97 protein-coding genes, 1 tRNA gene and 3 pseudogenes (2 of these 101 cut by a window edge) are annotated in these 115343 nt (G+C 63.3%); 36 read left to right on the forward strand and 65 right to left on the reverse strand.

Features of this window, described 5'->3' with window-relative positions; translation table 11 throughout:
• Together ASF04_RS13595 and ASF04_RS13600 are read right to left on the reverse strand one after the other, a co-directional pair.
• Positions 1 to 460, reverse strand: partial view of a response regulator gene (locus tag ASF04_RS13595; protein WP_307140539.1) — the 5' portion only. 419 nt of this gene lie to the left of the window's left edge; the window shows 460 of its 879 coding nt (coding positions 1-460); it begins with the start codon at positions 458 to 460; its stop codon lies beyond the left edge, outside the window.
• A 107-nt stretch (positions 461 to 567) separates the two neighbouring features.
• Complete coding sequence (locus ASF04_RS13600; RefSeq protein ID WP_056142505.1) at positions 568 to 16071, reverse strand: Ig-like domain-containing protein; 15504 nt, start codon at positions 16069 to 16071, stop codon at positions 568 to 570.
• Positions 16072 to 16329: 258 nt separating this feature from the next.
• Between ASF04_RS13600 and gshA the strand changes: the two genes are divergently transcribed.
• On the forward strand, positions 16330 to 17931 hold the full coding sequence (gene gshA / locus ASF04_RS13605; protein ID WP_056142509.1) for a glutamate--cysteine ligase: 1602 nt from the start codon (positions 16330 to 16332) through the stop codon (positions 17929 to 17931).
• Between the two features lie 16 nt (positions 17932 to 17947).
• Positions 17948 to 18991, forward strand: coding sequence for a histone deacetylase family protein (locus ASF04_RS13610; protein ID WP_056142511.1), 1044 nt, complete (start codon positions 17948 to 17950; stop codon positions 18989 to 18991).
• 23 nt (positions 18992 to 19014) lie between these two features.
• Here ASF04_RS13610 and ASF04_RS13615 read toward each other — a convergent pair whose 3' ends face one another.
• Positions 19015 to 21513, reverse strand: coding sequence for a sulfite reductase flavoprotein subunit alpha (locus ASF04_RS13615; RefSeq protein ID WP_056142514.1), 2499 nt, complete (start codon positions 21511 to 21513; stop codon positions 19015 to 19017).
• A 176-nt stretch (positions 21514 to 21689) separates the two neighbouring features.
• Between ASF04_RS13615 and ASF04_RS13620 the strand changes: the two genes are divergently transcribed.
• Positions 21690 to 23177 carry a PAS domain-containing sensor histidine kinase gene (locus ASF04_RS13620; RefSeq protein WP_056142516.1) on the forward strand — a complete coding sequence of 496 codons (1488 nt, stop codon included), beginning with the start codon at positions 21690 to 21692 and terminating at the stop codon, positions 23175 to 23177.
• On the opposite strand, the gene ASF04_RS13625 is transcribed toward ASF04_RS13620, so the two are convergent.
• The 3 genes and pseudogenes from ASF04_RS13625 to ASF04_RS28225 form a co-directional block, all read right to left on the reverse strand.
• Positions 23167 to 26370 (reverse strand): ATP-binding protein, encoded by a 3204-nt coding sequence (locus ASF04_RS13625; protein WP_082488759.1) that lies wholly within the window; start codon positions 26368 to 26370, stop codon positions 23167 to 23169. The genes ASF04_RS13620 and ASF04_RS13625 overlap by 11 nt on opposite strands.
• Entirely contained in the window at positions 26367 to 26621 is a 255-nt protein-coding gene (locus tag ASF04_RS28220; protein ID WP_056142521.1) for a hypothetical protein, read from the reverse strand. The genes ASF04_RS13625 and ASF04_RS28220 overlap by 4 nt, the downstream gene beginning before the upstream one ends.
• Before the next feature lie 59 nt (positions 26622 to 26680).
• Positions 26681 to 26761: pseudogene (locus ASF04_RS28225) on the reverse strand (hypothetical protein); the annotation flags it as partial.
• Between the two features lie 158 nt (positions 26762 to 26919).
• Between ASF04_RS28225 and ASF04_RS13635 the strand changes: the two are divergent.
• Positions 26920 to 27345, forward strand: a complete 426-nt coding sequence (locus ASF04_RS13635; protein ID WP_056142523.1) for an organic hydroperoxide resistance protein — start codon at positions 26920 to 26922, stop codon at positions 27343 to 27345.
• Between the two features lie 90 nt (positions 27346 to 27435).
• On the forward strand, positions 27436 to 27906 hold the full coding sequence (locus ASF04_RS13640) for a GNAT family N-acetyltransferase (protein ID WP_056142525.1): 471 nt from the start codon (positions 27436 to 27438) through the stop codon (positions 27904 to 27906).
• Here the strand turns inward: ASF04_RS13640 and ASF04_RS13645 are convergent.
• Positions 27903 to 29147, reverse strand: a complete 1245-nt coding sequence (locus tag ASF04_RS13645; RefSeq protein WP_056142528.1) for a PAS domain-containing sensor histidine kinase — start codon at positions 29145 to 29147, stop codon at positions 27903 to 27905. The genes ASF04_RS13640 and ASF04_RS13645 overlap by 4 nt on opposite strands.
• Positions 29137 to 30576, reverse strand: coding sequence for a sigma-54 dependent transcriptional regulator (locus ASF04_RS13650; RefSeq protein WP_056142531.1), 1440 nt, complete (start codon positions 30574 to 30576; stop codon positions 29137 to 29139). The genes ASF04_RS13645 and ASF04_RS13650 overlap by 11 nt, the downstream gene beginning before the upstream one ends.
• A gap of 191 nt (positions 30577 to 30767) precedes the next feature.
• Here ASF04_RS13650 and ASF04_RS13655 point away from each other — a divergent pair, with 191 nt between their 5' ends.
• The 3 genes from ASF04_RS13655 (at position 30768) to ASF04_RS13665 (ending at position 33840) form a co-directional block, all read left to right on the forward strand.
• Positions 30768 to 32069 (forward strand): efflux RND transporter periplasmic adaptor subunit, encoded by a 1302-nt coding sequence (locus ASF04_RS13655; RefSeq protein WP_056142533.1) that lies wholly within the window; start codon positions 30768 to 30770, stop codon positions 32067 to 32069.
• Between the two features lie 41 nt (positions 32070 to 32110).
• A complete protein-coding gene (locus ASF04_RS13660; protein WP_056142537.1) occupies positions 32111 to 32791 on the forward strand; it encodes an ABC transporter ATP-binding protein in 681 nt (226 codons plus the stop codon).
• Positions 32792 to 33126: 335 nt separating this feature from the next.
• Positions 33127 to 33840 carry an ABC transporter permease gene (locus ASF04_RS13665; protein WP_056142539.1) on the forward strand — a complete coding sequence of 238 codons (714 nt, stop codon included), beginning with the start codon at positions 33127 to 33129 and terminating at the stop codon, positions 33838 to 33840.
• A 62-nt stretch (positions 33841 to 33902) separates the two neighbouring features.
• On the opposite strand, the gene ASF04_RS13670 is transcribed toward ASF04_RS13665, so the two are convergent.
• Both ASF04_RS13670 and ASF04_RS13675 read right to left on the reverse strand, forming a co-directional pair.
• Entirely contained in the window at positions 33903 to 34898 is a 996-nt protein-coding gene (locus tag ASF04_RS13670) for an FKBP-type peptidyl-prolyl cis-trans isomerase (protein ID WP_056142542.1), read from the reverse strand.
• Between the two features lie 129 nt (positions 34899 to 35027).
• Positions 35028 to 36908, reverse strand: coding sequence for a potassium transporter Kup (locus ASF04_RS13675; protein WP_056142547.1), 1881 nt, complete (start codon positions 36906 to 36908; stop codon positions 35028 to 35030).
• 249 nt (positions 36909 to 37157) lie between these two features.
• Here ASF04_RS13675 and rarD point away from each other — a divergent pair, with 249 nt between their 5' ends.
• Both rarD and ettA read left to right on the forward strand, forming a co-directional pair.
• The gene (gene rarD / locus ASF04_RS13680) at positions 37158 to 38039 is read left to right on the forward strand and encodes an EamA family transporter RarD (protein WP_056142549.1); all 882 of its coding nucleotides are present in this window, start codon (positions 37158 to 37160) and stop codon (positions 38037 to 38039) included.
• 125 nt (positions 38040 to 38164) lie between these two features.
• Positions 38165 to 39832: an energy-dependent translational throttle protein EttA gene (gene ettA / locus ASF04_RS13685; protein WP_056142551.1), complete on the forward strand. Its 1668-nt coding sequence runs from the start codon at positions 38165 to 38167 to the stop codon at positions 39830 to 39832.
• Positions 39833 to 39937: 105 nt separating this feature from the next.
• On the opposite strand, the gene ASF04_RS13690 is transcribed toward ettA, so the two are convergent.
• The 8 genes from ASF04_RS13690 to ASF04_RS13725 all read right to left on the reverse strand — a co-directional run bounded on the left by ASF04_RS13690 (position 39938) and on the right by ASF04_RS13725 (position 46197).
• On the reverse strand, positions 39938 to 40522 hold the full coding sequence (locus ASF04_RS13690; RefSeq protein WP_056142554.1) for an outer membrane beta-barrel protein: 585 nt from the start codon (positions 40520 to 40522) through the stop codon (positions 39938 to 39940).
• A 242-nt stretch (positions 40523 to 40764) separates the two neighbouring features.
• Positions 40765 to 41367, reverse strand: coding sequence for an alpha-ketoglutarate-dependent dioxygenase AlkB (locus ASF04_RS13695; protein ID WP_056142556.1), 603 nt, complete (start codon positions 41365 to 41367; stop codon positions 40765 to 40767).
• A 35-nt stretch (positions 41368 to 41402) separates the two neighbouring features.
• Positions 41403 to 41765, reverse strand: a complete 363-nt coding sequence (locus tag ASF04_RS13700) for a hypothetical protein (RefSeq protein WP_019924002.1) — start codon at positions 41763 to 41765, stop codon at positions 41403 to 41405.
• Positions 41766 to 41935: 170 nt separating this feature from the next.
• On the reverse strand, positions 41936 to 42760 hold the full coding sequence (locus ASF04_RS13705; RefSeq protein WP_056142558.1) for a Rossmann-like and DUF2520 domain-containing protein: 825 nt from the start codon (positions 42758 to 42760) through the stop codon (positions 41936 to 41938).
• Positions 42760 to 43371, reverse strand: coding sequence for a DUF924 family protein (locus ASF04_RS13710; RefSeq protein WP_056142559.1), 612 nt, complete (start codon positions 43369 to 43371; stop codon positions 42760 to 42762). Before ASF04_RS13710 ends, ASF04_RS13705 begins: the two co-directional genes overlap by 1 nt.
• A 2-nt stretch (positions 43372 to 43373) precedes the next feature.
• Positions 43374 to 44120: an MgtC/SapB family protein gene (locus ASF04_RS13715; protein ID WP_019924005.1), complete on the reverse strand. Its 747-nt coding sequence runs from the start codon at positions 44118 to 44120 to the stop codon at positions 43374 to 43376.
• A 14-nt stretch (positions 44121 to 44134) separates the two neighbouring features.
• Positions 44135 to 44392 (reverse strand): hypothetical protein, encoded by a 258-nt coding sequence (locus tag ASF04_RS13720; protein ID WP_019924006.1) that lies wholly within the window; start codon positions 44390 to 44392, stop codon positions 44135 to 44137.
• Positions 44389 to 46197 (reverse strand): aminopeptidase P family protein, encoded by a 1809-nt coding sequence (locus tag ASF04_RS13725; RefSeq protein WP_156368643.1) that lies wholly within the window; start codon positions 46195 to 46197, stop codon positions 44389 to 44391. The genes ASF04_RS13720 and ASF04_RS13725 overlap by 4 nt, the downstream gene beginning before the upstream one ends.
• A gap of 228 nt (positions 46198 to 46425) precedes the next feature.
• On the opposite strand from ASF04_RS13725, the gene ASF04_RS13730 reads away from it, so the two are divergent.
• Complete coding sequence (locus tag ASF04_RS13730) at positions 46426 to 46785, forward strand: MmcQ/YjbR family DNA-binding protein (protein ID WP_056142561.1); 360 nt, start codon at positions 46426 to 46428, stop codon at positions 46783 to 46785.
• Positions 46786 to 46871: 86 nt separating this feature from the next.
• Entirely contained in the window at positions 46872 to 47453 is a 582-nt protein-coding gene (locus ASF04_RS13735; protein ID WP_056143175.1) for a hypoxanthine-guanine phosphoribosyltransferase, read from the forward strand.
• Here the strand turns inward: ASF04_RS13735 and ASF04_RS13740 are convergent, their stop codons facing one another.
• The 3 genes from ASF04_RS13740 to ASF04_RS26835 form a co-directional block, all read right to left on the reverse strand.
• A complete protein-coding gene (locus ASF04_RS13740) occupies positions 47454 to 48659 on the reverse strand; it encodes a tetratricopeptide repeat protein (protein WP_056142563.1) in 1206 nt (401 codons plus the stop codon). It abuts the gene before it with no gap.
• A gap of 82 nt (positions 48660 to 48741) precedes the next feature.
• Positions 48742 to 49695 (reverse strand): nitronate monooxygenase family protein, encoded by a 954-nt coding sequence (locus tag ASF04_RS13745; RefSeq protein ID WP_056142566.1) that lies wholly within the window; start codon positions 49693 to 49695, stop codon positions 48742 to 48744.
• 100 nt (positions 49696 to 49795) lie between these two features.
• The gene (locus ASF04_RS26835; protein WP_152883350.1) at positions 49796 to 50014 is read right to left on the reverse strand and encodes a DUF1289 domain-containing protein; all 219 of its coding nucleotides are present in this window, start codon (positions 50012 to 50014) and stop codon (positions 49796 to 49798) included.
• Positions 50015 to 50092: 78 nt separating this feature from the next.
• Between ASF04_RS26835 and ASF04_RS13750 the strand changes: the two genes are divergently transcribed.
• Positions 50093 to 50509, forward strand: coding sequence for a hypothetical protein (locus ASF04_RS13750; protein ID WP_056142569.1), 417 nt, complete (start codon positions 50093 to 50095; stop codon positions 50507 to 50509).
• A gap of 138 nt (positions 50510 to 50647) precedes the next feature.
• On the forward strand, positions 50648 to 51964 hold the full coding sequence (locus tag ASF04_RS13755; RefSeq protein WP_229205054.1) for a PHB depolymerase family esterase: 1317 nt from the start codon (positions 50648 to 50650) through the stop codon (positions 51962 to 51964).
• A gap of 37 nt (positions 51965 to 52001) precedes the next feature.
• Here the strand turns inward: ASF04_RS13755 and ASF04_RS26840 are convergent, their stop codons facing one another.
• Positions 52002 to 52211: a cysteine-rich CWC family protein gene (locus tag ASF04_RS26840; protein WP_082488763.1), complete on the reverse strand. Its 210-nt coding sequence runs from the start codon at positions 52209 to 52211 to the stop codon at positions 52002 to 52004.
• Between the two features lie 162 nt (positions 52212 to 52373).
• Between ASF04_RS26840 and argB the strand changes: the two genes are divergently transcribed.
• Both argB and ASF04_RS13770 read left to right on the forward strand, forming a co-directional pair.
• Positions 52374 to 53267, forward strand: coding sequence for an acetylglutamate kinase (argB, locus tag ASF04_RS13765; RefSeq protein WP_026637672.1), 894 nt, complete (start codon positions 52374 to 52376; stop codon positions 53265 to 53267).
• 54 nt (positions 53268 to 53321) lie between these two features.
• Positions 53322 to 53396 (forward strand) — tRNA-Thr (locus ASF04_RS13770).
• 24 nt (positions 53397 to 53420) lie between these two features.
• Here ASF04_RS13770 and ASF04_RS13775 read toward each other — a convergent pair.
• The gene (locus ASF04_RS13775; protein WP_082488764.1) at positions 53421 to 54350 is read right to left on the reverse strand and encodes a TraB/GumN family protein; all 930 of its coding nucleotides are present in this window, start codon (positions 54348 to 54350) and stop codon (positions 53421 to 53423) included.
• Between the two features lie 33 nt (positions 54351 to 54383).
• Here ASF04_RS13775 and ASF04_RS13780 point away from each other — a divergent pair, with 33 nt between their 5' ends.
• The 3 genes from ASF04_RS13780 to ASF04_RS13790 are packed head-to-tail and all read left to right on the forward strand — an operon-like array spanning position 54384 to position 57648.
• Complete coding sequence (locus ASF04_RS13780) at positions 54384 to 55109, forward strand: pyrimidine 5'-nucleotidase (RefSeq protein ID WP_026637674.1); 726 nt, start codon at positions 54384 to 54386, stop codon at positions 55107 to 55109.
• A gap of 35 nt (positions 55110 to 55144) precedes the next feature.
• Positions 55145 to 55720, forward strand: coding sequence for a nucleoid occlusion factor SlmA (gene slmA / locus ASF04_RS13785; protein WP_056142576.1), 576 nt, complete (start codon positions 55145 to 55147; stop codon positions 55718 to 55720).
• An 8-nt stretch (positions 55721 to 55728) separates the two neighbouring features.
• Entirely contained in the window at positions 55729 to 57648 is a 1920-nt protein-coding gene (locus tag ASF04_RS13790) for a chorismate-binding protein (protein ID WP_082488765.1), read from the forward strand.
• A 59-nt stretch (positions 57649 to 57707) separates the two neighbouring features.
• On the opposite strand, the gene ASF04_RS13795 is transcribed toward ASF04_RS13790, so the two are convergent.
• The 3 genes and pseudogenes from ASF04_RS13795 to ASF04_RS13805 all read right to left on the reverse strand — a co-directional run.
• Positions 57708 to 58055 (reverse strand): type II toxin-antitoxin system ChpB family toxin, encoded by a 348-nt coding sequence (locus tag ASF04_RS13795; RefSeq protein ID WP_056142578.1) that lies wholly within the window; start codon positions 58053 to 58055, stop codon positions 57708 to 57710.
• Positions 58049 to 58300 (reverse strand): AbrB/MazE/SpoVT family DNA-binding domain-containing protein, encoded by a 252-nt coding sequence (locus tag ASF04_RS13800; protein WP_056142581.1) that lies wholly within the window; start codon positions 58298 to 58300, stop codon positions 58049 to 58051. Before ASF04_RS13800 ends, ASF04_RS13795 begins: the two co-directional genes overlap by 7 nt.
• 67 nt (positions 58301 to 58367) lie before the next feature.
• Positions 58368 to 58610 (reverse strand): annotated as a pseudogene (locus ASF04_RS13805) (helix-turn-helix domain-containing protein); the annotation flags it as partial.
• A 52-nt stretch (positions 58611 to 58662) separates the two neighbouring features.
• On the opposite strand from ASF04_RS13805, the gene ASF04_RS13810 reads away from it, so the two are divergent.
• Entirely contained in the window at positions 58663 to 59067 is a 405-nt protein-coding gene (locus ASF04_RS13810; protein WP_056142587.1) for a rhodanese-like domain-containing protein, read from the forward strand.
• Positions 59068 to 59095: 28 nt separating this feature from the next.
• Here ASF04_RS13810 and ASF04_RS13815 read toward each other — a convergent pair whose 3' ends face one another.
• The 7 genes from ASF04_RS13815 to ASF04_RS13845 form a co-directional block, all read right to left on the reverse strand.
• Complete coding sequence (locus ASF04_RS13815; RefSeq protein WP_056143183.1) at positions 59096 to 59455, reverse strand: DUF1428 domain-containing protein; 360 nt, start codon at positions 59453 to 59455, stop codon at positions 59096 to 59098.
• Between the two features lie 72 nt (positions 59456 to 59527).
• Positions 59528 to 60586 carry an AI-2E family transporter gene (locus ASF04_RS13820; RefSeq protein ID WP_056142589.1) on the reverse strand — a complete coding sequence of 353 codons (1059 nt, stop codon included), beginning with the start codon at positions 60584 to 60586 and terminating at the stop codon, positions 59528 to 59530.
• A 186-nt stretch (positions 60587 to 60772) separates the two neighbouring features.
• Positions 60773 to 61378: a glutathione peroxidase gene (locus tag ASF04_RS13825; RefSeq protein ID WP_056142595.1), complete on the reverse strand. Its 606-nt coding sequence runs from the start codon at positions 61376 to 61378 to the stop codon at positions 60773 to 60775.
• Positions 61379 to 61451: 73 nt separating this feature from the next.
• Positions 61452 to 62909, reverse strand: a complete 1458-nt coding sequence (gene gabD, locus ASF04_RS13830) for an NADP-dependent succinate-semialdehyde dehydrogenase (protein WP_056142598.1) — start codon at positions 62907 to 62909, stop codon at positions 61452 to 61454.
• A gap of 49 nt (positions 62910 to 62958) precedes the next feature.
• Positions 62959 to 63801 (reverse strand): PPK2 family polyphosphate kinase, encoded by an 843-nt coding sequence (locus ASF04_RS13835; RefSeq protein ID WP_056142600.1) that lies wholly within the window; start codon positions 63799 to 63801, stop codon positions 62959 to 62961.
• Positions 63802 to 63836: 35 nt separating this feature from the next.
• Positions 63837 to 65447 carry an NAD(P)/FAD-dependent oxidoreductase gene (locus ASF04_RS13840; protein WP_056142603.1) on the reverse strand — a complete coding sequence of 537 codons (1611 nt, stop codon included), beginning with the start codon at positions 65445 to 65447 and terminating at the stop codon, positions 63837 to 63839.
• Positions 65447 to 66958, reverse strand: a complete 1512-nt coding sequence (locus ASF04_RS13845) for a polyamine aminopropyltransferase (RefSeq protein WP_056142608.1) — start codon at positions 66956 to 66958, stop codon at positions 65447 to 65449. Before ASF04_RS13845 ends, ASF04_RS13840 begins: the two co-directional genes overlap by 1 nt.
• Before the next feature lie 82 nt (positions 66959 to 67040).
• On the opposite strand from ASF04_RS13845, the gene ASF04_RS13850 reads away from it, so the two are divergent.
• The 5 genes from ASF04_RS13850 to speD are packed head-to-tail and all read left to right on the forward strand — an operon-like array spanning position 67041 to position 70597.
• Positions 67041 to 67427, forward strand: coding sequence for a DUF350 domain-containing protein (locus ASF04_RS13850; RefSeq protein WP_056142611.1), 387 nt, complete (start codon positions 67041 to 67043; stop codon positions 67425 to 67427).
• A 20-nt stretch (positions 67428 to 67447) separates the two neighbouring features.
• Positions 67448 to 68488 carry an SPFH domain-containing protein gene (locus ASF04_RS13855; RefSeq protein ID WP_056142614.1) on the forward strand — a complete coding sequence of 347 codons (1041 nt, stop codon included), beginning with the start codon at positions 67448 to 67450 and terminating at the stop codon, positions 68486 to 68488.
• Between the two features lie 14 nt (positions 68489 to 68502).
• Complete coding sequence (locus tag ASF04_RS13860; RefSeq protein ID WP_056142617.1) at positions 68503 to 69969, forward strand: DUF4178 domain-containing protein; 1467 nt, start codon at positions 68503 to 68505, stop codon at positions 69967 to 69969.
• Entirely contained in the window at positions 69966 to 70142 is a 177-nt protein-coding gene (locus ASF04_RS27845; protein WP_019924033.1) for a hypothetical protein, read from the forward strand. Before ASF04_RS13860 ends, ASF04_RS27845 begins: the two co-directional genes overlap by 4 nt.
• A gap of 41 nt (positions 70143 to 70183) precedes the next feature.
• Positions 70184 to 70597 carry an adenosylmethionine decarboxylase gene (speD, locus tag ASF04_RS13865; protein WP_373922143.1) on the forward strand — a complete coding sequence of 138 codons (414 nt, stop codon included), beginning with the start codon at positions 70184 to 70186 and terminating at the stop codon, positions 70595 to 70597.
• Here speD and ASF04_RS13870 read toward each other — a convergent pair.
• A complete protein-coding gene (locus ASF04_RS13870; RefSeq protein ID WP_056142621.1) occupies positions 70564 to 71256 on the reverse strand; it encodes a CPBP family intramembrane glutamic endopeptidase in 693 nt (230 codons plus the stop codon). The two genes, speD and ASF04_RS13870, sit on opposite strands and share 34 nt — an antisense overlap.
• A 62-nt stretch (positions 71257 to 71318) precedes the next feature.
• Positions 71319 to 71933 (reverse strand): glutathione S-transferase family protein, encoded by a 615-nt coding sequence (locus ASF04_RS13875; protein ID WP_056142623.1) that lies wholly within the window; start codon positions 71931 to 71933, stop codon positions 71319 to 71321.
• Positions 71934 to 72009: 76 nt separating this feature from the next.
• On the opposite strand from ASF04_RS13875, the gene ASF04_RS13880 reads away from it, so the two are divergent.
• Positions 72010 to 72837 (forward strand): AraC family transcriptional regulator, encoded by an 828-nt coding sequence (locus ASF04_RS13880; protein ID WP_056142625.1) that lies wholly within the window; start codon positions 72010 to 72012, stop codon positions 72835 to 72837.
• Between the two features lie 3 nt (positions 72838 to 72840).
• Here the strand turns inward: ASF04_RS13880 and ASF04_RS13885 are convergent, their stop codons facing one another.
• From ASF04_RS13885 to ASF04_RS13990, 23 genes and pseudogenes are all read right to left on the reverse strand, one after another.
• Positions 72841 to 73323, reverse strand: a complete 483-nt coding sequence (locus ASF04_RS13885) for a type II toxin-antitoxin system VapC family toxin (protein ID WP_056142627.1) — start codon at positions 73321 to 73323, stop codon at positions 72841 to 72843.
• A 315-nt stretch (positions 73324 to 73638) separates the two neighbouring features.
• Complete coding sequence (locus tag ASF04_RS13890) at positions 73639 to 74061, reverse strand: F0F1 ATP synthase subunit epsilon (RefSeq protein ID WP_056142629.1); 423 nt, start codon at positions 74059 to 74061, stop codon at positions 73639 to 73641.
• 66 nt (positions 74062 to 74127) lie between these two features.
• Complete coding sequence (gene atpD, locus ASF04_RS13895) at positions 74128 to 75528, reverse strand: F0F1 ATP synthase subunit beta (RefSeq protein WP_056142632.1); 1401 nt, start codon at positions 75526 to 75528, stop codon at positions 74128 to 74130.
• A 30-nt stretch (positions 75529 to 75558) separates the two neighbouring features.
• Positions 75559 to 76434, reverse strand: a complete 876-nt coding sequence (gene atpG / locus ASF04_RS13900; RefSeq protein WP_056142634.1) for a F0F1 ATP synthase subunit gamma — start codon at positions 76432 to 76434, stop codon at positions 75559 to 75561.
• Positions 76435 to 76495: 61 nt separating this feature from the next.
• Complete coding sequence (gene atpA, locus ASF04_RS13905) at positions 76496 to 78037, reverse strand: F0F1 ATP synthase subunit alpha (RefSeq protein ID WP_019924041.1); 1542 nt, start codon at positions 78035 to 78037, stop codon at positions 76496 to 76498.
• A 69-nt stretch (positions 78038 to 78106) separates the two neighbouring features.
• A complete protein-coding gene (locus ASF04_RS13910; protein WP_056142637.1) occupies positions 78107 to 78640 on the reverse strand; it encodes a F0F1 ATP synthase subunit delta in 534 nt (177 codons plus the stop codon).
• 2 nt (positions 78641 to 78642) lie between these two features.
• Positions 78643 to 79113: a F0F1 ATP synthase subunit B gene (locus tag ASF04_RS13915; protein WP_026637682.1), complete on the reverse strand. Its 471-nt coding sequence runs from the start codon at positions 79111 to 79113 to the stop codon at positions 78643 to 78645.
• Positions 79114 to 79150: 37 nt separating this feature from the next.
• On the reverse strand, positions 79151 to 79420 hold the full coding sequence (gene atpE, locus ASF04_RS13920) for a F0F1 ATP synthase subunit C (protein WP_371851800.1): 270 nt from the start codon (positions 79418 to 79420) through the stop codon (positions 79151 to 79153).
• Between the two features lie 71 nt (positions 79421 to 79491).
• The gene (gene atpB / locus ASF04_RS13925; protein WP_026637683.1) at positions 79492 to 80289 is read right to left on the reverse strand and encodes a F0F1 ATP synthase subunit A; all 798 of its coding nucleotides are present in this window, start codon (positions 80287 to 80289) and stop codon (positions 79492 to 79494) included.
• Between the two features lie 21 nt (positions 80290 to 80310).
• The gene (locus ASF04_RS13930) at positions 80311 to 80646 is read right to left on the reverse strand and encodes an ATP synthase subunit I (protein ID WP_019924046.1); all 336 of its coding nucleotides are present in this window, start codon (positions 80644 to 80646) and stop codon (positions 80311 to 80313) included.
• Positions 80647 to 80925: 279 nt separating this feature from the next.
• Complete coding sequence (locus ASF04_RS13935) at positions 80926 to 81810, reverse strand: ParB/RepB/Spo0J family partition protein (RefSeq protein WP_056142640.1); 885 nt, start codon at positions 81808 to 81810, stop codon at positions 80926 to 80928.
• Between the two features lie 11 nt (positions 81811 to 81821).
• Positions 81822 to 82592, reverse strand: a complete 771-nt coding sequence (locus ASF04_RS13940; protein ID WP_056142642.1) for a ParA family protein — start codon at positions 82590 to 82592, stop codon at positions 81822 to 81824.
• Positions 82593 to 82697: 105 nt separating this feature from the next.
• Positions 82698 to 83357, reverse strand: a complete 660-nt coding sequence (gene rsmG / locus ASF04_RS13945; RefSeq protein WP_056142643.1) for a 16S rRNA (guanine(527)-N(7))-methyltransferase RsmG — start codon at positions 83355 to 83357, stop codon at positions 82698 to 82700.
• A complete protein-coding gene (mnmG, locus tag ASF04_RS13950) occupies positions 83354 to 85291 on the reverse strand; it encodes a tRNA uridine-5-carboxymethylaminomethyl(34) synthesis enzyme MnmG (protein ID WP_056142645.1) in 1938 nt (645 codons plus the stop codon). The genes rsmG and mnmG overlap by 4 nt, the downstream gene beginning before the upstream one ends.
• Positions 85292 to 85474: 183 nt before the next feature.
• Positions 85475 to 86236: a TSUP family transporter gene (locus ASF04_RS13955; RefSeq protein WP_056142647.1), complete on the reverse strand. Its 762-nt coding sequence runs from the start codon at positions 86234 to 86236 to the stop codon at positions 85475 to 85477.
• A 413-nt stretch (positions 86237 to 86649) separates the two neighbouring features.
• Positions 86650 to 88722: a 3-hydroxybutyrate oligomer hydrolase family protein gene (locus ASF04_RS13960; protein ID WP_056142650.1), complete on the reverse strand. Its 2073-nt coding sequence runs from the start codon at positions 88720 to 88722 to the stop codon at positions 86650 to 86652.
• A 137-nt stretch (positions 88723 to 88859) separates the two neighbouring features.
• Positions 88860 to 89843: a branched-chain amino acid ABC transporter permease gene (locus ASF04_RS13965; RefSeq protein WP_056142653.1), complete on the reverse strand. Its 984-nt coding sequence runs from the start codon at positions 89841 to 89843 to the stop codon at positions 88860 to 88862.
• 10 nt (positions 89844 to 89853) lie between these two features.
• The gene (locus ASF04_RS13970) at positions 89854 to 90738 is read right to left on the reverse strand and encodes a branched-chain amino acid ABC transporter permease (protein ID WP_056142656.1); all 885 of its coding nucleotides are present in this window, start codon (positions 90736 to 90738) and stop codon (positions 89854 to 89856) included.
• A gap of 107 nt (positions 90739 to 90845) precedes the next feature.
• Positions 90846 to 92042, reverse strand: a complete 1197-nt coding sequence (locus tag ASF04_RS13975) for an ABC transporter substrate-binding protein (RefSeq protein WP_056142658.1) — start codon at positions 92040 to 92042, stop codon at positions 90846 to 90848.
• A gap of 33 nt (positions 92043 to 92075) precedes the next feature.
• Entirely contained in the window at positions 92076 to 92783 is a 708-nt protein-coding gene (locus ASF04_RS13980) for an ABC transporter ATP-binding protein (RefSeq protein WP_056142660.1), read from the reverse strand.
• The gene (locus ASF04_RS13985) at positions 92783 to 93565 is read right to left on the reverse strand and encodes an ABC transporter ATP-binding protein (RefSeq protein WP_056142663.1); all 783 of its coding nucleotides are present in this window, start codon (positions 93563 to 93565) and stop codon (positions 92783 to 92785) included. The genes ASF04_RS13980 and ASF04_RS13985 overlap by 1 nt, the downstream gene beginning before the upstream one ends.
• Positions 93566 to 93732: 167 nt before the next feature.
• Positions 93733 to 93840 (reverse strand): GMC oxidoreductase, encoded by a 108-nt coding sequence (locus ASF04_RS28770; RefSeq protein ID WP_082488769.1) that lies wholly within the window; start codon positions 93838 to 93840, stop codon positions 93733 to 93735.
• 29 nt (positions 93841 to 93869) lie between these two features.
• Positions 93870 to 94103 (reverse strand): annotated as a pseudogene (locus ASF04_RS13990) (choline dehydrogenase); the annotation flags it as partial.
• A gap of 375 nt (positions 94104 to 94478) precedes the next feature.
• On the opposite strand from ASF04_RS13990, the gene ASF04_RS13995 reads away from it, so the two are divergent.
• Positions 94479 to 96440, forward strand: coding sequence for a diguanylate cyclase domain-containing protein (locus ASF04_RS13995; protein ID WP_056142669.1), 1962 nt, complete (start codon positions 94479 to 94481; stop codon positions 96438 to 96440).
• A 384-nt stretch (positions 96441 to 96824) separates the two neighbouring features.
• Entirely contained in the window at positions 96825 to 97511 is a 687-nt protein-coding gene (locus tag ASF04_RS14000; RefSeq protein ID WP_056142671.1) for a 5'-methylthioadenosine/adenosylhomocysteine nucleosidase, read from the forward strand.
• Positions 97512 to 97559: 48 nt separating this feature from the next.
• On the opposite strand, the gene putA is transcribed toward ASF04_RS14000, so the two are convergent.
• Positions 97560 to 101210 (reverse strand): trifunctional transcriptional regulator/proline dehydrogenase/L-glutamate gamma-semialdehyde dehydrogenase, encoded by a 3651-nt coding sequence (gene putA, locus ASF04_RS14005; protein WP_056142673.1) that lies wholly within the window; start codon positions 101208 to 101210, stop codon positions 97560 to 97562.
• 233 nt (positions 101211 to 101443) lie between these two features.
• On the opposite strand from putA, the gene ASF04_RS14010 reads away from it, so the two are divergent.
• Together ASF04_RS14010 and ASF04_RS14015 are read left to right on the forward strand one after the other, a co-directional pair.
• The gene (locus ASF04_RS14010; RefSeq protein WP_008443393.1) at positions 101444 to 101899 is read left to right on the forward strand and encodes an Lrp/AsnC ligand binding domain-containing protein; all 456 of its coding nucleotides are present in this window, start codon (positions 101444 to 101446) and stop codon (positions 101897 to 101899) included.
• Between the two features lie 82 nt (positions 101900 to 101981).
• Positions 101982 to 103544: a methyl-accepting chemotaxis protein gene (locus tag ASF04_RS14015; protein ID WP_056142676.1), complete on the forward strand. Its 1563-nt coding sequence runs from the start codon at positions 101982 to 101984 to the stop codon at positions 103542 to 103544.
• A 32-nt stretch (positions 103545 to 103576) separates the two neighbouring features.
• Here the strand turns inward: ASF04_RS14015 and ASF04_RS14020 are convergent, their stop codons facing one another.
• Positions 103577 to 104539 carry a LysR family transcriptional regulator gene (locus ASF04_RS14020; protein ID WP_019924063.1) on the reverse strand — a complete coding sequence of 321 codons (963 nt, stop codon included), beginning with the start codon at positions 104537 to 104539 and terminating at the stop codon, positions 103577 to 103579.
• Between the two features lie 155 nt (positions 104540 to 104694).
• Here ASF04_RS14020 and ASF04_RS27530 point away from each other — a divergent pair, with 155 nt between their 5' ends.
• Positions 104695 to 104874: a hypothetical protein gene (locus tag ASF04_RS27530; protein ID WP_156368645.1), complete on the forward strand. Its 180-nt coding sequence runs from the start codon at positions 104695 to 104697 to the stop codon at positions 104872 to 104874.
• On the opposite strand, the gene ASF04_RS14025 is transcribed toward ASF04_RS27530, so the two are convergent.
• From ASF04_RS14025 to ASF04_RS14040, 4 genes are all read right to left on the reverse strand, one after another.
• Entirely contained in the window at positions 104871 to 105125 is a 255-nt protein-coding gene (locus ASF04_RS14025) for a YfhL family 4Fe-4S dicluster ferredoxin (protein WP_026637688.1), read from the reverse strand. The genes ASF04_RS27530 and ASF04_RS14025 overlap by 4 nt on opposite strands.
• A 15-nt stretch (positions 105126 to 105140) precedes the next feature.
• Positions 105141 to 105632 (reverse strand): pantetheine-phosphate adenylyltransferase, encoded by a 492-nt coding sequence (gene coaD, locus ASF04_RS14030; protein WP_019924066.1) that lies wholly within the window; start codon positions 105630 to 105632, stop codon positions 105141 to 105143.
• Between the two features lie 99 nt (positions 105633 to 105731).
• Positions 105732 to 106388, reverse strand: coding sequence for a 16S rRNA (guanine(966)-N(2))-methyltransferase RsmD (gene rsmD, locus ASF04_RS14035; RefSeq protein ID WP_056142679.1), 657 nt, complete (start codon positions 106386 to 106388; stop codon positions 105732 to 105734).
• Positions 106389 to 106439: 51 nt separating this feature from the next.
• The gene (locus ASF04_RS14040) at positions 106440 to 107327 is read right to left on the reverse strand and encodes a DUF6279 family lipoprotein (RefSeq protein WP_307140537.1); all 888 of its coding nucleotides are present in this window, start codon (positions 107325 to 107327) and stop codon (positions 106440 to 106442) included.
• Between the two features lie 26 nt (positions 107328 to 107353).
• On the opposite strand from ASF04_RS14040, the gene glmU reads away from it, so the two are divergent.
• Complete coding sequence (glmU, locus tag ASF04_RS14045; protein ID WP_056142688.1) at positions 107354 to 108718, forward strand: bifunctional UDP-N-acetylglucosamine diphosphorylase/glucosamine-1-phosphate N-acetyltransferase GlmU; 1365 nt, start codon at positions 107354 to 107356, stop codon at positions 108716 to 108718.
• A 534-nt stretch (positions 108719 to 109252) separates the two neighbouring features.
• Positions 109253 to 111478, forward strand: coding sequence for a TonB-dependent siderophore receptor (locus tag ASF04_RS14050; RefSeq protein ID WP_082488770.1), 2226 nt, complete (start codon positions 109253 to 109255; stop codon positions 111476 to 111478).
• Positions 111479 to 111617: 139 nt separating this feature from the next.
• Here ASF04_RS14050 and ASF04_RS14055 read toward each other — a convergent pair whose 3' ends face one another.
• Positions 111618 to 112070, reverse strand: coding sequence for an Lrp/AsnC family transcriptional regulator (locus tag ASF04_RS14055; RefSeq protein ID WP_056142695.1), 453 nt, complete (start codon positions 112068 to 112070; stop codon positions 111618 to 111620).
• A 141-nt stretch (positions 112071 to 112211) separates the two neighbouring features.
• Between ASF04_RS14055 and glmS the strand changes: the two genes are divergently transcribed.
• From glmS to ASF04_RS14065, 3 genes are all read left to right on the forward strand, one after another.
• The gene (gene glmS / locus ASF04_RS14060) at positions 112212 to 114041 is read left to right on the forward strand and encodes a glutamine--fructose-6-phosphate transaminase (isomerizing) (protein ID WP_056142696.1); all 1830 of its coding nucleotides are present in this window, start codon (positions 112212 to 112214) and stop codon (positions 114039 to 114041) included.
• Between the two features lie 145 nt (positions 114042 to 114186).
• Complete coding sequence (locus ASF04_RS26850; protein WP_229205055.1) at positions 114187 to 114816, forward strand: DUF2185 domain-containing protein; 630 nt, start codon at positions 114187 to 114189, stop codon at positions 114814 to 114816.
• Positions 114817 to 115250: 434 nt separating this feature from the next.
• Positions 115251 to 115343: the 5' portion of an OmpA family protein gene (locus ASF04_RS14065; protein WP_162241442.1), read on the forward strand. Its footprint extends 903 nt past the window's final position; 93 of the gene's 996 nt are visible here — the first part of the coding sequence; it begins with the start codon at positions 115251 to 115253; its stop codon lies off the right edge, out of view.

Consider the following 115343-nt stretch of genomic DNA (forward strand, 5'->3'; position numbering starts at 1 on the left):
CAGCAGCGGCCACCACGGCAGCGGCAGCAGCCGCGCGCACGCCGGCCAGCTCGAGGTGGATGCGCACGCGCGCAAACACCTCGGCCGGGTGATAGGGCTTGGTAATGAAATCGACGCCGCCCATGGCCAGGCCGGCCACCCGTTCGTCGGGATCGTCGAGGGCGCTCAGGAACAGCACCGGGATGTCGCGCGTGACCGGGTCGGCCTTGAGCAGGCGGCACGCGGCAAAGCCGTCCACCACCGGCATGCGCACGTCAAGCAGGATCAGATCGGGCGGTTGGGCCAGCGCGCTCTGGTAGCCGGCAGCGCCGTCGGCCGCGCTGCGCACATGATAGAACTGGCGCCGCAGCAGGTCCGTGAGCACACGTAGTTCCTCCCGTTCGTCATCTACGATCAGGATACTCGGCCGTACTTTTTCAGAGCTGTTGACGGATAAGATGGCGCGCTCCCGCTGGGGAATACGCGCCGATTATACACAGCCCACCCGGCGATTTTCACCACCTTTTACCTGCTTCACGTATCTGTCTCCTCCAGCAAAGGTCCTGCCTCTTCATTCAGAATATCAAGTTACCAGTAACCGACCAGGGCCAGTCCGTTGGCGCCGCTCTGGATGCCAACCAGGGTCGCATCGACCACCAGTTGCGCCACCATTTCGTCTCGGCTGTGGTTGTCCAGGTAAGTGTCCCAGCGCGCCAGCGTGGCCGTATCGGGCGCCGCGTCGGTGATGTTGCGGTACAGCTGGGTCACGAACGCGGCGTCATCGAGCGTGCCGTACAAGCGCTGGAACTCGGCCGACTGCGTGAAGCCATGGGCCAGCGTGGCGCCGGTCGTGTTCTGCGCCAGCCAGTACTGGAAGCCCTCGAGGTCGCCAGCGCGATCAAGCGTGAGCTGGTACAACATGCCGATCTCGCGCAGCGTGGACGTGGCGGCCTGGGTGAAGGACAGGTCGAACACCTTGCCGTCGAATTCGCCGAGCTCGATCTGGCGCACGGTGTTCATGCTGCCGACGCCCTGGCCCACCATCACGTCGGCGCCGTTGTCGCCATAGACGGTATGGTTGGCCAGCACCACCTGGTAGCCGGCAGCCGCGCCGGTAAACACGGCGGTGTCGGTGCCGTCGCCGCCGACCAGCAGGTTGGACCCGCTGCCGGCCACCAGCCGGTCATCGCCGGAACCAGCCAGCCAGCCCTGCTCCTGGTCCAGCGTGCGGCCACCGAGGTCCATGCCGTCGGCGGTCCACCACAGGGCCTTGTGGGCGTCGCTGTTGGCGATATCGGTCAGCACGGCAGCGCGCACGCCAACGTCGCCGGGCGCCGCATCGAGCCGCGCCACGAAGCCGGACATTTCGGCGGCGGTCGGTTCGCGGTCGAGCGTATTGCGCAGCAGGGCCGAGACGAAGTCGGCGTTACCGAGCTTCATCACGCCATCGCGCGCCTCGACCTGGCCCAGGAAGGCGCCAGCGTACTGCTGGGCCGTCATGGCCTGGTTGGTCCAGTATGTCAGACCGATCAGGTCGGGCGCGCGGTCGAACGCCGCGTGGTACAGCAGCGACAGCGTTTCCAGGCGCACGGCGTCGGCGGCCACAAAGCCCAGCTGCTGGATGCTCATATTGAGCTCGGACGTGGCGATGGTTTGCGTGACGCCAAGCAGGGTCGATTCGTGCGTGCCCAGCACCGTACCATCGGCCTTGAGCGTGAAGCGCCACTGGCCGCTGTCGGTGCGGCCACCCTGCAACACATCGTTGCCGGCGCCCGCCACCAGGACGTCGTTGCCGGCGCCAGCGAACAGGATATCGTCATCGTCGCCGCCGTCGAGGTAGTCGTTGCCGCCGGCGGTGCCGAGGATGTCGTCGCCGCCGTTGCCGTACAGCGTGTCGTTGTCGAAGCCCACGGTGAGGGTGATGTGCTGGGCGGCGTCGTCGCCGATCAGGAAGTTGCTGCCCTGCCCGCCCTGCACGCGCGCCGCGCCGACGATGGCGCCGAAGTCGAGATTGTCGATCTGCAGGCCCACGCCGGACAGGCCGCGCGCATCGATCACCAGCGCGATCTCGGTATCGGGATCGATCACGGCAGCGGCCAGGGCGCCGGCGCGTGGTCCCTGCGCGGTGGTCAGGGTGCCGGCCTGCACCGAGGTGTCGCCGGCAATCAGCAGCCAGGTGTTGTCGATGGTGCTGTTGCCCGAAATGCGCAGGGTGCCGTTCTGTTGCAGTTCATTGGCATCCTGGCTGGCCAGGAACAGGCGCGCCTGGTCTTCCATCGCGATACGGGTGCTGCTTGCCACCGTATGGTCGTCGATGCGGCCGATCAGGTCGGTTGCAGCCAGGGCGCCGGCCAGCAAGACCGACGGACCGGTGGACTCGAAGCCCACGCCCACCGGCACGCTGACGGTCAGGGTGCTGCCCACGCCATCGGCATTGGCGGCAATGCCGAGCGGGATGTCGGCCAGCGTGGCGTGCGGCGTGCCGGTATCTTCGTTGCGGACGGTGCTGACCACCGGCACCGTCACGGTGCGCGAGATCAGGCCGGTGCGATCATCGACGCCGGTCTGGGTGCGTATATCGACACCATCGACCGTGGCCACCTGGCCGCTATTGACCGGCAGCACCAGCGGCACGGTGGCGCTGTTGGTATTGCCGGCGGCATCGGTCAGCAGCTGGCCCGGCACACCGATCGACACCGGCGCCGTGCCGGTCGGGGTGAGCGTGGCGGTGTAGGTGGTGCCGCTGCCGGTGAAGTTGGTCAGCGTACCGCCGGTGACGATGATGTTGGACACGTTGAGTACGCCAGCATCGCTGAGGGTGAAGGTCAGCGTGGCGCCCTGCCCTTCGACCAGTGCGGCGGCGCTGCTGGTGATGGTGATAGTCGGGGCGATCGTGTCCACCAGGTAAGGCACGCTCTGGGCAGCGCTGACGTTGCCGGCAGCGTCGGCCACCCGCACCACCAGGGTGCCGCTGACGTTCGCGGGCAGGGTCAGGCCGTCCAGGGTCCAGGCCTGGCCGATGGCAATCGCCGTGACCCAGGTGCGGCCATCGTCGATCGAGACTTGCACCACGTCGCCCTCGGCCAGCGGCGCCGACAGCGTGCCGCTCAGCGATTGCCGTGGATTGTTGGTGACCAGGTCGCCAGGCGTGCCGCTGTCGGTGGAGAAGCCGATGGCGCCGGTCGCCGCTGCCACCGGCGGCACGGTATCGATTTGCAGCGATGGCAGCGTGGCATTGGTGCCGCTGTTGCCGGCGGCATCGTTAAAGCCCGACACGGCAATGGTGGCGGTGCCAGCCGGCACGCCGGCCGGCGCCGTGAAGGTAGCCGTGTACACCAGCGGGTCGGCGGTGGCGGTGAGCGGCCCCAGGGTGCCACTGGTGACCGCCACGTTGGCGACAGTGAAGTCCACCGGCGCGGCCGAGAAGGTGAAGGTGATGATGGCCGGTTCGACACCGTTGGCCACCGGCACGTTGCTGGTGATGACGACGGTGGGCACTGCCTGCGCCAGCACGTAGGCGTTAACGGTGGCGGCGCTGGTGTTGCCGGCAGCGTCGATCACGCGTACCTGCAGCACGCCGTTACCGGTCAGCGTGTGGTCGAGCGACCAGCCAGTGCCATTGACCGTGGCGACTTGCCAGGTGGCGCCGTCGTCGAACGATACCTGCACCGCTTCGCCGGCTTCCAGCGGCAGCGACAGGTCGCCGCTGACGGTCTGCTGCGCTGCCGACGTGATCAGATCGGTGCTGCTGATGCCGGTATCGACCGAGAAACGCGGGCTGCCGCTGGCCACTGCGAGCGGGGCCAGCGTGTCGATGGCGATTTGCGGGCCGGTGGCGGCAATGCCGCCATTGCCGGCCAGGTCGGTGTAGGCAGCAGCGGCCACCGTGATGGCGGCGGTGCCGCTGGCCACGCCGGCGTTGGGCGTAAACACCGCCGTGTACACCAGCGGGTCGGTGGTGGCGGTCAGGCCCGACAGCGCGCCATTGGTGACCGCGATGGCAGCGCTGTCGAAGCCCAGCGGCGCTTCGCTGAAGGTGAAGGTGATCAGCGCGGTGCCGGCGCTGTTGACAGCGTCGGTGCTGCTGGTGATGACCAGGGTCGGTGCGATGGTGTCCACCACCAGCCCCGTCAGCGCGCCGCCCACGCCGGCGTTGCCGGCTACGTCGGTGTAGCTGCCGGCGGCCAGCGCCACGCCGACCGCGCCGTTATAGCCGGCTTCGGCCGTGAAGACGGCGGTGTACACGGTGGGGTCGGCAGTGGCGACCAGGGCGCCGATGGTGCCGCCGGTAGCGCTCAGCCCGGCGACAGTGACGCCGGCCGGGGCTTCGGAGAAGGTCAGCGTGATGACGGCCGTGCCGGCGGCGCCGATGGCGGCAACATCGCTGCTGAGCGTGACCTGCGGCGCACTCTGGTCGAGCACGTAGTCGGTGGCGCTTTCGAGACCGGTATTGCCGAAGGCGTCGGACACGCGCACCCGCAGCACGCCGCTGCCAGCCAGCGTGTGGTCGATGGTCCAGGCGGCGCCGGTGGTGTCCACCGTGGCGGTTTGCCAGTTGGCGCCATTGTCGAACGACACTTCCACGCGCTCGCCGGCCTCCAGCGGCACCGACAGGTTGCCGCGCACGGTCTGGGCGGCAACCGACGTGACCAGGTCGGTGTTGCTGGCGCCGGTGTCGGCCGAGAAGCCGGGCACGCCGATGGCGACGGTCAGCGGCGCCAGGGTGTCGATGGCGATCTGCGGTCCGACCGCGCCCAGGCCGCCATTGCCGGCCAGATCGGAATACACGGCAGCCGCCACGCTGATGGCGGCATTGCCGCTGGCCAGGCCGGCGTCCGGCGTGAACCGCGCGGTGTACACCAGCGGATTATCGGTAGCCGTCAAGCCGGACAGCACACCGTTGGCCACCACGATATCGTCGGCGGTAAAGCCCTGTGGCGCCTCGCTGAAGGTGAAGGTGATCAGCGCGGTGTCGCCGGCCTTGAGCGCCGTCACGTCGCTGGTAATGGCCAGGGTAGGCGCAATGCCATCGACGACCAGTCCCGGCAACTCGCCGCTGGTGCCGGCGTTGCCGGCCGTGTCGCTGTAGCTGCCAGCGGCCACGGTGACGCCCACGGCGCCGGTATAACCCGGGTCGGACGTGAAGACGGCGGTGTACACGGCCGGGTTGGCGGTGACGGCAAAGCCGCTCACGGTGCCGCCGGTGACCGTCAGGGCGGCGGCCGTCAAGCCTTGCGGCACCTCGCTGAAGGTAAAGGTGAGCGTGGTGCTCTGGCCCGGCAACAGCACTGCGCTGCTGCTGGCAATGGCCACGGTTGGAGCCACCGTATCGACCGTGTACGGCGTGCTGACGGCGGCGCTGAAATTACCGGCGGCATCGGCCACGCGCACCACCAGGGTGCCGCTGGCGGCCAGGGTCTGGCCGACCAGGGTCCAGCCGGTGCCGGTGACGGTGGCGGCGGTAAAGGTCTGGCCGCCATCGACCGATACCTGCACGACATCGCCGGCAGCGAGCGGCGCCGACAGCGTGCCGCTCAAGGTCTGCTGCGGATCATTGGTGATCAGGTCGCCCGGGGTGCCGGTATCGTTCGACAGCTGCACGCCGCCGGTCACGGTGGCAACCGGCGCCACGGTATCGATCTGCAGCGACGGCAGGCTGCCAGGCGCACCGCTGTTGCCGGCGGTGTCCGTGTAGCCGCCGGCAACAGCAATGCTGGCGGTGCCGGACGCCACGCCGGCCTGCGGCGTGAAGACGGCGGTGTACACCAGCGGATCGGCGGTGGCGGTAACCGCCCCCAGCGCGCCACCGGTCACCGCTACGCTGGCGGCCGAGAAGCCGGCAGGCGGCTCCGAGAACGTGAAGGTGATGACCGCGCCATCGACGCCGTTGGCCACCGCCACGTTGCTGGTGATGGTGACGGTGGGCGCGCTCTGGTCGAGCGTGTAGTTGTTGAAGGTTTCGGGGCTGAGGTTGCCGAAGGTGTCGGCCACCCGCACCCGCAGCACGCCGCTGCCGGTCAGGGTATGCGCCAGCGACCACGTGGTGTCGGCGCCATTGGTGGCCACCGTGGCGGTCTGCCAGGTGACGCCGTTGTCGAACGAGACCTGCACGCTCTCGCCGGCCGCCAGCGGCAGCGACAGCCGGCCGCTGACGGTCTGTTCTGCCACCGACGTCACCAGGTCGGCATTGCTCACGCCGGTATCGGCCGAGAAGTCCGGGAAGCCGATTACGGACGCTGCCGGCGCCAGCGTATCGACCGGGATCTGCACGCCGGCGGCGGCGGCGCCGGCATTGCCGGCCAGGTCGAAATAGCCGCCGGCCGCCACGCCGATGGCGGCGCTGGCGCCGGACACGCCGGCGCTCGGGGTAAACAGCGCCGTGTATACGAGCGGATTGGCGGTGGCGGTCAGGCCCGACAGCACGCCGTTGGACACATTGACATCATCGGCCCCGAAGCCCACCGGCGCTTCGGTGAAGGTAAAGGTGATCACCGCCGTGTCGCCGGCCTTGAGCTGGGCGCTGCTGCTGGTAATGACCAGGCTTGGCGCCACCGCATCGACCAGCATGGTCGGCATGGCGGCACCGAGGCCGGCGTTGCCGGCGGTGTCGATAAAGCTGCCCGGCGCCAGTGACACGTTGGCAGCACCCTCGTACCCGGCAGCGGGTGTGAACACCGCGCTGTACACGTTCGGGTTGGCGGTGACCGCCAGGCCGCTGATGGTGCCGCCTTCCACGGTCAGGCTGGCGGCGGTGAAGAACTGCGGCGCTTCGCTGAAGGTAAAGGTGAGGTTGGCGCTCTGGCCGGCCGACAGCGTGGTCAGATCGCTGGTGATGACCACGCTCGGCGCGGTGGTGTCGATCAGGTATTCCGACGACCAGACCGGGCCATGGTTGCCGGCAGCGTCATTGACGCGGACGTACACCTGTCCTGCGCCGGCCAGCAGCACCGGCGCCGGTAGCGCCCAGGCGTTGCCGCCGGCCGGCGTCACGGCGGCGATCCAGCTGGCGCCGCCGTCGAGCGAGACTTCGACCGATTCACCGGCCGCCAGGTTGGCGCTCAGGGTGCCGGCGATCGATTGCAGCGCATTGATGGTAATCAGGTCGCTGCCGCTGATGCCGGTGTCGCTCGAGAATGCCACCGAGGTGCCGATGGTCGTGGGCGCCAGCGTGCTGTAGCTGATCGGCGTCATCGACGCCACCCCGCCCGGATTGCCGGCCGCGTCGCTGTAACCACCGGCCACGGTGATGCTGGCAGTGCCGCTGGCCACGCCCTGGTCGGGCGTGAGGATCACCGTGTACACCAGCGGATTGGCGGTCTGGGCGAAGCCGCTGATGGTACCGCCGGTGACCACGATATCGCCGATACCGAAGCCCACCGGCAGTTCGCTGAAGCTGAAATTGATCACCGCCTGCTGGCCCAGCCCCAGGATGCCGGCGTTGCTGGTAATTTGCAGTACGGGTGGTGCGCTATCGACCGCGATCGGCGCCGACGTGAAGCCGGTGCCGACATTGCCGGCAGCGTCGGTATACTGCCCGACCGCCAGGCTGACGTAAGCGCCGGCGCCGGCCAGGCCGGCATCCGGCGTCAGTTGTACCGTGTACACGCGCGGATCGGCGGTGACGGTAAAGCTGGCCAGGGTGCCGTTGATGGCCACCAGGTCGGTGACATCGAAACCGATCGGTGCTTCGCTGAAGGTCAACGTATAGGTGGCTATCTCGCCGTCACGCAGCACGGTGGTGCTGCTGACAATCGTCATGGTAGGCGCCACCAGGTCCAGCAGGTAGTTGGCCGAGAACACCGGGCCGGCATTGCCGGCCACATCGGCCACGCGCACCTGCACCGTGCCGCCGGCGCCGCCATTATCGGGCAGCACCTGCAGCGCCAGCGCCCATTGGGTGGTGGAGGTGGCCACTGCAGTGAGCCAGCTGGCGCCGTTGTCGAGCGAGACTTCCACCCGTTCGCCGGTGCCCAGCGCGCCGTTGAGCGTACCGCTGATGATCTGGGCGGCGGTGTCGGTGATCAAATCGGTGTTGCTGACGCCGTTGTCGGCCGAGAAGGCGACCGATGCGCCGCTGGCGGTGGGGGCCAGCGTGTCGATGGCGATCGGCGCGCTGCTGGCGCCGGTGCCGATATTGCCGGCGGCGTCCACCACCACATTGGGCGCCACGCTGATGAAGACATTGGCGCCTGCCAGCCCCGGCTGCGGCGTGAAGGTCGCGGTGTACACCAGCAGGTCGGCGCTCGCGTTGAAGTTGGTGAGCGTGCCGTTGGCGGCGCTGATATCACCGAGCGTGAAGCTCACCGGCGCTTCGGTAAAGGTAAACGTGATGGTGGCGGTCTCGCCCGCCTTGAGGCTGCTGGTGCTGGTATCGATGGTCAGCATTGGTGCCACGGTATCGACCGTGATCGATGGCAGGGCGCCGCCCGTGCCCAGGTTGCCGGCAGCATCGGTGTACAGGCCGTTGGCCAGGCTGACGCTGGCGCCAACGGTCGAGCCTGCCGTTGGCGTGAGCAGCACGGTGTACACCAGCGGGTTGGCGGTGGCCGTGAAGTTGCTCAGGGTGCCGCCGGTCGGAATCAGGTCGGCCTGGACAAAGCCGGTGGGCGCCTCGCTGAAGGTGAACGTGATCAGCGCCGACTGGCCGTCGCGCAGGCTGGTGGCAGCGCTGGTAATGGCCACCGTGGGCGCCGTGGTGTCGATGGTATAGGCGTACGCGGTCACCGGGCCGTGGTTGCCGGCGGCATCGCTCACGCGCACCTGCACTGCACCGCTGCCGGCGTTCATTGTCTGTCCGGCCAGCAGCCAGGTGTTGGCACCCGGCGCGGCAACCGCGCCCTGCCAGGTGATGCCGTTATCGAGCGACACTTCCACCAACTCGTCTGCCCCCAGCGCGCCGGACAGGGTGCCGGAGATATCCTGCAGCGCGGTATCGGTCACCAGGTCGGTGCCGCTGGCGCCGTGGTCGGCCGAGAACGTCACGCTGGCGCCGGTGGTCAGCGGCACGACGGTATCGATGGTAATCGCGGGCGGGGTATTGACGGTGCCGATATTACCGGCCAGGTCGGTGAACTGCGCCACGGTGATCTGGGCGCTGCCTGCCGCCACGCTGGCAAACGGCGTCAGCACCGCCGTGTACACCAGCGGGTTGGCGGTTTGCACCAGGTTGCTGAACGTACCGTCGGCGGCGCCCAGGCTGGCCAGCGTAAAGCCGACCGGTGCCTCGCTGAAGGTCAACGTGATCAGCGCGGTGGCGCCGGCCTTGAGCACCGCGGTGTCGGAGGTAATGGCCAGGGTGGGGACCACGTTGTCGATGACGATCGGCGCCAGGCTGGCGCCCAGGCCGCTGGTCGCGCCATCGGTATAAGCACCGTCGGCGATGGTAATCGTACCCAGCGCCTCCCCGGGCGCCGGCGTAAACACGGCGGTGTACACCAGCGCATTGCCAGCGTCGACGGTAATCGCGCTCAAGGTCCCGCCCGTGACCACTACATCGCCATCGGTGAAGTCAGTGGGCACGGTGCTGAAGCGGAACGTGATGGTGGCCGTAGTGCTGCCGTTGAGCGTGGTGACATCGCTGCTGATCGCCACGCCGGGCGCTTGCGTGTTGTAGTTGATGGTGGGCGTACTGGCGCCCACGCCGTTGTTACCGGCAGCATCCGTGTAGCCGCCGGTAACAACGGCAACCGTCGCCGTGCCAGCCGCCTGGCCAGGGGTGGGCGTGAACACGGCCGTGTACACCAGTGGATTGGCGGTGGCGGTCACAGTGCCGAGCACCCCGCCGCTGACGGCCAGGCTGGCGTTGGTGAAGCTTACCGGCGCTTCGCTGAAGGTAAACGTGATCAGCGGCGTATCGGCGCTGTTGAGCGCGGTCAGGCTGCTGGTGACCTGTACCGTCGGCGCGGTATTGTCCAACGTGTAGCCGAAGCCGGTCGCAACGCCATGGTTGCCGGCAGCGTCGGACACGCGCACCTGCACCTGCTGGCCGAAGCCGGCCGACAGGGTCTGGCCGGCCAGGGTCCAGCCGCTGGCGCCAGCAGTGGCAGTCGCTGCCACCCAGGTCACGCCATTGTCGAGCGAGACTTCCACCGTTTCGCCGGTGGCCAGGTTGGCGTTCAGGGTACCGCTGATCGTTTGCGCGGCGACGCTGGTCACCAGGTCGCCAGCGGCGCCGGTGTCGCTCGAGAAGCTGACGGCGCCACCGATGGTGGTCGGCGCCAGGGTGTCGATGGCAATCGTCGGGATCGCGGCACCGAGGCCGGCATTGCCGGCGCTGTCGGTGTAGCTGCCGGGGATCACCTGCACCGTGCCGCTGCCGTTGTTGACGCCGGCCGTCGGCGTGAACACCACGGTATAAACCAGCGGGTCACTGGTGGCGGTCAAGGTGCCGAGGGTGCCGCCGGTGACAGCCAGGCTGGCACTGGTGAAGCCCACCGGCGCTTCGGTAAAGCTGATGGTGATGGTGGCGGTTTCACCGATCTTGAGCGCGGTGGCGCTGGCGCCGATGGTCGCGGTAGGCGCGACCGTATCGAGCACATACGAGCGCGCATAGACGGCGCCGTGGTTGCCGGCGGCATCAGTCACGCGCACTTGCAGCACATTGCTGCCAGCGAGCGTCTGGCCGGCCAGGGTCCAGGCCGTGCCGCTGGTGATGGCGGCAGTCCAGGAGGCGCCGTTGTCGAGCGAGACTTCCACTGTCTCGCCCGTGCCCAGGATCTGGCCCAGCGTGCCGCTGATGGTTTGCGCAGCGACATTGGCCAGCAGATCGGTGGCGCTGATGCCGTTATCGGCAGAGAACACCGCGCTGCTGGCCACGGCGAGGGGCGCCTGGGTATCGATGGCCAGGGTTGGCTGCACAGGGGTACCGACGGCATTGCCGGCGGCATCGGTGACAGCGCCAGGCGCCAGCGCGAAGCTGGCGTTGACGCCCTGGATGCCGGCGGTCGGCGTGAACAGCGCGGTGTACACCAGCGGGTTGGCAGTGGCGACCAGGCCGCTCAAGGTGCCGCCGCTGGCGGTGATCGTGGTGGCGTCGAAGCCGACCGGCGCTTCGCTGAAGGTAAACGTCACCTGCGTGGTCTGGCCAACACCCAGCGCGGCGCTGCCGCTGCTAATGGTGAGCGTGGGCGCCAGAGTATCGATGGCCATTGGCAGCGAGGCGGCGGCGCTGCCGCTGTTGCCGAACGCGTCGCTGTAAGCGCCGCCAGCCACCACCACCGAAGCGGTGGCTACTGCCAGGCCGGCCGTCGGCGTGAACTGGGCGGTGTACACCAGCGGATTGGCGGTGGCGGTGAAACCGGTCAAGGTGCCATTGCCGGCGGCAATGCTGGCAGCCGTAAAGCCGGTCGGTGCGCTGCTGAAGGTAAACGTGATCTGCGCGGTGTCACCGATCGCCAGGGCGCTGTCGTTGCTGGTAATGGTCAGCGTGGGCACGCTGGTGTTGACGGCGAAGGTCGCCGGGGCGCCCGCCTGGCCCGCATTGCCGGCGTTGTCGATGTAGCCGCCGGCATTGACCGCCACGCTGGCGGTGGCGCCGGACTGGCCGGCCGTTGGCGTAAACACGGCCGTGTACACCAGCGGATTGGCAGTGGAGGTGAAGCTGCCGACCACGCCGCCGGTCACGGCCAGCGAGGCAGTCGTGAAGTTGAACGGCGCCTCGGTGAAGGTGAACGTGAGCACCGCGCTCTGGCCCACGCCCAAGGCGGCGGCATTGCTGGTCACCACCACGGCAGGCGCCGTGGTATCGAGCACATAAGCGGTGCTCGAGACGGGACCGAGGTTGCCGGCCGCATCGGCCACGCGCACCTGCAAGGTGTTGCTGCCGGCCAGATTGACGCCGGCCAGGCTCCAGCCGTTGCTGCCGGCCGTGCCGGTGGCATTGACCCAGGTGGCGCCGTTATCGAGCGACACCTGCACGGTTTCGCCGGACACCAGCGCGGCATTGAGCGTACCGCTGACGGTTTGCGCAGCGACATTGGTGACCAGGTCGGTGCTGCTGGGGCCATTGTCGGCCGAGAAGGTGACGCTGGCGCCGGTGGTGACCGGCGCCACGGTGTCGATGGCAATCGGCGCCGACACGGCAGCCGTGCCGCCGTTGCCGGCGGCGTCGGCGTACGTGCCCGAGTTCACCGTCAAGGTGACCGCACCCGAGGCCACGCCGCTGTTGGGCGTCAGTTGCGCCGTGTAGATCAGCGGATTGGCAGTGACCATAAAATTACTGAGCACGCCATTGGCGACCTGCACGTCGCCCACCACGAAGCCGAGCGGCGCTTCGCTGAAGGTAAACACCACGGTGGTGGTGTCGCCCAGCTTGAGGGACGTGGCCGGGCTGGTGATGGCCAGCGTGGGCGCCACGGTATCGACCGCGATCACCGGAGAAATGCCGCTGCCGCCCGACAGGCCGAGCAGATCGGTATAGCTGCCGCCGGTAACGGTGACCGAGGCCGGGCCCGTGATATTGGCGCCCGGGGTAAACAGCGCCGTGTACACGCCGCCGCCCTGGTTGACCAGGTTGCTGATGGTGCCGCCGGTGGCGACGATGTCGGTCGCGTCAAAGCCGAACGGTACGGCGCTGAAGCTAAAGGTCAGGTTGGCCGTCTGGCTGGCGTTCAGAGCGGCCTTGTCGCTGGTGATGACCACCGTCGGTCCCAGCGTGATCGAAATCCCCAGCGCGGACGCCGCCCCGCCGGCATTGCCAGCAACATCGGTATAGGTGCCGGCCACCAGTTGCACGCCACCGAGCACGCCGCCCAGGCCGCCGTTGGGAGAGTAGTCCACGGTAAACACGCGCGGATCGGCCGTGGCCTGCAGGTTCGACACGGTGCCATTGACGCCGGCAAAGCTGGCCAGCGACAGGCCGTACGGCGCTTCCGAGAACGACACCGTGATCGCGCTGCTCTGGCCCGCGCCCATCACGCTGACACTGGTGCTCAGGGTGGCGGTGGGGCCGGTGACGTCAAGCACATAGGCGGTGCCCTGGGCAGCGCCTGCGTTGCCGGCGGCATCGACGACCCGCACCTGCAGGGTGTTGCTGCCGGTGAGCGTGACGCCGGCCAGGCTCCAGGCGGTGCTGCCGGCGCTGGAACTGGCCGTGGTCCAGCTGACGCCGTTGTTCAACGAGACTTCCACGCGTTCATCGGCGGCCAGGCCGGCGGTGAGCGTACCGCTGACGGTCTGCTGGGCGGTACGGGTGATCAGGTCGGTGCTGCTGGCGCCGCTGTCCGACGAGAAACTCACGGCGCCGCCGGTGGTGGTGGGCGCGGTGGTGTCGAGCTTGTAGTTGATGCTGTATGGCGTATTGCTGCCGCCGGGATTGGTTACCCGCACTTGCAGCACGCCGGCGCCGGTCAGGGTCTGGCCGGCCAGGGTGAAGGCGGTGTTGCCCACGCTGGCGGTGGCATTGGCCCAGGTGGCGCCGTTGTCGAGCGAGATTTGCACCTGCTCGCCGCTTTGCAGGGCCGCGGACAGGGTGCCGCTGATGGTTTGCGCGGCCACATTGGTGACCAGGTCGGTATTGCTGATGCCGCTGTCGTTTGAAAACGCCACCGCCAGCGCGGTGGTGGCGCTGGGCACGCTGGACTGCACCGTGGTAACGCTGTTGCTGACGATGACATGGCCGTCGTTGACGCCGATGGCCAGCGTGGCGGTGCCGGCCTGGCCGGGCGCCGCCTGGTACACCAGCGCCTGCAACGCCGCCTGGGCGGCACCGGGAGCGGTCGACGTGTGGGTGTAGGTCAGGCCGCCATCGGTGGTAACAAAGCCGGCCGCAGCGGCCGACGCGGCGGTAAAGGTACCGAGATTGCTATTGGTGTTGGTGACGCTGATGGTGAGGATCACCGAGCTGCCCGTGTCGGGATCGGCAATGACGACATTGGCAAACGGCCGTACGGTACCGCCCGCAGCCACCGCCTGGCCGCCTACGGTACCGGCAACGACCGGGGCGTCGTTGACCGACAGCGCGCTGATCACGGTGCCGGTGTTGACGGCACTGGACAAGCCGTTGGCATCAACGGCGGTGAGCGAGAACGTGGTGTTGACGGTGGCGCCCACCACGGCCTGGTTGTCGGTCGGGGTGAAGGTCAAGGCTTTGAGCTGCGCGCTGAGCGCTGCCGGCGAGGTGGCACTGAGCGTGTAGTTGCCGGCGCTGCCGGTCAGGCCCGCGCCCGACAGCACGCCGTTGGCGGCGGTGTAGTTGATGGTCAGGCTGACGTTGTCGCCGTCGATGTCGGCGACATTGACGTTGGCGAACGGGTTGATGGTGGCATTGTCGTTGACATTGCCGATCGAAACGCCGGTGATCGTCGGCGGGCTGTTGGCAACGTTGGACACCGCGATGCCCACCCCGGTCACACCGATATCGCCGCCGGTGACCACGCTGTTCCAGTCGTCGCCGGCCGTCAGCTGGTACGTGGCGCCGCCGCTGGCCGCGGTGCCGTTGCGGTTGAGCAGCGCGGCAATTGCCGCCACGTCGGCGCCGGTCAGGGTGACCGAAAACGACGTGGCGCTGGTCACTTCCACGTTGCCGGTAGTGTTGAGGGTATAGGCAACGCCGCCTTCGCCGCGCAGCGAGAGCTTGCTGACGGTGATGTCGTTGGCCGCGCCCAGCGTGCCGACCAGGTTGCTGCCGGTAACGGTCAGCACATGGGTGGTGGCGTCGTAGGTGGCGCCGGTGATGGTGGGCGCCGCCACGTTGCTCACGGTGACCGGGTTGCCGGTAGGATCCTGGCCGCTGGGGCGGCTGACGTCCCAGTTCAGCCCGGCCGACAGGTTGAAGCCGACGCCGCTGACGGCGGTGCCACCGTTGTTGTTGAGCACGCCACCGAGGGCCAGCTTGTCGGCAGCGTTGAGCGTGATTGCAAACGACGTGCCGCTGGCGGCCGTCACCAGCGGCGACGTCAGCGTGTAGCTGCCGCCCTGGCCGGTCAGGCTGAGCTTGGACGGATCGATGCTGTCACCGGCGTTGATGCCGGCAGCAGTCACGGTCAGCACGCCGGTGCTGGCGTTGTACCCGGCCGACGTGATCGACGGCGCCACGCGGGCGTTGGCTACGGTCACATCGTCAATACTGACTTCAAAGCCGAGCGGGTTGACGATGCGTACGCCAAAGATGCCCTTGAAATTGGCGGCCGCGCCCAGATTAAGCAAGCCGTCTTCGTTGATGATCAAGCCGGTGACCGACTGGCCGCCGCCGGTGGGCTGGAAGTTGGCGTCGAGCGCATAGACGGTAAACACCACGTTACCGAGCAAATTGCCGACCGCATTGCCGCTGCCGATCTTGATGCTGGTCAGGTCGAACACGCCGCTGTTGGCGCGCAGGTCCACGTAGCTGACCGGCGAGAGCAGCGAGCCGTTGATGGTCAGGCGGTCGTCGGTCAGCCCCAGCACGCCATTGGCATTGACGACGGTGACGCTGCTGTTGTTGAGGCCGCCGCTCTGGGCATACAAGTCGAGGCCGGTATTCAGGATGTTGGTGACATTGACCACGGTGCCGGCAGCCAGGCCGGTGGCATTGAGCAGCGTAACGTTGCTGTTGGTGTTGAAGGTCAGGGTGCCGGGGTTGCCGTTGTTGACCAGCGCCAGCGTGTGGGCGTAGTCCTGTTGCGCCTGCACCGAGACGGCGCTGGCCGCTTCGATGCTGCCGGTTGCCGCTTCCAGCACCCAGTTGGCGCCCAGCACGTCGCTGCCGGTCACATCGGTAGAGGCGGCCACGTCGGCGCCGGTGAGGCTGGCCAGCGCGTCGATGAAGGCGGCGCCGGTGTCGCCCTGGGCCACGTCGCAACCGTACAACAGCAGGTCGCCGCCTGCGCGCAGCGCGCCGCCCCACTCGGCCAGCGCGGCCGCATGGTTTGCCAGGCTGGCGGCATCGAGCACGGTGTCGCCGATCTGCAACTGGCCGCTGGCGCCGTGCGAGACAATCTGGATGCTATCGAGCCCTTCCAGGCCGGCCAGCGCGGCAGCGATCTGCTGCACGCCGTCGCTTTCCGGCGCCAATTGCACCACCAGCACCCCCGCGCTTGCAGAGGTCAGGAACACCCCGGCGTCGGCAACGCGGGCATCGATAAACAGGACCGAGTGGTATTGACGCTGGCTCATTTTGCTACTCCAAAAAGTTACGCTACAGGAACGATTATGGGTAGCTTCAAAGCGATCACGAAATTTTCCTGTCTGCCAAACACTTTGTCCGGTGCGGCAAATGCCGGCGTCCGTTGGCGCACATAATTTCTGTTACGCATTTTGTTAAAATGCTCTTCTTTTCCCGGCGTTTTCGATGGGTTTCGGCGGGGTTGGCCAATTTCGGTTACTCTCAGCACCAAAATAGCTCTTACTGCATTTGCTTAAAAGGATTACAAATTGCCAACTCTTTTGACACGACGCCTGGCCTTGCTGGCCGATGAAAAACACCGCGCCGTGCTGGCAGGCGGTTTGCGCGGCATCGAACGGGAAACCTTGCGCGTGGACGGCGCCGGCCAGCTAGCCCGCACCCGTCACCCGGTCGCCCTCGGCGCCGCCCTGACGCACCCGCAAATCACCACCGATTACGCTGAAACCCTGCTGGAATTCATCACCCCCGCCCAGTCCGACATCGCCACCACCATCGCCAGCCTCGACAGCATCCACCGCTACGCCTACAGCAAGCTCGGCGACGAACTGCTGTGGAGCCAGTCGATGCCGTGCGCGCTGCCGGCCGAGGAAGATATCGAGATCGCCTGGTATGGCACGTCCAACCTGGGCACGCTCAAGCACGTATACCGGCGCGGCCTGGCGCTGCGCTATGGCAAGGCCATGCAATGCATCGCCGGCATCCATTACAACTACTCGCTCGACGAGCGGCTGTGGCGCGTGCTGGCCGAGAACGGACCGAATCCGAAGCAGCTGGGCGCCAAGGCCTATCAATCGGAAGCCTACCTGGCCACGATCCGCAACTTCCGCCGCTACAGCTGGCTGCTGATGTATCTGTTCGGCGCTTCGCCGGCACTGTCGGCCGGCTTCCTGCGCGGCCGCCCGCACCAGCTGGAACAGCTGTCGGACGACACCCTGTACCTGCCGTACGCCACCAGCCTGCGCATGAGCGACCTCGGCTATCAGAACGATGCCCAGTCCGGCCTGCGCCCGCACGAGAACTGCCTCGACAGCTACGTGGCGGCGCTGACGCGCGCGGTCAACCAGCCGTATGCGCCCTATGCCGAACTCGGCACCAAGCGCAACGGCGAGTGGATCCAGCTCAGCACCAACGTGCTGCAGATTGAAAACGAGTACTACGCCACCATCCGCCCCAAGCGCGTGATCCAGACCGGCGAGCGGCCGATCCAGGCGCTGTGCGCGCGCGGCGTGCAATACATCGAAGTGCGCTGCATGGACGTCGATCCGTTCGAACCGGTCGGCATCAGCGTGGCAGCCGGCCGCCTGCTCGACGCCTTCCTGCTGTTCTGCGCACTGGAAGAAAGCCCGGCCATCACGCCCGAAGAAGGCGCGCGCCACACCGCCAACTTTGCGCGCACGGTCAAGGAAGGCCGCCGCCCGGGCTTGCTGCTCGACGGCGACCACGGCCCGGTCGCGCTGGCGCAATGGGGCGAAGAACTGCTCGAACGCATCCGCCCGGCCGCCGAGCTGCTCGACAGCCTGCGCGGCGACACCGCCCACGCGGACAGCCTGCGCGCGCAAGCGGCCAAGCTGGCCGACCCGTCGCTCACGCCGTCGGCGCAAGTGCTGGTCGCCCTGCGCGAACACGGCAACTCGTTTGCCGCCTTCGGCCTGGCCCAGAGCGAAAAGCACGCCGCGTACTTCCGCAGCGCGGCCCCGGGCGCAGCGGAAGCCGCCGCGCTGGACGCCATGGCGGCCGAATCGCTGGCCGAGCAGGCCGCCATGGAAGCGGCGCCACGCATCGCTTTCGACGACTACGTGGCCGCCTACCGCAACAGCAACCTGTGCCACTCCACTCCCGGCTGCGACTGAACACCGAGGCCCGAGCGTGCTAACTTTCTACAACGAGCTGCACGCCCAACACCGGGGCGGCCACGAATTTTTCCGGGGCGCCCTGGTGCCGTGCTTTGAAAAGCCGGAACGGGCCGACTCGGTGCTGGCCGAACTGGGCCGTCGCGGCCTGGGCCGCATCGTCACGCCGCAGGGCGTGCCGCTGATGTCGCTCGAACGCATCCACACCCCGCGCTACCTGCATTTCCTGCGCACGGCGTGGAGCGAGTGGCTGGCGCTCGACCCGGCCAACGCCGGGCGCGACGCCTTCCCGTCAGTCTGGCCGGTACGCTCGCTGCGCCACGACATCGAACCCGATAATTTCACGGCCCGCATGGGCCTGTATTCGATGGACAGCGGCACACCGCTCACGGCCGGCACCTGGACCGCCGCCAAGACCGGCGCCGACTGCGCGGTCAACGCCGCCCACGCGCTGCGCCTGGGCGAACGCGGCGCCTTCGTGCTGAGCCGCCCGCCCGGCCACCATGCCGGCAAGGATTTTTTCGGCGGCTACTGCTTCCTCAACAACGCCGCCCTGGCGGCGCAGCACATGCTCGATGATGGCGCCCGCAAGGTGGCCATCCTCGACATCGACTACCACCACGGCAACGGCACCCAGAGCATTTTCTACGACCGCAGCGACGTACTGTTCGTCTCGATCCACGCCGACCCGCGCAGCGAATACCCGTTTTACCTCGGCCACGCCGACGAGCGCGGCGACGGCGCGGGCCACGGTTTCAACATGAATTTGCCGCTCCCGCAAGGCAGCTCGGCCAAGGCGTGGTTTGCGGCGCTGGAGACGGCCTGCATCCGCCTGGGCAGCTTCGGCGCGGACGCGCTGGTGGTGTCGCTGGGAGTCGATACGTTCGCGGGCGATCCGCTGTCGCGGTTTGCCTTGCAAAGCGCCGATTACCTGAAGATCGGCGAGCGGCTGGCGTATCTGAATGTGCCCACCGCGTTCATCTTCGAAGGCGGCTATGCGGTCAAGGAGCTGGGCGTGAACGTGGTGAATGTGCTCGAAGGGTTCGAGACGGCGCTGTAACCGCGCCGTCCCGTTTTTTACATTTAATAGACGTCGCGGCGGTAACGACCGGTCTCGATCAGGTCGTCAAGCGCGGCGCGCCCGATCATCTCTTCCAGCGCCGCATCGACGCCGCCAGCCATGCCCTGCAAGCTGCCGCACACGTACAACACCGCGCCCTCGGCGATCCAGTCGCGCAGCACGTCGGCGCGCACGTGCATGCGGTCCTGCACATACTCGCCGCCGGTCACGTCGCGCGAAAACACCAGGTCGAGTTCCGGCAGCATGCCTGCCGCGCGCCAGCCGGCGATCTCCTGCGCGCAGACGCTGTCGAACTCGCGCTGGCGCTCGCCGAAGATCAGCCAGTTGCGCTGCTGCCCGGCCTGCACCCGCGCCCGCAGGTGCGAGCGCAAACCGGCCATGCCGGAGCCGTTGCCGATGTAGATCGCCGGCCGCGCCTCGGTGTGCATGTCGAACGCCGGATTGGCGATCAGCCGCACCCGCACTTCGTCGCCCACCTGGGCGCCGTCGGTGAGCCAGCCCGAGGCCAGGCCCAGCGCCGGACCGGATGCGCCTTCGTAACGCACCTGGCGCACCAGCAACTGCAGCACGCCATCGCTTGGCAGCGAGGCCAGCGAATAGCGGCGCGGCGCTACCGCCGTCGTTGCGTCTGCCTGCGTTGCCTGTGCCCCTGGCGATGCGGAATGTGTCTCTGGCGGCGCTGCCGCTGCCGGTGCAGCGGCCGGCGTGTAATGGCCAGGCCAGATATCGGCCAGCGCGCCGGGACGCCAGTCGGCCGCAGGGTCGCCGGACAGGGTGATCTCGTACAGGCCATCGCCCACGCTGCCCGGGTTGAGCAGCTCGCGGCCGACGATGCGCCAGCTGGCGTAATCGGTATCGGCCACGGCCGCCGTCAAGGCCAGTTCCGGCGCATCCGAAGCCGAGCCGCCGATCAGCGCATGCAAGGTACCCGACCAGCGCGCCAGCGCGCCGGCATCGCCGTTATCGACCTCGATGGTCGGATGCAGCGCTTGCGCGCCCATGGTGCGCAGGCGCGCGTCGAGCGCGTGGCCGAAGCCGCAGAACTGCGCGTAGTTGCGGTCGCCCAGTGCCAGCACCGCGTACTGCATGTGCTGCAACTCCTCGGCAGCCGTGTGCAGCAGGCGGTTGAAGCGGCGCGCGGCGTCGGGTGGCTCGCCCTCACCGAAACTGCTGGCGACGAACAGCGCGCGCTTGTACTTGACCAGCTGCGGCGGCGTGAGTTTTTCCAGCGAATGCACGTGCACCGCCACGCCGGCCGCCTGCAGGGCTGCCGCGCTTTGCAGCGCCAGGCGCTCGGCCGCACCGGTCTGGCTGGCGTAGGCCAGCAAGACGGCGTCCGCCCCCGTAGCGGCAGGACCGGAACCGGGACCGGCGGCAGCGAACTTCTTGCGCTCGGCGGCGGCGCTGCGTTTTTGCTTGCGCCGGTTCAGGTACAACATCCAGCCGGTGATGGCAAAGCCGGGCAAGGCCAGGCTGATGAGGAACATCACGATCCTGCCCGGCATGCCGAAGAAGCTGCCCACGTGCAGCGCATAGATCGACGCCTGCGCCTGGCCGCCCACAGTCATCTCCGCATACGGCTCGTTCTTGATCATGGCGCCGGTCTGCTGGTTGAGCGCCATGCGCCCGCGCGCGCGCACGTGCGGCGCATCCTTGGCAGTCCAGACGATTTGCAGCGGCGCGGTGGCGCGTTCGGGTATGCGCAGGAACGCCATGCGCCAGTTGGGCGCGGCGCTTTCGAACGTGGCCCAGCTGGCGGCCAGGTCCACCGGCGGCGGCTTGACACCCTTGGCCGGCTTGGGGCCGGGTACTTCGCGCGCCACGCGCGTCACACCGAGCCAGCCATCGACCGTGCTGCGCACCACGTCGAAACTCCAGTACACGCCGGTCAGCGTGAAGATCACGTAACCGAGCATCATCCAGGTGCCCACCACCGAGTGCAGGCCCCACAGGAACGAGCGGCCTTTCAGGCGCAGATCGAGCTTGAGCCAGGCGCGCCAGTCGCCAGCGCGGCGCGGCCAGCGCAAATACAGGCCGCTCAGCGACAGTCCCAGCAGGCACAGGGCCAGGATGCCAAGCGCAATGCGGCCGGCGTCGCGCGGCAGCAGCAGGTGGCGGTGCAGCGAATCGACCCATTCGAATACTTCATCGTAGTGCAGCGGCGGCAGCAGCGCGCCCGTGTACGGGTTCAGGAAGATCGCCTCGCCGCGCTGTGCGCCCTTGGCAGGCGCCAGACCCACGCGCGCGGTGCTGCCCGGCTCCGAATAGATGATGATGCTGGCGATGCGCGCATCCGGGTGCAAGGCCTTGGCGGCAGCGGCGATCTGCGGCGGCGTGAGCACCGGCGCATTCTGCACCGCGATATTGCGCACGCCGGGGTTGAGGAAGTCGAGCAGCTCTTCGCGGAACGAGAGGATAGACCCGGTCAGCCCGATCAGGATCAGGATGGTGCCGGCGGTGATGCCGACGAACCAGTGCAGCTGGAACCAGAGCTTTTTCACAGGCCCACCTTCCCGGCAGCAAAAACAACGGAAATGGCGAGGATCGGATGGATCGGCTGGTGCATGGCGGGCAGACAATAGGGGGAATGTCGACATTCTATAGGTAATAGGAATCATTATCAATTACACCGAGATAATGTCACCCGTGCGACTGTAAAAAAAATATACTGTTGGTTATGACAACGACGCTCCCACTCCCCATCACTGCCGAGGCTGAACAGTTCAAGCTGTTCATCTCCAGCGTCAGCGATTACGCCATCTACATGCTCTCGCCCGATGGCATCGTCTGCAGCTGGAATGCCGGCGCCCAGCGCTTCAAGGGGTATTCGGAGGCGGAAATCGTCGGCCGCCATTTTTCGTGCTTTTACACGGAAGAAGACCGCGCCGCCGGGCGCCCGGCGCAGGTGCTGCACCAGGCCGCGCAGGCCCGTTTCGAGGACGAGGGCTGGCGCGTGCGCAAGGACGGCACGCGCTTCTGGGCCAGCGTGGTGATCGATCCGGTGCGCGCCAGCGACGGCGCCCTGATCGGCTTTGCCAAGATCACGCGCGACGTCACCGAGCGCCGGCGCGCCGACGAAAGCCTAGCGCAGGCCAAGGAGGCGCTGTTCCAGTCGCAAAAGCTGGAAGCCATCGGCAAGCTCACGGGCGGCATCGCCCACGACTTCAACAACCTGCTCAACGTGATCACCAATGGCCTCGACCTGCTGCGCGTGGTCAACGACCAGCAAGCGCAGAACAAGACCATCGACAGCATGGAGCGCGCCGCCAAGCGCGGCGCCAGCCTCACCCAGCAACTGCTGGCGTTCGCGCGCCAGCAGCCGTTGAAACCGGACCGGGTCAATCTCAACCGCGCCATCAGCAGCTTCGAGGCGGTGCTGCGGCGCGCGATCCGCAGCTCGATCCGGCTCGACATGCAGCTCGCCGCCGCCCTGCCCGACGTGATGACCGACCTGACCCAGTTCGAGTCGGCGCTCTTGAACCTGGTGGTCAACGCGCGCGACGCCATCGATGCGAACGGCACGATCACGCTCACGACCGCAGTCGATGGGGCCAGCGTGGTGGTGTCCGTGCGCGATACCGGCGCCGGCATGACCGAGGCCGTGGCGCAGCGCGCGGTGGAGCCGTTCTTCACCACCAAGGAGGTGGGCAATGGTTCCGGCCTGGGCCTGTCGCAGGTGTACGGGTTGATGCAGCAGGCCGGAGGCAACCTGGCAATTACCTCCACCCCGGGCGCGGGCGCCTGCATCACGCTGCGCTTCCCGGCGCTCGCCTATGCGCCGCAGGAGGCGGACAGCGACGAAGCGGTGGAAAAAGTGCTGATCGTGGACGACCAGCCGGACGTGCTGGACATGGCCAGCCACCTGTTCTCCAGCCTGGGCTACCAGGTGCTGGCGGCCAACAACGGCCAGGAGGCGCTCGATACCTTGCGCCGCCATCCCGACGTTTCGATCCTGTTCAGCGACGTGGTCATGCCCGGCATGAGCGGCATCGAGCTGGCCAAGAGCGCGGTGAGCTACCTGCCAGCGCTCAAGGTGATCCTGGCCTCGGGCTATGTCACGTCGGCGCTGCAGCAGGACCACCCCGACCTCGGCCAGTTCCAGCTGATCGGCAAACCATACCGGCTGTCGGACGTCATTCGCAAACTCAAGCTGGTCAGCGCTTAGCGACTTCCCTCCCTGGGTCCAGCCACGCGACAATGGTGGCGATCATCTCGTCGGCATCGACCGGCTTTGAAATGAAACCATCCATGCCGGCCGCCAGGCATTCGCCGCGCTCGGCCTGGGTGACGCCCGCGCTCATGGCCAGGATCGGCGTGCGCACGCCGCGTTCGCGCAGCAGGCGCGTGGCCTCGTAGCCGTCCATCACCGGCATTTGCACGTCCATCAGGATGATATCGAACGGCGCCTGCGCCATGGCCAGCAGTTCCAGCGCATCGCGGCCGTTTTCCGCCACCGTCGGTGTGGCGCCGGCCAGTTCCAGCAGGCGCGAAGCGACCAGCTGGTTGATCGGGTTGTCCTCCACCAGCAGCAGGCGCCGGCCCGCTAGCGGCCTGGCCTGCTGCTGCGCGGTGCCGGCCGCCGGGTCGCCGAGGCCATCATGCTGGCCGGGATTGGCCAGTTGCGCCAGCAACCGTTGCAAGGCGCGGCGCGTGACCGGCTTGGCCACCGCGCCGTCGAACAGGGCATCGTCGAACGCCGGCCCCGCTGCCGCATGCATCAGTACCAGCTGCATGCCGGCTGCGCGCGCGGCGCCCCGCAGTCGCTCGGGGGCTGTCGCGTACAGGCCTGCACTCACCAGCGCCACGCCGCTGTGCGCACCGTCACCGGCCTGCTGGTGCAGCCAGGCGATGGCTGCATCGACGGTATTGGCACTGTGCGCCGGCAGCGCGTAAAACGCGGCGTTCTGCAGCAGTGCCTTGAGCGATGCCAGGTGGGCGTCGATGAACAGCAGCGGGCCGGCGGCCACCGCTGGCAGCAGCGGTTCGGTCTCCGGCCCCGGACTGGGCGCCAGAGCCACCGGCAGCGTGACCGTAAACTCGGCGCCGGCGCCGGTCGCGCTGGTGACCGCGATATTGCCCTTCATCAGCGCCACCAGCTTGCGCGAGATGGCCAGCCCCAGGCCGGTGCCGCCGTACTTGCGCGAGGTGGACATGTCGGCCTGCTCGAACGGCTGGAACAGGCGCTGTTGCTGGTCCGCCGACATGCCGATGCCGGTGTCGCGCACGGTGATGGCCAGCTCGCCGCCGTGCAGCGCCAGGCGCACCACCACCTCGCCGGCAGCGGTGAATTTCAGGGCGTTGTTGACCAGGTTGGTGATGATCTGGCGCATGCGCATGGCGTCGCCGACGAGCCGTTCCGGGAAGTCGGCCGGCACCAGAATGGCCAGCTCCACCCCGGGCTTGCGGCCCGAGGACAGCATGGCCGCTTCGGCGGCCTCGACCAGGCCGTGGGTGTCGAACGCTTCGTGCTCGATCTGGATCTTGCCCGCTTCGATCTTGGAAAAGTCGAGAATGTCGTTGATGATGTGCAGCAGCGAACGGCCGCACGACTCGATCAGTTCCAGGTAGCCGCGCTGCTCGCCGGTCAGGCGGGTATTGCCGAGCAAATGCGCGGCGCCCAGCACCGCGTTCATTGGCGTGCGGATCTCGTGGCTCATGTTGGCGACAAATTCGCTCTTGGCGCGGTTGGCCGCTTCGGCCAGTTTTTCGTTGGCTGCCTGGGCGATCTCGATCTGCTTGCGCGCGGTGATGTCGGTGACCAGGATGTGGAAGCCGCGCACCGGGCCGTCGCCATCGGCGTCGGGAATGTAATCGGTCATGAAATGCTGCGGCCAGCCGGGGCGGTCGAACGCTTCCTCGAAATGCACGGTGGCGCCGTCGAGCACGCGCGCGATGCGGCCGCGCAGCACGCCGTATACATCGTCACCCAGCACCTCGGCCATGTGATGCCCGATCATCGCGTCCGGAGCAATGCCCAGGATGCGCTGGTGGGCGTGGTTGGCAAAACGGTAGACGTGGTCGCGATCGACATACGCGATCAGCGCCGGACTGTTGTTGGCGATGGTGCGCAGGAATTTTTCGCTGTCGTGGGCCTTGCGCTGCGCCGCGCGTTCCTGCTCTTCGCTGCGCGACTTGGCGGCCAGCGACGCTTCGAGCGCCTCGGTACGCTGCGCCACCTTGTGCTCGAGCGCGGCGTTGAGGGTATTGAGTTCGTCGCGCTTTTGCGCGAGGCGCGCCAGCAGTGCGTCGAACGCGCCGGTGAGCGTGTGCACTTCGTAAAAGCCGCCGCGCACCGACAGCGTGGCGCCATTGGTGTCATCATGGTCGGTACTGGCGCCGATGGCCGCTGCCGCCTCGGCTGCGGCCAGGAGCGGCGCGGTCAGTTTGCGCGCCAGCAGCCAGCCGCCCACCGAAAACAGCAGCGTGAGCACGATGCCGCTCTGGTAGATGCGGCGCTGCATATTGACCACGTGGGCATACGCGGTATCAGTATGCTGGCGCGCCAGCACGGTCCAGCCCAGGCCCGGGTAATCGCCCTTGCCATGGGTGGCGTAGCGCGCCGTGATATAGCGTTTGCCATCGACCCACTGCAGCTCGGTGGCCACCGGCGACGCCGCCGGCGCGCCGGGCGCCAGCCGTTCGAGCCGGTTGCCGACGGCGTCGTCGGGTCCCATCAGCACGGTGCCGTCGGCCGCCAGCACCATGATCTCCACCGGACGGTCGGCCACCGGCGCATTGAACATGCGTCCCAGCTGGCCGATCCAGCCCCAGCTCAGGTGCGCGCCCAGCACGCCGGGGGCTACGCCATCGGGCGTGGCCAGGCGCACCGGAAAGGCCAGATCGACAAAACGCTGCGGATTGCCGCGGTCGAGCGGCAAATGCTTGGCCAGCAGCTTGGCGTCGTGGACATCGTGGACGAAGATGCCCTTGACGGCGTCGCTGAACCACGGCCGCGCCGACACATCCACGCCCTCGAGCAGGCCGCCGGTGCTGGCCACGACCTTGCCATCGGCGCCGGCCAGGCCGATCCAGGCGTATTGCGGGGCCGAGGTTTGCACTTGTTCGAGCAGCGCGCGGCGGGCGGCAGTGGCGCGACCGGCATAGGCGGGGTCACGGTCGATGCGCTCGGCCAGCTGGCGTACTTCGAGGTAGCGCGTGGCCATGTTGTCGTCGATCATATCGGCCGCCGTGCGGGCCCGTTCGGCCAGGATCTCGCCTACGGTGCGCTTGATGTCGGTGGTGGCGATGCCGCCCACGATCCACACCATCAGGCCCGTGACCAGCAGCGTGGCAGCGGCGATCACGATCGTCAGCAGCGTGCTGAGGCCTGGCAGGCGGCGGCTGTCGCGCAAACTCATGGGGGCACCGGTGTGAATATCTTGGGAGAAAAGTCTAACACACGGTCTGTGGCGCACATGGCACGGGCGACATGCAAAAAACAGATAACCACGGCAAAAATCATTCGTTCCTTCTGCGCGGCTTCAAGCTGTCGCACAAGTTCTGAGCCCGCACCGTCAGGCAGAGCTTGCCCGATGAAGGCGGTATTGCCTTCGGCCGGCTGGCGCGCCTTGCGCTGCCACAGGTTGCTGACCTCCGGGTGGGCGGACACCAGGATGTCGCAATCGAATCCATTTTCTGCAGCGCGGTGATGCCGCCCGCATGGTCGAAATGCTCGTGCGAGTTGAGGATGATTTTAATGTCCTTGAGCTTGAAGCCCAGCTGGCGTATGTGCGCGGCAACCACTGTCACAACTTCTTACAAATATCGCTTGCGATTAAATCGCACACTATGTATAGTGGTGTTCATGGGCGCTACGCAAATATAAAGACGCAGCGCCAAAGTGAAACAACGCATTAAAATTGAAAAGTTGTTCCCTCATTCACCGTAGTCTCTGAAAGGAATACATCATGTCGATCGAAAAAGTTCTCTACCGCGCAACCGCCACCGCTACCGGCGGCCGTGAAGGCAAAGCCGTCTCGTCGGACAACGTGCTGGACGTCAAACTGACCACCCCGAAAGAACTGGGCGGCGCAGGTGCAGCCGGTACCAACCCTGAGCAACTGTTCGCAGCCGGCTACTCGGCCTGCTTCCTGGGCGCGATGAAATTCGTCGGCGGCCGCGACAAGATCGCGGTACCGGCCGACGTGTCGATCGAAGGCACCGTGGGCATCGGCGCCATTCCGACCGGCTTCGGCATCGAAGTGGAACTGAAAATCTCGCTGCCAGGCCTGGACCGCGACACCGCGCAGAAACTGGTGGACGCTGCCCACATCGTGTGCCCGTACTCGAACGCCACCCGTGGCAACATCGACGTCACGCTGACCATCGTTTAAGCTCAGCCGCAGTACCGCAAAAGCCGGCATTCGCAAGGATGCCGGCTTTTTTCACATACAATTATCGTTTCGCCTACTTCCGGAACACACATGATTGAGTGGCAATGGTTACCCTTTGACGACATCCCCGCGCGCGACTGGTACGAGGTGCTGCGCCAGCGCCAGCAGGTGTTCATCCTCGAACAAACCTGCTTATACCCCGACATCGACGGTCTCGATCCCCACTGCCACCACCTGATGGCGTGGCGCACGGTCGATGGCCAACGCGTGTTGCAGGCGAGCTTGCGGGTGCTGCCCCCGGGCCTCAAGTACGACGAGATGTCGATCGGCCGCGTGCTCACCACGCAGGCTGCGCGCGGTACCGGCATCGGCCGCGCCCTGCTCGACCAAGCCATGCCGCTGGTCGATGCGCTGTACCCGCGCGACGCCTGCCGCATCGGCGCCCAGGCGCACCTGGAAAAATTCTATGGCGGCTACGGTTTTGTCACCGTGACCGAACCGTACGACGAGGACGGCATCATGCACATCGACATGCTGCGTCCTGCTTCCATCACTTCCTAAAACGTCAGCAGGAAGCGGGCGCCGGCGCCGACCGGCCGCGCATAGCGCACCGTGCCGCCGTTGGCGTGCACCAGGTGCCGCACCATGGCCAGGCCGATGCCACGGCCCTGCTTCCTGGTCGAGAAAAACGGCGTGAAGATGTGCGCGGCCAGCGCTGCCGGCACGCCGGGGCCATTGTCGGCCACCTCGATGCGCAGCCGGCCGCCCCGGCTCAGGCGCGCCGTGACAGTGGCCTGCGGCTGCGCCACGCCCGCCGCGGCGGCCGCCTCGGCCGAATTTTTCAGCAGGTTGATCAGCGCCTGTTCCAGCTGGCCCGCATCGATCACCGCTTCGAGCGACGCCGGTTCCACCGCAAACACCACCTGCCCACCCATGGCTTCCCAGCCTGGCACCACCAGCGCCGCCAGCCGCGCGAACTCCGCTGCCAGCGCCACCCGTTGCGGTTGCGCTGCCGGCACCGTGGACAGGCTGCGATAACTGGCCACGAAATCGACCAGGCTGGCGGCGCGGCGCGCAATCGCATCGAGCGCGGTATCGAGGTCGGCGTGGATATCGGCGGGCAGCGTGGCTGCCGCGTCGTCGAGCAAGCCGCACGCCGTGCGCGACAGCGAAGCCACCGGCGTCAGCGAATTCATGATTTCGTGGGTGAGCACCTGTACCAGCTCGCGCCACGCGTTCAGCGCTTCCGCTTCCAGTTCGCTTTCCACCGGCATCAGCGCCACCAGCCGCTGCGGCGCGCCGTGCAGCGCCAGCGCGGAGACAGCCACCAGCGCGCGCTCGGCGCCGCGCTCGGTGTCGAAGCTGACCAGTTGGCGTTGTCCCACCGGCTGCGCCGCCAGCAGCTCGCGCAGCGCCGCTGGTGCGCTGGCGCGGCCCGGCGCCAGCAGGCGGCGCGCACTGCCGTTGAGCGGCGCCAGCGCGCCGGCGCCGCTGGCGTGGTCGAGGCGGAACAGCGCGATCGGTGCATGTTCGAGGCGCGCTTCCAGCGCCAGCAGCGCTGCTAGCTTGTCGTCGCGGTCCCTGGGGGACGCAGCACCACCGCCGGTCGCCTCCATGCGCGGCGGGCGGCGGCCCAGCGCTTGCAGGCAGCGCCATAGCAGTGCGGCCGGCATCAGGCCGAGCAGCGCACACAGCACGATGCGGCGCGGCTCGGGTGTGAGCGCGTCGGCCGCCACGGCCAGCGCCAGCAGCGCTGCCACGCTTGCCACCACACCCAGCTTCTGCCGGCGTTCAGATGCCATGCTTGCCCAGCTTGCGGTACAACGCGGCGCGGCTGATGCCCAGCGTTTTGGCGGCGTGGCTGATATTGCCATTGAACCGCGCCAGCGTGCTGGCAATGGCGTTGCGCTCGAGCGCGTCCAGCGTGCCATCATGATCTGTGCAGGATGGGGCGAACGCGGGCGCTAACGTGCTGGCGTTGATACCGCCGTTGGTGCCATCGGTGCCGCCGCTGGCGTTGGCATCGGCATTCGTGTTGCCATTGATGGCGGCTGGCGTCATGGTGGCAGCCGGCAGCGCCGGGCCGCCCAGCGCGAAATCGGTCAAGCCATATTGCGCGCCCTGCCCCAGGATCACCGCCCGTTCGCACGCATGGCGCAGCGCGCGCACATTGCCGGGCCAGTCGTGGCGCACCAGTGCATCGAGCGCGGCGCCGGCCACCGTGCGCGCAGGACGTTCGTACTGTGCCTCGTACACCCGCAAATAATGCGCCAGCAGCAGCGCGATATCGTCGCGCCGCGCGCGCAGCGGCGGCACGCGCAGCACGATGGTATTGAGGCGAAACAGCAAGTCGGGCCGGAACACGGCCGGGTCGAACAGCCGCGTCTCATCGAGGTTGGTGGCACTGATGATGCGCACGTCGATCGCCTCGGGTTTGTCGGCGCCGATTGGCGTCACTTCGCGCCGCTCCAGCGCGGTGAGCAGCTTGGCCTGGGCGGCCAACGGCATGTTGCCGATCTCGTCGAGAAACAGCGAGCCGCCGCGCGCGGCCTGGAAGCGCCCGGCGCGGTCGGCGCGCGCGTCGGTGAAGGCGCCCTTGCGGTGGCCGAACAACTCGCTCTCGAACGTCGATTCGGGCAGCGCACCCATGTCCACCGCCAGCAGCGTGCCGGCGGCGCGGCGCGACTGCGCGTGGATCGCGCGCGCCACCAGTTCCTTGCCCACGCCGTTTTCACCGAGCACCATCACGTTCGCTTCGGTGGGCGCTACGCTGGCGATCAGCGCGTTCAGTTCGCGCATCGAGGTCGATTCGCCCATCAGCTCAGAAGGAGCTGCCGGTGCGCGCACGGCAGCGCGGCGGGCCAGTGCCTGGTCCACCGTAGCGACCAGGCGCTCGTTGTCCCATGGCTTGGTGATGAAATCCACCGCGCCGCGCTGCAGCGCTGCGACCGCCAGCGGCACGCCGGCGTATGCGGTCATGGCGATGACCGCCGGCGGCTTCGGTTGCGCACGCAACAGGTCGAGCAGCGCCAGGCCCTCGGCGCCATCGATGCAGCCGGGCGTAAAATTCAAATCGAGCAGCACCACGTCCGGTACGCCCTGGGCCAGCAGCGCCGGCAGCCCGGACGGATCGCCGAGCGTGGCCACGGCGCCATGGCGGCGGCGCAGCAACAGGCGGGCGGCAGTGGCGACATCGGGGTCGTCGTCGAGGATCAGGATGTGGGCGGACATGTGGTCATTCTAGCAGCGCGCCAGCGGTGCGGGGACGGCCCCGGCGCCGGTTGGCGGATGCCGCCGCCGCCACTGTCCATCTGCGAACAGCGGGCGGTGTTCGATACCGGACACCTGTTCCCGCCACACCCGCGCAACCCGCATGGTTGCTGGCTTGCGCCGCATGGCACACGCTTTGCTGTACGTCCGCCATGCACAGCAAAAAAAAATCACCGGCCCCCACCACCTTGCCCGCCAGCGGTGCGGCCATGGACACCATTGTTCCGCGCCGGCGCGGACGCCGCCTTGCCATCGGTGCCGCCATCGCGCTGACCATGCTGATCGCTGCCTATGCACTGTGGTCGATGCTGCCGCGCGGTCTGCGTGTCGATGGGACCGACCTGCGCATCGGCCAGGTAACGCGCGGCGTGTTCATCGACGACATCGTCGTGCGCGCCAGCGCCGAGCCGCTGCATTCGGTGATCCTCGACGCGGTGGAATCGGGCCGCGTGGAAGAAGTGCTGGCGGTCGATGGCGCGCTGGTCAAGCAGGGCGAGCTGCTGTTTCGCATCTCGAATCCGCAGCGCCACCTGGAACTGCTGGCGCGCCAGTCCGAACACGCGGTGAGCATCTTCAATCTCTCCAATTTGCGGGTGGCGCAGGAAGCCAGCGCCAGCGACCACCGGCGCCGCCTGGACGACCTGCACTTCAACCTGGAACAGGCGCAAAAACGCCACGACCGCAACGTGCGCCTGGCGGCGCAGGGGTTTATTTCGTCGGTGGCGCTCGAGGAATCGAAGGACCAACTGGCGCAGCAGCAGCACCTGCTGGCGCAGCAGGAACGGGCCACCACCACCGAAGCGCAGGTGCGCAACGCCGCCGCCCAGCAACTGGAAAGCGCCATCGGCGGGCTGGACTCAGGTTTGAAGCTGGTGGCGGGTACGGTCGATGCGCTGGCCGTGCGCGCGCCGGTGGCCGGGCGGCTCACCAATTTCCGCTTGCAGGTGGGCGAATCGGTCGCCACCGGCAAGAACATCGGCCGCATCGACGATCCGGTGCGCTTCAAGCTTGCCGCCAGCGTGGACGAGTATTACCTCAATCGCATGGCCGTGGGCCGCCACGGCGCCGTGACCCAGGACGGCCGCGACTACCCGGCCGATATCCGCGCCATCTACCCGCAAATCAAGGATGGCCGCTTCATCGTCGACCTGGTGTTCACCAGGGAGCAGCCGCCGGTGCTCAATCCGGGCCAGAGCCTCGATGCGCGCATCACGCTGGGCGAGCCGGCGCCGGCGCTGCTGCTGCCCAACGGCGCCTTCATCAACGACAGCGGCGGCGCCTGGGCGTATGTGCTGGACGCCGCTGGCGGTGGCGCCGAGCGGCGCGCCGTGCGCGTAGGCCGCCGCAACAACGCCCAGCTCGAAGTGCTGGCGGGGCTGCAAGCCGGGGACCGCGTGATCCTGTCCAGCTACGCCGCTTACGGAAATTCACCACGGCTGCAACTCGCGCGCTGAAAACTGCAGTAAATTCCTTCATAACCAGAAAGGCAATCGCTATGCTCAAACTCGTCGGCGTCAGCAAGATCCACCAGGCAGGAGAAGTGCAAACCACGGCGCTCGATCGCATCGACCTGCATATCGAGGCCGGCGAATACGTGGCCATCACCGGGCCCTCGGGCTGCGGCAAGTCCACCATGCTGGGCATCCTCGGGCTGCTCGATGTGCCCACCCAGGGCGAGTACTGGTTCGAAGGCCGTAACATCGCTGGCTGGAGCGAATCGCAGCTCAACACGCTGCGGCGCGGCCGCATCGGCTTCATCTTCCAGAGTTTTAACCTGATCGAAGAACTGACCGTGTTCGAGAACGTGGAACTGGCGCTCGAATACAACGGCACGCCGGCGCGCGAACGGCGCACGCGCGTCACTGCCATGCTCGACAAACTGGGCGTGGCCCACCGCGCCGCGCACCGGCCGTCGCAGCTGTCGGGCGGCCAGCAGCAGCGGGTGGCGATCGCGCGCGCCCTGGTGGCCGGACCCGCCGTGCTGCTGGCCGATGAACCGACCGGCAACCTCGATTCCGCCCATGGCGACGAAGTCATGCGCCTGCTACGCCAGATCAACGCCGAAGGCACCACGGTGGTCATGGTCACCCACTCGCCCGACCATGCAGCGCAGGCATCGCGTACTCTAAACCTGCTTGACGGCCGGGTAGTGGTCGATGCCCTGCAAGCTGTATGACGTGATGATCGCCCGTCACTTTCGTATCGGCGCCCGCCTGCTGGCACGCCAGCCACTGCAATCGGGCATCGAGTAGCTGGGGCTGGCCGCCGGCTTTGCCGTGTGCTTCCTGCTGCTCGGCTATGCGCGCTACGCGTTCACCTACGACCGCGACGTGCCCGCCCGCGAGCACGTGTACCTGGTCAAGCACCGGCTCAATTTCATCCCGCAGCCGCAGTGGATGGAGTACACGCCGTTCGCGCTGCGCGAGGTGGCGCTGCGGAGCAGCTTGCCGCTCGACGTCAGCGCCTGGTGGCCGCGCCAGGCCACCGCGCATCGGACAAGAGCGGCCGGTAGTGCTCAACGCCGCCGCATTGCGTGCACTGGGCTGGCAGTCTGCCACGCAGGCCACCGGCCAGCGGATTGTCGGCACCTCGTACCGCATCGTCGGCGTGGCGCCCGATATCCGCTGGGAGTCCTTGCGCGCGCCGGCGCGGGCTATCCTGTACGAGCTGGCGCGCGACAGCAATCTGCTGACGGTGCGCCTGGCCGGCCGCAGCGACCGGCCCGCAGTGGCAGCAGCGCAAGCGGCCATCGCTACCACCGCCGCCCGCTATGTGCCGACCGCGCCGACCGTGGTGCGGCGCGCCGCCAGCTACGCGGCCGAAGCCTATGCCGCCGATGAACGGGTGGCGCGCATGCTGGGCTGGGCAACCGCGATGGTGCTGGCGCTGGCCGCGTTCGGGGTGTATGCAATGGCGGCCGCCAGCGTGCAGCGGCGCGGGCGCGAGATCGTGCTGCGCAAGCTGCATGGCGCCGGCCGCGCGGCGATTGCGACGCTGGTTGCCAGGGAATTCGTGCTGCTGACCGGTGCCGCCGCACTGCTCGGGCTGCCGCTGGCGGTGCTGGGCGTGGAACGCTACCTGGCGCCGTTCGTGGCGCATGCGCCTTGGGGCCGCTGGGCGCCGCTGGCGGCCCTGGCGCTGGCGCTGCTGGTGGTAGCGCTGGCCGCCGCCCGCCATACGCTGGCGGCGATGCGCACGTCGCCGGTGCAGGCGCTGCGCGATTGACAAGCACAGGCGAAAAAAAGCCGGCGGCATCGCTGCCGCCGGCTTTCTTCTGAAACATCCGCTTACTTCACGTTTTCCAGGAACAGGTCGAACACCAGTGGCGTATTCGGGGCAATAGTGCCGTTACCTGTTGCGCCATAGCCCAGCGCCGCAGGGATGAAGACGGTGCGACGGCCACCGACCAACATGCCCCGGATCGCCTGATTGAAACCAACGACAACCGCCGCGTTGGTTCCATCCGCAACCACAACAAACTCAAACGCCGCCGGCGTGGTGGTGCTGGTGGCGACATTGGTTTCAATCACCTTGCCGCGACGATCGGCAACAGTACCGTCAAAGGCGTACAGCGTGTAACGCACGACGGCAGTCTTGCCAACTGCTGCCACTGTGCCAGTACCTGCAATAGGTGCTACCGTGTCGGTGACGACCGATGGCAATGTAGGCACGACATCGGGCAGTACGGTGATGGCCACCAGTTCGATGTCATAGACCATCGGGGAATTGGCCGGCAGCGCAGCGAACGATTTGCCATTGGCAAGAGTCCTGGCCGGCAGCGAATTGGGGCCGTAGGCCAGGTTGGCAGGCAGCACCACGGTGCGCTTGCCGCCCACTTTCATCGGAACCTGCGAGCCATCGGCCAGTTTCACGCCCAGCACGGCCTGGTCGAGGCCGATCAGACTGGTGGAATTCGCAATCGGCCTGCCCACGCCAACTGTAAACGGCTGAATCACGCTGGTCGATTCGCCGGGCGTGGACGTTTCGAACAGCGCGCCTTTGCCGTCAGCCTTGGTGCCGTCGTACAGGTAGCCGGTAAAATTAACGGTCACCAGCTGGCTGCCCGAAGGGTAGGGAATGGTGATGTTAGGATTGTCCGGGTCAGTGTAGATCTTCGTCACGCCTGCAGATGCCGCGGTACCCGACCCCACCAAGGTATCGGTCTGCTTGTACTCCGGCTGCACCACCACCACGGCTTCCGGCGCCTTGTAATGGCCGCCGCACGCGGTCAGCGCGGCTGCGCCGATAACAGCTGCAGCGATCAGTTTCAACATCGATTTCATGATTACCTTTGAGGATAAGTTCGTATTCCTTGGCAGCTTTGCAGCTTTTCAGGAGCAGAAGTGTAGCAGACCGGGCACCCAGTGCCCGGGCCACAACATTCGGTTACATATTTTTGTGGGCGCGCTGGCCTAGATTTCCACCTGCGTGCCCAGTTCGATCACCCGGTTGGGTGGAATCTGGTAGTAGTCGGCCGCGCCGCGCGCGTTGCGCGACATGGTCACGAACAGGTGTTCACGCCATGGCGCCATGCCCTTGTCCGGCGCCGAGATCACGGTCTGGCGGGCGATGAAGAACGAGGTTTCCATCATCTCGAACGGCAGGCCCAGGCATTCGCACTGCTGCAGCACTTTCGGCACGTCCGGTTCGTCCTTGAAGCCGTAATACACGTTGACCTGGTAGCACTCGTGGCCGAGGTCGGTTACCTTGACCTGCTCGGCGACCGGCACATACGGTTCCTCCACGATGTGGACGGTGAAGAACACCACCCGCTCGTGCAGCACCTTGTTGTGCGACAGGTTGTGCAGCAGTGCGTGCGGCACGCCGTCGCTTTCGCCACGCAGGAAAATCGCGGTGCCGTACACGCGGGTGGGCGGCGCCACGAACAGCGAGTCCATGAATTCCTCGAGTGGGATCGCGTGTTTTTGCAAATTCGAGAACACCAGCTCGCGCCCGCGCTTCCAGGTCATCATCACGGTAAACAGGATGATGGCCAGCAGCAGCGGGAACCAGCCGCCATGCAGCAGCTTGAGCGTGCTGGCCGAGAACAGCAGCACGTCGATGGTGATGAAGAAGCCGGTGGCCAGCAGGCACAACCACAGCGGCAAATGCCAGCGATAGCGGATCACGAAGAACGTCAGCACGGTGGTGGCCAGCATGGTGGCGGTGACTGCGATGCCGTAGGCGCCGGCCAGCTTGTCGGATGAACCGAAACCGACGACCGCCATCAGCACCACCACCAGTTGCAGCCAGTTCACGGCTGGAATATAGATCTGACCGATCTCGGTCGCGGACGTGTGGTTGATGCGCATGCGCGGCAGCAGGCCCAGCGCAATGGCCTGCTTGGTCATCGAGAAGGTGCCGGAAATGGTGGCCTGCGAGGCGATCACCGCCGCCGCCGTGGACAGCATGACCAGCGGGTATACGCTCCAGGAACCGAGCTGGTTGAAGAACGGATTCGACACGGCTTCCGGGTGGGTGAGCAGCAGTGCGCCCTGGCCCAGGTAATTGAGCGCCAGCGCCGGGAACACGATCAGGAACCAGGCCATGCGGATCGGCTTCTTGCCGAAGTGGCCCATGTCCGCGTACAGCGCCTCGGCGCCGGTAAAGGCCAGCACCACGGCGCCCAGCGCAACGAAGGCGATCATGCGGTTTTCCAGCATGAAGTGGAAGGCATTGACCGGGTTGAGCGCGTACAGGATCTGTGGCGCGGCCACGATGTTGATCACGCCCATTACTGCCAGCGCGGCAAACCACAGCAGCATGATGGGGCCGAACCAGCGGCCGATGCCGGCCGTGCCCAGGTGCTGCACCGAGTACAGCGATACCAGCACGATGATGGTCAGTGGCACGATGTATTGTTCCAGCCCCGGCGCGGCCACTTCCAGGCCCTCGATCGCGCCGAGTACCGAAATGGCTGGGGTGATCACGCTGTCGCCGTAGAACATGGTGGCGCCAATCACACCGAGCACCAGCAATGGATAGTGCCAGCGCGGCGCGGCCTTGTTGACCGAGTTGAGCGCCAGCGCCATCAGCGCCATGATGCCGCCCTCGCCGCGGTTGTCGGCGCGCAGCACCAGGGTGACGTACTTGAGCGAGACGATCATCGTCAGGCCCCAGAAGATCAGGGAAATGATGCCCTGCAGATTGGCCTCGTTGAGGACCAGGCCGTGGTCGGGATCGAAAATGGTCTTGAGGGTGTAGAGTGGGCTGGTACCGATGTCGCCGTAGACGATGCCGATGGCGGCCATGGTCAGCGCGGCAACGCTGCTTTTCTTGTGTTGCTCGGTCAAGATTGCACCTGTTGTTGTTTTGGTGCATTGCACAGTAGGACAAGGTCCAACAAAACGCAAGCAGATTTTGGCAGGGAGAATGGCATAGCGATCGTTCCAATTCGTCAATATCGCCAGTGTACGCCGCTGGGCGCCGCGTGGGCGTCCGCCTTGCAGTGTGCGAGGCAGTTGAGGCCAGCAAGCAACGCCCGGATAGGTCATAATGTCAGACTTACCACAAGTTTTTGACGGTTTTCGCCGCCTTGCACCATGAACCCAGGAATTCTCTACGCCGCCTCCGCCTTTATTCTCTGGGGAATTTTTCCGCTGTATTTCCACGCCATCCGCGAGGTGCCGCCGCTGGAAATCCTCGGCCACCGCATGCTATGGTCGCTGCTATTCCTGGCCATCGTGCTGACCGTGCGCCAGCAGTGGAAATGGTTGCCGCAAGTGGTGCGCCAGCCGCGCGTGCTCGGCGCCTTTGTTGCCAGCGCGCTGCTGCTGTCATCGAACTGGTTCGTGTATATCTGGTCGGTCAACAATGGCCACGTGCTCGATGCCAGCCTCGGCTACTTCATCAATCCGCTGATCAATGTGATGCTGGGCATGCTGGTATTGAAAGAAACCCTGCGCCGGGGCCAGTGGCTGGCCATCGGCCTGGCCGCATGCGGCGTGGCCTGGCTCACCTGGTCGGCCGGCGAATTACCGTGGATTGCCCTGATTTTAGGCATCTCGTTCGCCTGCTACGGTCTGCTGCGCAAGACCGCCGCGCTGGCCGCGCTCGAAGGCCTGTCGCTGGAAACCATGCTGCTGTTCCCGCTGGCGCTGGGCTACGTGGTCTGGCTGACCTTGCACGGCCAAAACACCTTTGTGAACACCGACACCGGCGCCACGCGCTGGCTGCTGGCGGCCGCCGGTCCGATTACCGCGATTCCGCTGCTGCTGTTCGCGGCCGGCGCGCGCAAAATTTCAATGTCGGCGCTGGGGCTGCTGCAATACCTGTCGCCGAGCTTGCAGGCGCTGCTTGGCGTGTGGGTCTTTCACGAAGCGTTCCCGCAGGAGCGGCTGATCGGCTTTGCGATTATCTGGACCGCGCTGGCGCTGTACGTGGCCGAAGGGCTGTGGGTCAGCCGCCGTAACAGCCCTAAATAGTGGCCGCAAGAGTGGGCGTAACAGGGGATTTGTCGTATCCTGTCGTCCTTCCCCGGATTTTCACCGCGATTTTTACCGCGCTTTTTTACCGCGCTTTTTACCGATTCATATCACCGAGACACTGAATGGCAAATTACGTCTATACCATGAACCGCGTGGGCAAAATTGTCCCGCCGAAACGCCAGATCCTCAAGGACATTTCGCTCTCATTCTTCCCGGGCGCCAAGATCGGCGTACTGGGCCTGAATGGCTCCGGTAAATCGACCTTGCTCAAAATTATGGCAGGCATCGATACCGACATCCAGGGCGAAGCGCGCCCGATGCCGGGTCTGAACATCGGCTACCTGCCGCAGGAACCGCAACTGGACCCGGAAAAAACCGTGCGCCAGGAAGTGGAATCGGGCCTCGGCGAAGTGTTTGAAGCGCAAGCCAAGCTCGACGCCGTATATGCAGCTTATGCCGAGGAAGACGCCGACTTCGACGCCCTCGCAGCCGAACAGGGCCGCCTGGAAGCGATCATCGCCTCGTCCGACGGCGGCAACCTGAACCTGCAACTGGAAATGGCCGCCGACGCGCTGCGCCTGCCGCCATGGGATGCCAAGATCGGCGTGCTGTCCGGTGGTGAAAAGCGCCGCGTGGCGCTGTGCAAGCTGCTGCTATCCAAGCCCGACATGCTGCTGCTCGACGAACCAACCAATCACTTGGACGCTGAATCGGTCGAATGGCTCGAGCAATTCCTGCTGCGCTTCCCGGGCACCGTGGTCGGCATTACCCACGATCGCTACTTCCTCGACAACGCCGCCGAATGGATCCTGGAACTGGACCGTGGCCATGGCATCCCATGGAAAGGCAACTATTCGTCGTGGCTGGACCAGAAACAGGCGCGCCTGAAGCAGGAAGAATCGACCGAATCGGCCCGCCAAAAGGCGCTGCAGAAGGAACTCGAATGGTCGCGCCAGAATCCGAAGGCGCGCCAGGCCAAGTCGAAAGCCCGCCTGGCCCGCTTCAACGAGTTGAGCGAGCACGAATACCAGAAGCGCAACGAAACCCAGGAGATCTTCATCCCGGTGGCCGAGCGCCTCGGTAACGAAGTGATCGAATTCAAGAACGTCTCGAAGGCGTTTGGTGACCGCCTGCTGATCGACAACCTGTCGTTCACCGTGCCGCCGGGCGCCATCGTCGGCATTATCGGCCCCAACGGCGCCGGTAAATCGACCCTGTTCAAGATGATCGCCGGCATCGACACGCCGGACAGCGGCGAAGTGGCGATCGGCCAGACCGCGCGCATTTCGCTGGTGGACCAGAGCCGTGACGAGCTGGGCAACAACAAGACCGTGTTTGACGATGTATCGGGCGGCGCCGACATCCTCAGCGTGGGCCGCTTCGAAATGCCGTCGCGCGCCTACCTGGGCCGTTTCAACTTCAAGGGCGGCGACCAGCAAAAAATCGTCGGCAACCTGTCCGGTGGTGAACGCGGCCGCCTGCACCTGGCCAAGACGCTGCTCAAGGGCGGCAACGTGCTGCTGCTCGATGAACCGTCGAACGACCTGGACGTGGAAACCTTGCGCGCGCTGGAAGATGCACTGCTCGAATTCGCCGGCTCCGTGCTGGTGATCTCGCACGATCGCTGGTTCCTCGACCGTATCGCCACCCACATCCTGGCCTTCGAAGGCAATTCGCAAGTGACCTTCTTCGACGGTAACTACCAGGAATACGAAGCGGACAAGAAAAAGCGCCTCGGCGAAGAAGGCGCCAAGCCAAAACGTATCCGCTACAAGCCGCTCACGGCCTAAGCAGCAGGGCCGGTATCACGCCGGCTTCTCGTGTTGCCCGCACAACGCAAAAAAGCCACCGGATCGACCGGTGGCTTTTTCATTTGAAACTAAGCAGCGTTGGGCTTAGAAAGCGTAACGCACGCCGGCAGTGACAGCACCGCTTTTACGACCGGTGTCGATGTCGTTCTTGCCGTAGTGTTCGTATTCGAGCGAGACTTTGACGTTGTTGGTCACAGCGTACTCGGCACCGACCGATGCGTACAGCGCGGTCTTGTTCTTGTCGCCATTAACCGACGAGATACCGGAGGTGCTCACTTCGTTGGTGTTGCGGGCCACGCCAAGCTTGCCGGTCAGCGCGATTTGCTGGTTCACAGGCCACGTGCCTTTACCGGCCAGGTAGTACGAGTGAGCATCGGTATGCACGCCGCCCGGCAGGCCGCCGGCGGTGTAGTTATACGATTTTTTGCCGAAATCGGTGTAACCGCCTTCAACTGCCCAGGTCTGGTCGATATTGTAACCACCGTAGATCTTGCCGCCAGCCTTGTAGCCGCTGTGGTTTTCGCCACTTACCGCGTTAGGAGCATTGAATTCGTATTTGCTGCCGACGGCGCCAACGCCGACGTAACCGGTGCCTGCGTCATCGGCGTAGGCAGAGGTACCAGCCAGGGCGGCTGCGGAAGCAATAACTGCCAGAATAATTTTTTTCATGATCTCGATCTTTCAGCAAAAGTGGTTATGGACTTGCTTGGGATCGCAATTCTCTCTGTGTTGAATCGCGATGTGTTCAAGATACCACCAGATGCCGAAGGCGTCACGACCGAATTAGTAATAAGTGTAACGAGATGTGAGCCAAACGAATGACTGCCAATTGGTTTCACGACCAAACTTAAGCGAGGCTTAAGAGATTGCGTCAAAACCTTTGGCAAAAGGATAGCTGGGTGCGCCAGCACTCACAGGATCAGCCGGAAAGTGAGGTTGATGCGCGGGCCGCGCGCGGCGCGTTCCTTGTTGATGCCGTGGGTCCAGTGTTGCTGGAGTGTGCCGGCCATCAATAGCAGGCAGCCGTCGCCCAGCGCCAGCTTGATGGTCTGCGGCCGGGTACGGTGCTTGAGGATGAAGGTGCGCGGTGCGCCGAAGCTGACCGAGGCGATGGCCGGCTCGGGGCCCAGCTCGCGCTCGTCGTCGGCATGGAAACCCATGCTGTCGCGCTCGTCGCGGTAGTAATTGAGCAGCACGCTGTTGAAGCGGCAGCCGGTGGCCTGCTCGACTGCCTGTTTGATGTGCAGTTGCAGCGGTGTAAACGGCTGGGGATCGAAGGTCTTGCCGGAATAGCGATACCGCGCTTCGCCATGCCAGGCCGACAGGCGCGGTTGCCAGTGCAGTTTGCCCCACACCTGGATTTGTTCGGCGCGCCAGTCGGTCTCGTCGCGCAGGCGGCGAAAGATTTCTTCCGGCGACAAGTCCAGCAGGAGGCGCTGCTGAAAGGCGAGCTGGCCATCCTCGATCGGGATGGCGCTCAGGGTACTGGCGGCAGCGTCTTCAAAAAGGTCCATGCGCGCATGATACCTGCATGGGACCCAGGATGAACTTAAGCGTACGCCTCGGCCAGCGACATCACGCGCGGGGTGATGGCGATGCCGATGCTGGAGAACAAGGCGGTAATGGCAGCCATATTGCCTTCCAGCTCTTCGGCTTTCCAGCCCTGGAACAGGTCGGTGCCGTCTTTCTGGAAATGCAGGTCCAGCACCTTGCCGCGATCCTTGTGGGTGTAACCGCCGCTATAGGTATTCTTGAAACCCAGCTCGGCCAGCTTTTCCAGCACGGCGGTCGGCGGATGGTCGGGATCGGTGGCAATGAACACGCCGAAAGTTTTGCCTGGCGGCTTGGCGGCGATATCGACGTCGTAAATGCCCGGCGCTTTCGTCACGGTGGTGCTTTTCAAAAATAACATTGTTTACCCCTATACAATTGACGCCAGCGCGACACTTTGTGAACCGCTAATTTCTCAGAAAAAACATTCTGAGAATCAAGCTTATTGCTTATCAGGGCGTTTGTCGATGTATCAACGGAGTTATTTGTCAATTCGTGGCATTTCAACTGCAACACCGCAGTGTTTCGCCGTCATCGGGATTTTCTGCGCGCCAGCGCCGTGGTTGGTGCGACCAGGTCGCGGTACAGGTCGCCGGTGGGTGCGTCCCATTGCGATACCGCCTGCTGCTGGCGCGCCACGGTGGCCAGGTCGCCGCGTGCGATCGGCCCGCTAAGCGCGGTGGCCGCACCGAGCCGAAACACGTTGGCCATCGATTCGGATGCCAGCGGCTGCGCCATGCGCCGCGCCACGTCTTCGGGCACGCCGGCGGCCTGGTAGGCGCGCAGGGCGGCATCGAGCACCGTCACCAGGTAGTTGCTGGCAAACACGGCCGCCGCGTGATACACGGTCTTGGCGCCGGCGGCGATCGGCACCGGCTGCGCGCCGATCGCCTCGAGCGCCGGCATCAGCACCGCCAGCGCCGCAGCGTCGCCCTCCACGCCGCAATAGGTGCCGTCGAAGCGGTCGGCCACTGCTGCCGGATCGGCAAAGCTGCGGATCGGGTGCACGCTGGCTACCAGCGCGCCGGCGTCGCGCGCAGCCTGCAAGTGGGTGGAGGCCAGGGCGCCGCTGCAATGGAACACGATGCTGCCGGCCAGCGGCACGACAGCGGCCAGCGCCGCGCAGGCCGCTTCGACCTGGTCATCGCCCACGGCCAGCAAGTGCAGCTGCGCCGCTTGCAGCTGGTCGTAGCGCTCGACCGGCTGGCCGGCGCCGATAAAATCCACCGCCTGGCGCGCCGAGGCGGCGGACCGCGTGAGCACCTGGCCGATGTCAACGCCGCCCTGGCGCGCCAGCAAGCGGCCCAGCACCCGGCCCACGTGGCCCGCTCCCACCAGGTTGAGCGTTACTGCCATCAGAAACCCGCGCCCGGCTGGCTCAGGTATTCCTGTTCTTCCGGCGTGGACGGACGGTCGATAATCTCGTTGCGATGGGGGAAGCGGCCGAAGCGAGCAATCACTTCGTGGTGCTTGTGGGCGTAATCGAGCATGCCGGCGATGCCCTTGGCCAGCTCGGCCGAGGCGGCCACCGTGGGGTCGCCGGCCAGGCGCGTGTACAGCGCCACCGCCAGGTCTTGCTGCGCCAGGTCTTCCGCGTGCTCGTACGGCAAGTACACAAAACTGCGTTGCAGCGGCGGCAGAGACAAGTCCTGGCCCGACGCGACCAGGGCCTGCGCGGCAGCGAGCGCCTGCGCGTCGCCGGCAAATGCCTGCGGCGTGCCGCGATAAACATTGCGGGTAAACTGGTCGAGCAGCAGGATGCGCGCCAGCGTGCCGGCCGGACCCTGCTGGTCCCATTCCTGCAAGCCGCCCGCTACCGCCTGGTCGATCAGCGCGCCGAAGCGGCGGCCGATCTCGGCGTCGAACCCGTCATCCTTCTTGAACCAGGCGGTGCGCATGGCATCGGCCGGTTGACCCGGGTCGGGGGTGAACCAGAAATCAAGCACGTCCTGGGCTGGTGTTGTCATTTTTAATTCCTTGCGTGGGAGAGTTGGAAACTGTGGATGCCGTCGAAATCGGCCAGTTCGGCCGACAGCACCGACATCGGCGCCCCGCTGCGTTTGCTGAAGGCGATGGCGACGAAACGCCACTCCTGCATGCCGCCGTCGCTGCCGATCATCAGCGAGCCGCCGGCGATTTCATAGCCGCGCTGCAGCGCCATCTCGCGCAGCGCCTGTTCCTGCGGCCGGTACCCGGCCTTGAAGCGCATGGTGATCGCGATCGCGTGGCGCGACGGCAGCCACGCCTCCACCCGCGTGAGCAGCACCATGGAGCCGGCGCACAAAATGGCCAGCCCGATCGCGCCCAGGTAAAAGCCCACGCCCACCATCACGCCGATCACCGCCGAGGCCCAGATCGACGCGGCCGTGGTCAGGCCGCTGATATTGAACCCCTCGCGCATGATCACCCCGGCGCCGAGGAAGCCGATGCCGGTGACAATGCCCTGCACGATGCGGGTGGGGTCGGAGTTGATCAGGTACTGCGACACGTGGCCGCCGAACCAGTGGCCCGGATAGCCGCCGATGACGGTGAGCGCGGCCGACGCCATGCACACCAGGCCATAAGTGCGCATGCCGGCCGCGCGGCCGTGGTACGAGCGCTCGTAGCCAACCACCAGGCCCAGCGCCAGCGCCCCCAGCAAATTAAGCAGGATCACCAGGTTGGTGGCCACTTCCGACTGCGACCAGTACGCGCCGAGGAATTCGATTGCCGGCATGAGGCGCCCTTGGTTTATGTTGGCTTTTTCTGCAGCTGTTTTTCGAAGGCGATATCGAGCTTGCTCACCCGCTTGGGCGCCAGTGGCGAAATGCCGTTGACGAACGCGACGAAGTCGTCGAGTTCGAGCGGTGGGCACAGCGGCGGCTCACCGGCGCCGTCGCTAAGGGTAAAGTGGCCGGCGCCGGTGCGCGCCATCGAGTAGCGCGGGTTGCCGGTGCGGGCTTTCAATCGGTCGAGCGCCGAGGTGGCGCGGGTGGCGCGTCCGCTCATACTGCCTCCGTACGTTGGGTGAGCCAGGCCAGCGCGGCCCCCGTCACCAGCGGTGACAGGCGCTCGCGCACCATGGCGTGATAGTCGTTGAGCCAGCGCCGCTCGTCGTCGCGCAGCAGCGCTGCGTCCAGGCAGCGGGTGTCGATCGGGCACAGGGTGAGCGTTTCGAACTGCAGGAAGTCGCCGAAATCGGTCTGGCCGGCAGCCCGGTTGAGCACCAGGTTCTCGATGCGGATGCCCCACTGGCCGGGCCGGTACAGGCCCGGTTCGATCGACGTGATCATGCCAGCTTCCATGGCCGTTTGCGGCTCGGGCATGGCCGACGGCGAGATCGACTGCGGTCCTTCGTGCACATTGAGGAAGTAACCGACACCGTGGCCGGTGCCGTGGCCGTAGTCCATGCCGGCTGCCCACAGCGGGGCGCGGGCGATGGCGTCAAGCATCGGCGACCTCGTGCTACGCGGGAAATGGGCCGACGACAGCGCGATCAGCCCCTTGAGCACCAGCGTGAAGTCGCGTTTGTGCTCGGCCGAGATGGCCCCCACGCCCACTACCCGGGTGATGTCGGTGGTGCCGCCCAGGTACTGCCCTCCCGAGTCGATCAGCAGCAGGCCGTCGCCGTCGATGACGGCGTGGCTCGCCTCGGTGGCGCGGTAGTGCATGATCGCGCCGTTCGCCTGGTACCCGGCGATGGTGGCGAAACTGGGGCTGACAAAACCGGGACGGCGGGCGCGGGCCGCCGTGATCTGCTCGTCGATGGTCAGTTCGGTCAGCGGCGCGCGCTGCGGGTCGGCCAGGGTGGTATCGAGCCAGCTGAAAAACTCGCACAGGGCGGCGCCATCGTGTTCCATGACCACGCGCACTTGGCCCGCGTCGGCCTCGCTCTTGCGCGACTTGGCCAGCGTGGTGGGGTTGGTCGCCTCCACCACTTTGACTTTGGCGGCAATCGCCTGGCGGGTGCCGTGGGTGATGCGGCGCGGGTCGATCAGCAGGGTGGACTCCGGCCCCAGCGCAGCCAGGGCGGCAGCAAAGCCGTCGTAACGGGCGACGTCGATGTCTTCCTGGGCCAGCTGTTCACGCAGTTCGGGCGAGATTTTATTGTCGGCCACGAACAGCGTGGCGCGGGTGGGCGTGACCAGCGCGTGGGCCAGGAAGATCGGGTTGAACGGCACATCCGCGCCGCGCAAATTGAATAAATAAGCAATATCGTCAAGCGTGGAAATGACGTGGCGGTTGGCGCCCAGCTGTTGCATGGCGCCGCGCAAATCGGCCAGCTTGCCGCTGCGGCTTTTTGACGCATACGGCGGCAGGTGTTCATACACGGGCGCGGCGGGCAGGCTGGGACGATCGGGCCAGACGGCATCGAGCAGGTCGAGATCGAAGCGCAGCGCGACATCTTTGGCGGCCAGCGCCTGCTGCAACAGGCGGGCGATCGATAATCCCAACACCGCGCCATCGACTGCCACGGTCTGGCCGGCTTTTAAATAGGCGGCCAGCCAGTCGATATATTGCACGCTGGCGCCGGACGTTATTTTCATTAATTGAATACCGCTGCCGGCCAATTGCTGTTCGGCCTGGGTCCAATAACGGGCATCGGTCCAGATACCGGAAAACTCCTGGGTAATAATGAAGGTACCAACCGAGCCGGTGAAATTACTGAGCCATTCACGGCCCTGCCAGCGCGGTGGCAGGTATTCCGATAAATGGGGATCGGCAGATGGCACCATCAGGGCGTCGATGCCGTGCTGGCGCATCGCGGCGCGCAGTTGCAGCAGGCGCTCGGCGGTGTGGTGGGTAGTGGTCATATGCATGAGTCCGTTGCGCCGCAAGCGCGGCATGGTCAATTATCCCTATGATACCGCGATTGCCCGGGCACTGGTTCCCGCCTGGAATCGCGGTCTGCGCGCACTTGCTCACGTCCGACGGGTGGTTTTCGCCGTTTTTATGCCAGTTATTGGCGCGTGTTTGCCAGATTCCGGCATAAACAGCGCACCCGGTATAATCGGCGGACCATCCAGACTGCGGGGACTACCGTGAAGCTCGAACAAGCCAAGGCGTTGTGCCGCTCCCTGCCGGGCGCGACCGAAGACGTGAAATGGGAATCGACGCTGGTGTTTTCGGTGGGCGGAAAAATGTTTGCAGCCACCGATACCGGGCATAAAGTCACGCGTTTGAGTTTGAAAGTGGATGACGATTTGTTTCTCGGACTAACCGACCGCGACGGTATTATTCCCGCGCCCTACCTGGCGCGCGCCAAATGGATACGCATCGAAGATATTCAAACCATGGGCGATGCGGAATTAACCGGCTTGATTAACAGGGCCCATGAACTAATATTGAATAAGCTGACCAAAAAGCTGCAACGCGACATACTGGGCGGCGCCAGCGCTTAATTCGGTCGACTTGCAAATAGCCAACTTTGCCGCAGGAATTCGCCAGATGAAGGATAATGGCGGGTATCGTTTTTACCGAGAAAATCATGCAAGATTTCCACCATAACCGCGCCCGCGCGCTGCTGCAAAATGCGGAAGAGTTGTTCACCAAGCAAGACGTGGACACCGCTGTCACGGCCATGGCCGACAACCTCAACGCCCGCTACAACCACCCCGAGGCCGAAGCGTTTCCGCTGGTGCTCGGCGTGATGGGCGGCGCGGTGGTGTTTACCGGCAACCTGCTGCCGCAACTGACCTTCCCGCTCGAGTTCGACTATATCCACGTGAGCCGCTACGGCGACGAAGACAAGGGTGGTGAAGTTGTGTGGAAAGTGGTACCGCGCTCCAACGTGGCGGGCCGCACCGTGATCGTGCTCGACGATATCCTCGACGAAGGCGAAACCCTGGCCCATGTCAAGCAGCGCCTGCTGGACATGGGCGCGGCGGAAGTGATCCTGGCCGTGTTCGCGGACAAGGCCATCGGCAAGACCAAGCCGGTCAATGCCGACATTGTCGGTTTGACCATTCCCAACCGTTTCGTGGTCGGCTTCGGCATGGATGCCTACGGCTACTGGCGCAACCTGCCGGGCCTGTGGGCGATCCGCCCCGAAGAACTGCAGCAGACGTAATCAGGGCCGCAGCGCGTATTTATCGACGAACTTGCGGATGCCGTTCGGGTTGTCGCGCTTCCAGGCTTCGAGCTCGGGGCGCCACGATTCGCGGTAGTCGAGCAGCAGCAATGCTGTCTCGAGTTCGCCATCCTTGTCGAGCATCTGCAAGGTTTTCAGCGCCGGGGTGGCGAGCCCCGGATCGCCATTGGCCGTCACCTCATCGACCACCTTGAATCCGAGGCGCCATCTGGCCGCTTCGGCCGCCAGCGTCGCGGAATTTCCGTTGCCTTCTTCTCGTGCACCCAGGTCGAGCGCTTGCTGGCTGGCGAGCATCAACCAGAACGCGCCGTCGGCAGGCCGGCCTTTTTCCGTGCTCGCGTATTCCTCGTCAAGATGGACCACGGGCTTGTTGTCGGCGTTCAGGCTGCCCCAGGACTTGCGCACCAGCTTGAGCGGCGTGACGGGGTACCCGGCCGCATCGCGCAACTGCGCAAGCTTGATCCAATTCGGTACCTGGCTCGGCTGGGCGGCGATGCCTTCGAACAACGCATCCTCGGCTGCGCCACGCTTGCCCTGGAATGCCAGCGCATCGGACAGGTAGCGCCAGCCCTGGGAATTGAGCGGCTCGATCTCCACGCCCTTGCGGTAGCGGGTTTCCGCTTCTGCATATTTTTTCTGCGCATAGTAGCTGTCGCCCGCATACACCCAGGCCATGGAATAACCGGGATCGATGGCAGCGGCGCGCTCGTAATGGGCCAGCGCAACATCCATCTTGTTTTGGGCAAAGGCGGTTTCGCCCAGGTCCATTTCCGCCTGCGCGGCCGCGCTGGCCTTGTGCAGCGGCGGCGGCGTATTGTCCCTGAGCTTGCGCTGCACCTCGTGGGCCAGCGGCTCGTCGGGAAACTTTTGCAGGATCTGGGACACCAGCGATTCCGCCTGCTGGCGCAGCTTGACCTGGCGCTCGCCTTGCGCCTGTTCGGACGCCTGGCGGAACAACTCGGCGATTTGGGACAGCGGCACCGACGACGACGGATCGGCCTTGGCGGCCGCCGAGTACTTGGCCAGGGCTTCCTGCATCTTGCCCTGGCTCGACAGCACCTGGGCCTCGTCGAACAGGGGCTGGGCTGCCGCGTTCATTTTCATATTCACCTGCGCGGCGCACACGGTGGACACAGTGGACAGCAACGCCAGAGTGATGGCGGCAACGGCGTGCGAGATCTTCAAGATGGTTTCCCCGTGATTGGATGAAACCATCTTAGCTTAACGGCAACCGAAAAAGATTACCGTTGAGATAATTTACCTGGTGTTACAGCGCCAGGCGGGCGCGGGCGGCGTCGTACTCCTGCTTCAGGCGCACCACCATCTCGGCCGTCGTCGGGATATCGTTCATCAGGCCCACGCCCTGGCCGGCCCCCCAAATGTCGCGCCAGGCCTTGGCGCTGCCCGAGCCGAAATTCATGCTGGTCTTGTCCGACTGCGGCAGCGCGTCCGGGTCCAGGCCGGCCGCAACAATCGATTTTTTCAGGTAGTTGCCGTGCACGCCCGTAAACAGGTTGGAGTAGATGACGTCGGCAGCCGTTGATTCCACGATCGCGTCGCGATAGTCAGCGCTCACATTCGACTCCTGCGTGGCCAGCCAGCGCGAGCCGATGTAGGCAAAGTCGGCGCCCATCGCTTGCGCGGCCAGGATGGCGTCGCCGGTAGCAATCGCGCCGGACAGGGCGATCGGGCCGCTGAAAAACTTGCGCACTTCGCCCACCAGCGCGAACGGCGACAGCGTGCCGGCATGCCCGCCGGCGCCGGCCGCCACCAGGATCAGGCCATCGACGCCGGCTTCCAGCGCTTTCTCCGCATGGCGGATCGAAACGATATCGTGCAGCACGATGCCGCCGTAGCTGTGGATGGCGTCGAGCATCTCTTTCGGCGGCGCGCGCAGCGACGAGATGATGATCGGCACCTGGTGCTTGACGCACACTTCCACATCGTGGGCCAGGCGGTCGTTGGACTGGTGGACGATCTGGTTGACCGCGATCGGGCCCACTTTTTTACCGGGATTGGCGGCCTGGTAGTCGGCCAGTTCCTTTTTCAGGTCGGTCAGCCACACGTCGAGCAGTTCGGCAGGACGGGCATTGAGTGCCGGGAACGAGCCGACGATGCCGGCCTTGCATTGCGCCGCCACCAGCGCCGGACCGCTGGCGATGAACATCGGTGAAGCGATGACGGGAAGTGAGAGGTTTTGCAACACTGCAGGCAGGGCCATGGCGAACTCGCTGAGAAGGTTGATCGGATCGAAAAATCGGTCGAGCGATTATAGATCGAAAAAAGTACGATCGTGCCAAAAATAGGGGCCATGCTCTATTTCAGCGCAGGAAACCATCCTCATCAAACGAGACCGTGTCCCTGCGGCGGGCGATTTCCACCCACACCGCCTGTTTATAGGCGTCGTCGGCCTTGGACCAGGCCATGATTTCGTCGATGGTTCGCAGGCAGCCCATGCAGTACTGGCGTTCGACGTCCATCTTGCAAAGGCTCACGCAAGGAGAAGGGATAGGGTTAGGTGGCGCACTCATGACCCACATTATGCACGTGCGCTGCTTGATTTGCCGCAGATCGTCCTTATACTACCATCCAGGTAGATGGTAAATGGATGGAGACATATGGCCAAGCAAGAATTAAAACTGAAGACCGCCGACTCGGAAAAGATCACGATCAACCTCGGCCCGATCGACCTGGGCCAGATCGACCTCTTGGTGCAAGAGGGGTTTTATTCGAACCGGACGGACTTGATCCGCACCGCGATCCGCAACCAGTTGAACCAGCACGCCGACGTCGTCAAGCAGACGGTGGCGCGCAAAAGCCTAGTGCTCGGCATGCAGCATTACACGCGTGCCGACCTCGAAGCCATTCGAGAAGCCGGCGAACGGCTGCACATCCAGGTACTGGGATTGGCCAGCATTGCCAGCGACGTCACGGTCGAACTGGCGCTGGCAACAATCGACTCGATTTTCGTTTTAGGTTCGCTGCATGCCAGCGCGGTACTGAAAACCGCCCTGGCGCCACGCATCCACCACTAAGGGAACACCATGAAACTTCCATTCATGTCGCATATGCGACAGGCAGCACAAAAGCTCGTCCGCAAGGGCGCCACCGCGATGCTGCACAAGGCTGTCGAAAGCATGATGCAACAACAGCAAAAACTTCAGGAACAACGGATGAACACCCCAAAACCGTCGCCCAAGGCGCCACCGGGCGGCATGCGCGACCTCAATCCCGCGCCTGATTACACGTCGGCCAAAACCGCCACGCCGCCACCGGCAGCAGCTACTGTGAAAGCGGCCGCCGTGGATACGGCCACCGTGGATACGGCCGCCGTGGAAGCGGCCGCCGTGGCAGCACCTGCCGACGAAACACGTCATAACTTCCAACCGGCGCCGGAGCCCAAATCCAGGCCCGCACCGGAAGCGGCACCGCAGCAGGCAGCGCAGCAGGCAGCGCAAGCCGCGCCCGCAGTCGACGCTGCACCGGCGGCCGCCCCCAACCCCGCCATCAATCCCGCCGCCTACGCGCAGGACATGCTGGAAAAAATGGGCATCAAGATCGATCTGACGGCCAGCTTCGAGCGCGGCATCGACCTCGGCACCTTGCGCCACCCGGGCGTGCACACGCCGCAGGTGCCGCTGCCCGCCGGTGCGCGCTTCGAAACCGGCAGCTATGCCAACCACGCGGGCAGCCGCAACTACAAGCTGTTCATCCCGTCGACCTACAGCGGCCAGCCGATGCCGCTGCTGGTGATGCTGCACGGCTGCACCCAGAACCCCGACGATTTCGCCGCCGGCACCCAGATGAACCAGGTCGCCGAGGAAGCAGGCTGCCTGGTGGTCTATCCGGAACAGACCTCCGGCGCCAACCAGTCGAAATGCTGGAACTGGTTCAATTCGATCGACCAGCAGCGTGGCCAGGGCGAGCCGTCGATCATCGCCGGCATCGCTGAAAAAATCAGCGACGACTATGCGGTCAATCCGCAGCAGGTGTACGTGGCCGGGCTGTCGGCCGGCGGCGCCATGGCGGTCATCGTCGGCACCTTGTACCCGGAGCTGTTTGCGGCGGTGGGCGTGCATTCGGGCTTGCCATTCGCGTCGGCCACGGATTTGCCGTCGGCGCTGTCGGCCATGAAGCGCGGCGCCAGCAACGCCAACGTGCCCAAGGCCGGCAACGGTTCGCAACCGATCATCGTGTTCCACGGCGACAGCGACACCACCGTCAACCCGCGCAACGGCGAGCAGGTGATGGCCCAGCATTTGCACAGCATTGACACCGATCCGGCGGTGCAATCGGGCGCGGTACCGAACGGCTACCGCTACACGCAAACCACGCACACCAGGGCCGACGGCTCGCCGCTCGGCGAACACTGGGTGGTGCACGGCGCCGGCCATGCCTGGTCGGGCGGCAGCGAACATGGCACGTACACCGACTCGCGCGGCCCCGATGCCAGCCGCGAGATGCTGCGTTTCTTCCGAACCGTCAGTTAAAGGACCTCGCAAAACTGCGCGATCCGCTCGCTACGGTTTATCGAGTCCCTTTCAGCAATTGGATGCGCGCCGCCAGGCATGCCGGGCACCAGCAGCCGATGGTTTCGGCAGTGGCGGCGCTGTCCGGCACCGGCACTGCCGGCGGCAGGTACGTGCACCAGCAAGGCGGCGCCGGGATGGCGGTTGCCGGGCCGGTATCGGCCATCGCGCAGGAGAAGGTGGCGCCGCAGCGCGCGCAGTTGCTCATAGGTCAGTCTTGATCGGTGTGGCGGCCAGACTAGCCGATGAACGCTGAAAATACAACCAGATGGCCCTATAATGCGTGCTTGACCGCAGCCGCAGGCTGTAAAATTGCTGCACTTTCTTTACCGGACTCGCCATGACCCAATTTTCTCACCTTAACTTAGGCATGAATGACGATTTGACCGCGGTGTCCCCGCAGATCAAGGCGCAGATCCTGGCTGAGGCACTTCCCTATATCCGCAATTACCACGGCAAGACCATCGTCATCAAATACGGCGGCAACGCGATGACCGACGAACGCCTGAAACACGGCTTCGCGCGCGACGTCATCCTGCTCAAGCTGGTCGGCATGAACCCGGTCGTGGTGCACGGCGGCGGTCCGCAAATCGACAACGCCCTGAAAAAAATCGGCAAGCAAGGCACCTTCGTGCAGGGCATGCGCATCACCGACGAAGAAACCATGGAAGTGGTGGAGTGGGTGCTCGGCGGCGAAGTCCAGCAGGACATCGTCATGCTGATCAACCACTACGGCGGCCAGGCGGTGGGCCTGACCGGCAAGGACGGTGGCCTGATCCGCGCCCGCAAGATGGCCATGCCCGACAAGGACAATCCGGGCCAGACACTGGACATCGGCTTCGTCGGCGAGATCGACGCCATCAACCCGGCAGTAGTAAAAGCGCTGCAGGACGACGCCTTCATTCCGATCATTTCGCCAATCGGTTTCGGCCAGGACGGCCAGGCGTATAACATCAACGCCGACGTCGTCGCCGGCAAGATCGCCGAGATCCTGAAAGCCGAAAAGCTGATCATGATGACCAATATCGCCGGTGTGCAGGACAAGCAGGGCAACCTGGTGACCGACCTGTCGGCGCGCGAGATCGACGAGATGTTCGCCGACGGCACGATCTCGGGCGGCATGCTGCCTAAAATTTCATCGGCGCTGGACGCAGCCAAGTCGGGCGTGAACACCGTGCACATCATCGACGGTCGCATCGAGCACTCTTTATTGCTCGAAGTATTGACCGAACAGGCATTTGGAACTATGATCCGGTCTCACTGAAAAAACGGCGACGCACTTCGCGCCGGTATTTGAAGTGATTCGCCACATTTGTTTGCCCTTTTAGCTCAGTGGTAGAGCACTCCCTTGGTAAGGGAGAGGCCACGTGTTCAATCCACGTAAAGGGCACCATCTTCCTGTAGTGCCCTCCCCGCCCTAGTAAATCCGCTCGACCTTCAGCCCGCGCTTGCGCAGCAGTTCCGGCACGCTTCCTTTGCCCACCAGGTGCAGCACGCCGATTGCGGCCAGGCTGTTGTTTTCGCGCGCCATCAGGCGCACCATGGCGTCGGCCAGTGCCGGGTTGCGCCCGTCGAGCAATACCTTCTGCACGAAGCGTCCCGAAAAACTGTCGTCGGTGGCCGATTTTTGCGCCAGCGCGTCGAGCGCTTTGACGTCGGCGTGGCGCCAGGCATCAGCAATTTCGCGCGACTGGTCGGCCTGCTCCTTGTCTTCGATGCCGGCAATCGCCTCCTGCAGGAACAGCACCTGGTCGGCGGTGGACAGCTTGCCGAACAAGGACATTTGCGCTTCGGGCGATTCGAGTTCGATCACTTTCTGGCCGTTGTCGTGGGCCTGGCGCGACAGGTAGCTGTCCACCGCCAGCGACGGATCGTAGCCTTGCGCCGCAAATTCGCTCACCGTGAGCATGCTGGCCAACATCCACGGCCGCATCATGGCTACCGACTCGGGCGCGATCTGGTACTGCTTGAGCAGGCGGTCGAGGCGCGCACGCCAGGCCGGCGACAGCGACGCCATCGAGGCGCCGCCCTTGAGCGCCAGGCCATATTTTTGCAGGGCACGGGCCAGGCGCTGCTGGTCGCCCAATGGATCGATCTCCAGCGCCAGCACCGGCGCCTGCTTGAGCACACCGGCCAGGCGCGGCTCGAGCGGATAGAAATCCCGGGTGCCCACGTGAATGGTGCCGAACAGGTACAGCGTGCGCCCGCCCTGCTCCACCTTGAACAGCGCACCGCGATTGGGGGTAGTAGTGGCCGCCGGCGCGGCGACCGGCGCCAGTGCTTCGGCCCGGGCCGGCCCGGCCAGCAGGCAGATCAAACTGTAGAACATCACTATAATCAGGCGCATGGCTGTCTTGGCTCTCTTTGTAAATCGTCTCTCGTGAATACTACTCTTTCCTCGCCGGTATGGTTGTTTGATCTGGACAACACGCTGCACAACGCTTCGTACGCTATTTTTCCGGCCATCGTGGCCAATATGAACCTGTACATCGCCCGCGTGCTGGGCGACGGCATCACGCCCGCCAGCGACGCCGTGGTCGATGCCGCGCGCACCCAGTACTGGCGCCGCTATGGCGCCACCCTGCTCGGACTGGTCAAGCACCACAACGTGCAGGCTGCGCACTTTTTGCACGAAACCCACAGCATCGAGGATTTGACCTCGCTGATCCGCGCCGAGCGCGGGCTGCGCCAGCTGCTGCGCCGCCTGCCGGGCCGCAAGATCCTGCTGACCAACGCGCCGCACCGCTACTCCACCCAGGTACTGCGCCACCTGGGCCTGCACCGTTCGTTCGGCCACCACATCGCGGTGGAAGCGATGACGGTCAACCGCCAGCTGCGGCCCAAGCCGTCGAAACTGCTGCTGCGCAAACTGATGCGCATGCACCGCCTGACCCCGGCGAACTGCATCCTGGTCGAGGACACGCTGGCGAATTTGCGCAGCGCGCACGCGCTGGGCATGCGCACGGCGTGGGTGACGCAGTACCTGACGCTGCGCGACACGGCCGGTCTCGCCCATCCACAAAAAAGGCTGATCCGCCCCGCTTATGTCGATGTCAAAGTAAAATCTGTCCGGAACTTGCCGGCGCGGCTGCATCGCCTGCGCTGACCACCTTTACTTTTACTTTTTACCCGCGAGATCACATGGCAAGCACACCGCCCGGCCAGCGCCGCCTCGACATCCTCCAAGCGCTGGCGGAGATGCTGGAACAGCCCAAGGGCGACAAGATCACCACGGCCGCCCTGGCGCGCAAGCTGGGCTTTTCCGAGGCGGCGCTGTACCGCCACTTCGCCAGCAAGGCGCAGATGTTCGAGGGCCTGATCGAATTCATCGAGTCCAGCGTTTTTGGTTTGATCAACCAGATCGCCGAACGCCACGACGACGGCCTGACGCAGGCGCGCGATATCGTCGGCATGCTGCTGCACTTCGCCAGCCAGAACCCGGGCATGACGCGGGTGCTGATCGGCGAGGCGCTGGTCAACGAAGACGACCGCCTGCAACTGCGCATGAACCAGTTCTACGACCGCGTGGAACTGGCCCTCAAGCAGGCCTTGCGCGTGGCCGCCACCGAAGGCCACGGGCGCGAAGAAGAAGTCGCGCCGCGCGCGGCCATGCTGGCGAGCTTCGTCATCGGCCGCTGGCACCGCTACGCCAAGAGCGGCTTCAAGAACAACCCGACCCAGGACGCGCCGCTGCACATCGCGCTGCTGCTCGGCTAACCGCAGTGATGTCCATGACCGCCGAATGCTTTGCCCTGCTCGATGACGCCAGCCCGCTGCTCGACGGCGCCACCGTCGCCACGACCTCACGCCTGTACACCGACCACGTGGCCACGCTGCGCTGCGAAGCCATCGGCGACTGGCAGCAAGTACTGGACGCCATGCAGGCAGCACTGGCGCGCGGCGAGTACGCGGTCACGCTGTGCACCTACGAGCTCGGGGTAGAGTTGCTGGGCATCGCTGACGGGCGGCCCGGCACATCGCACCGCCGCCCTGCCGCGTCTGGCGCTGCGCCGCTGGCGCAGGTGCTGCTGTTTCGCCGGTGCGAACTGAAAACGGCGGCCGAAGTGGGCGACTGGCTGGCGGCGCGTTCGTTCCCGATCGCGCGCCCGGCCGGTATCGCCAACGTGCGCGCCAATATCGACCAGCCGGCCTTCGACGCCGCGCTGGCGCGCATCCACGCGTACATCGAGGCTGGCGACACCTACCAGGTCAACTACACCATGCGGCTGCGCTTTGACGCGTTTGGCGGCATCCATGCGCTGTATGCGCGGCTGCGCGCGCGCCAGCCGGTGCCGTATGGCGCGCTGGTGCAGTGTGAGGACGGCTCGGCGGTGCTGTCGCTGTCGCCCGAACTGTTCGTGCGCCACGCGGGCGGCGTACTCACTGCGCGGCCGATGAAGGGCACGGCGCCGGCCGCACCGCCGACCCAGGCAGACACGCACGCGGATGACAACCTGGCACGCGCACGCACGCTGGCGGCGGACCCGAAAAACCGCGCCGAAAACCTGATGATCGTCGACCTGCTGCGCAACGACATCGCACGCGTAGCGCAAACCGGCAGCGTGCAGGTGCCGGCGCTGTTCGACGTGCAGCGCTACGGCAGCGTGCTGCAAATGACCTCCACCATCACCGCCAGTCTGCGCCCCGACGCCACGCTGGCGCAGGTGTTCGAGGCGCTGTACCCGTGCGGCTCGATCACCGGTGCGCCCAAGCGCCGCGCCATGGAAATCATCGGCGAACTCGAACCCGACCCGCGCGGCATCTACACCGGCGCCATCGGCTGGTTCGATCCCACGATTGATGCCAACCCGGGCACGGTGGGCGACTTCTGCCTGGCAGTGCCGATCCGCACCCTGGCCCTGGGTGCGCCCGATGCCGCCACCGGCGTGGCGCAAGGCGAGATGGGCGTGGGCGCCGGCATCGTGTACGACAGCGCCAGCGGCGACGAATACGACGAGTGCCGTCTCAAGGCGCGCTTCTTGACGGGACTGCCCAACAGCTTCGAGATTTTCGAAACCATGCTGGTCACGCCGGAACAAGGCGTGCAGCATCGCGCGCGCCACCTGCGGCGCCTGGCGGCATCGGCGGCGTACTTCGGTTTCGCGTGGGACGACAAGGCAGCCAGCGCCTACCTGGACGCGGCGTGCTCGATGCTGGCGGACGAAGCGCAGAACGGGCTGGCGGCCGTGGCGGCATTCCGCCTGCGGCTGGCGCTGGCGCAATCGGGCGCATTCACGGTGCAGCACGCGCCGCTGGCGCCGTTGCAGGAGCCGGTCCGAGTACTGCTGGCGCCCGACACCACCGCTGCCGGCGACCTGTTCCTGCGCCACAAGACCAGCATCCGCACCCGCTACGACAACGCCTGGCGCGACGCCGAAGCGCAGGGCGCGTTCGATACCCTGTTTTTCAACGACCGCGGCGAACTGACCGAGGGTGGGCGCTGCAGCGTGTTCGTCAAGGTCGATGGCCGCTGGCTGACGCCGGCGCTGCACTGCGGCGTGCTGCCGGGCGTGATGCGCAGCGTGCTGCTCGACGATCCGGCGTGGCAGGCCAGCGAGGCGGTGATCACGCGCGAGATGCTGGAGCGCGCAGAGGAACTGGTGGTGTGCAATGCGCTGCGCGGCGCAATGAAAGCCACGCTGTAGCAGCGCAGCGCCGTTGGTCTGCGGCCGCCAGAGCGGCGTCAATCCGAGCGGCAGTGACCTTATTCAGTAATCGCGCGCAACCGGGCCAGCGCGTCTTCCACCACATACTCCGGTACGGTCTCGACACGTTTTGCCTTTCTTGCCTCCAGGTCCAGCATGCGAACCTGGTTGACCAAAGCGACACCTTGCGTCCTGGTGCCGGCACCGCTCAGGGAAGCGGCGAAGCCGGCATGGCGTGCGAAGTCGCCGCCTTGGGTGATGGGCGCAACCAGAACCACGCCCAGTGCGTTGAACGCGCTGGTGGAGAGCATCAAGGCTGGCCGCATGCCTCTTTGCTCGTGTCCTTCGGTGGGATCGAGGCTGACCATCACAATGTCGCCGCGTCCAAATTTACTACGGCTCACCACGCTTCACGTCCGACTGGCTTGAGGTGGGACCAGGCTGCCATATCGGCCGGTTCCGCCGCAGAAAGGTCGCATTGCGCTACCAGGTCAGCCAGTGAATACGACGGGCGGGCGGCTTTCAGCAGCACCCCTTCGGGCAGCACATTGACACTGAGCTTATCGCCCAACGTTACCTTGAGCAGGCCCAGCAACTCGGTAGGCAAACGCACGGCTGCGCTATTGCCCCACTTCTGAATAGATAACTCCATAACCCCCCCTGATGTAGATACATTGTAGATTCGTGTAATTGGCCTTGTCAAAGATATTCTTGACGCCTCACCGATGCTGAGCATCGAGCCCGAACCGCTTGCGATACGCCCCCGGCGTGGTCCCCGCCACCCGCCGGAAATGGTGCCGCAACGATTCCATCGAGCCGAACCCGCTGCGCTCGGCCACCTGCGCCAGCGGCACTTCGGGGGCTTCCAGCAGTTCCTTCACCAGCGCGATGCGCTCGCGGATCAGCCAGTCCACCGGCCCCAGCCCGGTCGCCTGCTGGAACTGGCGCTGCAAGGTGCGCGGGCCACCGCCGAGCCACCGCACAATGGCGTCATCACCACACCAGGAGTTTGCCATGTCCCAGCCTTCCGCCGTTGCCGCCGTACCAGCCGCCCCTAGCGCTGCCGCCCTCGCCCACTTCGAGGCCAGCTTTACCTTTGAAACCGATTGTCGGGATGTGCACGAGGCGCTGGCCGGCGGCGCGCCGGACTTCGTGCTGCTCGATGTGCGCGGCACGGAAAAATACGCGGCCGGCCATGTGCCGGGCGCGCGCGACCTGGCACACCGCAAGATCGTCGCCGGCAAGCTGGCGCAATATCCGCCCGATACCTTGTTCGTGGTGTATTGCGCCGGTCCGCACTGCAATGGCGCGGCGCGCGCAGCCGTGCGGCTGGCCCGGCTGGGCCGCCCCGGCAAGCTGATGATCGGGGGTGTTACCGGCTGGCTCGACGAGGGGTTCGCGCTGGCGCGGCTGCCATAGCGGACACCTGCTGCGGTTCGTCGAGCCGCTAGAGGTCGACGATCATCTCGAAGCCGCCGTAAATCATGCGCTTGCCGTCGAACGGCATGTTTTCCGGCTGCATGAATTCGGCCAGCCTCGGGTCTTTCATGACCTTGTCGTTGATTTCGTCGCGGGCGGCGCGCGAGGCATAGACGATCCAGGAAAACACCACCACTTCGTCATCCTTCAGTTGCACCGCCTGCGGGAACGACGTGTGCTCGCCCGGTTTGACGTCGTCCGCCACCGTCTCGCGAAATTGCAGCGCGCCGAATTCCTTCCAGATCGCGCCGCATGCCGCCGCCATTTTCTTGTAATCCTCCAGCTTGCTGCGGGGGACCGGAATCACGAATCCATCGACATACGCCATGACCGCCTCCATCAAAATGGTTGAACGGTCAGCTTAGGCCACGCCCCTTTGCAATTCAAGCGGCGTGGACTTTTATTCCTGGTGGAACTCGCTGGCGTTGGCGAACAAATCCCAGGCTGCGATGAACAGCGCGGCAACCACCGGGCCGATCACGAAACCGTTGAGGCCGAACAGCGCCATGCCGCCCACGGTGGACAGCAACACCACGTAGTCGGGCATCTTGGTATCTTTACCGACCAGCAGCGGGCGCAGGATGTTATCGACCAGGCCGATCACCACCACGCCATACACGGTCAGGCCCACGCCTTCCCACACCGAACCGGTCGCCAGGAAGTAGATCGCCACCGGCGCCCACACCAGCGCTGCGCCAATGGCTGGCAGCAGCGACAGGAAGGCCATCAGCACGCCCCACAGCACCGGTGCGCTCACGTCCAGGTACCAGAAGGCCAGGCCGCCCAGCGCGCCCTGGGCAATTGCCACCAGGATGTTGCCCTTGACGGTCGCGCGGATCACGGTCGTAAAATTCTGGAACAGGCGCTGCTTGTACTTGCGGCTCAGCGGCACGGCTTCGCGGATGCGCTTGGCCAGCTTGTCGCCGTCGCGCAGCAGGAAGTACAGCAAGTACATGGCAATACACAGGCTGGTCAGGAAATCCATCGTGTACAGGCTGAAGTTGATGGCGCGCTTGGCCACTTCCTGGCTCACTTGCGCCGCGCCTTCTGTCAGCTTGTCCTGCAAGTTGGTCAAACTGGTCAAATGGAAGCGGTCCAGCAGGTTGATCATCCAGTCCGGCAACACGGCCATCACCTTGGCGAAGAACATGCCCACCGTGATCTGCCCCGACTGCATCATCTCGACCACCGCAGCGGCCTGGTTGACGATCGACACCGCGATCAGCGTCAGCGGCAAAATCACCATCACCAGGATCAGCAGCAAGGTCAGCAACGCTGCCAAGTTGGGCTTGTTGCGTGTGCGTTGCAACAGCCAGCGGTACACGGGCGCAAAGATAATCGCCAGCACCACGCCCCAGAAGACCGCGCCGCCATAAGGAATCAGGATCCAGATGAAGGCAATGGTGATGATGCCCAGCAGGGCAAGAAAAACTTTTTGTTGGAAGGTAAATGGTTGCATGGTTCATCTCGTGGTGTAGGTCGCCACCGATTAAACCACGATTGACCAGTGGCAATAACAATCAGGCGCAGCGCCCGGTGCGCAAACGCACGCAAAGCACTACGCGGACATGCTAGTTGGTGACGAGCGGCATGAAACCAGTTTTATGCGGCATGGTGAACAAACCGGCCGTATCCCACCGGTCGGTCAGGACGCCAGCGCTTTTTCGACGGCGCCAACCAGCTGCTTGTCTTCGGGCGTGATCTTGCTGCCGAAGTTGGTCAGCACCTTGCCGTCGCGGCCGATCAGGTATTTGTGGAAGTTCCACGCCGGGGCCTTGCCGGTGGCCTTGATCAAATCGGCGTACAGCGGGTTCGGATTTTTACCGGACACCACTGTCTTGGCAAACATCGGGAACTTGACGCCATAGGTGTTGTAGCAGAAGTCGGCGATTTCCTTGGCGCTGCCCGGTTCCTGCTGGCCGAAATCGTTCGACGGGAAGCCCAGCACCACCAGGCCCTTGCTGCCGTACTTGGCGTACAGCGCTTCCAGGCCCTCGTACTGCTTGGTGAAACCGCAGTAGCTGGCGGTATTGACCACCAGGATCACCTTGCCCGCGTACTGGCACAGGTCCTGCGGTGCCTCGTCCTGCAGGCGCTTGAAGTTCTGCCTGAGGATGGCGGGGCAGCTGGCCGGCGCCACGGTGGCGGCAGGCGCTGCGGCGGCAGCGGCGGGCGCCTGGGCCAAGGCGGAGGCAGCCGCCAGCAGGGTCAGGGACGAGGCAGCGCACAATTGGGCAAGGATCTTGGACATGGTGGAGTGGGCAAGAATGAAAGAAAATTCATTCTATGCCAAATGCCCGCCCCTTGTCCGACTGCTGTGCAATTTACGCGATACCGCCGAGGCACACGTATTTCACGACCAGGTAGTCGTCGATGCCAAGGTGCGAACCTTCGCGGCCCAGGCCCGATTGCTTGACGCCGCCGAACGGTGCGATTTCGTTCGAAATCAAACCGGTGTTGACGCCGACCATGCCGCTTTCCAGGCCCTCGGACACGCGCCAGATGCGGCCCACGTCGCGCGCATAGAAATAACTGGCCAGGCCGAATTCGGTATCGTTGGCCAGCGCGATCGCCTCTTCCTCGGTTTTAAAGCGGAACAGCGGCGCCATCGGGCCGAAGGTTTCCTCGCGTGCGACCAGCATGGCGCTGGTGACGTCGGCCAGCACGGTGGGTTCAAAAAAGCTGTGGCCCAGCGCATGGCGCTTGCCGCCGGTGAGCACGCGCGCGCCCTTGTCCAGCGCGTCGGCAATGTGCTGCTCGACCTTTTCCACGGCCTTGGCATCGATCAGCGGCCCTTGCGTGACGCCTTCCTCGACGCCATTGCCCACCTTGAGCTTGTCCACGGCCGCCACCAGTTTTTCGGCAAAGGCGTCGTACACGCTATCGTGCACATACAGGCGGTTGGCGCACACGCAGGTCTGGCCGGCGTTGCGGTACTTCGAGGCGATCGCGCCTTCTACCGCCGCATCGAGGTCGGCATCGTCGAACACGATGAACGGCGCATTGCCGCCCAGCTCCAGCGACAGCTTCTTGATGGTGGGCGCGCTCTGCTCCATCAGCAGGCGGCCGATGTCGGTGGAGCCGGTAAATGTCAGCTTGCGCACGATGGGATTCGAGGTCATTTCACCACCGACGTCGCCGGACTTGCCGGTGACCACGCTGAACACGCCGGCCGGCACGCCGGCGCGTGCGGCCAGTTCGGCCAGCGCCAGCGCGGAAAACGGCGTGGCCTGGGCCGGTTTGAGCACCATCGGGCAGCCCGCCGCCAAGGCAGGTCCGGCCTTGCGGGTGATCATGGCGATCGGGAAGTTCCACGGCGTGATGGCGGCGCACACGCCGATCGGCTCGCGCGTGACCAGGATGCGCTGGCCGGCAGACGGCGACGCCAGCGTCTCGCCGGCCACGCGCTTGGCCTGCTCGCCAAACCACTCGATGAACGATGCGCCATAGGCCACCTCGCCGCGCGACTCGGTCAATGGTTTGCCCTGCTCGGCCGTCATCAACAGCGCCAGGTCGTCGGTGTTTGCCAGGATCAGGTCATTCCACTTGCGCAGGATGAGCGCGCGTTCGCGCGCAGTCTTCTTGCGCCAGGCGGGCCAGGCGGCGTTGGCGGCCTCGATGGCGCGCCGGGTTTCGGCTGCCCCCATGACCGGCACGGTGCCGATCTGTTCGCCGGTAGCGGGATTTGTCACTGCTACGGTGGCGCCATTGTCGGCATCAACCCACTGGCCGTTAATGTGCGCCTGCTGACGCAGCAGCGAAGGATCTTTCAGTTGCAGCATCGTGGTTCTCCTCAAAAAACCACTATGCCACAGCCGAAAAAATCGTGACTTACACGACGGTGAACGAGGACAGGTCCGGGTGCGGCGGCGGATACTGGAGGTTCATGCCTTCCAGGGTTTCGAGCAGCAGGCTGGCAATGGCCAGGTTGCGGTGCACCTTGGAATCGGCCGGCACGATGTACCACGGCGCGTAGTCGGTATTGGTCTCGCGGATCGCCTGCTCGTATGCCTTGACGTAGTCGTCCCACTTCTTGCGCTGCTCGATATCGTTGGGATCGAACTTCCACTGTTTATCCGGGTCGTCGAGCCGCTCCTGCAGACGCTCGCGCTGCTCTTCGTGCGAGATATGCAGGAATACCTTGATGATCACGGTGCCGGTTTCTGTCAGCATGCGCTCGAAGTCGCGGATGTGAGCATAGCGGCGCTGGCACTCGTCGTCGTCGATCATGCCCTGCACGCGGGTGATCAGGACGTCCTCGTAGTGGCTGCGGTTGAAGATGGCGATCTCGCCCTTGACCGGCACCTGCTGGTGCACGCGCCATAAATAATCGTGCGCCAGTTCCGCATCGGTGGGCGCCTTGAAGGCCACCGCGCGCACGCCCATCGGATTGACGCCGCTAAATAGCGCGCGCACCAGGCCATCCTTGCCGGAGGTATCCATGCCCTGCAACACCAGCAACACCTTGTGCTCGCGCAACGCATACAGGCGGTCCTGCAGGTCCGAGATGCGGTCGATCAGGCCGGCCGTGCGTTCGTTGTCGAGCGCCTTGGCTTTCGACTTGCTCAAGTCGGGATTGGCGGCGCGGCTGGAGAACACGCTGTTGCCGGCGTCTTCGTCGAGCAGCTTGGGCTTTTCTGGGGCGAGAAAGCGCTTGCGGGCGTCGTGGGTCATGGAGTGTCTTATGTTTTTGTCGAAAGACGAGCTTATCACTTTGCCGCCAGCGTCGCCGCCCGATACCCCCACCATGCCGCTTCCTCGAATACCGAAAACCCCGACAAATCGGCATGCGCGAACAGGATGCTGCCATCGGCCTCGCGCAGCGCCTTCATGCCGGCATTGCTGCGGAAGTTCGGCCACGGCACGCTCATCGCATGGCCGCGCAAGGTGATGTCCACCCGCTCCACGCATGCTGCAAACTGCGCACCGTACGCGGTTTTCAGATCGGCGCTGGCCAGCGCCAGCAGTTCCTCCGGGCTGGCCGCCACCATCCAGCGCCGCGCATTCACCGCCTTGCGGTCCGACAGCGCCACGTAGGAACTGAACACGGTTTTTTCGGGCGGGCGCACGCGGATGTCCTGGTGGGTGGAGACGACAAAACCGAGTCCCGGCTCGCTATAGACCACGTTATCCCAGGACAGCGGCTGGCCGGGCAGCTCGTCGGGAAAACGCTTGAGCAGGAAATTGGCCACCAGCCACGGCGCATATTCCGGAATGTGCCGGGCCGGATCGAAACCATAGCCGGCGATGTTTTCCACCACGCGCGCGGCCACGTAGGTCGGCATGGCGCAGATGGCCTTGCGGGCGCGCACCAGGTACGTGGTCGGCTTGCCGGCCTCTAACCGGAAGCACAGCGCCTCGACACCGGTAGCGGTTTTCCTGAGCGAGATGCAGGTGCCGGTATGGCGCTTGATGCCTGACGACCGCTCCATGCCGCGCACCAACGGCTGCAAGCCGCCGGGCCAGGTCAGCCAGGTGCCGTCATTGGCATTGGCGGCCTTGCCCCAGCGGCTGCAATAGTAGTGCAGTCCGGCCCATGCCGATACCTGGTCGTAGCGGGTACCGTAATCGTCGCGGCAGCAGTAGTTCAGGTACCAGTGCAAGGTGGGCGCGCGGTAGCCGTTCTGTGCCAGCCACGCTTTGAGCGTGATGCGGTCGAGCGCCGTCCATACCGGATCTTCCGACGACATCACGGTCGGGAAGACGAACACGCGGCGGCCGTCGGCGCCATGCAGCTGGCGCAGGCGCGCCACTTCCTTGAAGAAGCGTGCGTGTTCGTCGAGCTCCCACTGCGGCACACCCTCGGTGGGCATGAAGCCTTCCTGCCAGTGGCCGTCGTGCAGCAGCCGCTCTTCCGGCGCGTGCAGGATGAAGCGCTCATCGTAATATGGCTCGTCGCCGAAGGCGTCCTTTTGAATGATGTCCAGGTCGGCCAGGATTTCGCGCACGTGCACCGACTCGGGCGACGGCAGCGGCAGGTAGTGGGCGCCGGTCGGGTATTCGAGGTCGCCGAAGGCGCCGCCGGCAGCGTTGCCATACGCTTGCGGGCCGTCGATCATCAGCATGTCGGTCTTGCCGAGCTTATTGAGCTTCCAGGCGGCGGTGAGGCCCGCCACGCCGGAGCCGAGGATGGCGATGTCGGTGGTGATCACCTCCGATGGCGGCGGCAATGCCTTGCGATCGCGCAGAAAATGGCCCTCGTCGCGGCCCGGGTAGTGCAGCACCGGCGTGATCTCCTGCCAGCGCTGGAAACCGGCCACGCTGCCGGCGGCGGCCAGGCCGGCCATGCCGCCCCATACAAGGAAGGATCGACGCAACATTAGCGGATCACCCGGCGCCAGTCTTGCTCGAACTCGTGCACCAGCGACTGCGTGTTGAGGCGATTGGGCGCCATCGGCAATGGCTGCATATCGGGCGGGAAGATGAACATTTCGCGCGTGGTTGCTTCGTTCAGGTAGCGCATCGGCAGCCGGTAACTGGTCGGCGGCGTGTAGTCGGCCTGCGGGCTGGCCAGCACAAAACCCCATTCGCCGAACGACGGCACGTAGGCGTGATACGGCGAGGTTTTCATGCCCACTTCGCGCAGCGTGGCGTCGATGGTCCAGTAGGCGTGCGGTGCAAAAAACGGCGACGTCGATTGCACCGACATCAGGCCATTGGCGGCCAGGTGTTTTTTCAGGATGCCGTAGAACGGCACCGAGTACAGCTTGCCTAGCGCAAAGCTCGACGGATCGGGGAAGTCGACAATCACCGCGTCGAACATGTCGTCGTTTTGCTGGAGCCAGATCGCCGCATCGGCATTGACCACGCGTACCCGCTTGTCGGTGAGCGCGCCGTGATTGAGCTTGACCAGTTCCGCGCGGGTGGCAAACGCGCCGGTCATGGCCGGATCGAGATCGACCAGCGTGACGTGCTCGATATTTTTGTAGCGCAGGATTTCGCGCAGCGCCAGGCCGTCGCCGCCGCCCAGCACCAGCACGCGTTTCGCCCATGGCAGCGGTTCGAGCACCGGGTGCACCAGCGCCTCGTGGTAGCGGTATTCGTCGCGCGACGAGAACTGCAAATTGCCGTTGATGTAGAGGCGCAGATCGTCCTTCCAGCGCGTGACCACCAGCCGCTGGTACGGCGTGGTGGTGGCAAACACGATTTCATCGCCGAACAGGCCATGCTCGCCCCAGTAGGTCAGGCGGTCGGCCGAAATGAACCCGCACACCAGCAGGAAAAACACGGCGCTCGCGCGCAGCATGCGGCCGGTGACGTTGGTGAGCTCTGTGCGAAACACCCGAATTGTCCACAGGGCCACGCCCACGTTGAGCATGCCGAACACAAAGCCGCTGCGCACCAGTCCCAGCTTGGGCGCCATCACCAGCGGGAACAGCAGCGACACGGCCAGCGCACCCAGGTAGTCGAACGTGAGCACACGGCTGACCAGTTCACTGAAGTCGGTCTGGCGCGCGTTGAGCGCGCGCATCACCAGCGGCACTTCCATGCCCACGAACGCGCCGACCAGAAACACCATCGTGTAGAGCATGGCGCGAAACGGCGCGGCGCTCCACGAAAACGTCAGGAACAGCACCGCAGCCGACACGCCGCCCACCAGTCCCACCGCCAGTTCGATATCGACGAAGCGCGCCATCACGTCCTCGTCGCGCACGTACTTGGAAAAGTGTGCGCCCACGCCCATGGCAAACAGGTAGCAGCCGATAATGGTGGAAAACTGCAGCACCGAGTCGCCGAGCAGGTAGCTGGCCAGGGCGCCGGCGATCAGTTCATACGCCAGGCCGCACGACGCGACCACAAACACGGACAAGATCAGGATTTTTTTGTTCATTGCGCTTCTTTTGGCCTTTTTATGCACTACCATGCTGCTTCGTTAGCAATTTCGCCATCACTTTAACCTGCGAGAGCGCGCCGTGCCAGCTATCCTCAATTATCTGATCCATCTTTTACTGGCAGCCACGCTGCTGGCCGTGTTCTTTGCCGCGTACACGCGCATGACGCCGTACAACGAGGTGCTCTTGATCCGCCAGGGCAACCAGGCCGCCGCCTTGTCGCTGGGCGGCGCCTTGATCGGCTTTTCGATCACTGTTGGTTCGGCGCTGATGCACACGCTCGGCTACCAGCAGTTCTTCGCCTGGGCGTTCGGCGCGATGGTCGTGCAGATGCTGGCCTACGCCATCACCACGCGCGTGCTGAACATGGCCAAGGACCAGATCGAGGGCAACAACACGGCGTTCGGCGGCCTGCTGGGCGCGATCGCCATTTCCATCGGCGTCATCAACGGCGCCTGCATTTCCTGACATTTGAACGGAGGTCCACCATGGGTATCGGCAGCTTTATCAAGAAGCAGTTTATCGACGTACTGCAATGGAACGAGGAAGTGGACGGCGTGCTGGCCTGGCGCTTCCCGATGCAGGACCAGGAAATCCAGAACGGCGGCGTACTGGTCGTGCGCGAGTCGCAGATGGCGGTATTCGTCAACGAGGGGCAAATCGCCGATGTCTTCGGCCCCGGCACCCACAAGCTCACCACGCAAACCCTGCCGCTGCTGACCAACCTGAAAAACTGGGACAAGCTGTTCGATTCGCCGTTCAAGTCGGATGTCTATTTTTTCAGCACGCGCGTGCAGACCGGCCGCAAATGGGGCACGCCGCAGCCGATCACGATCCGCGACAAGGACTTCGACATGATCCGCGTGCGCGCCTTTGGCATGTACTCGTACCGCGTCAGCGATCCGCGCCAGTTCTTCAAGGAGATCAGCGGCACGCGCGACATCTACACCCGCGAACAGGTCGAAGAGCAGTTGCGCGGCATCCTGATGTCGTCCATGGCCAGCTCGCTGGGCAGTTCCAACGTACCGTTCCTCGACATGGCCGCGAACCAGGCGCTGATGGCGCAGCAGGTCAAGGGCGATCTGCTCGAAGCGTTCGGCCGCTATGGCATCGGCCTCGATGAATTCAACGTCGCCAGCGTGAGCCTGCCCGAGGAACTGCAAACCGCGCTCGACGACCGCATCTCGGCCGGCATGAAGGGCGGCCTCTCGGCCGACAAGATGACCGGTTTTACCCGCTACCAGACCGCCACCGCGATTCCGCTGGCCGCGCAGAACGAAGGTGGACTGGCCGGCATTGGCGCTGGCCTCGGCGCCGGCATGACGGTGGGCCAGGCCATGGGTACTGCGATGGGGGCGTCGATGGCGCCCGCCGCTGCTCCCGCTGCGGCGCCGGCTGCCGCAGCACCGGCCGACGACTCGATCGAAGCGCGCCTGCAAAAGCTCAAGGGCCTGCTCGACAAGGGCCTGATTTCGGCTGCCGACTACGACAGCACCAAGGCCGAGCTGCTGAAAAAACTGATCGGCTAACTACCTAGAACCACATGCAAATCGTCTCCTGTCCCAGCTGCGGCGCGGAAGTCAAATTCCGCTCGCACGCGTCGGTGGTGGCCGTGTGCGAGTACTGCGCCACCACCGTGCTCAAAGACGCCGACACGGTCAAGTACTTCGGCAAGATGTCGGCGGTGCTGGAAGACTATTCGCCGATCCAGATCGGCACCGCCGGCGTGCTGGCCGGCCGGCCGTTCACGGCCATCGGCCGCATCCAGCTGCGCTATGCGGCCGGCATGTGGAACGAGTGGTATCTGCTGTTCGACGACGGCGCCACGTCGTGGCTCGGCGACTCCTCCGGCCTGTACACGATCACCGCCGAATTCAAGGGCGATGCCCGCCTGCCGGCGTTCGAACAGCTGCAACCGGGTCGCAACTACGACATCAACGGCGCGCCCTACACGGCTGCCGAAATCCGCGTGGCCGATTGCGTCGGTGGCCAGGGCGAGCTGCCGTTCCGCGTGGGCGACGGCTATCAATCCAAAGTGGCCGATTTCCGCCGTGGTAAAGAATTCATCACGCTCGATTATTCCGACGGCGCCCCGGTGGTGTACACCGGCGCGGCCGTCACGCTCGACAGCCTGCAACCGCAGTTGCTGCGCGACGAAGACACCATCCTGCGCGCGGCCGGCCGCTATCGCGGCAAACTGGCCACCCTCGATTGCCCGTCGTGCGGCAGCGCCATCAAGTACCTGCCCGGCGTGACTACCACCCTGGTCTGCGCGGCCTGCCAGGCGCAGATCGACGCCACCAGTCCCAAGGCGCAGGTGCTTGCCGCCGGCGAACAGGTAGCCAGGGTGGCGACCACCATTGAACTCGGCGCCACCGCGAAGATCAATCAACAGGACTTCACCATCATCGGCGTAATGCGCCGCGCCGATGACGAAGGCACCGAGTGGACCGAGTACCTGCTGTACGGCGCCCGCGCCGGCTTTTCGTGGCTGGTGGAGACCGACGAAGGCTGGTCCGGCGCCACCGTCATGGCCGAGTGGCCGCTGCAGTACCAGCCCGGCGCGGACAACGTGGTGATCGACCGCGTGCGCTACGAGAGCCTGTACGAATACGGTTCAACCGTCACCTGGGCCGCCGGCGCCTTCAACTGGCGCGTGGCTGTCGGCGATGTCACCCACGTGGAGGAATACGAAGCTGGCCAGATCAAGCTGGCGCGCGAGACGACCGAACACGAAATGACGTGGTCGCGCTCCGCCCCCGTGCCGGCCGACCAGATGCGCGCATGGTTTGGCGCCCAGTTCCACGGCAAGGTCAACGCCACCGGCGGCGCCAAGCCGTTCGCGCGCAACCGCCACCGCGATGCGGCCAAGTACATCATCATGTTCATGCTGGTGGTGAATGCCTTGCCGATGCTGATGAATTTTTCATCGACCTGGTACCTGAGCGCCCTGGGCGCGCTGGCCATTTATTTGCCGGCCACCTTCCTCGATAACAACGACAAGCCATGAGCAAATTTTTCCTGTACGCCGTCATCGTCACCCTGGCCACTTCAGGCGCCTCGTGGGTGCGCGCCGTCTCGGGCGACCGCGACAAGTCCAATTATCGCGGCAGCACCTGGAGCTCGTTCGGCGGTGGCGGCGGCAGCTATGGCAATGGCTCCGGTGGCGGAGGCCACAAGTGAAGCGCGAGGCGCTACCGGCCAGCGTGCCATACATCGCCATCGTGCCGGTACCAGCTGCGCACGCAGCGGCGACTGCGACTGCGGCGCTCAAGCACCGCCCGACCGGCACCCACGTGCTGGCCGATCTCGGTGGCATCGCTGCTGAAAAACTGTGCAGCTGCGCATCGCTCGAAGCCCTGCTGCGCGCGGCCGCCGAAGCGGCCAACGCGCGCGTGCTGCACAGCCACTTTCACGGTTTCGGCGACGGCCAGGGCGTGACCGGCGTGGTGTTGCTGGCCGAGTCGCATATCTCGATCCACACCTGGCCCGAGTGCGGCTTTGCTGCGGCCGACATCTTCATGTGCGGCGATGCGCGGCCGGAGTTAGCGCTTGCTATCGTGGTGCAGGCCTTGCAACCGACTGCACACAGCGTGCAGTCGATCTATCGGTCACCGCCCGCCGTCCGGTTGCCATAGCGGCGCAGCAACGCCGGCAAAAAGATGATGGTCGAGTCGATCAGCGCGTGCGTGATCATGCACGCGACCAGGTCGCGCGTGACAAGATAGAGACCGGTGAGCAGCACGCCGCCGAACAGCACACCCACCAGGTGGCCCGCCGACCAGCCACCCAGGTGCGCCAGCACGAACACCAATAACGGCATCGCTGCCGCCACCCAGACGTTGCCGGTCAACTCTTGCAGTCGTTCGATCGGATAACCGCGAAACAGGATTTCCTCGGTGATGGCAGCCGTGATCACGGCCGCGTAGCGGAACCACAGCGGCATGTCGGTCAGGCGCTTGAGACCCTGGGCCGAACTTTCCGGCATCGCGCTGCGCCCGCGCTGCAAAGCCAGGTGCAGCGACAGCACGGTCAAGGTGACCATGGTCAGGCCGATCAGGACGCCGGCGGCCCAGGCGCCGTAGTGGCCGCCTTCGATGCCGATGCTGGCCAGCGACCTGCATTCCCAGAACAGGACAATCGCCACCACCGCCAGCGCCAGGCCCCACATCGACGACAAATGAAACGCGGCCTTGATCGGCGCGTGCTTGTTGCGTGACTTGATGAGCGCTAACACCGACGTGCCGCCGAGCGCAACGAGCAAGCCGGCCAGGGTGGCAACGGAAACTGCGATCATCGACAACTTTCAGACTGGACGGGCGCCGATCATGGCATGTGCTGCCGCAGAAATCAACGGCATCAATCAGGCTGGGCGGCAGCGAGTTCCTGGTCCTTCTGTTGCGCGGTTTGAATCGCCGCACGCGCCTTCACCCGTGCGACATAGTCGATGATTTCGTCGCGCCTGGGCAGCTTGGTCATCCAGGCCAGCGACGTCCCCCACAGCACGTCGAGCGCGGTGAACCGGTCGCCGAGCATCCACGGACCGCGCCCCAGCTGCGCGACCAGGGTGTTGAACACATCGTCGAAGTCGCCATAGCCGTTCATGGCCTTGTCGACCTCCGCGCGCTGCATCCAGTTGTCGATCAGCGCCGGCTCGAAGCAGCTGCCATAGAACGCCATCCAGCGCAGGTAAGGGCCGCGCAGCGGATCGCCGATCGGCGGCGCCAGGTTGGCAGCCGGGAACAGGTCCGCCAGGTAGAGATAAATCGCCACCTGCTCGGTGACCAGTGCACCGTTGTGCTCGATGGCGGGCACCTTGCCCATCGGGTTGATCGCCAGGTAGGCCGGCGCGCGGTTTTCGCCGCGCTTCATGTTCATGACGTGCAGCGCATGGGGTGCTTGCAGTTCCTCGAGCAGCGCGAGCACGCCGGTCGAACGCGAGTTGGGGCAGTGATGAAAAATCAGTTGGTCCATGATGATCTCCTGGTGAAAACCTGACGATAGCTGCTGCTAAGATGGCAGTCTTGGAAAAACGCGCAGACTTGAACCAATGACGACGACACCGCTGGCACTGCAAGACCGCTACAAGGGCGTGGTCAACCCGGCTGCCGTGGGCCAGCGCTTCCGCCTCGAGCGCTATGCCGCTCCGCCCGACCTGGCGCCGTACATCGAGTGGTACTGGATGGTCACATGGGATTTGCCGCCCGGGGTAGTGCACGTACAACGCACCCTGCCCTCGCCATGCATCCAGGTCGTGTTTGACCGCGGCCGCAGCGCGGTGTTCGGGGTGATGACGGGATCTTTTGAATACACCCTGACCGGCAAGGGCGCCGTGCTGGGCGCACGCTTTCGCCCGGGTGCATTTCGCGGCTTTTTAAAACGTGCGGTGCAAAACATCACCAACCAGCAAATGCCGGTCTCGGCAGTGTTTGGCGGCGCTGATGAAGAACATGAACGCAGCGTGCTCGATGCCGCCGACGCCGGCGATGACCCAGCCATGGTCGCAGCCGCCAACGCGATTTTCCGCCGTGCGCTGCCGGCGCAGCCGGACCCTGGCATTGAACGGGTTGCAAAGACCATGGAACTGATCAGGCAGCATTCCGGAATAACCCAGGTTGCACAACTGGCGGAGCGCCTGGGCACCAGCGTGCGCGCCTTGCAGACGCTGTTTCGCGACTACGTGGGCGCCGCGCCCAAGTGGGTCATCCGCCGCAACCGCCTGCTCGACGCCGCCGACCAGCTGGGCAACGGCGACGACATCGACCTTTCCACGCTGGCGCAGAATCTTGGCTACTACGACCAGGCGCATTTCACGTCGGATTTCGAAGAACTGGTGGGCAAGCCGCCAGCGCATTACCGTGAGAGCTGCAAATCCTGACGTTCAGGACGTCCGCTTTCTGGAAGAAGTCTTTTTTCGATCGGAAGCTGCCGAAGCTGGAGGTTCGGGTGAGCGAACATTGACGATACGCGTCAATGTTAATGTCTCAATTTCATATGGCACCCGAACGTTAGGGCCCTTGAAGTCTTTTGTATTCCGAGTAATAACGGTAAGGTTGTACACCTGTGCAGTTGCTTTGATAATTGCGTCCATCAAGGCGATTTTTGGCCCTTGCCGGATACCTTCTGTACGTATCCTGGCGGCGGTAGTCATAATGGCATCATCAATGCGGATGATTTCAAAATCACCGTTACTAAATAGCAGCTCAAACCTGTCTTCTTCATCCGGCTTGATATTGGCGCGAACCTCCATCCAGGACACGACACTAATAGCAGGCTCATCCCAATATGTCAGCTCGTCGCGCGCCTCTCCGATCCCGTTGAGGTAATCGATAATAATGTTGCTGTCGAAAAGGACTAGCGCCATTCTTCCCGCATCATCCGTTGGTATTCCAAACCGTCTTTAGGAATATCCGTGCGATCTTTCCAAATGCCCGCAGCTTTCGCCAACGCGGCAGCACGGCGTGCCCGTCGGCCTTCGGGGGTATCGGGATAGTTGGGTGCGCTCTTAACCGCTGTGGTCGGCGAGGTCTTACGCTGAGTGGTTGTCATGATGAGCCACCTGCTCAAATTTTGATCAATACGACCAGTGTAACGCAATCCATCGCGAATGTCGCCACCACCGTTATGCAATAAAAAAGGCAGCCGAAGCTGCCTTTTTGCTGTGCTGCTAATGCGTTGCTTAGTGCTTGGCGCGCAGTTTGGCGATGGCGGCCAGTTGGCCAATCGCCGCTGCCAGTTCGGCTTGCGCTTTCGCGTAGTCGATGCCGGCAGTGTTGTTGGCCAGCGCTTCTTCGGCACGCTTCTTGGCCGCTGCCGCTTTGGCTTCGTCCAGGTCGGCGCCGCGGATGGCGGTATCGGCCAGCACCGTCACGGCGTTCGGCTGCACTTCCAGCAAGCCGCCGGCGACGAAGACGAACTCTTCTTCAGCACGGCCAGGAACCTTGATGCGCACCGCGCCCGGGCGGATGCGGGTGATCAGTGGCGTGTGCTTCGGGTAGATACCCAGCTCGCCCTGTTCGCCCGGCAACGCGACGAATTCGGCTTCGCCCGAGTAGATCAACTCCTCGGCGGAAACCACGTCAACGTGAATAGTGTTTGCCATGTGTGTCCTATCGGATGGAACGGCCCCGGCAAACGCCAGGACCGCACTCAACAATTAGCTCAACGATTAGTTGAGTTTTTTGGCTTTTTCGATGGCTTCTTCGATCGTGCCTACCATGTAGAACGCTTGTTCCGGCAGGTGGTCGAGTTCGCCCGACGCGATCATTTTGAAGCCCTTGATCGTGTCTTTCAGCGAAACGTATTTACCAGGCGCGCCGGTGAATACTTCAGCAACGTGGAACGGCTGCGACAGGAAACGCTGCATCTTACGAGCGCGCGATACCAGCAGCTTGTCTTCAGGAGCCAGCTCGTCCATACCCAGAATCGCGATAATGTCGCGCAGTTCCTTGTAACGCTGCAGCGTGCCTTGAACGGCGCGTGCAGTGTCGTAGTGGTCCTGGCCAACGACCAGCGGGTCCAGCTGGCGCGAGGTCGAGTCCAGTGGATCGACCGCAGGGTAGATACCCAGCGAAGCGATGTCACGCGACAGAACGACGGTCGAATCCAGGTGACCGAAGGTGGTCGCAGGCGACGGGTCGGTCAAGTCATCCGCAGGAACATACACGGCCTGGATCGAGGTGATCGAACCGGTCTTGGTCGAGGTGATGCGCTCTTGCAGACGGCCCATTTCTTCGGCCAGCGTAGGCTGGTAACCCACAGCCGATGGCATACGGCCCAGCAGTGCCGATACTTCGGTACCGGCCAGGGTGAAGCGGTAGATGTTGTCCACGAAGAACAGAACGTCTTTGCCTTCGTCACGGAATGCTTCCGCCATGGTCAGACCGGTCAGCGCCACGCGCAGACGGTTGCCTGGTGGTTCATTCATCTGACCGTAGACCATCGCTACTTTGGAGTTCTCCGGGTTTTCCAGATCGACCACCTTCGCGTCAGCCATCTCGTGGTAGAAGTCGTTACCTTCACGGGTACGCTCACCCACACCGGCGAACACGGACAGACCCGAGTGCGCTTTAGCGATGTTGTTGATCAGTTCCATCATGTTGACGGTCTTGCCAACACCTGCACCGCCGAACAGACCGACTTTACCGCCTTTGGCGAACGGGCACACCAGGTCAATAACTTTAATGCCGGTTTCCAGCAGATCTTGCGATGGCGACAGCTCGTCGTACGCAGGAGGAGCGCGGTGGATCGAAGCGATCTGGTCGTGAGCGACCGGGCCGCATTCGTCGATCGGGTTGCCCAGCACGTCCATGATGCGACCCAGGGTTGCTTTACCGACTGGCACCATGATAGGTTTGCCGGTGTTCTGGATCATCATGCCGCGACGCAGGCCGTCGGAGGTACCCAGCGCAATGGTACGGACAATGCCGTCGCCCAGCTGCTGTTGTACTTCCAGGGTCAGCTCGGAGCCTTCCATTTTCAAGGCATCGAATACCTTGGGCATCGCGTTGCGTGGAAACTCAACGTCCACCACAGCGCCGATACACTGAACGATTTTGCCATCAGCCATGTTCGTTCCTTCAAATATAGTTAAATTCGTTTAAACCGCTGCCGCACCGGCGACGATTTCGGAGAGTTCTTTGGTAATCGCAGCCTGACGCGTCTTGTTATAGATCAGCTTCAGTTCACCGATGACGCTACCAGCGTTGTCGCTGGCCGCTTTCATCGCCACCATGCGCGCCGATTGCTCGGACGCCAGATTTTCAGCGACCGACTGGTACACCAGCGCTTCTACATAGCGCTCGAGCAGTTCGTCAATCACCGCAGCCGCGTCAGGTTCGTAGATGTAATCCCAGTTGTGATTACCTGCGTCCGCCTGAGTCTTGGCAGCTGGCAGTGGCAGCAACTGCTCCACAACCGGCTCCTGCTTCATGGTGTTGATAAACTTGGTGTAGCAGATGTACACAGCGTCAACTTCACCGTTCTGGAACTTCTCGAGCATGACCTTGACAGGTCCGATCAATTTTTCCAGGTGCGGCGTGTCGCCGATCTGGGTCACTTGCGCGACCACAGGAACGCCTACGCGATTCAAAAACCCCAAACCTTTGTTACCGATGGCAACTGCCGCAATCTTGTTGCCAGCCGTTTCCAGCTCGCGGGATTTCTGCGTCACCATGCGCAAGATGTTGGTGTTCATACCGCCGCACAGACCTTTGTCGGTCGTGACCACGATGAAGCCAACTTTCTTGGCCGATTCCTTTTGCTCTTCAGCCAGGAACGGGTGCGTGTATTCCGGATTGGCGGCGGCCAGATTGGCGGCGATATTGCGAATCTTTTCACTGTAGGGACGGGCGGCGCGCATACGATCCTGCGCTTTGCGCATTTTCGATGCGGCAACCATTTCCATCGCCTTGGTGATCTTCTTCGTATTTTCTACGCTCTTGATCTTGCCACGTATCTCTTTGCCTACTGCCATGAGTCCTTACTCCTTCTGCGCTGAGGACGGCGCGGGGCGAACCCCGGCGCCGTCAAGCACCTTAAAATGCGCCGGATTTCTTGAAGTCGGCAATGGCGGCAGCCAGCGATGCTTCGCCGTCTTTGTCCAGTTGCTTCGACGATTCAATCTTCGACAGCAGGTCAGCTTGCTTGGTCTTCAGGTAAGCGTGCAGGCCGGCTTCGAATGGCAGTACTTTCTTCACTTCGACGTCGTCCAGGTAGCCTTTGTTCACAGCGAACAGCGAGGCAGCCATCAGCGAGATCGACAGTGGCGAGTACTGAGCTTGCTTGAGCAGCTCGGTCACGCGGGCACCGCGGTCCAGCTGTTTGCGGGTCGATTCGTCCAGGTCGGACGCGAACTGCGCGAACGCAGCCAGTTCACGGTACTGGGCCAAGTCGGTACGGATACCGCCGGACAGGTTTTTGATGACCTTGGTTTGAGCAGCACCACCAACGCGCGACACCGAAATACCGGCGTTAATCGCAGGACGGATACCGGAGTTGAACAGCGAAGTTTCCAGGAAGATCTGACCGTCGGTGATCGAAATCACGTTGGTTGGCACGAATGCCGAGACGTCGCCAGCCTGGGTTTCGATGATCGGCAGGGCGGTCAGCGAACCGGTTTTGCCGGTGACGGCGCCGTTAGTGAAGGCGGACACGTAGTCGGCGTTCACGCGGGCTGCGCGTTCCAGCAGGCGCGAGTGCAGGTAGAACACGTCGCCTGGATACGCTTCGCGGCCTGGTGGGCGGCGCAGCAGCAACGAGATCTGACGGTAGGCAACTGCTTGCTTCGACAGGTCATCGTACACGATCAGGGCGTCTTCACCGCGGTCGCGGAAGTATTCGCCCATGGTGCAACCCGAGTATGCCGAGATGTACTGCATGGCAGCCGATTCCGACGCGGTCGCCGCGACGACGATCGTGTATTCCATGGCGCCGTGCTGTTCCAGCGAACGCACGATGTTCTTGATGGTCGAGGCTTTTTGGCCGATCGCCACGTAGATACAGGTCATGCCCTGGCCTTTTTGGTTGATGATCGCATCAACCGCAACGGCGGACTTACCGGTTTGACGGTCGCCAATGATCAGCTCGCGCTGGCCACGGCCGATTGGTACCATCGCGTCGATCGATTTCAGGCCGGTTTGCATCGGCTGCGAAACGGATTCACGGGCGATAACGCCCGGTGCGATCTTTTCGATTGGCGAGGTCAGCTTGGCATCGACAGGACCTTTGCCGTCGATTGGCTGGCCCAGGGCGTTGACCACGCGGCCACGCAGTTCAGGACCGACTGGTACTTCCAGGATGCGGCCGGTGCACTTGACCGTGTCGCCTTCCGAGATGTGCTCGTAAGCACCCAGAATCACGGAACCGACGGAGTCGCGCTCCAGGTTCATTGCCAGGCCGAAGGTGTTGCCTGGGAATTCCAGCATCTCGCCTTGCATTACGTCCGACAGACCGTGGATGCGGCAGATACCGTCGGCCACGGAAATAACCGTGCCTTGATTGCGCACTTCAGCGCCGCTGTCAATGCCTTGAATCCGGCTCTTGATCAGCTCGCTGATTTCAGATGGGTTGAGTTGCATGCTAACTCCTAAATTGTGTTCTCTCCGCTTGCGCGAGGGTATGTTTGGTCTGCCGTAGCCAGCGGGTTCTTACTGAACCAGCGCGACGTGCATCTGTTGCAGCTTGGCGCGGACCGAAGTGTCGAGCACTTCGTCGCCAACCACCACGCGCACACCACCGATCAACGATGGGTCGACCGTGACAGTCGGGTTAAGCTTGCGGCTGAATTTCTTTTCCAGCGTGGCGACCAGCTCGGATACCTGGGCGGCGCTCAGATCGAACGCGCTCGTGATCTCGGCGTCCGCTGCACCTTCTGCACTGTTTTTGAGCAGTTGGAACTGGGCACCGATTTCCGGCAGCAATTCGATACGGCCATTGGCGACCACCATGCCGAGGAAGTTATTCGCTTCTGCGGTCATCGGCGATTTCACCAGCGACGCGATGGTGGCGGCGATATCGCTCTCCGACACTTTCGGATTGCGGGCATAGTCCTGGACATCGGCGTTGCTGCCGATCTGGGCCATTTCAGACACCAGATCGGACCACTGCGCGAGGTTGCCGGCTTGGGCTACGCGGAAGAGGGCTTCCGCGTAAGGACGGGCGACGGTTGCGAGTTCAGCCATGATTACAGCTCAGTCGCGAGGCGGGCCAGCAGGTCGGCGTGGGCCGACGCGTTGACTTCGCGCTTCAGGATCTGCTCGGCGCCTTTGACGGCCAGGTCGGCTACTTGTGCGCGCAGTGCTTCGCGGGCTTGGGTAACTTGCTGATCGGCTTCAGCCTTGGCTTGCGCAATGATGCGGTCGGCTTCAGCTTTGGCGTTGGTCTTGATTTCTTCTGCGACCAGTTGCGCACGCTTTTCTGCGTCCGCGACGCGCTGGGCAGCTTCGTCACGGGCGGAGGTCAGGGCTTCTGCAGCGCGCTTTTCAGCGACTGCCATCGAAGCCTTGCCTTGGTCGGCAGCTGCCAGACCATCGGCGATACGCTTGGCACGCTCGTCCAGCGCGGTGTTCAGCGCCGGGAATACGAATTTCATCGAGAACCATACGAGCACCGCGAAGGTGATCATCTGGCCGATGAGCGACATATTAACGTTCATACCTTGCTCCTAATTAGTTTCCCCGGTTGGAGCAGTATTACTGGCCAGCAGCGGCGATAACAGCGGTCAGGAATGGGTTGTTGAACGTGAACAGCAGAGCAACACCAACGCCGATCATCGAGATCGCATCCAGCAGACCAGCGATAACGAACAGCTTGGTTTGCAGTTGTGGCATCAGTTCTGGTTGACGTGCCGACGCTTCCAGGAATTTGCCGCCCAGAATGGCGAAGCCCAGTGCGGTGCCGATAGCGGCCAGGCCAATGATGATAGCGACTGCCAGAACGGTCATGCCTTGTACTTGTGCGATCAGAGCTTGCATATATTTCTCCTAATTTAAAAAACGAAAGATACTAAAAAATAAAACTATAAAGTTGGTGATTAGTGCTTCTCAACCGCAAGGGCCAGATACACAACCGTCAACGCCATAAACACAAAAGCTTGCAAAGTTACAATCAAGATGTGGAAGATTGCCCATGGACCACCCAACAGCCACTGCGCCCACCAAGGCAACAACGCGATCAAGATGAAAATCAGTTCGCCGGCATACATATTGCCGAACAGTCGCAGTGCCAGCGAAACTGGCTTGGCGAACAATTCAACCATCTGCAGCAGGAAGTTGACCGGTGCCAGCAAGATGGCAGCGAAGCCGGTTGCATGGAATGGTGCCGTGAACAGCTCCTTGGCGTAACCGCCGAGGCCCTTGGCTTTGATCGAGAAACCGAAGATGCACAGCAGGACCGACAGCGACAGGGCGAAGGTCAGGTTGGCATCGGCGGTTGGTACCACACGCAGGTTGTACACGCCGAAGAACTCCAGTGCCTTCGGCAACAGGTCCACCGGCAGGAAGTCCATGGCATTCATCAGCCACACCCAGACGAAGATGGTGATGGCCAATGGTGCGATCACCGCGCTTTTGGCGTGAAACGCGCTATTAACAGTGTCGTTCACCAGTTCCATGACCAGTTCGACAAAGTTTTGCAGCTTGCCCGGCACGCCAGCGGTGGCGCGGCGCGAAGCCATGTAGAAGACACCGAGGAAAATCGCGCCCAGGATGGCCGAAACCCAGAACGTGTCCAGGTTAAACATGCCATCGCTGGTTTGCAGATGTTGCAAGTGGTGCTTGATGTATTCTGTGGCGTTAGCCGGGGCTGAGTGCCCCCCGTGTTCAGTGGTCATAATGTCGTCAGATTTTGTTAATTAAACTGCAAGCAGTGCAAACCAATACGCCATGGTTGCCACCGCGAAACCTAAGATCAGCCATAACCAAGCGGCCGATGAAAATAGCACCAGCGCGACAATAAACAGCGCTGCAGTGATGGAAAACTTGACCATTTCCGCGCGAAAATGCGTCCGGAAAGTCTTTTTTGGATCATTCGTTGCGCCCATGACAATCATCGCGTACACCAGGCTCCCGATGACTGCGATTGCTCCGCCATAGGCGGCCGACCATGCTTTGAGTACTCCACCCAGGTTCCAGGCGAGCAAGGCGAATCCAGTTGCGATGGCCAACTGGAGGGCGACGACTTTAAACATCGGCCTCGAAACACTCGTCGTTTTAATCACTGCGAGGCTCCAAAAAATTGCCGATAAACTCAAAGACGCGTGATTATATGTGTCTTTCCTGTATCACGTCAAACATGCTGCACCGCACCAGAGCATATAGTGCGCGAAAGAGACGCTTTTACAAACATTTCCAATCGTGTTGCACCACTTTGGCGCCGGATGAGGTAAAAGGGAGAAAACAGCTTATTTGTGATTTGAAATCAACAATGCTGCGATCCGCTGTCATTTCCCATTTTTCCTCGTGCTGGCTCACGCACGCAGTCTTGCCAGCACGCCATCGAGGATATCGAGGTCGGCAAAGTCGATAATCATCTGGCCGCGTCCCTTGCTGCCCATCTTGAAGACCACCGGCGTGGCCAGCTTGTCCGACAGTTCTTCTTCCAGCCTGGTGATATCTCCGGACTTTTCCTTTTGCCGCGCCTCGGCCGGCGCCGCCTGTTGCTCTTCCAGCGTGCGCGTCACCAGTTTTTCCGTTTCGCGTACCGATAACCGTTTGGCAACTACCCTGTTGGCCAGGTTGATTTGCGTGGCCGCATCGACTGCCAGCAACGCGCGTGCGTGGCCCATGTCGATATCGCCGGCCATCAGCATGGTTTGTACGCTGGACGCCAGGTTCATCAGGCGCAGCAGGTTCGACACGGCGCTGCGCGAACGGCCCACCGCGTTGGCAGCCTGTTCATGGGTAAAACTGAAATCGGTGATCAGGCGGTGGATGCCTTGCGCTTCTTCCAGCGGATTGAGGTCCTCGCGCTGCATGTTCTCGATCAGCGCCATGGCAGCGGCAGCCTGGTCATCGACGTTGCGCACCAATACCGGCAGCACGTCCAGTCCGGCCAGTTGCGCTGCGCGGAAACGGCGTTCGCCAGCAATGATCTCGTACGTGACCGCGCCGGTCAGCGGATCGGTGCCGACCGGGCGCACCAGGATCGGCTGCATGATGCCCTGGGTTTTGATCGATGCCGCCAGTTCCTGCAGGCCGCCCTCGTCCATGCGCGTGCGCGGCTGGTATTTGCCGGCCTGCATTTGCGTGACCGGCAATTCGGATGGCGTGTTGGCGTCCGCCGCCTTATCGTCGCTGCCGCCAAGCAGCGCGTCGAGACCGCGGCCCAGGCCCTTGAGTTTTTTGGTTGCCATAAATAGGTGCCTTACATTTTCTTGATGCGTTCGACCATCTCGGCGCCAAAAGCGATATACGCCTGCGCGCCCTTGGACGATGGATCGAACGTGACGCCGGGCATGCCATACGACGGCGCTTCGGCCAGACGCACGTTGCGCGGGATGATGGTTTTGAAGACCTTGTCGCCGAAGTGCTGTTCGAGCTGGGCCGAGACCTGCTGCGACAGCGTCATGCGCGGATCGAACATCACGCGCAACAGGCCGATGATCTTCAGATCCTGGTTAAGGTTGGCGTGCACCTTCTTGATGGTGTTGACCAGGTCGGACAAGCCTTCGAGCGCGTAGTACTCGCACTGCATCGGGATGATCACGCCGTGCGCGGCGCACAGGCCGTTCAGGGTGAGCATCGACAATGCCGGCGGACAATCGATCAGGATGAAGTCGTAGTCCTTGTCCACTGCCGCTAGCGCGAGCTTGAGGCGTCGCTCGCGGTTATCGAGCGCCACCATCTCCACCTCGGCGCCGGCCAGCTCGCGATTCGATGGCAGCACGTCGAACCTGCCCGCCTCCGACCTCAGGCGCGCGGTGGCCACGTCGGACTCGCCCAGCATCACCTCGTAGGTGGAGGCGGCCAGGCCGGCCTTGTTGATGCCGGCGCCCATGGTGGCATTGCCCTGCGGGTCCAGGTCCACCAGCAGCACGCGCTGGTTCAGCTTTGCCAGTCCGGCCGCCAGGTTGACGGTGGTGGTAGTCTTGCCCACCCCGCCCTTCTGATTCGCTACGCAGAAAATTTTCGCCATGTATTTTTTATCGTCTTCCTACAGAATTTTCCAACAAATTATTTATACGGTTTAAATTATTTATACCGTTTATTTGATATAAACGATTTATACGATTTAAACCATTTATACTGTTTCTGCGTGTTCTGATTTTATGAACACCAGATGGCGCTCCGCCTCCAGCCCCGGCACCTGCAAAGGCTGCAGTTTCTGCACCTTCCATGGCTCCGGCAGCCGCTCGCGTTCCTCCGCTGGCGCCGTGCCTTTCAGGGCGATGAACTGGCCGCCCTGCTCCAGCAAATGGCCCGACCAGTTGACGAAGTCGGACAGGTCGGCAAAGGCGCGCGAGGTGATCACGTCGAACTTGGTTTTGACTTCCAGCTGCTCCACGCGCTTGGTGTACACCGTCACATTGGTCAGTTCCAGCTCCGCTTTGACCTGGTTCAGGAACGCGGTTTTCTTGTGCACGGTGTCGATCATCGACACTTTCATGTCCGGCCGGCTGATGGCCAGCACCATGCCGGGCAAGCCACCGCCGGCGCCCACGTCGAGCACGTTTTTGGCGTCTTTGAACGCGGCAACGGCGGCCAGCGAATCGAGCAAATGCAGTGTGACCATCTGCAGAGGATCGCGTACCGACGTCAGGTTGTACACCGCATTCCACTTGTTCAGCAGGGCCAGGTAATCGAGCAGTTTTTCGACCTGGGCTTCGCTCAGGTCCAGGTCAAGGCCGGCGATTCCGGTGCGCAACACGTCAGCAACCACGGCGCGATCGAAGACCTTCATTGCGCCACCTCGTCTTTCTGCTCCTTGTTCAAAAAGCCGCCGAAGCCCACTTTTTTCAGATGGACCAGCAGCAGCGAGATCGCCGCCGGCGTTACACCGGATATGCGCGAGGCCTGGCCCAGGGTTTCGGGGCGCTGGGCATGCAGTTTCTGGCGTACTTCCACCGACAGCGCGGTGATGTCCAGGTAATTAAAACCTTCCGGCAGTTTGAGGTTTTCGTAGTGCTCATGGCGTTCGACTTCCTTGGTCTGGCGGTCGATATAGCCCGAATACTTGAGCTGGATTTCGATCTGTTCGCGCACTGCATCGTCGCTCACGCCCGGGCCGGCCAGGTCGCGGCCGTCGATGCTGGACAGGGTCATCAGCTTGTCGTAGCCCACGCCCGGGCGGCGCAGCAGGTCGGCCAATGAGTATTCGCGCTCGATAGCCTGGCCAATCACGCGTTCCGATTCGGCAGCTTCCACGATGCGGGGATTGACCCACGTGGAACGCAGGCGCTCGAGTTCACGGGCAACTGCCTCGCGCTTGCGGTCGAACGACTCCCACTGGGCGTCGCCCACGCAGCCCAATTTGCGGCCGATTTCGGTCAGGCGCATGTCGGCGTTGTCTTCGCGCAGGCTCAGGCGATACTCGGCGCGGCTGGTAAACATGCGGTACGGTTCCATCACGCCTTGCGTGACCAGGTCGTCGACCATCACGCCCAAGTATGCTTCCGAACGCGCCGGGGTCCACGCTTCGCGGCCCTGGGTTTGCAGCGCGGCGTTGATGCCGGCCAACATGCCCTGCGCTGCCGCTTCTTCGTAACCGGTGGTGCCATTGATCTGGCCGGCGAAATACAGGCCGCCCACGGCCTTGGTTTCCAGCGATGCTTTCAGGCCGCGCGGGTCGAAATAATCGTATTCGATGGCATAGCCGGGACGCAGGATGTGGGCGTTTTCCAGCCCCTTCATCGAACGCACCAGGGCGATTTGCACGTCGAACGGCAGGCTGGTCGAGATGCCGTTTGGATAGAATTCGTGGGTCGTGAGACCTTCCGGCTCCAGGAAAATCTGGTGCGATTCTTTCGAAGCAAAGCGGTGGATCTTGTCTTCGATCGACGGGCAATAGCGCGGACCCACGCCTTCGATCACGCCCGTGTACATCGGGCTGCGATCGAGGCCGGCACGGATGATGTCGTGGGTTTCGTTATTGGTGTGGGTAACCCAGCACGGCAGCTGCTGCGGATGCATGGCGGTGTTGCCCATGACCGAGAATACCGGCACCGGATCGAGGTCGCCCGGCTGCTCGGTCATTTGCGCGAAGTCGATCGAGCGGCCGTCGAGACGCGGTGGCGTGCCGGTTTTCAGACGACCTTGCGGCAGTTTCAGTTCTTTCAAACGGGCGGACAGCGAGATCGCTGGCGGATCGCCGGCACGGCCGGCCGAGTAGTTTTGCAGCCCGACGTGGATTTTCCCGTCGAGGAAAGTACCAGCGGTCAGCACCACGGCTGGCGCCAGGAACTTCAAGCCGATCTGGGTAACGGCGCCGACCACGCGGTCGCCCTCCACCATCAGGTCATCGACGGCCTGCTGGAACAGCCACAGGTTTGGCTGGTTTTCCAGGCGCGCACGGATCGCTGCCTTGTACAGGATACGATCAGCCTGGGCGCGCGTGGCGCGTACTGCCGGGCCTTTCGAGGAATTCAGGATGCGGAACTGGATGCCCGATTCGTCGGTAGCGATCGCCATCGCGCCACCCATGGCATCGACTTCCTTGACCAAGTGGCCTTTGCCGATACCGCCGATGGAAGGATTGCACGACATCTGGCCCAGTGTCTCGATGTTGTGCGTCAAGAGCAAAGTCTTCTGGCCCATGCGGGCGGAAGCAAGTGCGGCCTCGGTGCCGGCGTGACCACCGCCGACAACGATGACGTCGAATGAAGTTGGAAATAACATGATGGAATTTTTAAAGCGGAGGGAGTAAGGTCAAATTATAGAGTCTTTTTGTAGCTGCGACTTTTTTAGGCAAAAATATTCTGCTTTGGTTCCACGTGAAACATTGAAAAAGGGCGCTTATCTTTCGACAAGCGCCCTGCTTTTTGATGTGGTTTTGGTTCCACGTGAAACATCACACCATCGTTACCACCTCAGGTAAGCGTCGTACCCGGTCTTGGCAATCAACACCGACACCACGATCAGGAACAATTTACGGACAAATCCGCTGCCATGTTTCATCGCCAAGCCGGTGCCGATCACCGAGCCGGCAATCTGGCACACGGCCATCATCAGGCCCAACTGCCACAGCAAGTGGCCGCTGTAGCCGAACCAAACCAGCGCGGCAAAGTTACAGGCAACGTTGACAATTTTGCTGACCGCCGACGCGCTGAGGAAGTCGAAGCCGAAGACCCGCACGAACAGGAACACGAGGAAGCTGCCAGTGCCGGGACCGAAGAAGCCGTCGTAAAAGCCGATCGCCGAGCCGATGATCAGCGCCAGCGTTTGCTCCTTGCGCCCGGTGTGCAACGGCGCGTGCACCGAACCGAGGTCTTTTTTGGCAAACGTATAGATCGCCACCAGCAGCAATACCACCGGCAGGGCCGTACGCAGAAAGTCGGGCGACACCTTGGTCACCGTGTAGGCACCGAGGAAGGAAAAGATCAGCGCGGCAAACGCCGCTGGTGCGGCGACGGTCCAGGCTACCGCCACGCGGCGCGCATAACTGACCGCCGCCACGCTGGTGCCGAAAATCGACGCCAGTTTATTGGTGCCGATCAAGGTGGCCGGCGCGGTGTTGGGGAACACCGAAAAAATCGCAGGCATCTGGATCAGCCCGCCGCCGCCCACCACCGCATCGACCAGTCCCGCGCCAAATGCGGCCACACCCAATATCAAGTAATCCACTGCTACCGCCGTCCGTCAATTTTTCAAGGCTGTATTGTACGGAAAAACCGGCCCCAGGCTTCATGCCGAGATGGCATGGCAATGGCAAGTGATACGAAGGAGCAACAGGCAGGCAGCGTCTGCACTACCACGAACTCCGGCCCAAAGCGCGTGCAGATCATGCCGATTCGGCATAGCTCTGCAAATTGCATGGGCAACAGATTCCAGTGGCGAAGCCCCATGTGATGAATCCCCACATTCGGGTCGCTGTGCAGATACTGGTCAGTACAGCGATGTGGCTGTGGCTGCGGGTGGGCGCGGGTGGGTGCGGCTGCGGGTAAAGATAAGTGGAACTTGCTCAGTGAGCAGTTGGTAGCGCGGAATACAAACAAGCAGAAGGCGGCAGCGCAGTGCGCTGCCGCCGTGTGCCAAGCTTATTGCGGCACGTCCACCGTCGTGCCGCTGACAGTGATCGCGTTGGCTGGCGCCGGGGCGGCTGCAATCGGCGGCAGGTTCGCGTCCGTCAACGGTACCGTATTATCCGGCCGCGTGGTCGTGCGCACCACTTGCGATGGCGGCAATGCGGCATTGCTGCGCAAGTGCGCCATCATCGCGTCAAGTGCACGGAACAGGTACACGTTCAGCGGGATCACGTACTGCGGCAGCGCATTGGTCAGCACATCGAAGTGGTTGCCATTGGTGACCTCGATGTAACGCAGTTTGCTTGAGGAACCTTCCGCTGCCGCATTCAGCCCCAGGTATGCACGCGACGTAAAGTTCACCACCATCAGCGTGTCGCTGCGACCGTGGACGATGATCGCCGGTTTGCCGTTCAGCTTGCCATTTGCAACCACCTCGGCCGCCCCATCGCGCACCCGCTTGCTTTGCGCTGCCAGCGCGCCGGTCAGCGCGTTGCCATTGACAGGATCGATGCCGGTGGCCAGCGCCCGCAGGCACAGGAAGCCGTCAAGCGACTGGTCGGCCAGGTTGGTGCTGGGCGACACACCTGCCGCATACGACCGGGCGCCGCCGACCGAATCCTCGTAGATCGGAGTGCCGATGATGCCGTTCTGGGTAGCAAAGCTGGCGGCCCTTTGCGCGGCCGTGAACGTGGTGGGCAAGCCCGCCGCATCGACCGGGCCGAAGGTAAAGCCGCACACTTTGTCGGTGGGCGCGAAGCGGCCATAGGCAAACGTATAGGTGACAGCCACCAGCACGTTAATCGGCGAATAAGTTGACTGCAAGGGATCGGATTCCGCCAGCCAGCCATAGGCACGCAGCCGCGCCCTGGCGTCAAGCTGCTGCGCCGCCAGGTCGGCTCCTGCCAGCAATCCCTTCGCCACAAGCGCCGTGCAGCGGCCGGACGTCGCTGCCGTGGCGGCAATGCACGGCTGGTACAGCGCTGCATACGTCGAGTAATCAATCAGCAGCTTGCCCTGCCCCGTCACCGGCGTGCCGTTCTGGCGCACCGAGTAGCTGGTGTTGTCCCTGGGCTGGATCTGCGGCTCGCTTACCGCCAGGCCGGTGATCAGGCCCTTGCGGTCCTGCTCGGCTGCCAGCAGCGCGGCAGCGCCGCCGTTGGAAACGCTGGAGCCGATGGTGATGGTGTTGCGCGGCGTAAAGCGCACGCGGTGGCCCTTGCCGTCCTTGCCCACTTCGCCATACTTTTCGTTGAGCGCGTAGTACGCGAACTCCACCGATTGCAGCACGTGTGTGCCCCAGTCCTTTTCCGGGTTTTGCTGCGAATGCGCATGCTTCGAGGCGATGCGGCCCGGGTACGCGGCAGCAAACGCGGCACGCTCGGCGTCCGTAATAGTCGGAGAGAAATTGGCGTTGTTGCCGGCCGTCGTACGTGGTGCACGCACGCCGGTGCGCAAGTTCACGCTGTCGTCGTCGAATGTGTACAGGCCGGTGCCGGTACCCTTGTCGGTATAAGCCACCGCGCACTTGTGCTTGAGGCCCCACTCACCCGCCGTGGCAATCGCCCCGTACACGCCGCGCGAGCCGCTCGAAGCGCCGGTGATGATGCACGGGTTGCTGACATCGAAGCTGTCCGGTATCTGCACCATGACCGTCACGTTCTGCTTGCCACTGGCGTTGTCGGCGTAGGCGATGTACTCGGTACCGGCGATCTTGCCCTCGCCGGTGGTGGGTACGCCGTTGACATCGACATTGGGACCGTACAGGCGGCCATAGCCGGAGTTGGGATTGACGTCGGCAATCGCCCGGTAATTGAAATAGATGGCGTTACGACGCAGCTCGGCCGGCGTGGGATTGAGTGGATCGGCATAGCCGGGAACCGGCGCGGCGGTAGTCAGTCCGGAAGCGCCGAGGCCGCCGGTCAGCAAATCATCCGATACGCCATCGTAGGTGGTGACGCTGATGTCGCGCAGGTAGCGCGGTGCTTCGTTCGGTTCGCCGTGGTGGCCATGGTGCGATCCGCAGGCGCTCAACGCCAGGGTGGCAATAGCGGCCGTAACGGCGGAGACAAGTGTCGTGGTTTTCATGCTCATCCTCCAGAGTGGTAAATGATGGACGGAAAAAGTCCCTCCAGACTGCTGCCAGAAATTTACCCTGTCCAAATGGAAAACGCCGGGCAGATCGCCCGGCGCATGTGCTGCGTCATACTTCGTTTAGAAAAGTCTCAGGCCGGCCTGGCGACCGGCTTTTTGCGGCTCCAGGCCAGGAACTCGCCGATGATGCCGCGCCGGAATGCCAGCACGCAAATGATGAAGATCAGTCCCACCACCATGTTGACCGCCTCGCCAATGGTGGTGAACCACTCGATGCCGCTGACCGACGACAGGTAAATGCCCCAGTCGCCCAGTTTATTCTCAAGCATGATGATGATCACCGCGCCGAGGATGGGACCGGCCAGCGTGCCCATGCCGCCAACCAGGGTCATCAGCACCACCAGGCCGGACATGGTCCAGTGGACGTCGGTCAGGGTTTCGAAGCCCTGCACCAGTACCTTGAGGCCGCCGGCCAGGCCGGCCAGCGCGGCCGACAGCACAAACGCCAGCAGCTTGTACTTGTCCACGTCGTAACCGAGCGAGATCGCGCGCGGCTCGTTTTCCTTGATCGCCATCAGCACCTGGCCGAACGGCGAGTGGACCGTGCGCACGATCAGCGCGAACGCGCCGACCGCCAGCGCCAGCACGAAGAAGTACAGCAGCAGGTCGTTGCCGAGGTCGATCATGCCCAGCACGCTGCCACGTGGAACACCCTGCAAACCATCTTCGCCACCGGTGAAGCCGCCGGCGCGCAGCGCGACAAAGAACACCATCTGCGCCAGCGCCAAGGTGATCATGGAAAAATAAATGCCCTGGCGGCGGATCGCCAGCCCGCCCATCACCAGGCCCAGGCCGGCGCCGCTGAGCAGTCCCATGAGCAGGCTGAGCTCGACCGGCCAGCCCCATACCTTGAGGGCGTTGCCCACCACGTAGCCGGCGCCGCCAAAGAAGGCCGCGTGGCCGAACGACAGCAAACCGGTAAAGCCGATCAGCAAGTTGAAGGCGCAAGCGAACAGCGCAAAGCACAGCAGCTTGGCCAGGAACACGGGGTAGCCGATAAAGGGCGCCGCCAGCGCGACCGCCAGAGCCAGGGAATAACCAAGTGTCTTGTTCATGAAGAGCCTCTTATTTTTCTTTACCAAACAAACCGGCAGGACGCAGCAGCAGCACCACGATCATCACCAGGAATACCACCGTCGAGGAAAACTCCGGGTACAGCACCTTGGTCAGGCCCTCGATTACGCCAAGCCCGAGGCCGGTCAGGATCGAGCCCATGATCGAGCCCATGCCACCGATCACCACAACAGCGAACACGACGATAATCAGGTTCTGGCCCATCAGCGGCTGGACCTGGATGATCGGCGCCGCCAGCACCCCGGCAAAGCCCGCCAAAGCAACGCCGAAGCCGTAGGTGAGCGTAACCATCAACGGCACGTTGACGCCGAACGCTTCCACCAGCTTGGGATTTTCGGTACCGGCGCGCAGGTATGAACCCAGCTTGGTTTTTTCGATCACGTACCACGTGGCCAGGCACACCACCACGGAGGCGACCACCACCCAGGCGCGGTAGTGCGGCATGACCATGAAGCCAAGGTCGGTGGCGCCGGCCAGCGCATCGGGCGTCTGGAACGGCTGGCCCGACACGCCGTAAAACGAGCGGAACACGCCTTCGACCAGCAAGGTGATGCCGAACGTAAGCAGCAGCCCGTACAGGTGGTCGAGTTTATACAGCCAGCGCAGCATGGTTTTCTCCACGAGCACGCCGAACGCGCCGACGGTCAACGGCGCAAGCACCAACATCCACCAGTAGCTGAGGCCGAAATACGTCATGCCCATCCAGGCCACGAACGCGCCCATCATGTACAGGGCGCCATGGGAAAAGTTAATCACGTTGAGCAGGCCAAAAATCACTGCCAGGCCCAGCGACAACATCGCGTAGAAAGAACCGTTGACGAGTCCCAGCATTAGCTGGCTCAACCACACGGTCAAGGGACGGCCGAATATTTCCATGAGATCACTAACAAAAAAGTCGCCTGTTTGAGGTGCGTTGCGCCAGGCGGGGTCGGGAGGGCAAGGAACCGGGACAAGCCGAATGGCCGCCCCGGGCAGGCATCACATCATTTCCACAAGCTGCACTTGGTTTCCGCCTTGGTGGCGTAAGCCTGGTCGCCGGGGATGGTGGCCACCACCTTGTAGTAATCCCACGGATATTTCGATTCCGATGGCTTTTTCACTTCCATCAAATACATATCGTGGACCATGCGTCCGTCCGGACGGATCACGCCATTCTTGGCAAACATGTCGTTGACCTTGTTGGCCTTGAGCCAGGCCATGACCTTGTCGGCATCGTCGGTACCGGTAGCCTTGACGGCTTTCAGGTACTGGGCGGCGGCGGAATAATCGGCCGCCTGCAGCATCGATGGCTCTTTTTTCATCTTGGCAAAATAGCGCTTGGACCAGGCGCGGGTGTCGTCGTTCTGGTCCCAGTACCAGCCGTCGGTCAGGTACATGCCCTGCGTGAGGTTGAGCCCGAGCGAGTGGATATCGTTGATGAAAATGAGCAGCCCGGCCAGTTTCATTTTCTTGGTGATGCCAAACTCGTTGGCGGCCTTGATGGCGTTGATGGCGTCGCCGCCGGCATTGGCCAGGCCGAGAATTTGCGCGTCCGACGATTGCGCCTGCAGCAGAAACGATGAAAAATCCGATGCCGACAGCGGGTGCTTCACTGCCCCCAGCACCTTGCCGCCGGCCGATTTCACCACGTCGGCCGTGTCCTTTTCCAGCGACTGGCCGAACGCGTAATCGGCGGTGAGGAAGTACCAGTTCTTGCCACCCTGCTTGACGATGGCGCCGCCGGTGCCGCGTGCCAGCGCGATGGTGTCGTAGGCATAGTGCACGGTGTACGGCGTGCACTCCTCGTTGGTGAGCCGGGCCGAACCGGCGCCGATCGAAATAAATACTTTTTTCTTTTCCGCAGCGACCTTGGCCATGGCCAGGCTGGCGCCGGAATTGGTGCCGCCGATCAGCATGTCCACCCCCTGCTGGTCGAACCATTCGCGCGCCTTGGACGCGGCAATGTCGGCCTTGTTTTGATGGTCGGCGGAGATGAATTCCACCTTCTTGCCGGCGATGGCGCCACCGGCATCGGCGATGGCCATCTTGATTGCTTCGGCGCCGCCGGCACCGTCGATATCGGTGTACAGGCCGGACATGTCGGTGATCATGCCGATCTTGATGGTGTCGCCTGAGATTTGCGCCTGCGCGCCATACGACAGGCACAGCGCGCAGGCGCTGACGAGTACTTTGCGTTTCATGGTGTCTCCCGAGGAATATTCGAATGAAAACCGCTACACGCCGAGAAGCTCCGTCAACACTGGCATCTTGGCGCTGAGTTCGGATGCAACAAAGGTCTCGACGATCTGACCGTGTTCCATCACATAGAACCGGTCCGCCAGGGGCGCGGCAAACCGGAAATTCTGTTCTACCATGACGATGGTGTAACCGCTGGCCTTGAGGGTTTTGATCATGCGCGCCAGGCCTTGCACGATCACGGGCGCCAGCCCTTCAGAGATTTCATCGAGCAGCAGCAGGCGCGCGCCGGTGCGCAGGATACGCGCGACAGCCAGCATTTGCTGCTCGCCACCGGACAGCCGGGTGCCCTGGCTGTGCTTGCGCTCCTCGAGGTTGGGGAACATGGCGTAGATATCGGCCACCGGCATTCCCTGCTTGCCGCCGGCCAGTTGCGGTGGCAGCAGCAGGTTTTCCTCGGTGGACAGCGAGGCGAAAATGCCGCGCTCTTCGGGACAATAGCCAACGCCGAGGTGGGCGATCTGGTGCGTGGGCAGGCCGATCGCCTCGGCACCGTTGACCTTGATCGAACCCTTGCGGGCGCCGGTCAGGCCCATGATGGCGCGCAAGGTGGTGGTGCGGCCGGCGCCGTTACGACCGAGCAAAGTGACCACCTCGCCCGGTTGCACGCGCAAGTTGACGTTGTGCAGGATGTGCGATTCGCCGTACCAGGTTTGCAGGTTGCAGATGTCGAGCGCGGCGGTCATCAGTGCGCTCCTTCGAGTTCGCCGACTTCGGTGCCTGCTTCGGTTCCCATATAGGCTTCCATCACCTGCGGGTTGCGCGACACTTCGGCATACGTGCCTTCGGCCAGCATGGCGCCGCGCTGCAATACCGAGATGCGGTCGCAGATGCCGGCCACCACTTTCATATTGTGTTCGACCATCAGGATGGTGCGCCCTGCCGAGACTTTTTTGATCAGTTCGGTAACCCGGTGCACGTCTTCATGGCCCATGCCCTGGGTGGGTTCGTCGAGCAGCATCAGCGCCGGTTCCATTGCCAGGGTGGTGGCGATTTCGAGCGCGCGCTTGCGCCCGTAAGGCATATCGACCGTGACGGTGTCGGCGAAACCGGCCAGGTCAACTTCGGCCAGCAAGGCCATGGCGCGATCGTTGAGGACGGCGAGCTTGCGTTCGCTTTGCCAGAAATGGAAGCTGGTGCCCAGCTGGCGCTGCAAGCCGATGCGTACATTTTGCAGCACCGTCAGGTGCGGAAACACGGCGGAAATCTGGAACGAGCGGATCACGCCGAGCCGCGCGATGTGCGCCGGTTTGGCTGCCGTGATGTCCTTGTCGTTGAACAGGATGCGGCCGGACGTGGGCACCAAAAACTTGGTGAGCAAATTAAAACAGGTGGTTTTGCCCGCGCCGTTGGGGCCGATGAGGGCATGGATATGACCGCGCTGAACGCGAAGATTGACGTCGCTAACGGCGGTAAATCCGCGGAACTCCTTGGTCAAATGCTGTGTTTCCAAAATAAAGCCTGACATCCTGTCTCCTTGTTTTTATATGCAAGGTACCGCCTTTTTTTCAGATCATACACAGTAACAAATTGACCAACAATACGGTATAAATACGAGCATTGTTTGATCCAGATCTAGTCAGACACCCTTATTCTGATTGGGTTTCTTGATGAGCTCGGCTGCTTTTTCCGCAATCATGATGGTGGGAGAATTGGTGTGCCGGCGGTGATCAGCGGCATGATGGAGGCGTCGGCGATGCGCAAGTTTTGCACGCCGATTACGCGCAATTGGCTGCCCACCACGGCATCCGGATCGTCGCGACAACCCTTGGGCTACGTCCGCCCAGGCCGGCTTCGCTTTCGGTGCGGTACATCCAGTCGGTGCGCGGATTGTCGATGCAGTGCAAATAGCCGACCGGGACGTGGATCCAGAAATAATCGTCGCGTCCGCCCGCTCCGATCAGCAGCACTTGTTTGGTGGAATCCGCACTGAGGCGGTTGGCGAGGACGCAACCGGCCGAGCCGGCGCCGATGATGATGTGGTCGTAATCACCTGCTGATTCCAAGCTGCGGCTCCCCGGTCACGCCCCTGAAAAGAGGTGTTTACCCATGTGGATAACCTTATGGATATCCACAGGTGCGGAATGTGCGTAAACGAATTTTTTTTGGGGACACCATTTTTTATCCAAAAACAGTGCCTGTCCACATACACAGTTTACGCGCCCGGTTCTACAGCGCGTAAACGCCTGATTCTAATCCAAAATAGCGACTTATCCACAGAAAAGTGTCCACGTAAACAACTACTACTATTCTTTATATACATCTTTTAGAGTAAACCACAGCTCGCGCCCACGCGAACATCGCGCCAGCACAGGCTTTCCCCTATACTCGGCATGTGCAAGACAACGCCTCACAACCGTGTCGGAGACCGATTGTCATCCATGCCTACCCAACCGCGATCGCCTGCCTACCTGCGCTTTCGCCGTCGCTTGCTCACTGGCCTGTTTCTGGCGGCAACGCTGGCCGTCACGGTCGTCATCACCCAGGTTCGCACCTCCTACGTTGAACGCGAACGGGCATTGCAAAGCCAGACCGATCACTACGTGAAAGCGATGGAAGCCTACGTGGCCAACTCGCTGCAGTCGGTGGACCTGGCCATGATCGGTTTTGCCAATGCCATCAAGGTGCTGCCCAGCACGCAAAATCCTTCACGCGCTGCCATTTCCGACTTGTTATCGGCACGCGCGGCCAATTTCAATGTCGATTACTGGCTCACTTTTCTCGACACCCGGGGCAATGTCGTTGCCACGTCGCTCGATATCGATGTTACCGGCCAGAATTACGCGGAACGCGACTACTTCAAGATCCATCTCGACAACGCCAACGGCAACCGGCCGTATATCGGCGCACCGGTACGTGGCAAATACACGGGTAAAAAACTGTTTTTCGTCAGCCGCCGGGTGGAGAACGCCAAGGGCGAGTTCATCGGCGTGCTGCTGGCGCCGCTCAATGTCGAGCGCTACGCCTCGGTGTTCGACAATTCGCGGTTTACCGCCGATATTTCGATCACCCTGTTCTACCGCGATGGCAAGATCATCGCCCGCGCGCCCCTGTTCGAACAATCGTTCGGACGCGACTTGTCCAACAGCGAGTTGTTCAGGCATCTACGCAACGGCAACACCGGCACCTACAAGGCGGTTGGCATCATTGACGGCTTGCATCGCACCTACAGTTACCGGGTTTTCGATCAATTTCCGCTGGTAATGCTGGTGGGCAGCAGCGATGCCGAGGCGGCGCGCCAGAAAAACCGCAGCTACCTGGTGGCTGGCGCTGGACTGGTTTGCCTGTTATTGCTGATGACGGCCGGCGGCATGTATTCGCTGCGCACTTATGCGCGCCAGGAAGAACGCGAGTTGCGCATCCGCGCGTTGCTGGGCGAGAGCCGCGACATGGAGCAAAAGCTGCGCGCCAACGAGGAATCGATGAAATTGTCGGCGTTGCTGTTCCACAATATCGGCGAAGCGATGATGGTGACCGATGCCGCAGGCCGCATCCTGACCGTCAATCCCGCTTTTTCCCTGCTCAGCGGCTACGTGGAACACGAAGTGATCGGCCGCCGCAGCTACGAATTGACCGCCGGGCGCGAAGGTGTCGAGTTTTTTGCGCGCATGACCAAAACCATCCGCGAGACGGGCCAGTGGGACGGTGAAGTGTGGCACCGCCACAAGGATGGTACCGAGTACCTGGCGGAAATCCGGTTCGACACCGTCCACGACGATTTCGGCCACCCGTTCCGCTACGTCGCGCTGCTCAGCGACGTGACGGAAAAGAAGGCATCGGAAGAACGGATCTGGCGCCAAGCCAACTTCGACACGCTGACCGGGTTACCGAATCGGCGCATGTTCCACGAACGGTTGCGCCAGGAAATGAAGAAATCGGACCGTGCCAAGTTGCCGATGGCGATATTGTTCGTCGATCTCGACCGCTTCAAGGAGGTCAACGACACCATGGGCCACGACAAGGGCGACCTGCTGCTCAAACAAGTGGCAGAACGGTTGACTGCCTCGATGCGCGGCACCGACGTGGTGGCGAGGCTCGGTGGCGACGAATTCATCGCCCTGCTTGGCGAGCTGCGCAACCCGGCCGACGTCACCCGCACCGCCAGGGAAATCCTCAAACAGATGAGCACACCGTTCGACCTGGACGGCGACGGCGTCCATATCGCTGAGATTTCAAGCAGCATCGGCATCGCTTTGTACCCGCAAGACGGCAAGGATGTCGAAACACTCATGAAAAACGCCGATCAAGCCATGTATGGGGCCAAGGAAAGCGGCAGAAATCGCTTCCAGCACTATGCTTCTGTGGATAACGTTCTGGATATCCACAAGGATCGATGTGAGTAAGCGCTTGATGAAGCAAGGGCCGTAATTTTATGCAGAAATTGTTCTGCAACTGGTACAGCGCTTATGCGCCTGCTTGTAAAAGTTGTAAACAGCTGATTCGTAAACGTATACAGAACTTATCCACAGCTTTGACCGCGTTTACTACTACTATTATTTTATATAAATTCTTTGTAAACAAGTAAACAGCAACAGCCACGGCAAAACCCGAAAACCACCCGAAACAGCCCGAAAACACCGACAACCACAAGCCTGTTCGCAGTCCAAGTCCCGTTCTAAACGCAAGAAACGCCTTAAAATCGACCGTTTTGAACGCTGCGCTGTGGACAAGGACGTTGCTGTCCACATGCAAAACGTCGTCATTCATCCAAAAACAAGGGAAAAGACATGCGTCTTGGCATCATCAGTGCGTTGGCAGAAGAACAGCAGGGGCTGCTGGAAGCCCTTCAGAGCCCCGCCATGCGCGTTCACGGCATGCGTGAGTACACGACAGGGAAACTGTGGGAAATCGACGCTGTGTGCGTTCTGTCGCGAATTGGCAAGGTTGCCGCTGCCATGACAGCCGCAATCCTTGTGGAAAAGTTCGGTGTTACCCACATCGTCTTCACCGGCGTTGCCGGCAGCAGTGATCCGCACGTCAATGTCGGCGATATCGTAGTGGCCGACAGCCTGGTCCAGCACGATATGGATGCGTCACCGCTGTTTCCCCGGTTCGAGGTGCCATTGACCGGCCTGTCGCGCTTTGCCACCGACCTGGCGTTGACTGAACGGCTGGCAACGGCTGCCGCCAAAACCACGCGCGTGCACCGTGGTTTGATTGCCAGCGGCGACCAGTTCATCGGCCGCCTGGAACAGCTCGTAGCATTAAAAACCGCCCTGCCCGGCTTGCTGGCGGTGGAAATGGAAGGCGCGGCCGTGGCGCAAGTGTGCTTCGAGCTGGGCATACCGTTCGCGGTGATCCGCACCATTTCCGATAATGCCAATGACGATGCGGCGGTCGATTTCCTGCATTTCATCGAAACCGTGGCGTCGCGCTATGCGTTCGAGGTGATCGAGAACTTCTGCAAGGCATAAAAAAAGGCCGGCAATCGCCGGCCCAAAGGGTCTACAACAGGTTCTTGACTATACCGACAGCGTCATCAGGCTGGCATTGCCGCCCGCTGCTGTCGTATTCACGCACAGGGCCCGCTCAGCAAGCAAACGCCACAGGGGGATGGCATCCTCCGCGTTAGTGTCGATCAGGCTTGCCAGGGCCCCTTCCCGGGCCGCCAAACGCGGGTGCAGGCTGGCGGCCAGCTGCGATTCCACCAACGCCACCTGGAACGGGCCGTCCACGCCGTCGCCAGCGCGGCCGATGCAGTCTTTCACGGCCGCCGGCAAGTCGGTCGGCAGCAGGCTGGCGGCTTCGTTCGCGACCAGCGCCGTGTTACCAGTGGCCAGCACCGCCGCCAGCTGGTTCAGCAGTGCCGGCTGGGTCCCGGCTGCGCACAGCACGGCGCCGCGCGGCAGCAGCGCCAGGGTGTTGCGTTCGCCGGTAGGGCCCGGCAGCGTGGTGAGGTTGCCCAGCATGCTGGTGCGGCCGTATTGCTCAATCAGCGCGGCCAGGCGCTGCTGGCCGTGCAGGTTGGCCCAGGCGGTCAGCGCATCGAGTGCCGGGGCCGGCTGGCGCTGGTGGGCGCTGGCGGCTGTGGCATTGCGTTGCAGGCGTTTCAGGTACAGCGGGCCGCCGGCCTTGGGACCGGTGCCCGATTTGCCCTCGCCGCCGAACGGCTGCACGCCGACCACGGCGCCGACGATGTTGCGGTTCACGTAAATATTGCCGACGTGGGCGTTGGCCGTGATGAAGTCGATGGTTTCATCGATGCGCGAATGCACGCCCAGGGTCAGGCCGAAGCCGGATGCGTTGATCTGCTCGACCAGCTTGGGCAGGTCGGCACGGCGGTAGCGGATCACGTGCAGCACCGGGCCAAATACTTCGTGCGTGAGTTCGGCCAGCGAGCGGATTTCCAGCACCGTCGGCGGCACGAAGGTGCCGGCCGTGATCACGTGCGACGGCAGATCGAGCGAGAAGTAGTTGACCGCCGTGCCTTTCAGTTTATTGATGTGCGCCAGCAGGTTGGCTTGCGCCTCGGCATCGATCACCGGGCCGATATCGGTCACCAGGCGGTCCGGGCTGCCGACGTTGAGTTCCTGCATCGCGCCCTTGAGCATGTGGATGGTCTTGTCGGCGATATCTTCCTGCAGGAACAGCACGCGCAGCGCCGAGCAGCGCTGGCCGGCGCTGTCGAATGCCGACGAGATCGCATCCTGCACCACCTGCTCGGGCAAGGCCGACGAATCGACGATCATGGCGTTCTGGCCGCCGGTCTCGGCGATCAGCGGGATGTCGCAGTGTTCGAGCGCCGCACGCTTGGCCAGGGTGCGGTTGATCAGCTGCGCCACTTCGGTCGAACCGGTGAAGATCACACCTTTTACGCGCGCGTCCGCTGTCAGTGCGGCGCCTACCACTTCGCCCCGGCCCGGTAAAAATTGCAGCGCGGCGCGCGGGATGCCCGCTTCGTGCAGCAGCTCCACCGCGCGGAACGCGATCAGCGGGGTTTGCTCGGCCGGCTTGGCCAGCACCACGTTGCCGGCGGCCAGGGACGCTGCCACCTGGCCGGTGAAAATCGCCAGCGGGAAGTTCCACGGGCTGATGCAGGTGACGGGACCGAGCGCCAGCGGATTGGTGGCGCCCGCCACTTCGGCAGCGTAGTAGCGCAGGAAATCGACCGCTTCGCGCAGTTCGGCAATCGCGTTGGGCAGCGATTTACCGGCTTCGCGGATGGCCAGGGTCATCAGTTCCATGGCGTTGGCTTCGAACAGGTCGGCAGCGCGCTCGAGGGCGGCGGCGCGCACGGCCGGTTCGGTGGTTTGCCAGTCCATGGCATAGTGATTGGCGGCGATCAGCGCCGATTCCACGTCGGCGGCAGTTGCTTCCACCAGCTGGCCCACCACGTCGGCGCGCTGGGCCGGGTTGGTGATCTGCTGGATCGGCTGGCCGGCCGAGACGCCGCCAGCGAGCAGCGGCAGCGCGTGCCAGCTACGCGGCGTTGCCAGTGCGGCAGCAATCGCGCGCAGCACGTCTTCGTTGGCCAGGTCGAAACCGGCGGAGTTCTTGCGCTCGCTGCCGAACATGGCCAGCGGCAGTGCGATGGCCGGGTGCGGTGCGCCGCCCTGCTCGCGCGCCTGCGCCACCGGGTCCTTGATCAGCGACTCGACGGGAATCGCTTCATCGACGATCTGGCTCACGAACGACGAGTTGGCGCCGTTTTCCAGCAGGCGGCGCACCAGGTAGGCCAGCAAGGTTTCGTGGGTGCCCACCGGGGCGTAGATGCGGCACGGCTTGTCGAGGTTGTCCTTGCCAACCACCTGGTCGTACAGCGACTCGCCCATGCCGTGCAGGCACTGGAATTCGTAGTCGGTCACGCCGTCGCGCTTGGCCCAGGTGTAGATCGTGGCCAGGGTTTGCGCGTTGTGGGTGGCGAACTGCGGGTAGATGACATTGGTGGCGGCCAGCAGGCGCTGGGCGCACGCCAGGTACGAGACGTCGGTGTACACCTTGCGCGTGTACACCGGGTAGCCGGGCATGCCATCGACCTGGGCGCGCTTGATTTCCGCATCCCAGTACGCGCCTTTGACCAGCCGCACCATGAACTTGCGGCCGCTGCGGTGGGCCAGGTCCACCAGGTAGTCGATCACGAACGGGCAGCGTTTTTGATACGCCTGCACGACAAAGCCGATGCCGTCAAAGCCGGCCAGCGCCGGATCGTGGGCCAGCGCTTCCATCAGGTCCAGCGATAGCTCGAGGCGATCGGCCTCTTCCGCATCGATATTGAGGCCGATGTCGTATTGCTTGGCCAGCAGTACCAGCGCACGCACGCGCGGCAGCAGTTCGGCCATCACGCGCGCGCGCTGGGCGCGGCTGTAGCGCGGGTGCAATGCCGACAGTTTCACGGAGATGCCGGGGCCGTTACGGATGCCGCGGCCGTTCGAGGCCTTGCCAATCGCGTGGATCGCGGTTTCGTACGAGGCATAGTAATTTTTGGCGTCCGCTTCGGTCAGCGCCGCCTCGCCCAGCATGTCGTACGAGTAGCGGTAGCCGCGCGCCTCGTTGGCCTGGCCGTTCTTGATCGCCTCGCCGATGGTCTGGCCGGTAACGAACTGGTTGCCCAGCATGCGCATGGCCAGGTCCACGCCTTTGCGGATCAACGGCTCGCCACCTTTCGATATCAGCTTGGTCAGGGCCGAGCCGAGGCCGGTTTCGCTGTTGGTGGAGACCAGCTTGCCGGTGATCAGCAAGCCCCAGGTGGCGGCGTTGACGAACAGCGATGGCGACTCGCCAAGGTGCTTGCGCCAGTCGCCCTTGCTGATTTTGTCGGCAATCAGGCGGTCGGCGGTGGCGTTGTCGGGAATACGCAACAGTGCTTCGGCCAGGCACATCAGCGCTACACCCTCTTCCGACGACAGCGAAAACTCGTGCATCAGCGCATCGACACCGGAGGCACGGGTACGCTGCTGGCGCACCGCGCTGACCAGTTTATGGGCCAGCTGGCGCGCCTGTTCGACACTGGCGCGGTCGTGGTTGGCGACCTGGCCGAGCAGCCACTGCACGGCGGTGATTTCATCGCGGCGGTAGGCTGCCGTCACTGCGGCGCGCAGCGGGATCGGGTCGCGCAGGATCTCCGCCTGGAGCGCTGCAAAAGGGGTGAAAACGGTGGGGTCTGCTGCGTGCATGAAAGTACTTTCAAGTTTGAATGAAGGCAGTCCACTTACAAAAACACGCGCTGCAAGCGGGTAGCTTGAGCGCGTGAAGATGGGTGATTCTGGGTCACGAATCGGTGAACTGCTGATGATTCGATTGTAAAGTGTATTCTTTCGGATTAATTCTGGTATTACAGGGGACTAGCAATAGATTGTTTTTAGTGCGACAATTTAACCAAATAATATTTATTTGGGAGTTCCCTGAAATGTTAGACAAGATCAGCAAGAAGATATTGATGGAGTTGCAGAGCGATGGCCGCATCAGCAACGTGGAGCTGGCTGCCCGGGTGAACCTGTCGCCGGCCGCTTGCCTGGAGCGCGTGCGCAAGCTGCACGAGTCGGGCTACATCATGGGCTATACGGCGCAACTCAATCCGCAGTTGCTCGACGTGTCCCTGCTCGTCTTCATCGAAGTGGTGCTTGACCGCACCACGCCCGAAGTCTTCGACGCCTTCAAGCACAGCGTGCAGGTAATCCCCGAAGTGCTCGAATGCCACATGGTTGCCGGCGGCTTCGACTACCTGGTCAAAGCGCGCGTCAAGGACATGGCCGCCTACCGCGAGTTCCTCGGAAAGACCCTGCTGCAAAAAGGCGTGCGCGAAACACACACCTATGCGGTCATGGAAGAAGTCAAGAATACCACCAAGTTGCCCATAAAATAGTACTAGCAATAAATTAAATCCGGACGCTGCCAGCGTTCAGCGCTGGCAGCGCGCCCGGTGACAAGAACAACGCGGGGGAGACATGAGTCATTTGCAACACAAGTTGGTGCAGCGTGGATTGTGGATACTGGGTGCGACGGCGGGCGGCACGGCTCTCGCGTATTTGTTCAAGCTGGCTGCTGGCGATACGCCAGCGTTGGTTTACACGGCTGCGCCTGCCGCGTTGGCGGGCGCAGCCATTGCCTGGTTTGCCGCGCGCCGCGACAGCGACGACGGCGGCGTGCGCCAGTTCGCCCACACCGTGGGCGAGGAAATCGACGCCATCATGATCGGCGCGGCGGAAACCTCGTATTTCGTCGATTCGGTGAAAAAGAAGATCGAGCTCGACGTGGGCACCGCCGGCGGCATCGCCCACAGCTCGGCGCAAAATGCCGCCACCACCGAGCGCATCGCCGCCAATGCCGAACGCGCCGCAAAAATCGCTACCCAGGTGCGCGGCGAAACCGTCACCGGCCGCGCCGAGGCCGATACCGGCCTGCAACGGATCCGCACCGCGCGTCACGACGCCCAGGCGGCAGCAGCCGTCATGACGGACCTGCAAACCAACTCCCGCAAAATCTACGGTTTTACCGAGGCGATCAGCGAAATCTCCGCCCGCACCAACCTGCTGGCACTGAATGCCGCCATCGAGGCCGCGCGTGCCGGCGAACAGGGCCGCGGCTTTGCCGTGGTGGCCAGCGAGGTACGCCAGCTGGCGCTGCGCACCAAGGAAGCCACCGACGAGATCAGCATCATGGTGCGCGAGATCAATCAGCAAGCCGAACGCGCCGCCACCGGCATGAACGCGCTGGCCACCAAGGTCAGCGAGGCGGCCGGCAACGTGGAAACCGTGCACGGGCTGCTGGGCAATATCGAACGCTCATCGGGCGTGTCGGAAACGGAAATCGGTGAAATCGCCCGGTCGTCGCGCGAACACGTGGCCATCGCCGACGAGATCGCTGCCGCAATTGCCAGCATCCGCGACAGCCTGCTCTCGACCGAGAAAGAATTGCCGCGTGCGGCCAGCTCGGCCATGGCCCTGGCCGAACGCGCCGAACTGATCACCGGCGCGCTGGGCGAGTCGGCCATCGAAACCTCGCACGACGCCATCCGCACCGCCGCGCAAACCGCTGCCCACGAGGTGGGCAAGATCTTCGAGGCGGCCATCAAGTCGGGCAAGATCACGCGCGAGGCGCTGTTCGACCGCACCTATACGGCCATTCCCGATACCGACCCGCCCAAGCACAAGACCCGCTTCGACGATTTTACCGACCAGGTATTGCCGGCCTTGCAGGAAGCGTTGCTGGCGGCCATGCCGCAGCTGGCCTACGCGGGCGCGGTCGATAACAATGGCTATTTTCCGACCCACAACAGGAAATTCTCGCAGCCGCTGACGGGGAATTACGACGTCGATATCGTCAACAACCGCACCAAGCGCATCTTCAGCGACCGCACCGGCAAGCGCTGCGGCTCGAACACAAAACCATTTTTATTGCAGACGTATAAGCGCGATACGGGGGAAGTGATGCACGACCTGTCGGCGCCGATTTACGTCGATGGCAAGCATTGGGGTGGCTTCAGGATCGGCTACCGGTCGAGCGTATAAAAAAATGGACCGCAGTTGCGGTCCGATTTTTTTTAAGCAGCGTCTTTCTTGGCAGCGGTGGCAGCTCTTGCCGCCCCCTGGTTCATGCCTTCCAGGTGCAACCTCAGCCATTTGTGCGCGGGGCTGCGCGCATCGCGTTCGTGCCACAGCATGTCGAGGTGGACCGCCGGCAGCTGGAACGGCAACTCTTTCCAGATCAGCGCATCGGTCATGCCGGTGGACGCGATCAGGTGGCGTGGCAACACGGTAATCAGGTCCGAGTTGGCCACCACGCGGCCGGCCGTGAAGAACTGGTTGACGGTCAGCAAAATACGGCGTTCGCGCTGCAACTGCGCCAGCGCTTCATCGACCAGGCCGTGGGCGCGGCCCGAGAAACTGACCAGCAGGTGATTGGCCTTGCAGTAGTTGTCGAGGTTGAGCTCGACCTTGGCCAGCGGATGCTCGCGCCGCATCACGCACACGTACTGACCCGAATACAGGCGCTCGTGGCGGATCGGCGAGCCGGTTTCGTACGACAACTGCGCCGCCACGCCGGGGAAGAAGCCGACCGCCAGGTCGATATCGCCGCGCAGCAGCATCGGCCGGGGTTCGCGCGTGGTCAGCGGCATCATGCGCACGTTGACACCGGGCGCTTCGCGTTCGATCGAACGCATCAGCGACGGCAGCCACATGGCGGCGGTAGCGTCGGCCATGGCCAGGCGGAAGGTTGCGTGGGCGGCGGACACATCGAAGGTCTCGGGCGCCACGGCCGCTTCCAGGCTGGCCAGCGCGCTGCGCACGGACGGCCACAGCGCTTCGGCGCGCGGCGTGGGTTTCACGCCGTAGGCGGTGCGGATCAAGAGCTCGTCGCCGAGGCTTTCGCGCAGGCGCTTGATGGCGTTCGATACCGCAGGTTGGGTCATGGCCAGGTGGCCGGCCGCGCGTGTCAGATTTTGCTCTGTCATCACGGCGTCAAAGACGCGTAACAAATTCAAGTCCAGCGTCAGAAAGCTCATGTTGGCTCGGATATAGGAGGTGGAAGGGGGAGATGGTGTGCAGCCATCATACGCCAATCCATTCACCAATCGCATAATTGTTATCGGAGAACTAAATTGGCAGCTTATGTTGCGCTGCACTATATTGAGCCTGATTCTAAATGTCTGGCCCCATCATGTCCACTCTCATCGCAGTTCTGCAAGGCTTGTCGCTGATCGCCGTTATCCAGCTGGCGCTGGGGATGGGTGTGTTTGCGCTGCTGGCGCTGCTGTTCAAACCGCTGCTGACGGGCTGCGTGCGCGCTGTCGCGCTGGCCGTCAAACTGCATTTCGCGCCGAAGCGCGCCGAACTTTAAGCTTTCGGCGCCTGCAGCGCTTCAAACTTCGCCCGCAACTGCTCTTCCGTCTCGCGCCACTCGGGGTTGAACGGAATGCAGCTGACCGGGCACACCTGCTGGCACTGGGGCTCGTTGAAGTGGCCCACGCACTCGGTGCATTTGTCGGGATTGATTTCGTAAATTTCCGGACCCATGTAGATCGCGTCGTTCGGGCACTCGGGCTCGCACACGTCGCAATTGATACAGTCGTCGGTAATCATTAAGGCCATGACAGAACTTCTTTCTTAGTCGGTCTTGGTGGCGGCAATTTTCTTTTGCAGCCAGCGGTCAACCGAGGGGAACACAAACTTGGAGACGTCGCCGCCGAGCACCGCGATCTCGCGCACGATGGTGCCGGAGATAAACTGGTACTGGTCGGACGGCGTCAGGAACAGGGTTTCGACGTCGGGCAGCAGGTAGCGGTTCATGCCCGCCATCTGGAATTCGTATTCGAAATCGGACACGGCGCGCAGGCCGCGCACGATCACGCGGGCGTCGTGCGCGCGTACAAAATCTTTCAACAGGCCGGAAAAACTCTCGACCTTGACGTTGGGGTAATGCCCCAGCACTTCGTTGGCAATGGCCAGGCGTTCGTCCAGTGAAAAGAACGGTTTCTTGTTCTTGCTGTCCGCCACGCCAACCACCAGCGTATCGAACAGACCCGAGGCGCGGCGCACCAGATCTTCGTGGCCACGGGTCAGCGGATCGAACGTTCCCGGATAAACAGCTACTACCATTGTGTCTCCCTGCACTGCACCATTATAGAACGTGCATTATGCCCCAAAACCGCGAGTGCCTTAAAATTTAGCAGTCACTACAGGGCAACTTCGGGTCAACTACGCCACAGCCGACTTGGCTTGCAGCAGGTGGTAAAACACCATGCCCGCCTTGTCGGCGCGGATCACTTCCCAGCCGGCCATCCAGTCCGGCATGTCGCCGTCGGGCCAGGCCAGTGCCGCGCCCGATTCCGCATACACCAGGCCGCCCTCCTTGAGCAGGCGCACGCACAGCGGCAGGTTGCGCTCGAGGAATTCCTGCTGGTATGGCGGGTCGAGGAAGATCAGGTCGTATTTCTGGCCACGCGCGGCTGCCGCTTGCGCCACCACCAGCGCGTCACCGCGCAGGATCTGCACATTGTCCGCCTTCAGTTTGGCCTTGATGTCTTCGAGCTGGCGCACGACTGGCGTGGCCATGTCCACCATGGTGACCGATTGCGCGCCACGGCTGGCCGCTTCAAAGCCGAGCGCGCCGCTGCCGGCATACAGGTCGAGCACCTGGGCGTCGGCCCAGTTGGCGTCGCGCTGGTGGTTGATCCAGTTAAAGACGGTTTCGCGCACGCGGTCTGGGGTGGGGCGCAAGCCTTGTGCGGCCAGGACTGGCAGCGGGGTGCGTTTCCACAGCCCGCCGATGATGCGCACCTGGTTGCTGTGCTGGGGACCGTGGACCGGGACTTTGGCCGGTTTGGCGGCAGATTTGGCGGGCTTTTTTGGCATGTGGCGCTGTTCTAAGTCATTGATTCAACAGGCCACACTATATCATGCAGCCTATTTGGCCAGGCTCTGGAAGTCGCCGATCCAGCCCTGCATGCGCTGCTGGGCGTGGGCTTTTTGCTGCGGCGTGGCAATGCGGATCGCGGTCAGGATCAGCTCGGCCGTGCCTTTTTCGGAGGCGTCAAAGAAGGCCTTGTGCTCGGAATTGTCGAGGCGGTTGAAGCTGTCTTTGACCAATGTATCGATCAGGGCCATCGTGGCTTCCTTGCTCAGCTTGTCCTTCTGCACCTTGCGCACCAGGGTGAGGATGGCGCCCTGGCGGCGCTGGCGTTCGGCCAGCCACAGTTCGTTGTCGAGCGGACGGGCGTCCGATGCCTTGCGCAGTTGCACTTCCTGCTCGGTCGTGAACTTGCCGAACCACAGCTCGAACTGCTCCATCGATTTTTTGTAGCTGAATTTCTGCTGGGCTTCGCGGTCGCCCTTCATGTTCTTCTTGCGGAAATCATCGAGGTTGGACGCGAATTTCTTCTCCAGCTTGTCGACCTGGTCCGGTTGCAGCGAACGCGCCAGCTCGGCCAGCTCCGGCTTGGCTTGCAGCAGCAGGCGCTGGGTGCGCTTCTTGATTTCATCGAAGTCGCCCAGCAGGTCGGCCGTGGTGGGGTTGCCCGCCAGCTGGCGCTGGCCCGTTTGCAGGATCTGGATATAGTCCTCGAGCTGGGTCTTGCGGTGCCACTGGAACAGCTTGTCGATATCCTTCTTGACCCAGTCCTTCTGGTCCGAGTTCAGATCGACGTAGCCGTCGAGCCACCAGTACAGCAAGGTGTCGCCATTGTTGTAGGCCAGGCGCAGCGAACTGCACGCGGCCAGCAGGCCGATGAGGGTGATCAGGAAAAGGCGGCGCAGCGTCTGGCTGGCGCTGGAGGGCATGTTAGACTTTTGCATTAACTTACTCTCTCTAAGTGATACTTATGAACGTTGTGATCCTGGCTGCCGGTATGGGCAAGCGCATGCAGTCGGCCTTGCCGAAAGTTTTGCATCCCCTGGCGGGAAAACCGCTACTGGCCCACGTGCTCGATACGGCACGCAGCCTGGCTACGAATAGAGTATGCGTGATTTACGGACATGGCGGCGCAGCCGTGCTTGAGCTCCTCGGCAAGCAGCCGCAACCGGTCGCCACTGCCCAACAGGAACAGCAGCTGGGCACCGGTCATGCCGTCATGCAGGCCTTGCCCGAGCTCGACGACAACGCCCCTACCCTGATCCTGTACGGCGACGTGCCGCTGACCACCGCTGCCTCGCTGCAGGCGCTGATCGACGCTGCCGGCACCGACAAGCTGGGTATCCTGACCGTGGTGCAGGACGACCCGACCGGCCTGGGCCGCATCGTGCGCGAGAACGGCCAGATTACCCGCATCGTCGAGCAAAAAGACGCCAACGAAGCTGAACGCGCGATCAAGGAAATCAACAGCGGCATCCTGGTGGTGCCGACCGTGCAACTGAAAAAATGGCTGGGCCAGCTGAAAAACGAGAACGCCCAGGGTGAGTACTACCTGACCGACATCGTCGCCATGGCCGTGGCCGATGGCGTGCCGGTGGTGTCGGCCCAGCCGTCGGCGCAGTGGGAAGTGGCGGGCGTAAACAGCAAGGTGCAACTGGCCGAACTCGAACGCATTCACCAGCGCAATATCGCTCACCGTTTGCTGGAACAGGGCGTCACCTTGCTCGACCCGCAGCGCATCGACGTGCGTGGCGAACTGGTGTGCGGGCGCGATGTGACCATCGACGTCGGCTGCGTGTTCGAGGGCAAGGTGGAACTTGGCGATGGTGTGCACATCGGCGCCCATAGCGTGATCGTCAACAGCCGCATCCTGGCCGGCGCCAAGATCAAGCCGTTCTGCCATATCGAGGAAGCGGTGGTCGGCGAAGTCTCGCTCATCGGGCCGTACGCGCGCCTGCGCCCGGGCACGGTGCTGGCCGAAGACGTCCACGTCGGCAACTTCGTGGAAATCAAGAACGGCCAGGTGGCCGCGCACAGCAAGGCCAATCACCTGGCCTATATCGGCGACGCCACCATCGGTTCGCGCGTCAACATCGGCGCTGGCGTGATTACCTGCAACTACGACGGCGCCAACAAGTTCCGCACCGTGATCGAGGACGACGCATTCGTCGGCAGCGACAGCCAGCTGATTGCTCCCGTTACCGTGGGCCAGGGGGCCACCATCGGCGCCGGTACGACACTCACCAAGAATGCTCCGGCCGGCAAGCTGACCGTCTCACGCGCGCGCCAGGTCACCATCGAGAACTGGACCCGTCCGGTAAAAATCAAGAAGTAACTCGTCCCGCGCGCCTGGATCCAGGCGCGCTTCTTTCCTGTGGATAAAGCTGTGAGCAGCTGGTGTGCAAGCAGTGCATAGCCAGTGGATATCTGCACACTTGTCTTCCCTGCGGCACAAGCGGTATTCGTCGTGCCGACTCCCACTCCGGATTTTGAGTGACTTCCGGTATTTGTGCATAACCCTGTGCGCAACCACTTGAGTAACTGTTGGATAAGCGCGGGACAACCGGGAATAACTGGCTTCCCTGGTTTTTTGCCTGAAAACGAGGTGTGTACAACTTTGTGGAAAAGCCCGGTACAGGCCGTGCATAAGCACTGGATAACTGTCAAAAATTGTTGTTTCACAATGATATCGATGTTAGAATAAGAATCATTCTCATCTAATATCACATTACTCCGCCGGTACTCCTGCCGGCTATCCAGCAAGCCCCCTTCCCGTTCGCGGAAGCCGCCAGCTATCCCTAGCAACCCAACGCCAGGCTCCGCCCGAGCCAGGCCCGCGCACGCCTGTGCCCAACCGCAAGGAAGTTTTATGCAAGCAGCTTTACGCCCCGCCTCTTTCCGCCCCACCGCGCTCCACCTGGCAGTCCTGATGGTCATGACCGCAGCAGCGCAACCGTCGCTGGCCCAGTCCGGCGATAAAACCGCCGATCCCGTGCAACTGAACCAGGTCACTGTCAAGAGCGACACGCTCGGCAGCGTGACCGACGGCTCCGGTTCCTACACCACCGGCGCCATGCGCACGGCCACACGCATGGAGATGTCGATCCGCGATACGCCGCAGTCTGTCAGCGTGGTCACGCGCGAGATGATCGACGACCTGGGCGCGGTGCGCCTCGACGAAGTGCTGACCCAGACGCCGGGCGTGACGGTCGGCCAGCAAGACAGCGAACGCACGAGCTTTTATGCGCGTGGCTTTTCCATCACCAATATCCAGGTCGATGGCATGACCATGGGCGGCAATGCGCCGCTGCAGGACACCATCCTTTACGACCGCATCGAGGTGGTGCGCGGCGCCAGCGGCCTGATGGGCGGCACCGGCGACCCGTCGGCCACCATCAACCTGGTGCGCAAGCGCCCGGGCCGCACGCTGCAAGCCAGTGCCAGGGCGGTACTGGGACGCTGGGACGATCGCCGAGCTGAAGTCGATGTGAGCGCACCGCTGAGCGCCGACGGCAGCGTGCGCGGCCGCACCGCCATGGCCTACCAGGATCGCGATTCGTATTACGACATGTACCACGAGCGCAAGACCGTCGGCATGGCCATCGTCGAAGCGGACCTGGGCGCTGCGACCTTGCTGACCGCCGGCGTCACCTTCCAGCACAACAATCCCACCGGCGCCACCTGGGGCGCCGTGCCCTACTGGAATGCCGATGGCAGCCTGGCCCGGCTGCCGCGCAATTTTTCGCTGTCCACGCCGTGGAGCACCTGGCGCAACCGCGAACACAGCGCCTTTACTTCGCTCGAACACCGCTTCGGCAACGGCTGGAAAGTGCACCTCGGCTATACCCGCACCGACAGCCGCAACAACACCACCGTCGCTTACGGCGGCGCCGGCTACCCCGATCCGGCCACCGGCACCGGCATGCGCCTGTGGACCGGCGTGTGGGGTGAAGGCAAAAACATCGACGACAACCTCGACCTGTACGCCACCGGCCCGTTCAGCCTGCTCGGCCGGCGCCACGTGCTGATCGCCGGCTGGAACGGTTCGCGGTCGGTCAGCCACAGCCAGGGCGGCGAGGCTGCGATTGCGTATCAGCCCCAGATTCCCGACTACCGCACCTGGACCGGTAACATCCCCATGCCCACCTTTACGCCGGACGGCTCGCACACTGAAACCGAGGTGCGCCAGGGCGGCGCCTACCTGGCCGGACGCTTCAATGTGGCCGATCCGCTCACGCTGGTGCTGGGCGGCCGCCTGAGCAACTACCGCACCGAGGAAGGCGCCTGGGATACCTCGGACCGGCTGATCGGCTACGACAACCTGCGCAAGACGAAAAATGAGTTCACGCCGTACGTGGGTGCGGTGCTCGACCTGAGCGACGATATCTCGGCCTACGCCAGCTATACGTCGCTGTTCAGTCCGCAGTCGGCCCGGGACCGCAACAACGCCCTGCTCGACCCCGAGACCGGCACCAATAGCGAGCTGGGCGTCAAAGGCGAATTCTTCGACAAGCGCCTCAATGCATCGGCTGCCGTGTTCCGCACGCTCAAGAAGAACCTGGCGGTACTGGACCCGACCGTGCCGCCCGGCTTCAAGCTCCCCAACGGTAACAGCGCCTATGTCGCCAATGGCGACGGCATCACTGCCCGGGGCATCGAATTCGAGGTGGCGGGCCAGGTCAACCGGTCCTGGAACGTCAGCGCCGGCTACACCTTCCTGCGCGTCAAGGATGTCGATGGCGAGCGGGCCGAGCCCAACCAGCCGCGCCACCTGCTGCGCCTGTCCACGGCGTACCGGCTTGACGATGTATTGAAAGGGTTGAAGGTGGGCGGCGGCGTGACCGCCCAAAGCGGCACCTACGGCGTGACCTGGTACGGCCAGCCGGGCACCGGCGACCGCAATGCACGCATCAGCCAGGGCGGCTACGCGCTCATCAACGCCATGGCGTCGTACGAGATCAACCGCCAGCTGGGCGTGCAGCTGAATGTCTCCAACCTGGCGGACCGCAAGTATTACCGCAACGTGGGCTTTTACGACAGCGTGTTCTGGGGCGAACCGCGCAATGTGCGGCTCGCGCTCACCGCGAGGTTCTGAAACCGCCTGTGGATAACCCTGTGGGCAAGCCTGTCAACAAGCTGGTGAGAACCACCGGGATAACTGCATGGATAAGCCGGTGCACAACCGCTGGAAAAGCCTGGTAAAACCTCTGTATAAACGGTGTGAAAGCTGTGGATTACACCGCCACCCGGGTCTCGAACTTGCTGCGGAACGTGGAGAAATACGCCTTCACGTTGCGCACATTGGCGTGCGCGGCAAACAGGCGGTGTGCCAGCGCGTGGTATGCCGGCATGTCGCCAACCTGCACGATCAGCACGAAGTCCGGGCCCGGCGCCACCCGGTAGCATTGCAGCACCGCCGGTTCGGTTGCCACCAGCGCCTCGAACTCGGCCATGCGCTCGGCCGCCTGCACATCAAGCGAAATTTCCACGATCACCGTCAGGCTGGGGCCGATCTTTGCAGGATCGACCAGCGCCACCCGACGCGTGATGACGCCGGTATCGGTCAGGTGCTTGACGCGCCGCAAACAGGTGGGAGCAGAGACGTGAACGGCCTGCGCCAGCTCACTATTGGTCTGCGCTGCATCAAGCTGCAAGGCAGTCAAAATGCGGCGATCGATGTCATCCATAAAATTATTGGCATTAAAATGAAATAATATTTCATGCTATCACAGTGCTGAAATAATATTTCATGGTAGTCAATAATTAGAAAGCATATTTCATCGAGTCTCCTCTAGGATGAACTCCTCAACTCATTGAAGAGGTTTCCCATGTGCGGCATCGTCGGCGCGGTAGCGCAACGTAATATCACCCCGATCCTGATCGAAGGCTTGAAGCGCCTCGAATACCGTGGCTACGACTCGTGCGGCGTGGCGCTGCACGTGGATGGCCAGTTGCAGCGCTCGCGCAGCACGTCGCGCGTGGCCGACCTGGAACAGCAGATCGAGCATACCCACCTGCACGGTTTTACCGGCATCGCCCACACGCGCTGGGCCACCCACGGCGCGCCGGCCACCCACAATGCCCACCCGCACTTCTCGCCGTCGGCCGACGTGGCGCGCATCGCACTGGTCCACAACGGCATCATCGAAAACCACGACGAGCTGCGCGCCGACCTGAGCGCGCTCGGCTACGTGTTCCAGAGCCAGACCGACACCGAAGTCATTGCCCACCTGGTGGACCACCTCTACAACGGCGACCTGTTCGAAACCGTGCAGCAAGCGGTGAAACGCCTGACCGGCGCCTACGCCATTGCCGTATTCGCCCGCGAAGAACCGCACCGCGTGGTGGCCGCCCGCCAGGGCTCGCCGCTGATCGTCGGCCTGGGCCAGGGCGAGAATTTTGTTGCGTCCGACGCCATGGCGCTGGCCGGCACCACCGACCAGATCATCTACCTCGAAGAGGGCGACGTGGTGGACCTGCAGCTGGGCCGCACCTGGATCGTCGATGTCAACGGCAAGCCGGTCCAGCGCGACGTCAAAACCGTGCACGCCCACACCGGCGCGGCCGACCTGGGACCGTATCGCCACTACATGCAGAAGGAAATCTTCGAGCAGCCGCGCGTGATCGGCGACACCCTGGAAGGCGTAATGACCGTCATGCCCGAGCTGTTCGGCGACGGCGCCCATGCCGTCTTCAAGCAGATCGACCGCGTGCTGATCCTGGCCTGCGGCACCAGTTACTACTCGGGCCTGACCGCCAAGTACTGGATCGAATCGGTGGCAAAAATCCCCGTCAACGTCGAGATCGCCAGCGAATACCGCTACCGCGACAGCGTGCCGCATCCGAACACCCTGGTCGTGACCATCTCGCAAAGCGGAGAAACCGCCGACACCCTGGCCGCGCTCAAGCACGCGCGCAGCCTGGGCATGGAACACACGCTCACCATCTGCAACGTGGCCACCAGCGCCATGGTGCGCGAATGCAAACTGGCCTACATCACGCGCGCCGGCGTGGAAGTGGGCGTGGCCTCCACCAAGGCGTTCACCACCCAGCTGGCCGGCCTGTTCCTGCTCACGCTGACGCTGGCGCAAGTCAACGGCCGCCTCTCCGACGAGCAGGAAGCGCAGCACCTCAAAGCCATGCGCCACCTGCCGGTAGCAATCGCCTCGGTGCTGGCATTGGAACCGTTGATCATGGCCTGGGCCGAAGATTTCGCCCGCAAGGAAAACGCCCTGTTCCTCGGTCGCGGCATGCACTACCCGATCGCGTTGGAGGGCGCGCTGAAACTGAAAGAGATTTCGTACATCCACGCCGAAGCCTATCCGGCCGGTGAACTGAAACACGGCCCGCTGGCGCTGGTGACCGAGGAAATGCCGGTGGTCACGGTGGCGCCGAACGACGCGCTGATCGAAAAACTGAAATCGAATATGCAGGAAGTGCGCGCCCGTGGCGGCCAGTTGTACGTCTTCGCCGACGTCGATTCGCGCATCACGCCGGGCGAAGGCGTCCACGTGATCCGCCTGCCCGAGCACTACGGCTTGCTGTCACCGATTTTGCACGTGGTGTCGCTGCAATTGCTGGCGTATCACACGGCGCTGGCGCGGGGGACGGATGTGGACAAGCCGAGGAATTTGGCGAAGTCGGTGACGGTGGAGTAAGCGAGCCGGAGTGGTTTGCGGCAGCTGTGGACGAACAATAAAGTCTGACACAACACAATGAAGTTCGACACAAGAGGCCAGGCCAGACATGCTTACAGGAACTTCCAGTTTCGGCTGCCAGCAGACGTTCGGAAATATCAAATGAATGGGTACCTTCATGCCTAGTTGGACACTGGAAAATGCAGATGAGACTGCCGCTGCTCATAAATATACTTTTTTTAAGTCGCCGCGTGAAACCATTGCGTTGGTTAAACCAGGTGATGTAGTAAAGTTGATTTTTGTTTTTGAATCCGAAAATCCTGAAGCGCCACGGGCAGAAAGAATGTGGGTTTTTGTAGACTCAATTGACCCTAATGGAAAATTTGTAGGACGCCTGAATAACCATCCAAGCTGGATTCAGGACTTAAAGCTTGATGACCAAGTTGCCTTCGATGCGTCTAATATCATCAATACCGAGCATGATGATGACGACAACTTGGTAGAACGCTACATTAAGCGATGCTTCGTCACAAATCGAATATTGACGGATGGGGCACGAGTTGGCTACTTATATCGTGAGCCCCCCGACAATGAACGCGATAGCGGTTGGCGTTTTACTGCAAATGACGAATCTGACGAATATATGGAAGATTCAAACAACTTAGCCTTTGTGTCTATCGGTGCTGTGCTTTCCAAAGACGACTCTTTTATTCATCTGCTCGACTCTCCAGAGGGAAGTTCATTTATTTTTGATGTGCCAACTCAATCGTTCGTCGAGCTTAATGAGGACGAGTAGTTTGGTTGGCCGCAGTTGAAATGGGGAATCCGGCTCGAAGGTCCGAATTGGGGCCAGGCTGTGTGAAAACTTCAAATCTCAAAATATTCGTGGGTAGGGTTACCATTCCCAACACCGCCGATTTACGAAACGGAGCCCTGCACCAAACCGGGCTTGCCATGCGCACGGCGGCGATGAGCTAAGTGGGCACGATTGGCCTCCAGTCACAATCTGCGATGATGTTGTACTGAAAAATGTTATATTTACAATTAGTGGCAGAATCTGCCTGTCATGAGACCCAAGACATATACCGTTTTGGCACGGATCGGTAACAGCGCGTGCTGACGCCGGTATCCAATCGATTAACCGCGTCAATCCGACGTTCAGCCCCCATGAAATTGCATCTGCCACTCGTTTTTGTAATAGCCATTGCACTGATCGCCTGCAAACCCAAAGTGTCCGCCGACAGCGCACCGCCGCCGGAGCCTGCTGCCGCTGCGCCAGCCAGTACAGGCAACAGCGCCAGCGTCGCCAGGCCTGCACCGGCT

This window comes from Duganella sp. Leaf61 (genome assembly GCF_001421905.1).
Lineage (GTDB): Bacteria > Pseudomonadota > Gammaproteobacteria > Burkholderiales > Burkholderiaceae_D > Rugamonas > Rugamonas zoogloeoides.

Excerpts from the sequence above, each read along its gene's own strand:
- ASF04_RS13600 (WP_056142505.1), bottom strand. The coding sequence starts at position 16,071 with ATGAGCCAGCGTCAATACCACTCGGTCCTGTTTATCGATGCCCGCGTT.
- ASF04_RS13620 (WP_056142516.1), top strand. The coding sequence starts at position 21,690 with ATGACAACGACGCTCCCACTCCCCATCACTGCCGAGGCTGAACAGTTC.
- ASF04_RS13625 (WP_082488759.1), bottom strand. The coding sequence starts at position 26,370 with ATGAGTTTGCGCGACAGCCGCCGCCTGCCAGGCCTCAGCACGCTGCTG.
- ASF04_RS13635 (WP_056142523.1), top strand. The coding sequence starts at position 26,920 with ATGTCGATCGAAAAAGTTCTCTACCGCGCAACCGCCACCGCTACCGGC.
- ASF04_RS13640 (WP_056142525.1), top strand. The coding sequence starts at position 27,436 with ATGATTGAGTGGCAATGGTTACCCTTTGACGACATCCCCGCGCGCGAC.
- ASF04_RS13645 (WP_056142528.1), bottom strand. The coding sequence starts at position 29,147 with ATGGCATCTGAACGCCGGCAGAAGCTGGGTGTGGTGGCAAGCGTGGCA.
- ASF04_RS13650 (WP_056142531.1), bottom strand. The coding sequence starts at position 30,576 with ATGTCCGCCCACATCCTGATCCTCGACGACGACCCCGATGTCGCCACT.
- ASF04_RS13655 (WP_056142533.1), top strand. The coding sequence starts at position 30,768 with ATGCACAGCAAAAAAAAATCACCGGCCCCCACCACCTTGCCCGCCAGC.
- ASF04_RS13660 (WP_056142537.1), top strand. The coding sequence starts at position 32,111 with ATGCTCAAACTCGTCGGCGTCAGCAAGATCCACCAGGCAGGAGAAGTG.
- ASF04_RS13670 (WP_056142542.1), bottom strand. The coding sequence starts at position 34,898 with ATGAAATCGATGTTGAAACTGATCGCTGCAGCTGTTATCGGCGCAGCC.
- rarD (WP_056142549.1), top strand. The coding sequence starts at position 37,158 with ATGAACCCAGGAATTCTCTACGCCGCCTCCGCCTTTATTCTCTGGGGA.
- ettA (WP_056142551.1), top strand. The coding sequence starts at position 38,165 with ATGGCAAATTACGTCTATACCATGAACCGCGTGGGCAAAATTGTCCCG.
- ASF04_RS13690 (WP_056142554.1), bottom strand. The coding sequence starts at position 40,522 with ATGAAAAAAATTATTCTGGCAGTTATTGCTTCCGCAGCCGCCCTGGCT.
- ASF04_RS13695 (WP_056142556.1), bottom strand. The coding sequence starts at position 41,367 with ATGGACCTTTTTGAAGACGCTGCCGCCAGTACCCTGAGCGCCATCCCG.
- ASF04_RS13700 (WP_019924002.1), bottom strand. The coding sequence starts at position 41,765 with ATGTTATTTTTGAAAAGCACCACCGTGACGAAAGCGCCGGGCATTTAC.
- ASF04_RS13705 (WP_056142558.1), bottom strand. The coding sequence starts at position 42,760 with ATGGCAGTAACGCTCAACCTGGTGGGAGCGGGCCACGTGGGCCGGGTG.
- ASF04_RS13710 (WP_056142559.1), bottom strand. The coding sequence starts at position 43,371 with ATGACAACACCAGCCCAGGACGTGCTTGATTTCTGGTTCACCCCCGAC.
- ASF04_RS13715 (WP_019924005.1), bottom strand. The coding sequence starts at position 44,120 with ATGCCGGCAATCGAATTCCTCGGCGCGTACTGGTCGCAGTCGGAAGTG.
- ASF04_RS13720 (WP_019924006.1), bottom strand. The coding sequence starts at position 44,392 with ATGAGCGGACGCGCCACCCGCGCCACCTCGGCGCTCGACCGATTGAAA.
- ASF04_RS13725 (WP_156368643.1), bottom strand. The coding sequence starts at position 46,197 with ATGACCACTACCCACCACACCGCCGAGCGCCTGCTGCAACTGCGCGCC.
- ASF04_RS13735 (WP_056143175.1), top strand. The coding sequence starts at position 46,872 with ATGCAAGATTTCCACCATAACCGCGCCCGCGCGCTGCTGCAAAATGCG.
- ASF04_RS13745 (WP_056142566.1), bottom strand. The coding sequence starts at position 49,695 with ATGGCCCTGCCTGCAGTGTTGCAAAACCTCTCACTTCCCGTCATCGCT.
- ASF04_RS26835 (WP_152883350.1), bottom strand. The coding sequence starts at position 50,014 with ATGTGGGTCATGAGTGCGCCACCTAACCCTATCCCTTCTCCTTGCGTG.
- ASF04_RS13750 (WP_056142569.1), top strand. The coding sequence starts at position 50,093 with ATGGCCAAGCAAGAATTAAAACTGAAGACCGCCGACTCGGAAAAGATC.
- ASF04_RS13755 (WP_229205054.1), top strand. The coding sequence starts at position 50,648 with ATGAACACCCCAAAACCGTCGCCCAAGGCGCCACCGGGCGGCATGCGC.
- ASF04_RS26840 (WP_082488763.1), bottom strand. The coding sequence starts at position 52,211 with ATGAGCAACTGCGCGCGCTGCGGCGCCACCTTCTCCTGCGCGATGGCC.
- argB (WP_026637672.1), top strand. The coding sequence starts at position 52,374 with ATGAATGACGATTTGACCGCGGTGTCCCCGCAGATCAAGGCGCAGATC.
- ASF04_RS13775 (WP_082488764.1), bottom strand. The coding sequence starts at position 54,350 with ATGCGCCTGATTATAGTGATGTTCTACAGTTTGATCTGCCTGCTGGCC.
- slmA (WP_056142576.1), top strand. The coding sequence starts at position 55,145 with ATGGCAAGCACACCGCCCGGCCAGCGCCGCCTCGACATCCTCCAAGCG.
- ASF04_RS13790 (WP_082488765.1), top strand. The coding sequence starts at position 55,729 with ATGTCCATGACCGCCGAATGCTTTGCCCTGCTCGATGACGCCAGCCCG.
- ASF04_RS13800 (WP_056142581.1), bottom strand. The coding sequence starts at position 58,300 with ATGGAGTTATCTATTCAGAAGTGGGGCAATAGCGCAGCCGTGCGTTTG.
- ASF04_RS13810 (WP_056142587.1), top strand. The coding sequence starts at position 58,663 with ATGTCCCAGCCTTCCGCCGTTGCCGCCGTACCAGCCGCCCCTAGCGCT.
- ASF04_RS13815 (WP_056143183.1), bottom strand. The coding sequence starts at position 59,455 with ATGGCGTATGTCGATGGATTCGTGATTCCGGTCCCCCGCAGCAAGCTG.
- ASF04_RS13820 (WP_056142589.1), bottom strand. The coding sequence starts at position 60,586 with ATGCAACCATTTACCTTCCAACAAAAAGTTTTTCTTGCCCTGCTGGGC.
- ASF04_RS13825 (WP_056142595.1), bottom strand. The coding sequence starts at position 61,378 with ATGTCCAAGATCCTTGCCCAATTGTGCGCTGCCTCGTCCCTGACCCTG.
- gabD (WP_056142598.1), bottom strand. The coding sequence starts at position 62,909 with ATGCTGCAACTGAAAGATCCTTCGCTGCTGCGTCAGCAGGCGCACATT.
- ASF04_RS13835 (WP_056142600.1), bottom strand. The coding sequence starts at position 63,801 with ATGACCCACGACGCCCGCAAGCGCTTTCTCGCCCCAGAAAAGCCCAAG.
- ASF04_RS13840 (WP_056142603.1), bottom strand. The coding sequence starts at position 65,447 with ATGTTGCGTCGATCCTTCCTTGTATGGGGCGGCATGGCCGGCCTGGCC.
- ASF04_RS13845 (WP_056142608.1), bottom strand. The coding sequence starts at position 66,958 with ATGAACAAAAAAATCCTGATCTTGTCCGTGTTTGTGGTCGCGTCGTGC.
- ASF04_RS13855 (WP_056142614.1), top strand. The coding sequence starts at position 67,448 with ATGGGTATCGGCAGCTTTATCAAGAAGCAGTTTATCGACGTACTGCAA.
- ASF04_RS13860 (WP_056142617.1), top strand. The coding sequence starts at position 68,503 with ATGCAAATCGTCTCCTGTCCCAGCTGCGGCGCGGAAGTCAAATTCCGC.
- ASF04_RS27845 (WP_019924033.1), top strand. The coding sequence starts at position 69,966 with ATGAGCAAATTTTTCCTGTACGCCGTCATCGTCACCCTGGCCACTTCA.
- ASF04_RS13870 (WP_056142621.1), bottom strand. The coding sequence starts at position 71,256 with ATGATCGCAGTTTCCGTTGCCACCCTGGCCGGCTTGCTCGTTGCGCTC.
- ASF04_RS13875 (WP_056142623.1), bottom strand. The coding sequence starts at position 71,933 with ATGGACCAACTGATTTTTCATCACTGCCCCAACTCGCGTTCGACCGGC.
- ASF04_RS13880 (WP_056142625.1), top strand. The coding sequence starts at position 72,010 with ATGACGACGACACCGCTGGCACTGCAAGACCGCTACAAGGGCGTGGTC.
- ASF04_RS13885 (WP_056142627.1), bottom strand. The coding sequence starts at position 73,323 with ATGGCGCTAGTCCTTTTCGACAGCAACATTATTATCGATTACCTCAAC.
- ASF04_RS13890 (WP_056142629.1), bottom strand. The coding sequence starts at position 74,061 with ATGGCAAACACTATTCACGTTGACGTGGTTTCCGCCGAGGAGTTGATC.
- atpD (WP_056142632.1), bottom strand. The coding sequence starts at position 75,528 with ATGGCTGATGGCAAAATCGTTCAGTGTATCGGCGCTGTGGTGGACGTT.
- atpG (WP_056142634.1), bottom strand. The coding sequence starts at position 76,434 with ATGGCAGTAGGCAAAGAGATACGTGGCAAGATCAAGAGCGTAGAAAAT.
- atpA (WP_019924041.1), bottom strand. The coding sequence starts at position 78,037 with ATGCAACTCAACCCATCTGAAATCAGCGAGCTGATCAAGAGCCGGATT.
- ASF04_RS13910 (WP_056142637.1), bottom strand. The coding sequence starts at position 78,640 with ATGGCTGAACTCGCAACCGTCGCCCGTCCTTACGCGGAAGCCCTCTTC.
- ASF04_RS13915 (WP_026637682.1), bottom strand. The coding sequence starts at position 79,113 with ATGAACGTTAATATGTCGCTCATCGGCCAGATGATCACCTTCGCGGTG.
- atpB (WP_026637683.1), bottom strand. The coding sequence starts at position 80,289 with ATGACCACTGAACACGGGGGGCACTCAGCCCCGGCTAACGCCACAGAA.
- ASF04_RS13930 (WP_019924046.1), bottom strand. The coding sequence starts at position 80,646 with ATGTTTAAAGTCGTCGCCCTCCAGTTGGCCATCGCAACTGGATTCGCC.
- ASF04_RS13935 (WP_056142640.1), bottom strand. The coding sequence starts at position 81,810 with ATGGCAACCAAAAAACTCAAGGGCCTGGGCCGCGGTCTCGACGCGCTG.
- ASF04_RS13940 (WP_056142642.1), bottom strand. The coding sequence starts at position 82,592 with ATGGCGAAAATTTTCTGCGTAGCGAATCAGAAGGGCGGGGTGGGCAAG.
- rsmG (WP_056142643.1), bottom strand. The coding sequence starts at position 83,357 with ATGAAGGTCTTCGATCGCGCCGTGGTTGCTGACGTGTTGCGCACCGGA.
- mnmG (WP_056142645.1), bottom strand. The coding sequence starts at position 85,291 with ATGTTATTTCCAACTTCATTCGACGTCATCGTTGTCGGCGGTGGTCAC.
- ASF04_RS13960 (WP_056142650.1), bottom strand. The coding sequence starts at position 88,722 with ATGAAAACCACGACACTTGTCTCCGCCGTTACGGCCGCTATTGCCACC.
- ASF04_RS13965 (WP_056142653.1), bottom strand. The coding sequence starts at position 89,843 with ATGAACAAGACACTTGGTTATTCCCTGGCTCTGGCGGTCGCGCTGGCG.
- ASF04_RS13970 (WP_056142656.1), bottom strand. The coding sequence starts at position 90,738 with ATGGAAATATTCGGCCGTCCCTTGACCGTGTGGTTGAGCCAGCTAATG.
- ASF04_RS13975 (WP_056142658.1), bottom strand. The coding sequence starts at position 92,042 with ATGAAACGCAAAGTACTCGTCAGCGCCTGCGCGCTGTGCCTGTCGTAT.
- ASF04_RS13980 (WP_056142660.1), bottom strand. The coding sequence starts at position 92,783 with ATGACCGCCGCGCTCGACATCTGCAACCTGCAAACCTGGTACGGCGAA.
- ASF04_RS13985 (WP_056142663.1), bottom strand. The coding sequence starts at position 93,565 with ATGTCAGGCTTTATTTTGGAAACACAGCATTTGACCAAGGAGTTCCGC.
- ASF04_RS13995 (WP_056142669.1), top strand. The coding sequence starts at position 94,479 with ATGCCTACCCAACCGCGATCGCCTGCCTACCTGCGCTTTCGCCGTCGC.
- ASF04_RS14000 (WP_056142671.1), top strand. The coding sequence starts at position 96,825 with ATGCGTCTTGGCATCATCAGTGCGTTGGCAGAAGAACAGCAGGGGCTG.
- putA (WP_056142673.1), bottom strand. The coding sequence starts at position 101,210 with ATGCACGCAGCAGACCCCACCGTTTTCACCCCTTTTGCAGCGCTCCAG.
- ASF04_RS14010 (WP_008443393.1), top strand. The coding sequence starts at position 101,444 with ATGTTAGACAAGATCAGCAAGAAGATATTGATGGAGTTGCAGAGCGAT.
- ASF04_RS14015 (WP_056142676.1), top strand. The coding sequence starts at position 101,982 with ATGAGTCATTTGCAACACAAGTTGGTGCAGCGTGGATTGTGGATACTG.
- ASF04_RS14020 (WP_019924063.1), bottom strand. The coding sequence starts at position 104,539 with ATGAGCTTTCTGACGCTGGACTTGAATTTGTTACGCGTCTTTGACGCC.
- ASF04_RS27530 (WP_156368645.1), top strand. The coding sequence starts at position 104,695 with ATGTCCACTCTCATCGCAGTTCTGCAAGGCTTGTCGCTGATCGCCGTT.
- ASF04_RS14025 (WP_026637688.1), bottom strand. The coding sequence starts at position 105,125 with ATGGCCTTAATGATTACCGACGACTGTATCAATTGCGACGTGTGCGAG.
- coaD (WP_019924066.1), bottom strand. The coding sequence starts at position 105,632 with ATGGTAGTAGCTGTTTATCCGGGAACGTTCGATCCGCTGACCCGTGGC.
- rsmD (WP_056142679.1), bottom strand. The coding sequence starts at position 106,388 with ATGCCAAAAAAGCCCGCCAAATCTGCCGCCAAACCGGCCAAAGTCCCG.
- ASF04_RS14040 (WP_307140537.1), bottom strand. The coding sequence starts at position 107,327 with ATGCAAAAGTCTAACATGCCCTCCAGCGCCAGCCAGACGCTGCGCCGC.
- glmU (WP_056142688.1), top strand. The coding sequence starts at position 107,354 with ATGAACGTTGTGATCCTGGCTGCCGGTATGGGCAAGCGCATGCAGTCG.
- ASF04_RS14050 (WP_082488770.1), top strand. The coding sequence starts at position 109,253 with ATGCAAGCAGCTTTACGCCCCGCCTCTTTCCGCCCCACCGCGCTCCAC.
- ASF04_RS14055 (WP_056142695.1), bottom strand. The coding sequence starts at position 112,070 with ATGGATGACATCGATCGCCGCATTTTGACTGCCTTGCAGCTTGATGCA.
- glmS (WP_056142696.1), top strand. The coding sequence starts at position 112,212 with ATGTGCGGCATCGTCGGCGCGGTAGCGCAACGTAATATCACCCCGATC.
- ASF04_RS26850 (WP_229205055.1), top strand. The coding sequence starts at position 114,187 with ATGGGTACCTTCATGCCTAGTTGGACACTGGAAAATGCAGATGAGACT.